The organism is Lelliottia jeotgali (assembly GCF_016771845.1).
GTDB lineage: Bacteria > Pseudomonadota > Gammaproteobacteria > Enterobacterales > Enterobacteriaceae > Enterobacter > Enterobacter jeotgali.
Genome location: NZ_JAENMQ010000017.1, coordinates 1 through 110,246 on the forward strand (window position 1 = coordinate 1; position 110,246 = coordinate 110,246).

The window sequence follows — 110,246 nt, forward strand, 5'->3', positions numbered from 1 at the left end:
CGTAATGACATGGTATCTCTCGCATCCCAGGGCATAAGCGACTCCAAAAACGGGTTCGTATGCCTTAGTTGTAAGTGTCTACCATGTCCCCGAACAAGTGTTCATGATGTCCCCGGACCGCACACCCATAGAGGGAGAGGGTTATTGATATTATTTCGCGTCGGTCGCAGAACCATCCGCATGCCAGGTGAAGACACCGAACTCAAAGCCCTTCAGATCGCCCTTCTCATCCCAGGACAGGGGCCCCATTACGGTTTCCACGGAGTTGGCTTTCAGCCAGGTCGCGATTTCAGCCGGATCGGCTGACTGATTAAGGCCCGCCTGCAGAGATTGCAGCGCGGCGTAGGTGGTCCACACGAACGCGCCGCTAGGATCTTGTTTCTTGGCTTTGATCGCGTCCACAATCGGTTTGTTCGCCGGAACCTGATCGTAGTTCTTCGGCTTAGTGACCAGCATCCCTTCAGCGGATTCGCCCGCGATGTTAGACAGAGAAACGTTCGCCACGCCCTCTGGACCCATGAACTGGGTTTTCAGACCGGCTGCGCGCGCCTGGCGCAGGATCTGACCCATTTCCGGGTGATAACCGCCGTAGTACACGAAGTCGATGTTCTCTTTCTTCAGACGCGCCACCAGGGTAGAGAAGTCTTTCTCACCGGCGGTGATCCCGTCGAAGAACACCACTTTGGCATTGGCTTTTTTCAGGCTGTCCTGCACGGAGCGCGCCAGGCCTTCGCCGTACTGCTGTTTGTCGTGAACAATCGCGATGCGCTGCGGTTTCACCTTCTCAAGAATGTATTTCGCGGCAGTTGGGCCCTGATCAGAGTCCAGACCGGTGGTGCGCAGAATCAGTTTATAACCGCGTGCGGTCAGCTCTGGCGCCGTCGCCGCCGGGGTGATCATCAGAATGCCTTCGTCTTCATAGATATCAGACGCTGGCTGGGTGGAAGAGGAGCACAGGTGACCGATAACGTATTTGATCCCGTCGTTCACCACTTTGTTCGCCACCGCGACCGCTTGTTTCGGGTCACAGGCATCATCATATTTTACGATCTGCAGTTTTTCGCCTTTGATCCCGCCCTTGGCATTAATGTCTGCAACCGCTTGTTCTGCACCGGTAAATTCCTGGTCGCCGTATTGCGCTACCGGGCCGGACATCGCACCGACAACAGCCACTTTAATATCTGCCTGAGCCATAGTGCTGAATGCCAACGCGATACATCCTGCCAGTAACGCTTTACCCTTCATATTCATCCTGAGATTCCCCATTATTATGGTTATAACGATTGTTGTGATGTTGTTGTGTAGCGCTTTATTTCAATTATAGGTCTGCTGCCCGCGCATTTTCAGCACACTCTGCTAAAACATACCCCATTTTTATGATTTTGGAATAGCTAATTTGAAATGTATATATGCTAGCCCGGCACACATTTGCGACCGGGCTTTGGCTTTATCGAGTCAGCGCCGCAGAGATGATATCCAGCGCTTTACGGAACTGCGCTTCGGGGATGGTGAGCGGATAGAGGAAACGGATCACGTTGCCGTAGACGCCACAGCTGAGCAGCAACAGCCCATCTTCGAGCGCGCGTTCCTGCACCAGTCGGGTAAATTCTGCTGAGGGTTGTCCGGTTTCGGGATCGTTGAATTCCACTGCGACCATTGAGCCTTGCGCACGGATATCAGCGATAAACGGGCAGGCGGCCTGGGCTTTGCTCAATACTTCCACCAAATGATGGCCCAGATGCGATGCGCGGGTGCAGAGATCTTCTTCGTCGATCACTTCCAGCACCGCCAGCGCCGCCGCAATCGCCAATGGGTTACCGGCGTAGGTGCCACCGAGCCCGCCAGGTGCAGGGGCATCCATGACTTCAGCACGTCCAGACACCGCCGACAGCGGCATCCCGCCCGCCAGGCTTTTCGCCATAGTGATCAGATCGGGTTTAACGCAGTGGTGTTCCATCGAGAATAGCTTGCCGGTACGGGCAAAACCGGTCTGTACTTCATCAGCGATAAGCAAGATACCGTGGGTATCGCACAGCGCACGCAGGCCTTGCATAAAATCAGGCGGTGCGACGTTAAATCCGCCTTCGCCCTGAACCGGCTCAAGGATGATCGCCGCCACCTGGTCCGGGGCGATATCGGCTTTAAAGATACGTTCGAGGCTTTTCAGCGCGTCCTGAGAACTCACGCCGTGTAACGTATTGGGATACTGGGCGTGATAGACCGAGCCGGGGAATGGACCGAAGCCGAGTTTGTACGGTGCCACTTTGCCGGTCAGCGCCATCGTCATAAAGGTGCGCCCGTGGAAAGCGCCACCGAAGGTGATGAGACCTGGGCGTTTGGTGTAAGCGCGGGCGATTTTGACCGCGTTTTCGACGGCTTCTGCGCCCGTCGAGAAGAAGGCCGTTTTGGCGGGCCCCTCAATCGGCACGCGGGCGTTAATACGCTCCGCGAGGGCGATGTAGCCTTCGTACGGCACAATCTGGTACGCCGTGTGGGTAAACGACTGGAGCTGTTTTTCGATGGCGGCGATCACTTTGGGATGGCGATGACCGGTGTTGAGCACCGCAATCCCGGCCGCGAAGTCGATCACCTCGTTGCCCTCGACATCCCACAGCGTGGCGTTTTCCGCTTTATCGGCGTAAAAACCGCACATCACCCCGATGCCGCGCGGCGTGGCCTGCACACGCCGTTCATTTAACTCGTTATTTTTCACCCTGTCCCCCTGAAAGATTCGCATGCGTAGCGCATCTGTAAGTGTTTGCCAGGGGGGAAGAATTCGCCAGAGCGGGTGATGAAAAAAGTCCTCACCGTAGGCCCGATAAGCGAAGCGCCATCGAGCATCTGTATCCGGTCTTTGCCGGATGGCGGCGGAGCCTTATCCGGCCTACAACTTCATAGGGTCTATAAAAAACAAAACCCCCAGATTTTCATCCAGGGGTTATCGGGGTACTTCGCGGGAATTACGCTTCGATAGCGGCGCGAAGTTTTTTCATGGCGTTCTTTTCAAGCTGACGCACACGCTCAGCGGAGACGCCGTAGCGGTCGGCCAGTTCCTGCAGCGTGGACTTGTTGTCTTCGTCCAGCCAGCGGGCGCGGATAATCGCCTGGCTACGCTCGTCGAGACCTTCCATCGCGTGGGTGAGTTTGTTCGCAGCCTGATCTTCCCAGTTATCCTCTTCGATGCCATCGGCAAAGTTAGAGGTTTTATCCTGCAGATACAGAACCGGTGCCATCGGCTGGCTATCCTGCGCATCGTCGTCAGAAGACATATCGAATGTCATGTCCTGGGCGGCCATACGGGATTCCATCTCACGCACGTCTTTACTGGAAACGCCCAGCTCACGCGCGACCATTTCCACTTCTTCCTGGTTGAACCAGCCCAGACGCTGCTTGGCTTTACGCAGGTTGAAGAACAGTTTGCGCTGCGCTTTAGTCGTCGCGACTTTCACAATACGCCAGTTACGCAGGACGTATTCGTGAATTTCAGCTTTAATCCAGTGCACGGCGAAGGAGACCAGGCGCACACCCACTTCCGGGTTGAAGCGACGTACAGCCTTCATCAGACCGATGTTGCCTTCCTGAATCAAATCCGCTTGCGGCAGGCCGTAGCCCGAGTAATTACGAGCAACGTGAACAACAAAGCGCAGGTGAGACAGGATCAGCGTCTTAGCTGCTTCCAGATCGCCCTGGTAATGCAGCTTTTCAGCAAGCTCCTTTTCTTCCTCAGCCGTCAACATCGGCCAGGTGTTCGCAGCCCGGATATAAGATTCCAGGTTACCAACAGGGGCTAAAGCTAAAGTTTGCATTTCTTTGGTCATTCATTCCTCTCAATATAGTGTCTTCTGGCGGTGGTTTGTCCCCATCAGGCAACAAGCATGCCAAAGCATTTGAGCAGTGAGACTAACATTCACATTTTTATCAGACCGTGATTTTATCCACAAGTTCCATGTAACGCTGTGAATAAATTACGCACAAATTGTGACAGCGATAAGCGATTGCGGGGGAGAGTCAACAGGGACTCTTTCCCTGCAGAGTGAAGTACTCAGTGCAGGGAAAGATTATACCAGAGATTTTTTATTGCGGGGTAAAGTGACGTAAATGTTGTACGGTCGCCAGCCAGGCGGCTACCCACCCGATCATCGAACACACCAGCAGTAGCAGCAGGCACTCATCGAATCCTAACCCACTGATATCAAACTTGGTTCCGAAAACCTGCGCCACTTCAGTGACGGCAGACGAGAGCCGCATCACCAAAATTTCTGACAAAATCAGTGAAAGAAATGCGCCGGAAAAACCGAGCAGTGCGCCGCCGTACAGGAACGGGCGCAGGATGAATCCATCCGTCGCACCAATCAGTTTCTGCACGTTAATGCTATCGCGACGGGAGAAGATACTCAGACGCACGCTGTTACCGATGACGAGGAACACCGCCGCCACCATCAGCACGCCGATCATCGCCGCCACGCGCCCCACCAGCCCGGTCAGGGAGGCGAGACGAGCAAACCAGCTGTCGTCCATCCGCACTTCATCAATCCCATTGATGCGGGTGATGCGATCGCGCAGGGTGTTGAGTGAATCAGTCCCCTGGAAATCCAGCTTCGGGATCACCACCGCCACGGCGGGCAGCGGGTTCTCTTCGAGCATATCCAGCGCGCCACCGAAACCTGACCAGTTGCGGAACTCGCCCAGCGCTTCGTCGCGCGACAGGTAGTTCACCTTCTCGACACCCTGCTCCGACTGAAGCTGTCCCACCACCTGCGCGGCGGCGTTATCGTCCAGCGCTTTATCCAGATACACCGTAATCTGCGGTGACGGATAGTATTGCGAAGCCGCCTGGTTGACGTTTTTGTAGACCATATAGCAGACACTTGGCAGCGTCAGGGAGATGGCGATCACCATCACCGTCAGGAACGTCGCCAGTGGTTTGCTTTTCAGATCCTGCACCGCGCCGTGGAAGGCGTAGCGCACCTGTTCGTTAAAGACATTGGTCTTACGGGAGTTCGGTTTCGGTGCCGCTTTGGCGCGTTTTGGCGCGTTACGGTTGCCGTCTCCGCCGCCCTGAGGCTTGCGGAAACGGTCGAATCGATTGCCGAACTGCCGAATCTGGTTAATTGCGTCGCGCTTATTCAACGTGGCCTCCGTGCAAATGACCGTCGCTCAGGGTCAACATGCGGTACGAACGACGGGAAATCAGCCCGATATCGTGCGTCGCCATCAGGACTGTGACTCCCACGCGGTTAAATTCCTCAAACAGACGCAGAATGCCTTCAGACAGCGCATCGTCCAGGTTACCGGTCGGTTCATCCGCCAGCAGAACGGCGGGTTTATTCACCACCGCGCGAGCGATGCCCACGCGCTGCTGTTCACCACCGGAAAGCTGAATCGGGAAGTTCTTCGCTTTGTCCAGCAGGCCGACTTTGTCGAGCGCCGCCGACACGCGACGGCGGATATCATCATAGCTAGCACCTGCAATGATCAGCGGGATTGCTACGTTATCAAAGACGGTGCGATCCATCAGCAGGTGGTGATCCTGGAAAATCATACCGATCTGGCGACGCAGAAACGGCACCTCACGGTTTTTTAGACGGCTGATATCGTGGCCGCCAAAAAAGATGTTCCCGGCGCTTGGCCGCTCGATCCCACAGATAAGCTTGAGCAGGGTACTTTTCCCCGCGCCGGAGTGGCCGGTCAGAAATGCCATCTCGCCCGGCTGCAGGTGGAATGTGACTCCCTGCAGCGCTTGTCTCCCACCGAGATAGGCCTTGCTGACGTGTTCAAAGCGAATCATTGTTAGTCCTCTCGGGCAAATAGTGCCTCAATAAAGTCGTCCGATTTAAACGGACGCAAATCCTCGATACGTTCGCCGACACCGATATAGCGGATTGGGATGCCGAACTGATCCGCCACGGAGAAGATCACCCCACCCTTGGCGGTGCCGTCCAGTTTGGTCAGCGTAATCCCGGTCAGCCCGACCGCTTCATCAAACAGTTTCGCCTGGCTGATGGCGTTCTGTCCGGTGCTGGCATCGATGGTCAGCATGATCTCATGCGGCGCGTCTTCGTCCAGCTTCTTCATGACGCGAACGATTTTCTTCAGCTCTTCCATCAGGTGCGATTTATTCTGCAGACGCCCTGCGGTATCAGCAATCAGCACATCGACATTTCGCGCCTTCGCCGCCTGAATGGCATCAAAGATCACGGACGCGGAATCCGCGCCGGTGTGCTGGGCAATCACCGGAATGTTGTTGCGCTGGCCCCAGACCTGCAGCTGCTCAACGGCGGCGGCACGGAAGGTATCGCCTGCCGCCAGCATCACGGTTTTGCCCTGCTGCTCGAACTGACGCGCCAGTTTACCGATGGTAGTGGTTTTACCCACGCCGTTGACGCCGACCATCAGAATAACAAAGGGCGTTTTGCCTTCAATATTAAGCGGTTCGTCAACTTTTGCGAGAATTTCGCCCATCTCATCTTTCAGCAGACCGTACAACGCCTCGGCATCGCGCAGCTGTTTACGGCTGGCGGTTTCGGTCAGTTTAGCGATGATTTTACGCGTGGTTTCCACGCCAACGTCCGCAATCAGAAGCTGTTCTTCCAGCTCTTCAAACAGATCATCGTCGATTTTTTTGCCGCGGAACAGACTGATAAATCCGGAACCGAGGTTTTCTTTGGTTCTGAACAGGCTGCGTTTCAGACGCGCGAAGAAACCTTCTTTGGTCGGTTTTTCCTGCTCCTGAACGATCTCTTCTGCCGGTGCTTCTTCTTCCCGCTCTTCGACCGGAACGACAATCACCGCTTCTTCTGCGGCAACGGCAGCCAGCGCCTGGGCTTCAAGTTCTTCGTCAGTGATTTCTGGCTCGTTTTGCGCTTCTTCTTCAACGGCTTCCACGATTTCGACGGTTTCCGCTTCCGCCTGCCACTCTTCTGGCGCGATCTCTTCCGCTTTTACCTCTTCCGGCAGCGGAAGTTCTTCGTGCTCAATCACCGCCTGCGGCGCTTCTTCGACCACAGGCTCAACAATCTCTTCGACCGCCTGATGAACCACAACCGGCTCTGGTTTTTCGCTTTCCTGAATCTGTTCGGTGACGTCGACCACTTCTTCAGCAAAGGCTTCGGTCTCTTCTTTGCTGTGCGCGTGCTCTTCCGCTTCGATTACCGCGGCGGTTTCGACAGGGGTTTCAGGCTGCGACTGTTCTTCAACTGCCTGCTGCTCTTCGATTTTTTGTTCTGTGTCTTGCTCTTTTTCGCCGAAGCCCAGCCAGGAAAAGAAGCCACGTTTTTTTTGTTTTGCCATCTGCGACGACACTCCTCGCGGTGCTATATACATGGAAGCTATAAAAATGATGAAATAGTCTAACACTTTACCTAATTAACATCACCGCCTGGAATCGCAGGCCAATTGTTAGCAGAGCTTTCCTGAAATGAAGAAAACGAACCGCCCGGCCGGACAAATTCGTATTATCGGCGGCCAGTGGCGAGGCCGCAAACTGCCCGTCCCCGACAGCCCTGGCCTGCGCCCGACCACCGATCGCGTCCGAGAGACGTTGTTTAACTGGCTGGCACCGTCGATGGTTGACGCTCGCTGTCTGGATTGCTTCGCTGGCAGCGGCGCACTGGGCCTGGAAGCCCTGTCACGTTACGCCGCCAGCGCCACGTTGCTGGAGATGGATCGCAGCGTTTCCAAGCAGTTACAGCAAAATCTGGCCACACTGAAAGCGACCAACGCCAAAGTGGTGAACACCAACGCGCTGGCGTTTCTCGCGCAACAAGGCACACCGCACGACGTGGTGTTTATCGACCCACCGTTCCGTAAAGGGCTGCTGGAAGAGACGCTCACGCTGCTGGAAAACAACGGCTGGCTGGCGGATGACGCGCTGATCTACGTTGAAAGTGAAGTGGAAAATGGCCTGCCGCCGGTGCCCGTTCATTGGGATCTGCACCGCGAACAGGTCGCAGGCCAGGTGGCTTATCGTTTATATCACCGTGAAGTACAAGGAGAACCTGATGCCAGTACTGATTAATTTTGGCCGTTTGCTGATGCTGGGCGTCTGGGCGTTTCTGATCCTCAACCTGGTCCATCCGTTCCCACGCCCAATGAATATTTTCGTTAACGTGGCGCTGATTTTCACCGCCTTTATGCATGCGTTGCAGATGGTGATGCTGAAAAACGGTATGCCGAAAAACGGGCCGCCGATGACCGGCTGGCAGCAGCTGCGGGTGTTTATTTTTGGCGTGTTTGAGCTGCTGGTGTGGATGAACAAATTTAAGGCGCAGGCGAAGAAATAAGGTGCGTTTTTTTGCCCGGTGGCGCTGCGCTTACCGGGCCTACGAAACCTGTAAGCCAATGCAAGCGAAGCGCCGCCCGGCAAATCACGGCTCCGCAACAAACCCTTCAAACCGCGATCCCTTGTAACTCAACGTCCCGCGTTCCCCCACCGTCAACTGATGATACTGCTTCTCATCGAGGCGAAACGTCATCTCCAGCCCGCCGCTTTGTGGCTTAAAGCTCGCTTCATAGCGCATCAACGCGCCCGCGGGCGTCACCTGCTGCTGGCGTGAACGGCGCTCGTTGAGGGGTTTTTCGCGCTTATTGCTCACCACCACCTGCTTTTGCAGCATCGGCGCGGCGTCATTATCAGCCTTTTCACGACGCTGCTGCACAAAACGAAATGAGGCGGCGATGACGATAATCGCCACGACAACCACGAAGAAAAGCGGCATTTTGCTCATTGTTGAATCCCATCAGATTATGCGGAAATCAGGATACCGCGTCCGATCCGGCATTGCCAAACGCCTGCCCGCGTCACTACACTGAATCAGAGAATCTTTCTTCAAAAATAACAGATACAGGGAGTTAATATGCTTTGGTCATTTATCGCTGTCTGTTTTTCCGCATGGCTTTATGTCGATGCGTCGTATCGCGGGCCTACGTGGCAGCGCTGGTTGTTTAAACCGGTCACACTGCTGCTCCTGCTGTTGCTCGCCTGGCAGGCACCGATGTTTAACGCCGTCAGCTATCTGGTGCTCGCGGGCCTTTGCGCCTCGTTGATTGGTGACGCGCTCACGCTGCTGCCGCGCCAGCGTCTGCTCTACGCCATTGGGGCATTTTTCCTCTCGCATCTGCTCTATACCATTTACTTCGCCAGTCAGATGACACTCTCCCTGTTCTGGCCGCTGCCGCTGGTGCTGCTGGTCATTGGAGCGCTGTTGGTGGCCGTCATCTGGACACGCCTGGAAGAGATGCGCTGGCCGGTCTGTACCTTTATCGCCATGACGCTGGTGATGGTCTGGCTGGCGGGTGAACTGTGGTTCTTCCGCCCAACATCACCTGCCATGTCGGCGTTCTTCGGTGCTGCGCTGTTGTTAATTGGCAACATCGTCTGGCTCGGGAGTCACTACCGCCGTCGCTTCCGTGCGGATAATGCGATTGCCGCCGCCTGCTACTTCGCCGGGCATTTCCTGATTGTGCGTTCGCTGTATATTTAATAGTGCTTGACTCTGGAGTCGACTCCAGAGTGTATGCTGCGGTTAATGAGAAAATTATCATTACCGGAGAGTGCCATGTCGACTCCAGAAACACCGAAAAAAGTGCCGCAATTCTCGGCACTGAAACTCAGCCCTGTTCCCGCTAAAGACGACTGCTGCTGCGACAGCGGATGTGAAACCCAAACGGCATCTGCGCTGCCTGAAACCGGCGAGCGCTACACCTGGGTAGTCAACGGGATGGACTGCGCCGCCTGCGCCCGCAAAGTCGAGAACGCGGTAAAACAGGTGCCGGGCGTCAGCCACGTTCAGGTCCTGTTCGCCACCGAAAAGCTGCTGGTCAGCGCCGATACGGATGTCAGCAAACAGGTTGAGGCGGCGGTCACCAAAGCCGGTTACTCCCTGCGCAACGAGCAACAACCTGCCGAAAAAACCTCTCCCCTGCGGGAAAACCTGCCGCTCATCACCCTGATTATCATGATGGCGCTCAGCTGGATGCTGGAGCAGTTTAACCATCCGTTCGGTAATCTGGCGTTCATCGCCACCACCCTGGTTGGCCTGTTCCCGATTGCGCGTCAGTCGCTGCGCCTGATGAAAAGCGGCAGCTGGTTCGCGATTGAAACCCTGATGAGCGTCGCGGCTATCGGCGCGCTGTTTATCGGCGCGACGGCAGAAGCAGCGATGGTTCTGCTGCTTTTCCTCATCGGTGAACGGCTTGAAGGTTGGGCGGCAAGTCGTGCACGTAAAGGCGTTAGCGCGTTGATGGCGCTGAAACCGGAGACGGCGACGGTGGTGGTGAATGGCGAGCGCCAGACAGTCGCTATCACGGCGCTGCGTCCGGGCGATGTGATGGAAGTGGCCGCCGGCGGGCGTTTGCCTGCAGACGGGACGCTTCTCACCGCGATGGCCAGCTTCGATGAAAGCGCCCTCACCGGTGAGTCGATCCCCGTTGAGCGCGAAACCGGCGAGAAAGTCCCGGCAGGCGCGACCAGCGTGGATCGTCTGGTGCAGCTCACGGTGCTTTCCGAACCCGGCGACAGCGCCATTGACCGCATCCTGAGGCTGATTGAAGAAGCCGAAGAGCGCCGCGCGCCCGTCGAGCGTTTTATCGACCGCTTCAGCCGCATCTACACGCCGGTCATTATGCTGATTGCCCTGCTGGTGGCCATTGTTCCGCCGCTGTTGTTCAGCGCGCCGTGGGAGGCGTGGATCTACAAGGGGCTGACGCTGCTGTTAATCGGTTGTCCATGCGCACTGGTGATTTCTACGCCTGCGGCCATTACGTCTGGCCTTGCGGCAGCCGCACGACAGGGGGCGTTGATTAAAGGCGGTGCGGCGCTGGAGCAATTAAGCCAGATTCAGCAGATTGCGTTCGATAAGACCGGCACGCTGACGGTCGGCAAACCGCAGGTGACGGGGATGTATCCCGCCGATGACGCATTGCTGGCGCTGGCCGCCGCCGTCGAGCAGGGTTCCACTCACCCGTTGGCGCAGGCAATTGTGCGTGAAGCGCAGTCGCGTGGGCTGACCATTCCCGCCGCCAGCGCGCAGCGGGCGCTGATGGGATCGGGTATCGAAGCCATCGTTGAGGGCAGCAAGGTGCTGATTTGCGCCGCTGATAAATTCCCGGCTGACGAGTTCAGCCCGCAAATCCGCGAGCGGGAACAGGCCGGGCAAACGGTGGTCATCATCGTCGTCAACGGTGTGGCAAAAGGCGTATTGGCTCTGCGCGATACTTTGCGCGACGACGCCAAAGAGGCGGTTGCGGCGCTGCATCGGTTGGGGATTCAGGGTGTGATTCTGACCGGAGATAACCCACGCGCGGCGGCGGCCATCGCCAAAGAGTTAGATCTGGAATTCAGAGCGGGATTATTACCGGCAGACAAAGTGCAGGCAGTCACTGCGCTCAATGCTCAGACGCCGCTGGCGATGGTCGGCGACGGGATTAACGACGCCCCGGCGATGAAAGCCGCCACGATTGGGATTGCGATGGGTAGCGGCACCGACGTGGCGCTCGAAACCGCCGATGCGGCGCTGACGCATAACCGCCTGACCGGTCTGGCGCAGATGATTTCGCTGGCACGTGCGACGCGGGCCAATATTCGTCAGAACATCACGATTGCGCTGGGGCTGAAGGGGATTTTCCTGGTCACCACGCTATTAGGCATAACGGGCCTGTGGCTGGCGGTGCTGGCGGATACGGGTGCGACGGTGCTGGTGACCGCGAACGCGCTGCGGTTGTTGCGTCGGAGGTCATAAACGCCGGGTGGCGGCTTCGCCTTACCCGGCCTACGAATTTGTGCAAATAACGAAGCGATGATTTCGTAGGCCCGTGCAAGCGAAGCGCCGCCGGGCAAAAAGCGATGATGTTGTAAGCCGGGTCTACCCGGCGAAAAGCAACTACCCTTTGCGCACCAGATACCGATACGGAAGGGATTCCGTGGCTTGAGCCACCAGCTCATGTTCCATAAAGGTACAAAAACCCGGGATATCGCGGGTGGTGGCAGGATCGTCAGCAATGATCAGCAGCGTCTCACCACTTTGCATCGTGCGCACGGTTTTGCGCACCATCATCACCGGCTCCGGGCAGCGGAGGCCCTGCGCATCAAGGGTATGGTCTGGGCTGGCAAACAGGTCGGTCATCATCGTCTCATTCACATCAAAAAACGGCTGTAGTTTACGCCGCGTTTTGCCCAAAGCAAACCAGGTTAACGATTGCGCGAAAATTAGCCATTGCAAAGAACGTTGAACGCAGTATGATGCGACCGTTTTTATTGGGTTCCCTCACCCCAAATATCCATCAAAAAGGTCACAATATGACGCAGTTCTCTCAATCGCAGCGCGTAAAAGCGTTGTTCTGGCTATCGCTATTCCATCTACTGGTGATCACTTCCAGTAACTATCTGGTGCAGCTGCCGATCTCTATTTTTGGTTTCCACACCACCTGGGGCGCATTCAGCTTCCCGTTTATCTTCCTCGCGACCGATTTAACCGTGCGTATCTTTGGCGCGCCGCTGGCCCGACGCATTATCTTTGCGGTGATGCTGCCTGCGCTGTTCATCTCGTACGTCATCTCTTCCCTGTTCTACATGGGAAGCTGGCAGGGCTTTGAGGCGCTGACGCACTTCAATCTGTTTGTCGCTCGAATCGCTGCCGCCAGCTTTATGGCGTACGCGCTGGGACAGATCCTCGACGTTCATGTGTTTAACCGCCTTAGACAGAATCACCGCTGGTGGATGGCACCGACGGCGTCCACGCTGTTCGGTAACGTCAGCGACACGCTGGCCTTCTTCTTCATCGCTTTCTGGCGCAGCCCGGATGCCTTTATGGCCGCCCACTGGATGGAAATCGCGCTGGTGGATTACTGCTTCAAAGTGCTGATCAGCATTGTGTTCTTCCTGCCGATGTACGGCGTGCTGCTGAATATGCTGATGAAAAGGCTGGCGGATAAATCTGAAATCTCGGCATTGCAGGCCGGTTAAAGGTTCGCTTTATCAGTTGTGATAAGATGGATGAATGAGCCGTTATGGCCGTTTATCGAAAGGAAGATGTTAATGCGCAATCTGGTTAAATATGTCGGGATTGGCCTGCTGGTCGTGGGTCTTGCAGCCTGTGATAACAGCGATACGAAAACCCCTGCTCAGGGCGCTTCCGCTGAAAGCAATGCTACCGGTCAGCCGGTGAGTCTGATGGATGGCAAACTCAGTTTCTCTCTGCCGGCGGATATGACCGACCAGAGCGGCAAGCTGGGTACGCAGGCGAACAACATGCACGTCTATTCCGATGCCACCGGGCAGAAAGCAGTGATCGTGATTGTCGGTGACGACGCTAACGAAGATCTGGCGGTGCTGACCAAGCGCCTGGAAGATCAACAGCGTAGCCGCGATCCGCAGCTGCAGGTAGTGACCAACAAGTCCATCGAACTGAAAGGCCACACCCTGCAACAGCTGGACAGCATTATCTCTGCCAAAGGCCAGACCGCCTACTCCTCCGTGGTGCTCGGTAAAGTCGACGGCAAACTGCTGACCCTGCAAATTACCCTGCCAGCGGACGATCAGCAGAAAGCGCAGACCGCAGCGGAAAACATTATCAATACCATCGTGATCCAGTAATTATCATCACGATTCAACGGCCTCCGTCGCTTGCGCCGGGGGCCGTTTTTTTAAGCGCCAGGTGAGCAACAATGCCACCGACACCAGCCCCGCCGCCGCCAGATAAATCACCGGCACGCCCGCATACGCCATCAGCAGCCCGGCCAGCGGCCCGGTAATCCCCAGTGACATATCCATAAACACCGTATACGTCGCCAGCGCCGAGCCTTGGTTTTGCTGCGGCACCGCTTTCACCGCCACCACGCCCAGCGCCGGGAAGACCAACGAGAAGCCTGCGCCCGCGAGGAATACGCCGATTTTCGCCACCCACGGCTCGCTGGCGATTCCAGTCAACAGCAGGCCGACAATCTCCACACCAAAACAAATCATCGCCACGTTCAACCCGCCGAGGCGGTTGATGCCGTTCGGAAACAGCAGGCGCGCGCCCACGAACGCACAGCTAAACAGCGTCAAAGCGAACGCCGCGCCGTCCCAGCCTTTGGCGTCATAAAACAGGGTGATAAAGGTGGCGATTACGCCAAAACCAGCGGACGCCAGCGCCAGCGCCATGCCGTAGGGCCAGACGCGCCCCAGCACCGCGCGAAACGGCAGCGGCTTGCCTTTGCTGGCTTTCACTTTCGGTCGTGGGAGCGCGAGTAAAATCGCCATCAGCGCCACTACCATAATGGTTATCGCCAGACCTTGCAGACCGCCCCACGCGTAACACACTACGCCCAGCGGCGCACCGAGCGCCATCGCGCCGTAGGTGACAATCCCGTTCCACGAAATCACGCGCCCAATATGTGCATTTCCGACCACGCCCACGCCCCATAGCGTCGAGCCGGTTCCGGCGAGGCTTTGCCCGATACCCAAAATCACGCGCCCAAGGCACAGCAATGCCAGGCTCAACAGCGGCCAGCCGCTGGTGGTCGCTGCCAGAAAATAGCTGAGACCGCTCAGGAAACAGCCGCATAATCCCACCACGACAATGCTTTTTGGCCCAAACAGATCCGCATAGCGCCCCGACTGCGGGCGACTCATCAGCGTGGCGAAATATTGCAGGCTAATCACCAGCCCCGCCCAAAAGGCGCTAAACCCCATCACGTCATGGACGTAGCCCGGCAGTACCGCCAGCGGCAGACCAATGGTGAGATAGCTGGCGAAGTTAAACATGACGACAGAAACAATACGCAGATTGAGGCGCAATCCGCTCAGCGCCGGTTCGGCGGCGGGTACGGGCATGAAGATTTACCTGGTTTTTTGCAACAGTGTTTCACTATTACCACGTCATGCCACGAAAAGCAGCAGCGACTTTCAGATTAACGGCGTCAAACGAAGCGGTCCCCAGGCACTACACTTAACGGGCATACAACAAAAGGAATCAGCATGACGACCCTCCAGCCCGATAAGACGGGCCTGCATATTTTATTAAAACTCGCCTGCCTGGTCGTAATCCTCGCCGGCATTCATGCTGCGGCAGATATTATCGTTCAGCTTCTGCTGGCGGTGTTTTTTGCCATTGTTCTCAACCCGCTGGTGACTTGGTTTATCCGCCGCGGCGTGAGCCGTCCGGTGGCCATCACCATCGTCGTTTTCGTGATGCTGATCGTACTGACCGCGCTATTCGGCGTGCTGGCCGCTTCACTGAGTGAATTCTCGACCATGCTGCCGAAGTACAACAAAGAGCTGACGCGTAAAATTGTCGAGCTCCAGCATATGCTGCCGTTCCTCAATCTGCATATCTCTCCGGAGCGAATGCTACAGCGCATGGATTCCGAAAAGGTGATGACCTTCGCCACCACTTTGATGACCGGGCTTTCCGGCGCGATGGCCAGTATTTTACTGCTGGTGATGACGGTGGTATTCATGCTGTTCGAAGTGCGCCACGTGCCGTACAAACTGCGCTTCGCGCTGAACAATCCGCAGATCCACATTGCCGGTCTGCACCGCGCGCTGAAGGGGGTTTCTCACTATCTGGCGCTAAAAACGCTACTCAGCCTATGGACCGGGGCGATTGTCTGGCTGGGGCTTGAACTGTTAGGCATTCAATTCGCATTAATGTGGGGCGTGCTGGCGTTTCTGCTGAACTATGTCCCTAATATTGGGGCCGTTCTCTCTGCCGTACCACCGATGATCCAGGCGTTCCTGTTCAACGGCTTTTACGAATGTATGCTGGTGGGCGCACTATTTTTGGTCGTGCATATGGTGCTGGGAAATATCGTCGAACCGCGCATGATGGGCCATCGTCTGGGAATGTCGACGCTGGTCGTCTTCTTGTCATTATTAATATGGGGATGGCTGCTAGGACCGGTCGGAATGCTGCTTTCAGTCCCGCTCACCAGCGTGTGTAAAATATGGATGGAAACCACCAAAGGCGGTGGAAAACTGGCGATTCTTCTTGGACCAGGGCGACCAAAAAGCCGACTTCCTGGATAATCCCTTCAGCGTAAACCTACCAACCGGGGTAGGTTTACGTCATTTCTCAGGTCTATAGACTATGTGCCGATTTTATAAAATCGGCACTGTTGTTATTTTTAAGTAAAAACTTCTTAGAACAAGCCGATAACAGAAATGTTGTCTACATTGCTGTTGAGTTAATTAAAGTTAAATTGGCAATGTCAAAAATAAATAATGCAAAAATGATATTTATCGTAATAGCCTGAATTTGCTTTAAGAATTATATTACGGGAATATCGCGGACATAATCACTATTATTGATACGGAGTTGTTGATGAAGAAGATTGTAAAATGGTGTGCGGCTTTTGCCATTATGGGCGCGCTGGCAGGCTGTGCGCGTACTGCCCCGGTTGATCAGGTTCATTCTACTGTCAGTGCCGGTCATTCTGCAGAACAGGTGAAATCAGCGATTCTGAAAGCCGGTCTTCAGCGTGACTGGATTATGTCGGAAGTCAGCCCTGGTGTGATCAAAGGCCGCCTGCAGGCACGCGATCACAGCGCAGAAGTTCGCATCCCATATACAGCGACAAGCTATTCTATTAATTACGAAAGCAGCCTTAACCTGAAAGCCAGCGACGGGAAGATTCATAAGAATTACAACCGTTGGGTTCACAATTTAGACCACGATATTCAGCTGAATCTCGCCCAGATCGCCGCGCAGTAAATTTTATTAAAGTCGGGCCACCCTCGGCCCGATAATGAATCTTCTGACCAGTGAAAGGTTACGCCTTAATGTACGAAACGGACTCCCTCAGCGCTCTGGATGCTATCACTGAAGCGCAGCGTATCGCTTTTGCTCCCATGCTGTTTCAAACGGCGCTTTGTCTGCGTAACTCAGGCGTTTTAGCCTGGCTGGATAAACAGGGAAAACGGGGCGCAGATCTTGATGAAATTGTCGAGCACAGCACCCTGAATGAATACGCGGTGAGCGTTCTGTTAGATATGGGATTAAGCGGGCGGATCGTTACCCATAAAGAGGGGGTGTACTACCTCGCGAAAGTGGGACATTTTCTTCTGCATGACACCATGACCCGGGTAAATATGGATTTTACTCAGGACGTTTGTTATCAAGGATTATTTCACCTCTCTGATTCGCTTAAAGAACAAAAGCCTGCGGGATTATCCGTATTTGGCGAATGGCCGACCATTTATCCGGCATTGTCGCAATTACCCGCACAGGCGAAAGAGAGTTGGTTCGCATTTGATCATTACTATTCTGACGCCGCTTTTGATGCCGCATTGCCATATATATTCGCAAGCAAGCCGACAAAATTGTACGATGTCGGCGGAAATACAGGTAAATGGGCTTTACGCTGTTGCCGGTATGATGAAAATGTTGCCGTTACACTCCTCGACCTCCCGCAGCAAATAGCGTTGGCGCAGGAAAATATCGCAAATGCAGGATTATCTCATCGCATTGGGTTCCATGCTGTCGATATGCTTAGCAACGCGGCGCTGCCGGGCGAAGCCGATGTGTGGTGGATGAGTCAGTTCCTCGACTGTTTCTCTCCCGATCAGATTGTCACGATGCTGAGTAAAGTCGCTCAGGTCATGAAGCCAGGCGCGCGGTTGTGCATTATGGAACTGTTCTGGGATGCCCAGAAATTCGAAGCCGCTTCATTTAGCCTGAATGCGACCTCGCTCTATTTCACCTGTATGGCGAATGGCAACAGCCGCTTTTATAGCGTCGAGAAGTTTTATCACTACCTGGAGCAGGCCGGTTTCCACATAGAGCAACGACTGGATAATCTTGGTTTGGGTCATACCTTACTGATTTGTCAGAAAAACGAACAATAAACGCTTTGAAATATCTGACGGTTAACGCCGTTATTTGATGACGATAGATCGCGGACGCGCGTAGATGAAATTTGCACTTAACATTATCGACTGGCAGGCCAGAGCGCCGGGTCTCAGTGATGCCGAACAATGGCAGGCGTGGTCACGCGATTCGCTCGCGATTGACCCCACTGCGCCGCTGGCAAAACTTACCGATTTACCGATGATGACTGCGCGTCGCCTCAACTCTGGCAGCAAACTGGCCGTCGACTGCGGCCTGGTCATGCTGCGAAAACACGCTATCGACGCGGTGGTTTACACCAGCCGTCACGGTGAATTAGAACGCAACTACCGCATTCTGCACGCGCTGGCGACCGATCAGGCCGTTTCGCCGACCGATTTTGCCATGTCAGTGCACAATTCAGCGGTCGGAAATCTCACCATCGCCGCGCGTCAGCCGATTGTCTCCTCGTCCCTTTCCGCTGGGCTGGATACCTTCCAGCAGGGCCTGTGCGAAGTCCTGTGTTTGCTTCAGGCAGGCTATTCCCGCGTGCTGCTGGTCGATTTCGATGGGTCTCTCCCGGCGTTTTACCACCCCCATTTACCCTCGCAGATGCCGACCTGGCCATACGCGCTGGCTGTCGTTATCGAAGCCGGGGACGCACTGCGTTGTGAAACCCGTTCTGGCAGCGACGGCGAAGAACCGCCACTGCCGCAAAGCCTGATGTTCCTGCAACATTATCTGCGCGACGAGCCGCAGTTTGTGGTGTCCGGTGAACGCCTGCTGTGGCAGTGGTCCCGCGCATGAACGCGTTAGCCAGCAGTATTAATCGGATATGGCGTCTGGTCATGACCGGATTTTGCTTCGCGCTGTTTGGCGTGGGCGGGCTGCTGCTGTCGCTGGTCTGGTTCAATCTGCTGCTGATTGTTCAACGCGATCGCGCCAAACGCCGCCGCCTGGCGCGGCGCAGTATTTCCGCCAGCTTTCGTTTCTTCATGAATGTGATGCGCCTGACGGGTGTGCTGGATTATCGCATTGATAATCTCAACGCTTTACGCAGTGAACGCGGCTGCCTGGTGATCGCCAATCATCCGACGCTGATCGACTACGTTATTCTCGCCTCGGTCATGCCCGAAACGGATTGCCTGGTAAAAAGCGCCCTGCTGCGCAATCCCTTCGTCAGCGGCGTGATTCGCGCGGCGGATTATCTGATCAACAGCGAAGCCGACACCCTCTTAGCGGCCAGCCAGCAACGGCTTGCCCAGGGCGACACCTTACTGATTTTCCCCGAGGGTACGCGCACGCGCGTCGGGGAAGCCATGACGTTGCAACGCGGTGCGGCCAATATCGCCGTGCGCTGCAACAGCGATCTGCGGGTCGTGGTGATCCACTGCAGCGAACATCTGCTCGATAAAAAAAGCCGCTGGTACGACGTCCCCCCACGCAAACCGTTCTTCACGGTCGACGTCCGCGAGCGGGTCAATATTCACGATTTTTACGATGCGACAGAACAAGAACCGGCCCTGGCAGCACGCCAGCTGAACCGGCATCTGCAGCATCGCTTAACTTCAGGTCTTCAATCTTTGTCAGGAATTAATGATGCAAGCGCTTTATCTTGAAATTAAAAATCTTATTATCTCTACGCTGAATCTGGACGAACTTACCGCCGACGATATCGACACCGACGCCGCGCTGTTCGGTGATGGTCTGGGCCTCGATTCCATCGACGCGCTGGAACTGGGGCTGGCCGTGAAAAACCAGTACGGCGTTGTGCTATCCGCGGAAAGCGAAGAGATGCGTCAGCACTTCTATTCCGTCGCCACGCTGGCATCATTTATCCATGCCCAACGCGCCTGAGAACGAATTTGCTATGACAGAACAAAACGCCATTTACCAGGAAGTCTGCGGACTCCTGACCAAACTGTTTGAAATCGACCCGGAAGATATTTCCCCCGAGGCTCGCCTGTACGAAGACCTTGAGCTGGACAGTATCGACGCCGTCGACATGATTGTTCACCTGCAGAAGAAAACAGGCAAAAAAATCAAACCTGAAACCTTCAAAGCGGTGCGCACCGTTCAGGACGTGGTAGACGCTGTGGAACAGCTTCTGCGCGAAGAGTAAGACGCCGTGCGTGGCGGACGATCTTTTCCGGCGATCCCACTGCTGACGGGGTTGATGCTGCTCGCCTGGCCATTTCTGATTGGCTTTGGGCTGACGCATAACAGCCTGCACTGGCTGCTGCCGCTGATGGCGCTGCTGCTGGTGTTTCGTCTGCGCCAGGCGCGGCACGCTGCCGGGCCCATGCGCTTTGTCGTGCAAACCGTCGCGCTGGCGGGTATCGCGCTGTGCACAGCGAGCTACGTGCTGAAAGCGCACCAGTGGCTGCTGCTCTATCCGGTGGTGGTCAATCTGGTGATGCTGGCTGTTTTTGGCGGCTCTCTGTGGACCAAAATGCCGCTGGTCGAACGGCTGGCAAGAATACGCGATCCCCATTTGCCCCCGGAAGGTGTTCGCTACACCCGCACTGTGACGCGCGTGTGGTGCGGCTTTTTCATCGTCAATGGTTCGATTGCGCTGTTTACCGTCATCAACGGTGACATGCAGCTCTGGACGCTGTGGAACGGCATGATCGCTTACATCCTGATGGGAACGCTGATGGCGACGGAGTGGCTGGTGCGCCAACGGGTGATTAAAAAAAGTGAAGCCCATGAATAAACCCCTGCCTCTGGGCGAGTGGCTGAATGCGCCGCGCCCGGATGATACGCCGATTGCCTGGCTTGACGATCACACCTGGACGCTCGGGCAGCTTCGTCACGATGTTTCATCCCTGACGCACATGCTCAGCCAACAGGAAGGCGAGCGCTGGGCGCTGTGTTTTGAAAACAGCTACCTGTTTATCGTCGCCCTGCTCTCCGCTCTCCATGCGGGAAAAACGCCTGTCATCCCCGGACACAGCCGCGTCTCGCTACTTGAAGAACAACAGGCGCTGTTCAGCGGCGTGCTCAGTGACCAAACGCTGAACTATCCGGGCCGCCTGATGGTGGTGAACTCCGCCCGTCGTACGTGTGAGTCCTTCACGCCGCTGCCGCTGGTGGCTGAATCAGCCTTTGTCGAGCTGTTCACCTCCGGTTCGACCGGTGCACCGCGACGGATTATAAAGCCCATCGCCCGCCTCGATTGCGAAGCCACGCTGCTGGCTAACCGCTTTGGTGAACGTCTGGCGGGATGCAGTATTGTCGCCTCCGTGGTGCCGCAACATTTGTACGGCCTGACGTTCCGCATTTTCTTACCCCTGTCGCTGGGTTTACCGCTGCACGCCGCGATGCTCTATTACGCCGAACAGCTGGCGGCATTGCCGCACAATCGGCGTTACGCCTTTATCAGCAGCCCGGCGTTTCTGAAGCGGCTCGATACTCAGCTTGCGCCGCCGCCCGTGGACATGTTGCTCTCGGCTGGCGGTATGCTGCCGTGGGATGAAGTCACCGCCACGCATCGCTGGATGAACGTCTGGCCAGATGAAATTTACGGCAGTACCGAAACGGGCATTCTCGCCTGGCGCCATCGTCAGGAGGAGTCGATTCCGTGGCTCCCGTTCCCCGGCGTGCATTTCCGCCACGAAGGCGAAATCTGCCATGTGACTTCTCCGTTGATTCACCAGGCGAACGGATTACCGCTCGACGATATTCTGCACTTCGACGACAGCGGGATGTTTAGCATCGCCGGACGCCGTGGACGGGTGGTTAAAATCGAAGAGAAGCGCGTGTCGCTGAACGAAATTGAGCAACGCCTGCTGGAACTGGACGGCATTCGCGAAGTCGCGGCCCTGCCCGTCACGCGCGGCGGGCGACAGGGAATCGGCGTGCTGTTGGTGCTGAATGACGACGCACGTCATCGTCTGCACCAGCACGGCAATAAAGCGCAGGAATTTGCCTGGCGGCGTGCCCTGCTGCCGTGGCTTGAACCGGTCGCCGTACCGCGCTACTGGCGGATCATTGATGAGATGCCCGTCAACAGTATGAACAAGCGTGTCTATGCGCAGTTACAGGAGTTATTTCATGAAAATCCATGAAATCGAGCGCCACCAGCCGCAGCCACAGGATCTGGAGATTGTCCTGCATCTCGACCCTGCGTTGTTCTGGTTCCAGGGACATTTTGCCGTGCAGCCGCTGCTGCCGGGCGTGGCACAGCTCGACTGGGTGATGCACTACGCCACTACGCTGCTGGCACCGGAATATCGTTTTCACAGTATTCAGAACGTGAAGTTCCAGGCACCGCTGCTGCCGGACACCACCGTGACCCTGACGCTAAGTTGGAACGCCGAACGTCAGATCCTCACCTTTAGCTATCAGCGTCACGACGGCGATGTGCGCCATACCGCCAGCAGCGGGAAGATTCGGTTATGTCGCTGACATTCCGCCCCTGCGTGCTGATCCCCTGCTACAACCACGGGGCGATGATGGCGAGCGTGCTGTCTCGCCTGCAATCGTGCGGTTTGCCGTGCCTGATCGTCGATGACGGTAGCGAAGAGAGAACCCGGCTGGAGCTGGAACGCCTGGCAGCAGAACATCCGCAGGTGACGCTGATCCGACTGGCCGACAATGCCGGGAAAGGCACGGCGGTCATTCGTGGGCTGGAAGAATCCGCCCGCGCGGGGTTTACTCATGCAGTGCAGGTGGACGCCGACGGCCAGCACGCTATTGAAGATATCCCGCAGCTGTTAGCCCTGGCGGAACGCCACCCGGACGCGCTCATTTCCGGCCAGCCGATTTATGACGATTCGATCCCGCGCTCGCGTCTGTATGGCCGCTGGATAACCCACGTCTGGGTGTGGATCGAAACCCTGTCGCTGCAGCTTAAAGACAGCATGTGCGGCTTTCGCGTTTATCCCATTGTCCCCACGCTGAAACTGGCGGAACACGCCACGCTCGGCAAGCGGATGGATTTTGATACGGAAGTGATGGTCCGCCTCTACTGGCAGGGCCACACCAGCTATTTTGTGCCGACGCGGGTGACCTATCCCCACGACGGCCTGTCGCATTTCGATGCTCTGAAAGACAACGTGCGCATCTCCCTGATGCACACCCGCCTGTTCTTCGGCATGTTACCGCGCATTCCAGCGCTTCTGATGCGCCGTCGCCCTCAGCACTGGGCCGAGCAGCAGGAAGTGAAAGGGCTGTGGGGTATGCGCCTGATGCTGCGCGTCTGGCAGCTGTTCGGACGTCGCGCGTTTAGCCTGCTGCTGTGGCCGGTGATCGGTGCGTACTGGCTCACCGCCCGCCCGGCGCGACAGGCGTCTCAGCAATGGCTGGCACGGGTGGCTGACGAGTTTAAGGCGCAACAGCGCCCGCTGCCGCCGCGCTTTAACAGCTTTTTCCACTTCATGCGTTTCGGCTATTCGATGCTGGATAAAGTCGCGGGCTGGCGCGGTGAACTAAAGATGAACCGGGATGTGTTATTTGCGCCCGGCGCGCAAGAGGCGCTGAACGTTGATTCGCAACAGGGCAAACTGCTGCTGGCTTCGCACCTCGGTGACGTAGAAGCCTGCCGTGCACTGGCGCAAATCGAAGGCAGCAAGACCATCAACGCGCTGGTGTTTAGCGATAACGCCCAGCGCTTTAAGCAGATTATGCAGGAGATGGCCCCACAGGCCGGGTTGAACCTGATGCCCGTTACCGATATCGGGCCGGATACCGCTATCGCCCTGAAAGAGAAGCTCGATCGCGGCGAATGGGTGGCGATCGTCGGCGATCGTATCGCCGTCACTCCGCAGCGCGGCGGCGAATGGCGGGTTATCTGGAGTCAGTTTCTGGGTCAGCCCGCGCCGTTCCCGCAGGGAACGTTTATTCTCGCCTCCATTTTGCGCTGCCCGGTAGTACTGATTTTCGCACTGCGCCAGCAGGACAAACTGCATATTCACTGCGAATCCTTTGCCGACCCGCTGCTTCTGCCGCGCGGTGAGCGCCAGCAGGCGCTCCAGCTAACCGTTGATCGCTATGCCCAACGCCTCGAGCACTACGCGCTGATGTCGCCGCTCGACTGGTTTAATTTTTTCGATTTCTGGCATCTGCCGGATGCCAAAGAGAAGGAGTAAAGGGTGCTGACCGATCCCCGTTTTACGACCGACGTCGAGCTGACCGTCCCCTTCCACGACGTGGATATGATGGGCGTAGTCTGGCACGGCAACTATTTCCGCTACTTTGAGATCGCCCGCGAGGCGCTGCTCAACCAGTTTGATTATGGCTATCGCCAGATGAAGGCGTCCGGTTACGTCTGGCCAGTGGTCGATACGCGGGTGAAATACCGCGACGCGGTGAAATTCGAACAGCGCATCCGCGTGCGGGCGCAGATCGAAGAGTTTGAAAACCGTCTGCGCATCGCCTATCAGATTTTCGACGCCGAAACCGGGAAGCGCACCACCACCGGGTACACCATCCAGGTGGCCGTCGAAGAGAGCAGCCACGAAATGTGTTTCGTCAGTCCGGCGATTTTATTTGAACGTATGGGAGTTACACCATGAAAGGGTGGTTACTGCTGGCCCTGCTGGTCAGCCCGTGGGTCGGCGCGGTCACGCTGGATGAACTGCAGCAGCGCTTTACCGAGCAGCCTGTGGTGCGCGCGCACTTCGAGCAGACCCGTACCATCAAAGATCTCCCGCAGCCGCTGCGTTCGCAGGGCGAAATGCTGATCGCCCGCGACGACGGTTTGCTCTGGGATCAGAAAGCGCCGTTCCCGATGACTCTGCTGCTGGACGACAAACGTATGGTGCAGGCGATCAACGGCCAGCCGCCGCAAACCATCACCGCCGACAATAACCCGCAGATGTTCCAGTTTAACCATCTGCTGCGTGCCCTGTTCCAGGCCGATCGCAGCGTGCTGGAAGAGAACTTCCGCATTGATTTTAAAGACCTCGGCGCGGGCCGCTGGTCGCTGGTGCTGACGCCCATCACCACGCCGCTGGACAAAATTTTCGCCACCATGAATCTGGGCGGTGCGACCTATCTGGAGTCGATCCAGCTCAACGACAAACAGGGCGACCGCACGGATATCGCCCTTTCCCGCCATCAACTGACGCCCGCCAGCCTGACTCATGACGAACGCCAACGCTTTGCCGCACCGTAAATCACTGCGCCCGGCGCTGCTGTGGGGAGTGTTATGCCTGGCGCTGCTGGGCGTGCTGCTGTCGCTGTTACCCGGCGCGCGGCTTAACAGCAGCGTGCTGGCGATGCTGCCAAAACAGACACTCGGCGCAATTCCGCCCGCGCTCAACGACGGGTTTATGCAGCGTCTGGATCGCCAACTGGTGTGGCTGGTCAGCCCAGGAAAAGAACCGAATCCGCGCGTGGCGCAGGAGTGGCTCTCGTTGCTGCAAAAATCGGGTTCCCTCAACGAGGTAAAAGGCCCGATGGACGCCAACAGCCAAAAAGCCTGGGGCGAATTTTTCTGGCAGCACCGCAACGGCTTGATCGACACCGCAACCCGCGCGCGCCTGCAAAACGGCGGCGAAGCGCAGGCCCAGTGGATTTTATCTCAGCTGTACTCGGCGTTTTCTGGCGTCAGCGGTAAAGAGCTGCAAAACGACCCGCTAATGCTGATGCGCGGTTCGCAACTGGCGCTGGCGCAAAACAGTCAGAAGCTGCGGCTGATGGACGGCTGGCTGGTGACCAAAGACGATGCCGGAAATTACTGGTATCTGCTGCACGGCGAGCTGGCGGGCGAATCCTTCGATATGCAGCAAACGCACCGTCTGGTGACAACGCTGCACGGCCTTGAAAGCCAGCTGAAAGCCCATTTCCCGCAGGCGCAGTTGCTGTCGCGCGGGACGGTATTTTACAGCGACTACGCCAGCCAGCAGGCGAAACAGGATATCTCCACCCTCGGTATCGCCACGATCCTCGGGGTGATTTTGCTGATCGTGGCAGTCTTCCGCTCCCTGCGTCCGCTGCTACTGTGCCTGATCTCCATCGGCATCGGCGCGCTGGCGGGCACGGTTGCGACGCTGACCCTTTTTGGCGAGCTGCATCTGATGACGCTGGTGATGAGCATGAGCATCATCGGCATTTCCGCCGACTACACGCTCTATTACCTGACCGAGCGCATGGTTCACGGCGCGGATCAATCACCGTGGCAAAGCCTGGCGAAAGTGCGAAATGCCCTGCTGCTGGCGCTCCTGACCACCGTGGCGGCTTACTTGATCATGATGCTCGCGCCGTTCCCCGGCATTCGTCAGATGGCGGTGTTTGCCGCCGTGGGGCTGAGCGCTTCGTGCCTGACGGTGATTTTCTGGCATCCGTTGCTGTGCCGCGGTTTGCCGGTGCGCCCGGTCCCGGCAATGGTACTGATGCTGCGCTGGCTTGCCGCGTGGCGACGGAACAAAGCGGTCTCCGTCGGGCTGCCCGTCGTATTAGCGGTCGTCTCGGTGGTCGGCATGGCGAATCTGCGCGTGGATGACGATATCGCCCAGCTCCAGGCGCTGCCGAAGGATATTCTGGCGCAGGAAAAAACCATTACCGCGCTGACCGGGCAAAGCGTCGATCAGAAATGGTTCGTGGTACACGGCGCAACGGCCCAGCAAACACTGGAGCGGCTGGAGGCCTTTACGCCTGCGCTGGCTGAGTCGCAAAAAGCCGGTGATATTAAAGCGTTTCGCACTATTCCGCTGAACTCGCTGGCGCGACAGAAAAGCGATCTGGCGCTGCTGCACAACGCCGCTCCGGCGGTGACGAACGTCCTGCAAAGCGCGGGGCTGACCACCGTGTCGCCCGATCTGAACGCGATGCCAGTTAGCACCAACGACTGGCTGAAAAGTCCGGCGAGTGAAGGCTGGCGGCTGCTGTGGCTAACGCTGCCCAACGGCGAAAGCGGCGTACTGGTTCCCGTCGACGGCGTGAAAAACAGCGCGGCATTAAGTGCGCTGGCGGCTAAACATCCGGGCGTGGTGTGGGTGGATCGTAAAGCGAGCTTCGACAGCCTGTTTTCGCTCTATCGTAGCGTGCTCACCGGCTTGCTGTTTGTCGCGCTGGCGGTGATCGCCTGCGGCGCGATGCTGCGTCTCGGCTGGCGCAAAGGGCTGATAAGCCTGGTGCCGTCGGTGCTGTCGCTCGGCTGCGGTCTGGCGGCGCTGGCAGCGACCGGCCATCCGGTGAATCTGTTCTCGCTGTTGGCGCTGGTGCTGGTGTTGGGGATTGGCATTAACTACACCCTGTTTTTCAGCAATCCACGCGGCACACCGCTCACCTCCATGCTGGCAATTACGCTGGCAATGGTCACCACGCTGCTGACCCTCGGCATGCTGGTGTTTAGCGCCACGCAGGCGATCAGCAGCTTCGGCATTGTGCTGGTCAGCGGTATTTTCACCGCCTTCCTGCTGGCTCCGCTGGCGATGCCGGCTAAAAGAGAGAGAAAACGATGATGACCCTTTTTTGCCGCGCGATTGCGCTGATGGCGGCCCTGTGGCTGACGGGCTGTAGCCACTCAACGCAAAACAGCGACGGCACACGCCCGCAGGCCTGGCTCCAGCCGGGCACCAAAGTGACGCTGCCTGCGCCGGGGATCTCTCCGGCGGTCAATTCCCAGCAACTGCTGACGGGCAGCTTCAATGGTCAGACCCAGTCCCTGCTGGTGATGCTCAACGCCGACGCGGACAAAATTACGCTCGCCGGTTTGTCGTCCGTCGGGATTCGCCTGTTCCTCGCCACCTATGACAAAAACGGTATTCATACGGAGCAGTCGATTATCGTGCCGCAGCTGCCGCCCGCCAGCCAGGTGCTGGCCGACGTGATGCTCAGCCACTGGCCGATCAGCGCCTGGCTGCCGCAATTGCCGAAAGGCTGGACGCTGACGGATAAAGGCGACCGCCGCGAGCTGCGCAACGCCAGCGGTAAGCTGGTGACCGAGATTGTCTATCTGCAGCGCAAAGGCAAACGCGAGCCGATCAGCATCGAACAGCACGTTTTTAACTACCACATCACCATTCAATATCTGGGTGACTAAGATGATCTACATTTCTGCCGTGGGCATGGTGAACGCGCTGGGCAACTCGGCTGATGAAATTGCCGCAAATCTGACGCGCGGTGTCGCGCCGGGTATGCACAGCCGCGCGGGCTGGCTGCAAGGCGATCAGGACATTGTGCTCGGCGGCGTTGAAGGCGAGCTGCCGCCCATCCCAGATCACCTCGCCGCCCACCGAACCCGCAATAACCAGCTTTTGCTGGCGGCGCTGGCGCAGATCCAGCCTGCCGTCGACGAGGCGATTGCCCGCGTCGGCCATGACCGCGTGGCGGTGGTGCTCGGCACCAGCACCTCGGGGCTGGACGAGGGCGATGAGCATGTGCGCCTGTCGCTGAACGGCGAAGCAAGCACCCGCTGGCAGTACCCGCAGCAGGAGCTGGGCGATCCGTCGCGTTTTCTCGCCAACTGGCTGAATCTGGAAGGACCCGCGTTTACGCTTTCAACCGCCTGCTCATCGAGCGCGCGGGCGATCATCAGCGGCCGCCGTCTGATTGACGCCGGGCTGGCAGATATCGCTATCGTTGGCGGAGCCGACACGCTCAGCCGGATGCCGGTCAACGGTTTCCACAGTCTTGAATCGCTTTCCACGACCCTGTGCGAGCCGTTTGGTCGCGACCGTCGCGGAATAACCATCGGTGAAGGCGCAGCGCTGATGGTGTTGACCCGCGAGCCGCAGCCCGTCGCGCTGCTAGGTATCGGCGAATCGAGCGATGCGCACCATATTTCTGCACCTCATCCGCAGGGTGAAGGGGCGATTCGGGCGATTCAACAGGCGCTGAACGAAGCCAACCTGAAGCCGGACGACATCGGCTATATCAACCTGCACGGCACGGCTACGCCGCTCAACGATCAGATTGAATCGCAGGTGGTGCATGACCTCTTCGGGGACGCCGTTCCGTGCAGTTCAACCAAACATCTGACCGGCCACACGCTGGGCGCGGCGGGTATTACTGAAGCCGCGCTGAGCTGGCTGATCTTGACCCGTTGCCTGCCACTGCCCGCGCAGGATTTCACCCGCTACGCGCCCGATCCCACGCTGCCGCCGTGCGGCGTGCTGCACGAACCGGTCGCACTCAATAAACCGGTCATATTGTCCAACTCGTTCGCGTTTGGCGGCAACAATGCCAGCATTTTGCTGGGGAGAGTGTCATGAGTTATTTATCGCCCGTGGATTATTTACCCCACGATGCGCCGATGCTGCTGCTGGAAACGGTCGAGAGCGTCACGGATGAGAGCGCCGTTTGCCGCGTAACCGTGGGTCCGCAGGGCGTTCTGGCGCCGTTTATGACTGCCGACGGCGATTTGCCCGGCTGGTACGCCCTTGAGCTGATGGCGCAGACTGTCGGCGTATGGTCCGGCTGGCATCGCCACCAGCAGGGGCAAAGCAGTATTGCGCTCGGCATGGTGCTGGGCGCGCGCGAACTGGTGTGCGCTGAAGGGCGATTCCCGGCGGGTTCCTCGCTCACGATAACCGTCAAACTGCTGATGCAGGACGAACGCTTTGGCAGCTTCGAGTGTGCTATTACCGCCGATAGCGCAACGCTGGCGACAGGCCGCGTGAACACCTTCCAGCCAAGCGCGGAAGAGTTAACTTCGCTTTTTAATCAGGGATCTTCCACATGAATCGTTCCGTTTTGGTTACCGGAGCCAGCAAAGGCATCGGACGTGCCATCGCCCGACAACTCGCCGCTGACGGGTTTGTCGTGGGCGTGCATTACCACCGCGATGCAGAAGGCGCGCAGGCTACGCTGGACGCCATCCAGCAGGCGGGCGGTCAGGGCCGTTTGCTCTCGTTTGACGTCGGCAACCGTGAACAATGTCGCGAGGTGCTGGAGCAGGAGATCGAGGCGCACGGCGCATGGTACGGCGTGGTCAGCAATGCAGGGATTACGCGCGATGGCGCATTCCCGGCGCTCAGTGAAGATGACTGGGACAGCGTTATTCACACCAATCTCGACAGTTTTTACAACGTCATTCACCCGTGCATCATGCCGATGATTGGCCTGCGTAAAGGCGGGCGAATTATCACGTTGTCGTCTGTTTCAGGCGTGATGGGCAACCGTGGACAGGTGAACTACAGCGCGGCGAAGGCCGGGATCATCGGCGCAACCAAAGCGCTGGCGATCGAGCTGGCTAAACGCAAAATCACCGTCAACTGTATCGCACCAGGATTGATTGATACCGGGATGATCGAAATGGAAGAAGCCGCGCTGAAAGAGGCAATGAATATTATCCCAATGAAACGTATGGGCCAGGCCGATGAAGTGGCCGGCCTTGCCCGTTACCTGATGTCAGATATTGCGGGCTACGTCACCCGCCAGGTCATTTCCATTAATGGAGGAATGCTATGACACGTCGCGTGGTTATTACCGGCATGGGCGGCGTCACCGCCTTTGGCGAGGACTGGCAGTCGGTTTCTGCGGGGCTTCTCGCGGGCGTTAACGCGGTGCGTAAAATGCCGGAGTGGCAGATTTACGACGGCCTGCACACCTTGCTCGGCGCGCCAATTGATGATTTCACCCTGCCGGAGCATTACACCCGCAAGCGTATCCGCGCGATGGGCCGCGTGTCGCTGATGTCGACGCGCGCCACTGAAAAAGCGCTGGAGCAGGCCGGGCTGATTGGCGAAGCGGTGCTGACCAACGGTGAAACCGGGATTGCCTACGGTTCGTCCACCGGCAGTACCGGCCCGGTGAGCGAATTTGCCACCATGCTGACCGAAAAGCACACCAACAACATCACCGGTACGACCTACGTGCAGATGATGCCGCACACCACGGCGGTGAATACCGGCCTGTTCTTTGGCCTGCGCGGACGCGTCATCCCGACCTCCAGCGCCTGTACCTCCGGCAGCCAGGCGATTGGCTACGCATGGGAAGCCATTCGCCACGGCTATCAAACGGTGATGGTCGCAGGCGGTGCGGAAGAGCTGTGTCCGTCCGAAGCGGCAGTGTTTGATACCCTGTTTGCCACCAGCCAGCGCAATGATGCGCCGAAAACCACTCCGTCACCGTTTGATACCCAGCGCGATGGCCTGGTGATTGGCGAAGGCGCGGGCACGCTGATTCTGGAAGAGCTGGAGCACGCCAAAGCGCGCGGGGCGACCATCTACGGCGAAATTGTCGGCTTCGCCACCAACTGCGACGCCGCACACATCACCCAGCCGCAGCGCGAAACCATGCAGATTTGCATGGAGCAGTCACTGCGCATGGCAGGATTGAGCGCCACGGACATGGGTTATATTTCGGCGCACGGCACGGCAACGGATCGCGGTGATATCGCTGAAAGCCTGGCAACAGCGGCAATTTATGGCGACAACGTGCCGATTTCGTCTTTAAAGAGCTATTTCGGCCATACGCTAGGGGCCTGCGGAGCGCTGGAAGCGTGGATGAGCCTGCAAATGATGCGTGAAGGCTGGTTCGCCCCGACGCTCAATTTAAGACAACCGGATGAGCAATGTGGCGCTTTAGATTATATTATGGGGGAAGCCCGTCGGATTGATTGCGAATATCTGCAAAGCAATAACTTCGCCTTTGGCGGCATTAATACCTCGATAATCATCAAACGCTGGGCGTAACTATGTACCAGTTTGTACTGGGAAAAATCTCGACTCTTAACGCTGATCCTTATGCTTCAGCGCTTTCAGACATCGCACCGCAGGGCGCGCGACGTGCTCGTTGGCTCGCGGGCCGGACGCTGCTCACTCGCGCATTGTCCCCCGCGCCGCTGCCGGAAATCGTCTTTGGTGAACAGGGTAAACCGGCGTTTGTCGACGCTCGTCCGCTGTGGTTCAACCTGAGCCACAGCGGGGATGATATTGCCCTGCTGCTGAGTGATGAAGGCGAAGTCGGTTGCGATATCGAAGTGATCCGCCCGCGCGATAACTGGCAGGCGTTGGCTAACGCCGTGTTCAGCGTCGCCGAGCATCGTGAGCTGGAACAGGAAACGCCGGAACAAAAACTGTCGGCGTTCTGGCGCATCTGGACGCGCAAAGAGGCGATTGTTAAACAGCGCGGCGGCAGCGCCTGGCAGATTGTCAGTGTCGACAGCGCGGCAAAACAGCCTCATCCGGTGAGCCAAATCCAGTTCGGCTCCCTGAGCCTGGCGGTGTGTACGCCAACCCCTTTTGAACTCACCGCTGAGTCTATTTCACCTTTTTCGCTGCTGGCAGAAAAATAACCAGTACGCCCGCGATAATCAAACCGACGCCCGCCAGCCCGGCCCAGGAGAAACGTTCACTCCAGCCGGGTAGCACGATAGCGGCAATCCACACCAGAATGTAGCTCAGGCTGAGTAGCGCATAGGCCCTGCTCAGCGCCATGCGGTGCAGCGCCAGATACCAGCAGCCCATCGAGGCGATGTAACCGCTCAACCCCAAAAGCAACATGCCGCTGCCTGTGGCGAAATGGAATAACGCCCTCAGTAAAGAGAGCGGTTCAGCGACCGGCGGGAGAGAGACCATCGCCGAGCGCAGCAGAAGCTGCGCCCCACTGACCAGTACCACGCTGCATAGCGCCCAGAATATCCCTTTCACAGGCTACCTCCCAGCAGCACAATACCGGCCATGATCAATCCGACGCCCAGCCAGTGATGAGGCGCGACCTTCTCATGCCAGAACGCTTTTGCAGCCAACGTGACCCAAACAAAATTCAGGCTCAGCATCGGGTACGCAATCCCCACCGGCACGCGCTGAAGCACCATCAGCCACAGCACCATGCCGACGCCCAGCGCCAGCAGGGCCAGGCCGAGCCAGAATACGATATGCCTCCCACGCCCGCCGCTTTTTGCCGGGCGCGTGGCCTGTTTCTGGCAGAGTTGGCCCGCGCAGCTCAGTAGGCTTGCCAGTCCCAGCCAGATCCAGACCGTCATTGTGGCAAATACTGCAGATAGGCCAGACGTCCCTGGATGATGAGAGTGTCAGGCTTGGGTAACTCAGCGCGCGCGAGGTCATCGTTTTTCGACAGTAAAATCACCAGCGAGATTTTCCCCTGCGCACGATGGTCCGCCAGCCAGCTGGCGAAATCATCTTTGCCGATATAACGCCCTTTCACATCAGGATAGTCCAGGCCGTATTTCAGCTCACCGCTCTGACCAAACATGATGATATCGCTGCGTTTCAGGTCCCACGCCAGCCCGGAGGCAATTCCGACGTTATTGGCCAGCACAAAGGTGCTTTCCGTGAGCGGCTGTCGCACCGTATCCACCAGCGACTGCGGCTGTTTGGAATCCACCACCCGATTGGGCACGGCGAATCCGAGCAACAACCCCAGCCCCAGCGGGCAGATCGCCGCCAGCCACCAGCGCTGCTCAGCCCGGCGTAATGTCCACCAGCCGACGAGCGCCCAGACCAGAAACGCCACTACCGCGCAGAAGACTTTGTAGAGCTCGATGGAGGTCCAGACCGGGTGTTTCGTCGGCCCCCACGGCGAGATAACCAGCGCCGCGACGACGCCCAGCACGCCAAATGCCAGGTTGATTACCGCGTTGGCCCGCAGAACTTTCACGCCGTTGCCGACAAGCGAACAGGCGTAGCGCGCCATCAGCATCGCCAGCGGTGCAAAGCACGGCAAAATGTAGGTGGGTAGTTTGCCCTTCGCGATGCTGAAAAACAGCAGCGGCATCACCACCCAGCCTAATAAATAGAACCCACCGCGCGCGTCCTTAGTATCGCGCCAGCCGAGCCGCAGTGCGCCAGGTAGCAGCGCCAGCCACGGTAAACTTCCCGCCATCAGGAACGGAATGTAGTACCAGAACGGCGCTTTGTGCTGGGCATCGCTGCTGGCAAAACGCTGGACATGCTCGACCCAGAAGAAGTAGCGCCAGAAATCCGGCTCGCGATGGGCAATCGCCAGCGCCCACGGCAGGACGATCAGCACGCAGCTCAGCACCGCCAGCCAGCCGAACAGCAGCACCTCTTTCCAGCGTTTTTGCACGATGACCCACGGCAGTACGGCGACGACCGGCACTGCCAGTGCCAGAAATCCTTTGGTCATGACGCCCATGCCGCAGGCCAGCCCGAGCAACAAGTAGCCGCCGATTTTGCCCGCGCGGGTATTCGCCTGCGCGGCAATCCAGAAGCTGCACATCGCGGCGACCAGCCAGAGGGTGATCATCGGGTCCAGCACGGCGTAAGTGCCAACACCATAGACCAGCAGCAAGGTGAGGAAAATCACGCCAGAGGTCAGCGCCACGCGTTTATCGCGCCAGATTTGCCAGGCCAGACAGATAACCAGCAGCGCGGTCAGCCCGGTGGAAAAAATCGCCCCGGCACGCACGGCAAAGTTCGAGTCGCCAAACAGCATCTGGCCGAGGCTGTTGATCCAGTATCCGGCAATTGGTTTTTCAAAATAGCGCAGCCCAAGGAAATGCGGCACCACCCAGTTTCCAGTGGCCAGCATTTCACGGCTGATCTCCGCATAGCGCGTTTCATCCGGCTGCCAGAGCAGACGGATATCAACGGGCAACAGATAGTAAAGCGCAAACAGAACGAAAAGAGCGACACTAAAACGCGCAGATTTCATGGAGCTGGGCTCACGGTTTGTTGATAGCCAAGCCAGCCTTCGCGACCGGCCATTTCATTACGGACAATTTTGCCGACGGGTAACGTGCTGAGGTCGTCGGGCAACATCTCGCTTAACGGACAAAACTGAATGCCTTCCTGCGCGGCCAGTTGCAGCAGCGCCGCGAAGTCCTGCTGATACGCAATCCCCTCCACTTCGGCGTGGATAGTGTAGACCGGCGTGCCGGTATCGCGGTGGATACAGTCGAGGATATAGCGGTTAAAATTCTCCGCCGTCACTTCCCGCCCGACCACTTCATCCCAGGTCGGGAGCGTGACCGGGATTTGCACGGTACCGAACCGCGATTCGCCGAGCTGTGGCAGAAATGGCCCGCTGCCGCGACAGTCGCTGTTATAGCGAAACGTAAACGGCTCTTTGGCGCGAACGACGCGCTGATCCGCGCGCCAGCCCGCCACCGCCGAGCAGTGGACCGGTTTGCCGAGGATCGCCTCCAGCTCCATCAGACCGCGTTCGACTTCGCGGGTCAGACGGGGGATTTTCCACACCCCGCTCCAGGCCTGCCAGGCGTGATGATCCCAGGCGTGCAGCCCGACTTCATGGCTCAGTGCCGCGGTGCGGATAACCTCTTCGTTGCCCGCGCCGATGCGCTTGCCGGGCCAGGCGGTGCCCGCCAGCAGAATATCCCAGCCGTAAAGGGATGCCGCACGGGAGCGCAGCATTTTCATCAGAAAGGTCGGTTTAAACAGGCGCCACAGATGGCGCCCCATGTTGTCAGGCCCGACGCTGAAGAAAAAGCTGGCGCGAACATGATGCTCGCTCAGCAGTTCCAGCAGGCGTGGCACGCCGTCGCGGGTGCCACGAAAGGTATCGACATCAATGCGTAAACCGACTTTTTTCATGATGCCTGTTCCGTCAGCTCCACGGTACGCAGGAAGAAATCGAGGGTTTCGTCGATGGTCTGGACCATATCCACCGTCGGCTCCCAGTTCAGGCAGCGTTTCGCATTGCGGATGCTCGGTTTGCGATGCTCAACGTCCTGATATCCTTTGCCATAATAGCTGCTGCTTTCCACTTCGCGGAAACCGGCAAACGGCGGGAAGCGGTCGCGCAGCGGATGGCGCTCGAAGCTTTCAAGCAGCATTTCGGCCAGCTCGCGGATGCTCGCTTCGTTTTCCGGGTTACCGATGTTGATGATTTCCCCGTCGCAGCGCCCGTCTTTGTTCTCGATGATGCGGAACAGGGCTTCGATGCCGTCGCTGATATCAGTAAAGCAGCGTTTCTGTTTGCCGCCTTCAATCAGCTTAATCGGTGAGCCTTCCACCAGATTGAGGATCAGTTGGGTGATCGCCCGCGAACTGCCGATTCGCGCCGCGTTGAGGTTATCAAGGCGCGGTCCCATCCAGTTAAACGGACGGAACAGGGTGAAGCGCAGATTTTCTTTTTCACCGTATGCCCAGATAACGCGGTCCAGCAGCTGTTTCGATACCGAGTAAATCCAGCGCTGTTTGTTGATAGGCCCGACGACCAGGTTCGAGGTGTCTTCGTCGAACACTTTGTCGGTGCACATACCGTACACTTCCGAGGTGGATGGGAAGATGATGCGCTTGTTGTACTTCACGCAGTCGCGGATGATTTTCAGGTTCTCTTCAAAATCGAGCTCGAAAACGCGCAGCGGATTACGGGTGTATTCGATAGGCGTAGCGATGGCCACCAGCGGCAACACCACGTCGCATTTCTTAATATGGTATTCAATCCACTCGGAATGAATGCTGATATCCCCTTCCACGAAATGGAAACGCGGGCAGTCGAGGAAACGGCTGATCGCATCCGAGCCAATATCAAGGCCATAGATTTCGTAGTTGTCGTCTTTGAGCAAACGCTCGGTCAAATGGTTACCGATAAAACCGTTCACACCGAGGATCAGCACGCGGGTGCGGCGTTTCAGGGCAACAAACGGTGCGCTGGTGACCAGTGCGCCATTCACCAGCCCTAACGACTGCGCCAGCTGTGTGCCCGGCATGTACACACCGTTTTCCGTCTGTCCGGTGACAATTTCCAGCGCCTGTTCACCGCAGGCGATAATCAGCGGGGAAGCGGAAATGACGGTGCCCGGTTTCGCCGCAGGGATGTCCGCGCGCACGCGGGATTTCCAGACGATAAATTTGCTCGCCCCGACATAGGCAACGGCACCCGGCCACGGGTCGGTCACTGCACGTACCAGGTTGTGCAGCTGCGCCGCCGGTTTGGTCCAGTCCAGACGCCCGTCTTCCGGGGTGCGACGGCCAAAACAGGTGGCTTCGCTGTGGTTCTGCTCGGTTTCTTTAATCGTACCCTGACGCAGCGCAGGCAGCGCGTCGCGCAACAGCGTCTGGGCTGCCGCACACAGCTTGTGATGCAGGGTCAGCGCGGTGTCATCGGCATCAATACTGACGCGCTGCTGGGCGGCAATCGCCCCGGCATCGGCACTCTTCACCATGCGGTGCAGCGTCACGCCGGTTTCCGTTTCACCGTTCACCAGCGCCCAGTTCAGCGGCGCACGACCGCGATATTTTGGCAGCAGCGAACCGTGAAGATTAAACGCTCCGCCCGGTGCGGCGTTGAGGATCTCATCGCACAGCAAGTTGCGGTAATAGAAAGAGAAAATCACATCGGGAGCCAGTTTCTGGATGCGGTCCACCCACAGCGGATGGTTCACGTCATCGGGCGCATACACCGGGATTTCACGCTCGGCGGCGATACGCGCCACGGAACTAAAGAAGTGGTTCTCGCCCGCAGTATCCGGGTGAGTGAAAATGGCAGCGATGTCATAGCCCGCTTCCAGAAGGGCTAACGTGCCCGTACAGCCCATATCGTGATAGGCAAAAACAACGGCTTTCATGGGTGATTTCCTTCCTGAGAGGATTTATGTTCCTGACGGACAACACGTTGAATAAAGTAGCGCGGACGTGCGCGGACATCGTTGTAGATACGGCCGATGTACTCACCGAGTAACCCCATGCCGACAAACTGTGCGCCGATAAACATGAACAGCACGGCGAAAAGCATAAAGACCCCTTCCGCCGCCCATTGCGGACCATAGGCCAGACGCAGAACCACCAGCAGCACAGAGAGCGCAAAGCCCATCAGGGCAATGATGCTGCCGAAGACGCTGAGCAAGCGCAGCGGCGTGGTGGTCAGGCAGGTGATCAGGTCGTACATCAGATTGATCAGACGCATAAAGCTGTACTTCGATTCCCCGTGCTCGCGCTCGGCGTGCTGCACTGGGATCTCCGTGGCTTTGCGCGCAAAGGTATTCGCGAGAATTGGAATGAAGGTGCTGCGCTCGTGGCAGTGCAGCATCGCATCGACAATATGACGACGGTAGGCGCGCAACATGCAGCCGTAATCGCCCATCGCCTTGCCAGTGGTACGCTGGATCAGGCGGTTGATGGTGCGCGAGGCCAGCTTGCGGAACACGCTGTCCTGACGGTTCTGGCGCACGGTGCCGACCACGTCATAGCCTTCGTCGGCGGTCGCCACCAGGCGCGGGATCTCCTCCGGCGGGTTCTGCAGATCGGCGTCGAGGGTGATGATCAAATCGCCCGTCACGTGGCTGAAACCGGCCATGATCGCCGAGTGCTGCCCGTAGTTGCGGTTCAGCAGCACCGCCACGATATGACTGCCGTCGGCCTGTGCGGCTTCGGTGAGCATCATCGCGGAGTCGTCGCTGCTGCCGTCATCGACCAGCAAGATTTCATAGGCTTTGCCCATGCTGTCACAGGCGGCAGTCGTACGACGAATCAGCTCTGGCAGGCTCTCCTGTTCGTTATACACGGGGATCACCACAGAGACTTTTTGTACTGGCGGCGCGCTAAACACGTCCATGTCCTGCAAGCTGATGGAGCGCGGTAATGACGCGGGTTGTGTCGTCATGAGTCATATCCGGGAAAAGAGGGAGTGAACAGATGCGCGCGCTGTTCCATTCGGTGTTCGGTAAAGACACGTCCGGGAAACGCTCGCGGTAATATTTTTGCGTGTGAGCCGCGCGGAAATGCAGGCCAGTGCCGATACCCTGGGCTTTCAGGGCTTCCATCAGCGCGTCGCGGGTATAGCCGCACGTCGCTTCATCCACGCGAATAATGAACAAATGCCAGGCATGCAGATGCGGCCAGGCGGGAACATTCAGGGGCATGAACGGTGTGTCGGCAAGCTCCAGCAGATAGCGGCTGGCAATCTCCGCACGGCGGCGGTTGGCATTGCCGAGTTTGCCGAGCTGCACCAGGGCCAGCGCGGCGTTGATATCCGCGAGGTTGTATTTAAAACCGGGAGAGATCACTTCGGCCTGCGGTGCGCGACCGAGCGTCTGGCGGTCAAACGCATCGACGCCGAGACCGTGGAACTTGAGGCTGCGAATACGCTGCGCCAGCTGTTCATCGTCCGTCACCACTAACCCGCCTTCGGCGCAGGTCATGTTTTTGATGGCGTGGAAGGAGAAAATCGCCGTCCCCTGCCAGCCGACGTGGCGGCCTTTGTAGTAGGTCCCGGCAGCGTGGGCGGCGTCTTCAATAACCGGAATGCCGTGGCGCTCGCCAATAGTGCGAATGGCGTCGATATCCGCCGGGGCACCGGCGTAATGCACCGGAATAATGGCTTTGGTGCGCGGCGTGATCGCCGCTTCGACAGCCTCCGGCGTGACCATCAGGGTATCGCGATCGACATCGATCATCACCGGCGTGGCACCCAGCAAGACGATCATATTCAGCGTCGACACCCAGGTCATCGACGGGGTGATCACTTCATCGCCAGGCCCGATACCCAGCGCCATCAGGGTGACATGCATCCCGCCTGTTGCCGAACTGACGGCAATCGCATGGCGGTTTCCCGTCAGGGTGCAAAAAGCTTCTTCCAGCGCCTGATTCTTCGGCCCGGTGGTTATCCAGCCTGACGCCAGAACGTCCTGCAGGGCGGCGATTTCTTCTGCGCCCATCGACGGACGTGAAAAAGGCAGAAAATCACTCATTATTAATTTCCTTGCGATATTAATTCTTTACTGCCGTAAAGGGCGGCTCAGTGAAATCTTGCGGGATGTTATTTAAATAAAGACGAAATAAAATTTAGTCGCTACTTCATTTATGTCAACAAACCATCAACTAACGCCAAACTACCGTTCTTTTCTTAGGAAAGAATTAAGAGATGAATAATCAAAAACCGATGACGCGGATTAAAATCCTTAAAAATCATTTTATTTACAATGTATTATGATTTTTTATCCATAGCTGGTTATTTGTGATGAGGCTCACGACATGTTAAGGATATATTTCAACTCTTCAGTTTAAAAAATAGTAAACGAATGATTAACAGAACCAAGAAAATATCTTTTTCTCGTCATAAATAAGCAATGAGTGCGGAACTTTTGATTTGGATTAATTGTCGCCTTTATTCATGTACGTTTCGCTGGCGCGAGTTCCGTCGAGGTCGCCGCCACCTGCTACGCTTTAGGGTCTGAACGTTAATCATCATAAGGAACAGACCATGAAAATCGATCTGACGGGGAAAGTCGCGCTGGTCACAGCCTCTACCGGCGGCATTGGGTTGGCGATTGCGCGCGGGCTGGCGGAAAGCGGTGCGGAAGTGATCATCAACGGGCGCAGCGCCGAGTCGGTTAATAACGGCATTCAACAGCTTCAACAGGCGGTTCCCGGCGTGCAGGTTCGGGCAACGATTGCCGATCTCAGCTCGCCCGAGGGCGTGGATTCAGTGCTAAAAGTGGCATCGAATGTCGATATCCTGGTGAACAACGCCGGGGTTTACGGGCCGGAGGATTTTTACGCCACCGACGATGACACCTGGAACCGCTACTGGCAGACCAACGTGATGTCCGGCGTGCGCCTGTCGCGCGCCTTGCTGCCTGGCATGGTGCAAAAAGGCTGGGGCCGCGTGGTGTTTATCTCTTCTGAGTCAGCGTGCAATATTCCCGCCGACATGATCCACTACGGCGTGACCAAAACAGCCCAACTGTCGCTGGCGCGCGGTCTGGCCAAATTCGTGGCGGGCAGCGGCGTGACCGTCAACAGCGTCCTGCCGGGACCGACAATGTCGGACGGATTTGCGGCGATGATGAAAGACGAGATGGAAAAAACCGGGAAATCGCTCGAACAGCTGGCGAAAGAGTTCGTGATGGCCAATCGTCCGACGTCGGTTATCCAGCGCGCCTCGACCGTGGAAGAGGTCGCCAATATGGTGGTGTATGTGTGTTCAGTGCAGGCCTCCGCCACCTCCGGTGCGGCATTGCGCGTGGACGGCGGCGTGGTCGACGACATTATTTAGGCATCTGTGCCTGTCACCCGGCGGGCGATAATGAAGTGCGAATGCCAGTAATTATTCGCCAGCGTAGAGACGGTCACACCCTGGCTGGTCGAGGCGTGAATAAACTGATGGTCGCCAATATAGACGCCCACATGACGGCGGTTTGGACCGGTCTGAAAGAAAATTAAATCGCCAGCTTTCAGGCGATATTCTGCCACCTGAACGCCACGGTTGATCTGTTCACCCGTGGTGCGTGGCAGCGACAAATCAGCAGCGTCACTGAACAGATGTTGCATCAGGGCAGAACAATCGACGCCGTGATGTGTAGACCCCCCCCACACATAGTGCGTCCCTTTCCATTTTTGGTATTCATCGAGAATGCGGGCGCGAAGCGGGCCGCTTTCCTGATGCTCCAGTGATGCTCTCGCAGGGGGTAACGAAAGCTGCTGAGAAGGAGATAACATCGATGCTGGCAGTTGAAAACTAAACGCAGAAAATGAAGCAAAACTTAACAAAAGGGTTGAAATAAGCAGTCTAAGCATAAATAACAATTCTAAGCAGTGAGTGAGCTCTTCCTTACCTGTGAGGGGGCAATGTTCCCTCGAATTGGCTTTCAAGGTGGCGATAATATAGACAGCTCAGTTTTTAGCCAATCACTTGTCGGTCCAAAAAAGGACATTGGAGCCCATCGCCAGTTTGCGAAAAAAAAGCACGCGATTGAGGGACTGTGAAGGTAAAGCAGGTAAACTAATGAGCAGAATGTGTATTTCAGCTAAGACATCTTTATGACCAATATGATCGCCGATGAGGCAGTGGCAAAATCCCGTGTGCTTTCCGTTTTTGATTTTGACGGAACCTTGACGCATCACGACAGCTTTATCCCCTTTCTGCGCTTTGCCTTTGGCAAACGCTATTTCGCCGGACGCCTGGTGCGTATGGCGCTGCCGACGATCCATTGTGTGCGCCGTAAACTCACCCGTGATGAACTGAAAGAAGTTCTGGTGAGAACATTCCTGACCGGCGTTGACGAGCACTGGCTGCGCCAGCAGGCCGAGCTGTTTTGCGAAAAATACTGGGGGAAGTTGATGCGCCCGGCAGGCGTGATGGCGGTAGCGGCGGAAGTGAATTCTGGTGCGGAAGTGACGATCTGTTCAGCGTCGCCTGCGCTGGTGTTGCAGCCGTGGGCCGACAAGCTCGGTATTAAGCTGATTGGCACGCAGCTGGAAGTGGTGGATGGCAAATTGACCGGTAATATCACCGGGCATAACTGCCGCTGTGCGCAGAAGGTGGCGAGACTGGAGCGGGTGTATGGCGATCTGAACGATTACCATCTGCGCGCCTGGGGCGATACACGCGGCGACCATGAGCTGCTGGCGGCGGCGCAAGATCCACACTGGCGGCATTTCCACCCGCCAAGAGCGCGACGTAATTCACCGATTAAGTAGTCGGTATCGCCGGGTGGCGGCTTCGCTTTACCCGGCCTACAGATTCCGTGCGGCTTTTTTACCGGGTGGCGGCTCCGCCTTACCCGGCCTACAAAACTTGTTGGCCCGTGCAGGAGAAGCGTCGCCGGGCATATCAGGCCGCACGTTTCCCAGGGAACACCACGCTCGCAATAATTCCTAACGCCAGCACGCCCAGTACCACAAACAGGCTCATGTTCGCGGAGATGTTGTAGCCGTGATGCCAGAAGTGGTCAGTCGCATTCAGCCCCAGTTTGAACGCGACGAAGAACAGTAGCAGCACCACGGATTTCTCCAGATGGACCAGGTACTGTTTCAGCGCTTCGAGCACAAAATAGAGCGTACGCAGGCCAAGGATCGCGAACATCATCGCGCTGTAAATGATCAGCGGTTCGCGGCTAACGGCGATAATCGCGGGTACGGAATCAAAAGCAAACATCACGTCAGACAGCTCAACTACCGCCACGCACAGCAGCAGCGGCGTCGCGTAGCGCTTCGCTTTTTTGACGCGCCCTACCATCACATCCTGGTTTTCCGGTTTTTCCAGCTCCGCATCCACCTCTTTCTGCGTCAGCAAAAAGGCGTTGCTGCTGATCTTCGGCCACACCGGGTAAAAGCGTTTTACCAGGCGATACGCCAGATGGTGGGAATAATCTTCCACCTCGTCGCTCTCTTCGTTACGACGGAGCATCATCAGCGCAGTCCAGCCTACCACCAGCGCAAAAATCACTTCCACGTAAGGCCCCAGGCTCAACAAGCTGGTCCCGATCGCCACGAAAATCCCACGGAACACAATCGCCCCCAGCACGCCCCAGTAGAGCACGCGATGACGATACTTATCCGGCACGCCGAACCAGGCGAAAATCGCCATCATCACGAACAGGTTATCGACTGAGAGCACCTCTTCCAGCGCATAGCCGGTGAGGAACAGGCTCGCCATTTCGGCACCGTGATGGACATACAGGAACCCGGCAAACGCCATCGCTAACATGACCCAGAACAGGGACCACATCACGGCGCTTTTCAGCGAGATAGGTTTGTCATGACGGTGCATGAAGAGATCGATAAACATCGCCCCGACCGCCATCACCACAAAGACAACAACGGTTTCCGTCGGGAAACCGAGATGAGCAGATTCCATTACACAACCCTTTTTGAGTACAAAATACACACCATGCAAAATGCAAAAACGAACAAAATAAAAAGTGGGCTATATGCCGCCCCAATCAAGTTTATCACTGACCTTTGGCTTCATCCTCAGCCTTGATTCTGTGCGGCTGCTCCAGCACCATTGTTTGCGTCTGGCTCAGGCTAATGCCCGCCGCACGCAGCATTTTAAGGATTTCATACAGCAGGTCGCTGCGCGTTCCGCTGACCATACGCGGGCTGTTCACGTACCCGGTCACGCTCAGCACAATGCCGTTTGGCCCCAGCTCTTTAAAACTGACCGATGGCGCAGGCGTTTCCAGAATGGAGTCATGCAAGGAATACGCTTCCAGAAGCAGATTGCGCACCTGTTCCGGGTCGATATCCAGCGGGAAAGTCAGCGCGATGGTGGCAACGCCCTGCGCATTACCCATCGTCGCGTTACGCACGTTCTGGGAAATGAGCTGCGAGTTCGGGACAATGACCGTGGATTTATCACTGAGCTGAATTTCCGTCGCACGCACGTTGATGCGACGGATATCACCTTCCACACCACTGATGCTCACCAAATCCCCCACTTTCACCGGGCGTTCCGTCAGCAGAATCAGACCGGAGATAAAGTTCTTTACGATCTCCTGCAAACCAAAACCGATACCGACCGACAAGGCGCTGACGATCCACGCCAGCCGATTCCACTCAATGCCGAGCATCGACAGGGTGAGCATAATCAGCAGGACGTAACCGACGTTGGTGAACAGCGTCACCAGCGACGCGCGCAGCCCTCTGTCCATCGTGGTTTTCGGCAGGAATTCGTGATCCAGCCAGCGGCGCGAGGAGCGCAAGATGTACCATCCGACCACCAGGCACAGCACGGCATTGACCGCGTGCGCCGGGATGATGTTCATGCTCTCAAGACCTTTCCCGCCCCAGATGTCGGCGATTTTACTGACCAGTTCTAGCGGCGTGGTGGTGCCGAAGGTGCCGTTGAGCAACGCAACGAGGGCCATCAACAGCAGCGTGGTTTTACCCAGCGCAGAGAACAGCGTCGATGCCAGAGACAGATGGCGCTCGTTGACGCTCAGCGTGCTTTGTAAAATCTTCCCGCTTTGAGTGGTCGGCGAGAACACCGCTTCGCACAGATCCACCACGAAGTGGATCAGCAGATACAGGCAGCTGACCACCAGGCCAATCCACAGCAGCTCGAAGGTGACAAACCGCGCCAACGGAATATAGCCAATCAACAGCGCAAGCAGAATCACGAACGCCGTCAGGCTGATCACCAGATGGATAAGACCCGCCATCGTCGAACGCGCCTCGGTTTGCTCGCCTTCAGCGCGCATTTTACGCCGCATTCGGTTAACGCGTATTGGGGCGATCAGGCAGTTCAGCGCCACCAGCAGCGCCGACAAACCGTTACCAAACAGCGTCGCATCAATGCTCGACCCGACCAGGCCGTTGAGCTGCTCGATAATGCCGAAAATGAAAATAAACGCCGCAAGCAGAATCGGGAACGAGGCGAGCGTTTTCGCCAGCGGATCGGCAATGCCCGGCAAGCGCCACGACGGATGGCTGTTCGACAGCAACGCGATCCCCAGACCGGCAATCACCGCCGAGAACCAGGTAAGTTCAATCAACTGATCGGCAAAATCCATCACCAGGCGGGAGGTGTCCGGCAAACGCGTGAAGATATAGCACAGCAGTTGCATGCTGATGCCGAACGTTACCGTGGTGCTGAGCGTGGTGAAACAGGCGAGGAAGCTGCGGCGAAAACGCCCCTGCGGTAACCAGCGCGGCAGGATCCAGTTCATCGGTTTATCCAGCGCTTTGCGTCCGAACAGACCAATAATGAGCGCCAGTAATAGATAAAAACCGGAGCCTAAGTACCACTCTTCGTCCCACGCCTGATGCCAGGCGTCGCTGACCTGCGAGCCAAATTCATTAAACCGCTGCGTGTCTTTCTCATTGGGCGAGATCAGCGGCGACCAGAATTTCTCCCCCAGAATGCTGCCCGTATTCAGGGCGATCTGCGTTTTCAGCGCATCGCGTCGCAGGCCGTAGATTTGGCTGGAGAGATTCTGGGCATTAACGGCGATAGCTTTGACTTGCTCAATCTGGGTGGTCAGCAGCGTTTTGCTGTTATTAAGTTGCTTACGCTGGCCGACTACCTGCGCCGTTTCCGTGACCGTACCCGGAGCGGGAGCCGGGCCGAGGACATCAAGCTGCGCCTGAATCTGCGTCAGCTGGGGCGCGAGCTGCACGGCCAGTTTATTTGCGTCTTCGGCGAGTTTGAGCGCATCGTCATTCAGAGCGGTGAATTTCTTTTCCGTCTTCACCGCAGAAACCTGCTGCTTGAGCGTATCCAGCCGTTTTTGCAGAGCCGGAAGCGCGGTGCTGACGTTCACCTTTACCGGCTGTTCGGTCTCGGTGGTCGCAGGAGCGTCTTCCGCCTGTGAAAGAAAAGGCGTCATCATCAGACATAACAACAATGCCAGCAGCGCTGGCATTTTTAACATTTTTTGCATAGTCAGGTTATATCCGCGAATTCAAAAAAATGGATGATTAATCGCTTTGCGCCAGTGCCTGCGCACAGGCCCACGCGCTGGCCCAGGCCCACTGGAAGTTGTATCCGCCCAGCCAGCCCGTCACGTCCATCACTTCACCGATAAAGTACAGGCCAGGAACCTTGCGGGCTTCCATTGTTCGGGAAGAGAGTTCGTCGGTGTCCACGCCGCCCAGCGTCACTTCTGCCGTGCGATAGCCTTCGGTGCCGTTTGGCTGGACGCGCCAGTGGGTCAGCGTGTCGACCAGCGCCTGCTGATCGCGTACGTTGAGTTGCTTAAGCGTAACATCTGGAATTTGCCCCAGCAGTTGCAGACATTCAATCAGACGTTTCGGCAACTGCATCGCCAGTGTGTTTTTCAGGCTTTGATTCGGATGCGCAGCGCGTTGTTCATCAAGGAACGCTGCCAAATCGCAGTCCGGGACTAAATTGACGGTAACGAACTCGCCCGGCTGCCAGTAGCTGGAGATTTGCAGCACTGCCGGGCCAGACAGTCCACGATGGGTGAAAAGCAGGTTTTCGCGAAAAACCGTGCCGTCTTCAGCGGTGATCGTCGAGGCCACCGATACGCCGGACAATGTCTGAAGCTGCTCCAGCAGCGGTTTGTGCAGGGTAAACGGCACCAGACCTGCGCGCGTTGGCAGCACTTTCAGGCCAAACTGCTCGGCGATTTTATAGCCAAACGGCGTTGCGCCCAGTCCTGGCATCGACAGTCCGCCGCTGGCAATCACCAGTTTGTCGGCGCTAACCGTGTCGCCGTTCAGTTCCAGCGTATAACCGCTGTCATCGCGCGAGACGCTCAGGACTTCAGTACGCAAGCGTGTGATGACGCTACCCTTCTCGCATTCGGCCACCAGCATATCGACAATCTGCTGCGCGGAGTCATCACAAAACAGCTGGCCCAGCGTTTTTTCGTGCCAGGCAATTCCGTGTTTACCGACCAGATCGATAAAATCCCACTGGGTATATCGCGCCAGGGCAGATTTGCAAAAATGACGGTTTTGGCTCAAATACGCGGCGGGTTCGACATATAAATTCGTAAAGTTGCAGCGACCCCCGCCAGACATCAGGATCTTGCGGCCGGGTTTCTTACCATTATCCAGCAACAGAACACGACGACCCGCCTGCCCGGCCATCGCCGCACAGAACATTCCCGCCGCACCGGCGCCAATAATGACGGCATCAAACCTTTCCACATCAAAATCCTCTTGTTTAACCGGCGCGAATTGTAAAGTTTCCTATGTGGTCGCACCAGCGCAAAAAAGCGATATGTCAGTCATTTATTTGAAATATAAAATATATTTCTTTACCAGACGTAAACAAACCAGAAGGTATATCAAAAAAAAGCTATATTTCACTTTGCCCGTTGCGCATTTGTCCTGGATAATGCGCCGCGTTCATGTCCTCCTAAATGGCGTAACGTCCTATGCTACATTTGTTTGCTGGTCTGGATTTACATACCGGGCTTTTACTATTGCTTGCTCTGGCATTTGTACTGTTTTACGAAGCTATCAATGGCTTCCACGACACTGCGAACGCAGTCGCAACGGTTATCTACACTCGCGCAATGCGATCGCAAGTTGCGGTTGTTATGGCGGCTGTCTTTAACTTCTTTGGTGTTCTTCTCGGTGGTCTAAGCGTAGCCTACGCCATCGTTCACATGCTGCCTACGGATCTGCTTCTGAATATGAGTTCAGCGCATGGTCTTGCGATGGTATTTTCTATGCTGCTTGCCGCCATTATCTGGAACCTCGGTACCTGGTATTTCGGCCTGCCTGCATCCAGTTCTCACACGCTGATCGGCGCGATTATCGGTATCGGGTTAACTAACGCCCTGATGACCGGCACGTCTGTCGTTGACGCACTGAACATCCCTAAAGTGATGGGGATCTTCGGTTCACTGATTATTTCCCCTATTGTGGGCCTGGTCGTTGCAGGTGGATTGATTTTCATCCTGCGTCGTTACTGGAGCGGTACCAAAAAACGCGCCCGTATTCACCTGACTCCCGCAGAACGTGAAAAGAAAGATGGCAAGAAAAAGCCGCCATTCTGGACGCGTATCGCTCTGATTCTTTCCGCTATTGGTGTCGCCTTCTCTCACGGCGCAAACGACGGTCAGAAAGGCATTGGCCTGGTCATGCTGGTCCTGATTGGTGTCGCTCCGGCAGGGTTCGTGGTCAACATGAACGCCACCGGATACGAAATCACCCGTACCCGTGATGCCGTTAACAACGTCGAAGTTTACTTCCAGCAGCACCCTGAGCTGTTGAAACGAGTGACCGGTGTTGATCAACTGATTCCTTCTCCACAGCCAGGCGCCACTACCGCACCAGGCGAGTTCCACTGCCATCCGGCAAACGCGATCAGCGCGCTGGAACGTGCTAAAGGAATGCTGAGTGATATCGAAAGCTACGACAAACTGACCGTTGATCAACGTGGCCAGCTGCGTCGTATCATGCTGTGCATCTCTGATGTGACCGATAAAGTCGCGAAACAGCCTGATGTGAACAACGATGACCAGCGTCTGCTGAAGAAACTGAAAGGCGATATGCTCAATACCATTGAGTACGCGCCAATCTGGATAATCATGGCGGTCGCGCTGGCACTGGGTATCGGGACAATGATTGGCTGGCGTCGTGTGGCGACCACCATCGGCGAGAAGATTGGTAAGAAAGGCATGACGTATGCGCAGGGTATGTCCGCGCAGATGACCGCTGCCGTTTCTATCGGTCTGGCGAGCTACACCGGTATGCCGGTTTCAACCACTCACGTTCTGTCTTCTTCGGTTGCCGGTACGATGATTGTTGATGGCGGCGGTTTGCAGCGTAAAACCGTGACCAACATTCTGATGGCCTGGGTGTTTACCCTACCGGCATCGATTCTGCTTTCGGGTGGCCTGTACTGGCTGTCGCTGAAACTGATTTGATGTAAGACTGGAAATGAAAAAGCGGGTCAGGAAACTGACCCGCTTTTTTTTGGCTCAATGCCAAATCACCAGCGCCACCATACTCACCACAACCAGCCCGCACAGGGCACTGGTCAAAATGAACTGACGACGCAGACGCTCACAACGACGGATAAACTCGTCATCATGATGATCGCGATAGCGCTGGGCGTAGATGTACCACACCAGACGCATCTGTTTGCTGGGCTGTCCATGCGACGTGAAGAAGCCTCCACCATCCACATACTGATAAAGCAACGGATCGCAACCACGAAGTACCACTAATAGCGCGCGTAATGATGAGAAATAGCGCGCCATATTCACTATGCAAACCACACATAAAGCCCAAAACAATGCGACGGTGCTAATCATACTTCCTCCCCGGCGTCCGCCCACGAAGCAAGACTTCTGGACAACCGCACCCCAATGCCCTGACAGACAGATCAGTGAAAGAATGACGAAAGTCGATCGGGTTCACGTTTTAATATCCGAACGGCTCATTAAATAGTGTAGGAGATCCGTTAATTTTTTTGCCACAAGGTTAATCGTTATCAACACCAAAGCTTGAAAAATTTGTTGAACTGGGCCGTAATGAAGACAGATAGACGACGGCTTAACTGATAGTCATCGATAACTTAAGGAAGGAGTAACACTATGGCTTACAAACACATTCTCATCGCGGTAGACCTCTCCCCGGAGAGCAAAGTGCTGGTTGATAAAGCGGTATCCATGGCACGCCCATACAACGCGAAAGTTTCTTTGATTCACGTTGATGTGAATTACTCCGATCTCTACACCGGTCTTATCGACGTCAATCTTGGCGATATGCAAAAACGCATCTCCGAAGAGACTCATCACGCGCTGTCTGAGCTCTCCACCAATGCAGGCTACCCAATTACCGAAACCTTAAGTGGTAGCGGCGATCTGGGTCAGGTGCTGGTCGATGCGATTAAGAAATACGATATGGATCTGGTCGTTTGCGGTCATCACCAGGATTTCTGGAGCAAACTGATGTCCTCCGCACGCCAGCTGATCAACACCGTTCACGTTGATATGCTGATTGTTCCGCTGCGTGATGAAGAGGACGAGTAAGGTTTTCCCCTCACCCTAACCCTCTCCCAAAGGGAGAGGGAACCACCGATCGAGCCCCTCTCCCCGTGGGAGAGGGGTTGGGGTGAGGGCATCAGGCCGCACCCTCCGCCGCCGTCCCCGAATAAATATCAAACCGATGCCCCTTCGTGACCACGGCATTCGTGGTCGCGATATCCGCCAGTGGCGGCGCATAGTCCGGGCGCTTCACCACTACGCGTTTGGTCGCCAACTGGCGTGCCGGTTCAAGCAAACCATCCGCATCCAAATCCGGTCCTACCAGCGACTGGAACACCCGCATCTCTTTCTTCACCAGCGCACTCTTCTGCTTGTGCGGGAACATCGGATCGAGATAAACCACCTGCGGGCGCGGCGTGATATCCGTCAGCGCCGTCAGGCTGGAGGCGTGAATCAGCTGTAAGCGTTCCTGCAACCACGGACCAATCTCCGGGTCGGCATATCCGCGTGCCAGACCATCGTCGAGGAGTGCGGCGACCACCGGATTACGTTCCAGCATCCGCACACGGCAGCCCACCGACGCTAACACAAAGGCATCGCGCCCCAGGCCTGCCGTCGCGTCGACCACGTCCGGAAGATAGCTCCCCTTCACGCCGACCGCCTTCGCCACCGCTTCGCCGCGACCGCCGCCAAATTTGCGACGGTGCGCCATCGCGCCGCCGACGAAATCGACAAAGATCCCGCCAAGCTTCGGCTCATCGCTTTTGCGCAGCTCCAGATGGTCCGGCGTCATCACCAGCGCCATCAGATTATCGGCATCGTGCTCCAGCCCCCAACGGGCGGCAAGAACAGATAAGGCGCCGTCTCCGGCGCCTGTTTCATCCATCAAACAAATTTTCACGAACGCGATTAGCCTTTAATTCCGTAATGTTCCAGCATCGCATCCAGCTGCGGCTCACGGCCACGGAAGCGTTTAAACAGCTCCATTGGCTCTTCGGAACCGCCGCGCGTCAGGATGTTATCGAGGAACGACTGACCGGTATCGCGGTTGAAGATCCCTTCCTCTTCGAAGCGCGAGAAGGCATCGGCTGCCAGCACGTCGGCCCACAGGTAGCTGTAGTAGCCCGCCGCGTAGCCGCCCGCGAAGATATGGCTGAATGCATGCGGGAAACGACCCCACGATGGCCCAGGAATGAGCGCCACCTGCTTCTTGATTTCACCCAGGGTTTCGAGGATTTTCGCCCCTTGCTCCGGGCTGAACTCCGCATGCAGGCGGAAGTCGAACAGGCCGAACTCCAGCTGGCGCAGGATAAACATCGCCGCCTGGTAGTTTTTCGCCGCCAGCATTTTATCCAGCAGCTCTTTCGGCAGCGGTTCGCCGGTTTCATAGTGACCTGAGATAAACGCCAGCGCGTCCGGCTCCCAGCACCAGTTTTCCATAAACTGGCTCGGCAGCTCGACCGCATCCCACGGCACACCGCTGATGCCCGACACACCCGCCGCTTCGATACGGGTCAGCATATGGTGCAGACCGTGGCCGAACTCATGGAACAGGGTGATCACTTCGTCGTGGGTGAACAGCGCCGGTTTGCCGTTAACCGGACGGTTAAAGTTACAGGTCAGGTAGGCGACCGGCTTTTGCAGCGAGCCGTCGGCTTTACGCATCTGACCGACGCAGTCGTCCATCCACGCCCCGCCGCGTTTGTTCTCACGCGCATACAGATCCAGATAGAAACTGCCGCGCAGCTCGTTTTTCTCGTCGTACAGCTCGAAGAAGCGCACTTCCGGATGCCAGACTTCCACGTCGTGACGCTCTTTGGCGGTGATACCGTAGATGCGTTTCACCACTTCGAACAGGCCGTTCACGGCTTTGCTTTCCGGGAAGTACGGGCGCAGCTGCTCGTCGCTGATGCTGTAGAGATGCTGTTTCTGTTTTTCGCTGTAGTAGGCGATGTCCCACGGCTGCAGGTCTTTCACGCCGCACTCCGCTTTGGCGAAGGCACGCAGCTGAGCCAGCTCTTTTTCGCCCTGCGGACGCGCGCGTTTGGCGAGATCGGTTAAGAAATCGAGCACCTGCTGTGGGTTTTCCGCCATTTTGGTGGCGAGGGATTTTTCGGCGTAGCTGTCAAAGCCCAGCAGTTGCGCCAGCTCATGACGCAGGGCGAGGATTTCCGCCATCACCGGGCTGTTGTCCCATTTCCCGGCGTTCGGGCCCTGGTCAGAGGCGCGAGTGCTGTACGCGCGGTAGAGTTCTTCGCGCAGCGCCTGGTTGTCGCAGTAGGTCATCACCGGTAGATAGCTCGGGATATCCAGCGTCAGGAGATAACCTTCCTGCTCTTTCGCTTCGGCCTGCGCTTTGGCCGCAGCCAGCGCGCTTTCTGGCATACCTGCCAGCTCGGCTTCATCGGTGATGAGCTTCGTCCAGCCCATGGTAGCGTCGAGCACGTTGTTGCTGTACTGGTTGCCGAGCTCAGACAGACGCGCGGCGATTTCACCGTAGCGCTGCTGTTTCTCTTTCGGCAGGCCGATGCCCGACAGTTCAAAGTCACGCAGGGCGTTATCGACCGCTTTCTTCTGGGCGATATCCAGTTTTGCGTAGTTTTCGCCGTCACGCAGATCGCGATACGCGTTATACAGCCCTTCGTGCTGACCGACCCAGGTGCTGTACTCAGAGAGCAGCGGCAAGGTTTGTTCGTAGGCTTCGCGCAGCTCCGGGCTGTTTTTCACCGAGTTCAGATGGCTCACCGGCGAGAAAATACGGCCCAGCACATCATCCACTTCCGCCAGGCGCTGGCACAGATTATCCCAGGTATAGGGTGCGCCCTGCGCAACCACGCGCTCTACCGCCTCGCGACAGTTATCCAGCGACTGAGTAACAGCCGGGACAACGTGCTCAGGGAGGATTTTAGAAAACGGCGGCAACGAAAAAGGCGTGAGTAATGGATTGGTCATAAGCGCTGTCCTGTTGAATAAGGTGAATGAAGCGCGCATCCGGCGCTGGGCATATTGTTTCTGTAATGGGGATAAGTGTAGTGAATTTCAATGCCAGGCGCAGCGCTTTCGCGGCGGCGGGGACTTTTCTGTATACTGTGCCAATACGCTCTTTTTTCGCCCGATGGCGCTTCGCTTATCGGGCCTACGATTCTCTACTGGAACACCTTTACCCATGCTCAGTTATCGCCACAGCTTCCACGCGGGCAACCACGCCGATGTCCTCAAACACACCGTTCAGAGTCTGATTATTGAATCTCTGAAAGAGAAAGATAAGCCGTTTCTCTATCTGGACACCCACGCGGGCGCGGGCCGCTATCAGCTCAGCAGCCAGCACGCGGAGCGCACCGGCGAATATCTGGAAGGTATCGCCCGCATCTGGCAGCAGGACGATCTTCCGGCTGAGCTGGAGCCGTACATCGGCGTAGTGAACCATTTCAACCGCAGCGGCCAGCTGCGCTACTACCCGGGCTCACCGCTGATTGCGCGCCAGCTGCTGCGCGAGCAGGACAGCCTCCAGCTGACCGAACTGCACCCGAGCGACTTCCCGCTGCTGCGCTCCGAGTTCCAGAAAGATGATCGCGCACGCGTGGAAAAAGCCGACGGCTACCAGCAGCTGAAATCCAAACTGCCGCCGGTTTCCCGTCGCGGTCTGGTGCTGATCGACCCGCCGTACGAAATCAAAACCGACTATCAGGCCGTCGTTACCGGCATCAACGAAGGCTACAAACGCTTCGCCACCGGGACCTACGCCCTGTGGTATCCGGTGGTTCTGCGCGCGCAAATCAAACGCATGATCAAAGAGCTGGAAGCGACCGGCATCCGCAAAATCATGCAGATCGAACTGGCGGTGCGTCCGGACAGCGATCAGCGCGGTATGACCGCCTCCGGAATGATCGTCATCAACCCGCCGTGGAAGCTCGAAGCGCAGATGAACAACGTCCTGCCGTGGCTGCATAAAACCCTGGTGCCGAGCGGGCATGGTCACGCGACCGTCAGCTGGATCGTGCCAGAGTAATCGCAGTCATCGGTGGAACCTATGGATTCCAGGTATACAATCGCGGCAATCAACGATTAAGGAAGAAGTTATGACTAAGCATTATGACTACATCGCCATTGGCGGCGGCAGCGGCGGTATCGCCTCGATTAACCGTGCAGCCATGTACGGCCAGAAATGTGCGCTGATCGAAGCCAAAGAGCTGGGCGGCACCTGCGTGAACGTCGGTTGTGTACCGAAAAAAGTGATGTGGCACGCCGCGCAAATCCGCGAGGCCATCCATATGTACGGCCCGGATTACGGCTTCGACACCACCATCAATCACTTCGACTGGGACAAGCTGATCGCCAGCCGTACCGCCTACATTGACCGCATCCATACTTCGTATGACAACGTGCTGGGCAAAAATAACGTCGATGTCATTCGCGGCTTCGCGCGCTTCGTCGATGCGAAAACGATCGAAGTGAACGGCGAGACGATCACCGCCGATCACATCCTGATCGCCACCGGCGGCCGTCCAAGCCACCCGGACATTCCGGGCGTGGAATACGGCATCGACTCCGACGGTTTCTTCGAACTGCCTGCCCTGCCAAAACGCGTGGCGGTAGTCGGTGCGGGTTACATCGCCGTTGAGCTGGCGGGTGTGATTAACGGCCTGGGTGCCGAAGCGCACCTGTTCGTGCGTAAACACGCCCCGCTGCGCAGCTTTGATCCGCTGATCGTCGAGACGCTGGTTGAAGTGATGAACGCCGAAGGGCCAAAACTGCACACCAACGCGGTACCAAAAGCGGTGGTGAAAAACGCTGACGGCAGCCTGACCCTGGAGCTGGAAGATGGCCGCAGCCAGACCGTCGATTGCCTGATCTGGGCGATTGGTCGCGAACCGGCTAACGACAACTTCAACCTCGCCGTCACCGGCGTGAAAACCAACGACAAAGGCTACATCGCTGTCGATAAGTTCCAGAACACCAGTGTTCCAGGAATTTATGCGGTCGGTGATAACACCGGTGCGGTTGAGCTGACGCCAGTTGCCGTCGCAGCAGGCCGTCGCCTGTCCGAGCGCCTGTTCAACAACAAGCCGGACGAGCATCTGGATTACAGCAACATCCCGACCGTGGTCTTCAGCCACCCGCCAATCGGCACCGTCGGTTTAACTGAACCGCAGGCGCGCGAGCTGCACGGCGACGATCAGGTGAAAGTGTACAAATCGTCCTTCACGGCGATGTACACCGCGGTGACCTCTCACCGCCAGCCGTGCCGCATGAAGCTGGTATGCGTCGGCCCGGAAGAGAAAATCGTCGGTATCCACGGCATCGGCTTCGGCATGGATGAAATCCTGCAGGGCTTTGCAGTGGCGCTGAAAATGGGTGCCACCAAGAAAGACTTCGACAATACCGTGGCGATTCACCCGACGGCGGCGGAAGAGTTTGTGACGATGCGTTAAGCGTATTCATCAGAATCAGGCCAGAATATTTTCTGGCCTTTTTTTATTTACGAGTCAGGGCTTCGATTAATTCATAACAGCCACAGTCATACGTCGATTTGGTGCCAGACACTCAATGACCTTAGCCGATTTATCACCTGGACAGAAAACCTTTGGCATCGCATCCGCCAGGCCTTGTGTTTCAATGTCTGACGCAGGAATTCCCGTTTCAACCAGCACATTTTTCACTGACTCGGCACGCGCCAGTGAAAGCTGTTTATTTGTTGATGGGGTACCTATACGATCGGAATATCCGGTGATGATAATGTCCCTACCTGATATGTTCTCTCGTTTCAGTTCAGCGGCAAACTGCTTAACTTTATCAATACCATTTGAGCTTAATCGTGAAATACCAAACTCAAAAAAACTCTCTGCGCTGAACTCTTTTTTTATCTTCACACTTCGCTCCATTTCTGGCCGTTTGTTTAAACGTGAAAGACAGCTTTCAGGAAGGTAATAAAAACTTCGCGCCTTCAAGTTATCATCAAATAAGATTTTATATTGGCAAGTCATTACCTGACCGTTTATTTTTGAAAAGTGAAAAATATAATCCCATTCCTTCACCCGAAAGATACCTTCTTTAAAATGCGGTGTTCCTATTAACTCATAGACTTGCGATTTAGATAATCCAGCACGCATTTGCTTTAGATTATCAATGTTCACAAAACTTCCTTCTTCTCGTACCGCTGTAGATTGTTCAGGAAAAACAGGGGATTCAGTTTTCCCTGCTGAATCAACATGGCTGACCGAACGACTGCAGCCGGCCAATAATCCAACGATCAGCACTAGGCTAATAGTATTTATAGATTTCATAAAATCTTGCTCAATAAATTAAGAGAAGTATTTCCCCGGCCGATTGACCGGGGAGTTAATAATGCCTTATTGCAGGTTTACCACTGATAACCGACGCCGACAGCGGCACCCATATCGCCTCTGCTGTTTGTGGTTCCGGATAATTTACTGACCCATTTGCCATTATCGGAGATAGTGGAAACACCGAGCGCTATTGCGGATTCGCCTTGATAAGTACCACCAGCAAGTCCCACCATGCTGGCTCCCGGCTGATAAGGCTGAGGTAAACCCGCCATCGCCATCGCACCGGCAATACCTGCACTTAACTTATCTTTTTGATCATCAACCATATTCTTCAGGTCGTTGAATTTGTTGTTGGTATATTGATTGCTGTTGTTGGTACTTTCTTTCAACTGGCCCACATTAGCAGCATCCGTATTTTGTGTACCGGCAGCTACGTGAGTGATCTGGCGTTCACTTCCAGCGCTACCTACAGAAACGCTATTGCTACGGTCAGTCACAGAATCATTGCCCAGCGCGACAGAATTACTATGAATGGCTTTTGAACGAGCGCCGATGGAAAGACTGTTATCCGCCGATGCAATTGCGCCCGCGCCACCTGCGATTGCATCTTTCCCGGTTGGCTTCGGTTTCGTTAGATTGCTGGAGTTATTTACCTGGAACATTCCATCTGTGCCATTAGCAACGTGAGTCACATTCTGGCTGACCTGATCCAACTGGGACTTATTCACTGCATCAGAAGCCGCGACACCATTGGCCACATTAGCAATCGTTGTGCCGCCCGTGTTCGTTGCGTTGTCATAGGAGTCTCCCCCCATGATGACTTTGTTGTAATTCACAGAACCATCGGCATCTATTTCGTACTTCACACTGCCTTTATCCATACTGCTCATGCTACCGGTGATGTTTTCAATTGCCTGATTCGTAGCGTAAAGCTGTGAACCGTTGATCGCATCCGTACTGATTGCATTAATCTGTCCTGCAGCAACATTGGTGATAGTTCGCTCGTTACCCTGACTCCCGACGCTAACTGTACTGGCTGGCGCAGTTCCTGCGAAGACGTATTTATTCCCTAAAATAGTGGTCCCGGAAGTCGCCACTGCCGTTTCAGTCACTGAACCCGCGCCAAGCGCTACGTCACCGGCATTTTTAGCAACCGCTCCCTGGCCTAACGCGACGCTGCCTGAACCAGTGGATCGAGCTTCATCACCCATAGCGATTGAACCATCTCCGCTAGACTGCGCATTTGGCCCTACTGCGATAGATTCAGTACCACTGGCAACAGAATCAGATTTCGTAGAATTTGCATGGAAATACTTCACCCCATTACTGTAGAAATTAGCCGTTGCATCATTCAGTTGCTGTACATTCACAGCATCGCTGTCGTCGATACCGTAGGCCACGTTCTTAATACGCGTCCCACCGGTTTTGGTGACGCTGTTATAAGTCTCACCAGATAATGTGATGTTGTCATAATCAGTCGAACCGTCGGGAAGCGTGTCGTATTTCACTGAGCCTTTATCAACGCTATTAATGGCCTGATTGGTCGCGAAGAGCTGCGAACCATTAACAGCATCCGTGCTACTGCTACTCACACGACCAGCCGCTACGTTAGTGATCGTTCTTTCATTGCCTGAACCGCCTACCGAAACGGTACTTAACGGATTAATACCTGCAAATGCGTAGTATTTCCCATCAAGCGTCACCCCAGCGGTTCCAACAGCAGCGTCAGTCACAGAACCAGAACCCAAAGCCACATCATTAGCATTGATAGCCTGCGCACCACGCCCCAGTGCTGTAGCGCTTTCACCTTTAGTTACTGCCATATAACCTGCTGCAAGGGAAATATCTCCCTGGGCCTGGGCTGCAACGCCCAAAGCAGTTGATTGATTTCCCGTTGCTCTTGAGGTGTTTCCAAATGCGGATGCAAAGTATCCACTTGCAGTGGAATATACCCCGACAGCTGTACTGGAAAATCCTGCAGCACTAGCCCCTAAACCAATCGCCGTGCCAGAAAGTCCGGAAGCGGTAGCATATGCCCCCACAGCAGTTCCGCTTCGGGCGGAAGCAACCGCATTTCCACCGAGCGCGACGGTATTGCTAGCCGTTGCCTGAGACTGGAAGCCTATAGCAGCCGCTTGCCGGCCTTGTGCAAGGGCTTGATAACCGACTGCAGTACCACCGTAAGAACCTCCATCAGTGACATCTGCCGCATTTGTTTTCGCTGCCGCACCATATCCAAGAGATGTAGAGAACTGGTCCTGAGCTAATGCATCAGGTCCCAGCGCCAGAGAGTAGGTTGCGGTCGCACCATCGTTGTCAAAGTTGGACCGAGTGGTGCCGTTCGTATTCACGCTGTAATAACGAGTAGTACTGTCCGCAATAGCCTGGTTAGTCGCAAAAAGTTGGGAACCGTTAACTGCATCGGTACTCATTCCATTCAAACGACCTGCTGCCACATTGGTGAGAGTGCGCTCATTATCAAGGCTACCAATCGAAACGGTACCAACAGGATACATTCCTGCAAAATTGTAGGTTTTGCCATTAACCATCGTTCCCGCGGTCCCTACGATCGGATCTGTCACGGAGTCGGCTCCCAACGCCACACTATTTGCTCTGGTTGCTGTCGCTCCACGCCCCAACGCCATTGCTCTCTCACCATTAACGAAAGCGTGAACACCTAAGGCTACGGAATTATTACCCATAGCCTGAGCTGCGGCACCAAAAGCAGAGGATTGTTCACCACGCGCGATTGCAGTATCCCCAAAGGCAGAGGCATACATCCCATCGGCTTTCGAGTTCACACCGACACTCGACGTGGCAAACTTCGTTGCACTGGAGCCAGAACCAATAGCAGTACCGGAGGTCCCCGACGCCGTTGCATCTGTCCCTACAGCGGTTGTTCTTTCCCCGGAAGCGACGGCATTCCCACCCAATGCGACGGCGTACCGATTCGTTGCCTGAGCTTGATATCCCATCGCAATGGCTACTCGACCCTGTGCCAATGCCTGATTACCAATAGCAGTGCTTCCGTAAGAGCCAGCATCTGTCGTGTCCCTTTTAGCCATCGCAGCATAGCCAAGCGCAGTCGAGTATTGCTCCTGAGCCGACGCGTCTGGCCCCAGAGCCAGTGAGTAAGATGCGATCGCTCCGTCATTGTTATAGTTAGTCAGTTGGGTGCCATTTGTATTAACGCTGTAGTATCGGGTTTTATTATCGCTAATCGCCTGGTTAGTCGCGTAGAGTTGTGAACCATTCACCGCGTCGGTGCTGGTGGCACTAACGCGGCCCGCAGCCAGATTGGTGATCGTTCTCGTTACCCCCATGTCTTCATCACCAATACTTACTGTCGCAATAGGGCGATTTCCAGCAAAGGTATAATTTTTGCCTTCAATCATCGCATTTGCAGTGGATACCTGAGGTGCTGTGACTGAGTACGACCCCAATGCCACACCGTTGGTATCCGTGGCCGACGTATCCATCCCTAGAGCGATAGAACGTGCGCCAGATGCCAAAGCATGTGTGCCCAAAGCAGCAGATTCTGAACCTTTTGCTGTACTGCCGTATCCAATCGCTGTAGCCCCTTTACCCGACACGGAAACAAAGGAACCCACACCCGTTGTATCTTCTTCTGTCGCTTCAGATACGGTACCAACGATGGTCGAATAAGTGCCTAGAGCATATGAACTCTCACCAATCACAGTGCTACGAAAACCCGATGCCAGAGTTGTGTTACCAATCGAAGTCGATTGCATTCCAGTGGCTTTTGAACCGTTACCTAATGCAAAAGCGCCTTCACCCTCAGCCCGCGCTCCAAAACCGATCGCATTTGAGTAATCAGCGGAAGCACGTGAGTGGATACCGAGCGCGAGCGCATTTGCACCCGTTGCACCATCATTCTCAAAGTTGTCTTGCTGCAAGCCAGCATCGTTAACACTGTAATAGTGATGTTGACCCGCTTTTAGCTGTGCAATATTGACCGCATCCGTATCCTGCGTGCCGGCCGCGACACCGGTAATCTGGCGAGTAAAATTATTGGCAGGATCACCGATACTGAGTGCACCCAGAGTGCTTTTCCATGCCGCGCTGTTATTCAAACTGATCGCCTGCGTCAAAGGATCGTAGCCCGCCATCCCTGCGGCAGTATTGGCGACAGCGCTGCTGCCGAGCGCCACGCTATCGTCGGCTGCAGCCTGAGTTTGTTCCCCAAGCGCAATCGACTTCACTCCGGTCGCAGCGCTCGTCGAGCCAACAGCGATCGCTCCAGATGCACCCGTAGCGTTTCCCCCGTTGACAGAAATATTACTTGCGACACCTCCATCACGATCGGTACTACCCGATCCCGTCCCGGCAACCCACGCTTCTGCCGGAAATGAAAGAAATGCCGCCATAAAGGCGCCAGTGACCGTAAGGGAGCGGCGCACCATGTTTTTGCCCTTGCCTTTTGCCGAGGCAAACTCACCAGCAACAACCCATGTGCGTTGCGCTGAATTCCACACCAGACGATAAATCGTGTTCATATTTGTTCCTTCCTGGCACTGCGCCAGGCATTAATTTCCATTTAGCGGCCAGAAAGGCGCTAAGGTTATGTTGATAAATAGATTTTCCAGAGGTCTGTTTCCCAGACTCACTCTCACGACAGTGAATATTCCCTGTAAGGTATTCCAGGATGTTGTTATTTATGAATATGCAGTTATTTATAAACCCAAGGTTTATTTAATTCCTGATTTTTTTAAATATAGTTAATTCAGATTCGAGGTTGATGCTAAATATTTCTGACAGGTATTCTGAATGTTAATTTACGCATTAAATTGATTAATTCGTAATCCGTACTCAAACCAAACCGGTTCATTAATAGTTTTTTTCGTGAATAGAGTGTCTTTTCATTAATCCCGAACTCATCTGCCATCTGCTTGGGTGACTTCCCTTGTATTATTTTCTGCATGATATGCATCTGCGGTCGAGTCATTCGCCCGTCAAGACACCCTATGCAGTCGCAGTCATGATGCATAACGTTCCTCGATGTCATCTTTATTAACCCTCGTATAAGCACTTGCCGCACCCTATCGAATGAATCACTTCGATAGATAAATTCCGTTCCCATGTAACAAGCTGGCAGCGTGCCAGGAAGCACTTCATTTTCATCAAGGATACCAATCATCAGTCGACAGTCTGGATTTTCCAGAAAGGGAGAGCAGAGCTTTATTTCCCCTTTGCAAAGAGGTAAAACGACAATATCCACATTATTAGAAATATCTGTCACTTCAGGAGAAAAGTTCAGAGTGTATGCTGCTGTTGAAGATGTCAGGGTTTTGAAAATTTCCTCTATACCTTTTCGAAAAAGGCCATCCTCTTCTTTTATAAGAATATTCATTATGAATCCAAAGTTACCATATCAATGGTATTGATAATGACAAAAGATTTATATCCATATAGCCATCCACTAAGCCCTTTCTGTTCTTAAGTGAAATTTAAAGAAATATCCTATCCTCTTCAATTATTTTATAGACTCATTGTAGACTCTATATTTAACAAAAAACAAACATCCTGGATAAAATCCCATAGAGATCAGTGCTTATCATACAAATCGAAAATGAGTGAATAAGAAAACATGCATTAAATTTTGAAGGGCCGTTTACTCGTCATTTATAAAAACGTCACGCGTTCTTCATTCGTTAACAGAATGCTATAAAACCAGTCTACAACTAGACCTATATTCCATTTTTTTATTTTCAGCATAAGAACATAATCACGGTCTCTGGCACTCAAATAAAAAACATCCGTGGAGCGGAGAAAGTGAACACCAAAATATATTCAGGCGAGTCCCGACCAACGTCACCGGCTGCCACCTTTAAACCAACATCGCATATAGAAAAAATAATTGATCATGTAATGCCATTTGCTACCGTATTCTCATCCGCGAGAGGCTCACTGCTACGGTATGACCTGAACAACAAACATCAGTGTTATTTATTGCATAAAGGGAGTATTGCGCTACACCGCCGGGGAGATGGAATTATCCTAAACTCTGAATCCGGCCCATTTATTCTGGGTATCAGCAACCAACTTGCTCGCGATGAACATTTATATATCAGAGTGACGGAAGAGAGTTGCATGGGGCGCATGCCGCTTGAACGTTTCAATTTGATCATAGAAAAATATCAACTCTGGGAAAGCCTGTCTAAAACGCTTATCTACACTGCTTCGAGAGTCTATGAGCATTGCACGCTTATCTCACAAATGTCTGCCTATGAAATCATACGCTTTCAACTACTTGAATTAATGGGAGAACCGGCGTCTATTCGGTTAAATATCACTGCCGCAAACTATATCAAAGGCAGAACATATCTTTCACGCAGTGGAATAATGCGAATACTGGCGGAGTTACGTAAAGCAGGGTATATAGAACTCGAAAGAGGAGTTTTATGCGCTATCCAGAAGCTCCCAATTAGATATTGATTCATCATGAACGCATTGGTTTTCGCAAAATGAGCATTGTGCGCCGCAAGGGTTGATAAGTACTATACTTCATGAATATCTTTAGCCTGATATCAGAAGGTTACCATTATGTCGTCAGACGAATATTCTCATATTCCTATTAATCAAAATTCGCCATATGTCGCGGAGCTTGTGGAATTCCTTCAACCTTATGCGCATTTAAAACATGTTTCTGCCCGACAAAGACTCAACCTGGATTCCGGAGGTGTACAGTTATGCTATCTGATCCTTCAGGGGCGCATCACCTTTCAGCGCTTTCATGACGACCTCACCATCGCAACGGTGAGCGCACCGTCATTAGTGGGTCTTTACGGTCTGACAAGCAACAAAGTACCGGGCTATCTCATCACCCAGACACCTTGTCAGGTAGGTGTGATCAGCCTCAGGAAAGCGAATGAAGTCATCGAAGAAAACAACCTCTGGCAAACGCTGTCAAAACATATGATGGTGGTATCTGGCAAGCTATACACCTCCAGTAATCAGCTGACCGCTCCAACAGCCTTTGATATTGTCCGTATTCAGCTTCAGGAGTTAATGAAAGAAGCCCCTGAAGTTCGCAGTAACATTACTGCTGAGAAATATATTCGCAATAAAACTCATCTCTCTCGTAGCGGGGTGTTAAGGATATTGGCGAATCTTAAAACAGGAGGATATATTGAAACCCATGAAGGGGTACTGATTAGCATTAATCATATCCCTGAAAAGTATTAGGCACTGCGATAAATGAACAATGTGCTAACGTTTTCAACATTAAGTATTCGTTACGCCAGCGAAGATTTTATTTTTTTCACCATTCATAAATCGTTGCACAACGAATGCTCCGAATTTGACTCTCTCTCCACAGGTGTTTATTTTTCCATAAGCCAATTAAAATCATAAAGATAGCCTGTGTTACCTGCAATTGGGCACAGCCACTAAACGTGATCCACCGCACACTTCATCCTTCACACACCGAAGCGAGTGTCTAAGCTTAGAAGATGCCCGGGAAACACCCGTATGTGTGACGACGCAAACCGGAGGTCCTAACCACCATGTTCAACCAGAAATTACACGCTGCAGATATCGTCGAGTTCGAGATTGCGGAAGAGCTGCGCTACGAAACCGATCCCTGCGAGTTGAAACTGGATGAGATGATCGAGGCGGAACCGGAACCCGAAATGATAGAAGGGCTGCCCGCGTCCGACGCGCTCACGCCTGCCGATCGCTATCTTGAACTCTTTGAACACGTCCAGTCGACGCGCCTGTTTGCCGACAGCAAAACCTTCCCCGACTGCGCGCCGAAGATGGACCCGCTCGACATCCTTATTCGCTATCGCAAGGTGCGCCGCCACAGGGATTTCGACCTCAAACGCTTTGTCGAAAACCACTTCTGGATGCCGGAGTCGCTGACCACCGAATACGTCTCCGACCCGAGCCTGTCGCTAAAAGAGCACATTGATAATCTGTGGCCGGTGCTGACGCGCGAGCCGCAGGATCATATTCCGTGGTCGTCTCTTCTGGCGCTGCCGCAGGCGTATATCGTCCCCGGCGGGCGTTTCAGCGAGACCTACTACTGGGACTCCTATTTCACCATGCTGGGGCTGGCGGAGAGCGGGCGCAACGACCTGCTCAAATGCATGGCCGACAACTTTGCGTGGATGATTGAGCGCTACGGCCATATCCCGAACGGGAACCGCACCTATTACCTCAGCCGCTCGCAGCCGCCGGTGTTTGCCCTGATGGTGGAACTGTTCGAAGAGGACGGCGTGCGCGGGGCGAAGCGGTATCTGGATCATCTCCTGATGGAGTACGCCTTCTGGATGGATGGCGCGGAGTCGTTGGTGCCAAATCAGGCCTATCGCCACGTGGTGCGTATGCCGGACGGCTCGCTGCTCAACCGCTACTGGGATGATCGCGACACGCCGCGCGACGAGTCCTGGATAGAGGATGTGGAAACCGCTAAACACTCGGGTCGACCGCCAAACGAAGTCTATCGCGATCTGCGCGCGGGCGCGGCGTCGGGCTGGGACTACTCTTCCCGTTGGCTGCGTGATGCCGGGCGGCTGGCAAGTATTCGCACGACTCAATTTATCCCTATCGATCTGAACGCATTTCTGTTCAAACTGGAAAGTGCTATCGCCAATATTTCGGGCTCAAAAGGCGATAAAGAGACTGAAACTACCTTCCGCCAGAAGGCCAACGATCGACGCGCCGCCGTGAACCGCTTCCTGTGGGACGACGAAAATGGCTGTTACCGCGATTATGACTGGCGACGCGAAGAGATGGGGCTGTTCTCCGCCGCCAGCATCGTGCCGCTGTATGTCGGCATGTCGACACATGAGCAGGCCGACCGCCTGGCCGATACGGTCAAAGCGCGTCTGCTGACGCCCGGCGGCATACTGGCGACAGAACACGAAACCGGCGAGCAGTGGGATAAACCAAACGGCTGGGCACCGCTACAGTGGATGGCGATTCAGGGATTTAAGCAGTATGGCAACGATTCGCTGGGTGATGAGATCGCCTGGAGCTGGTTGCAAACGGTGAATCACTTCTACAAAACACACCATAAATTGATCGAGAAATACCACATTGCCAGCAGCACCCCGCGCGAAGGCGGCGGGGGCGAGTATCCGCTGCAGGATGGCTTTGGCTGGACCAACGGCGTCGTACGGCGACTGATCGGGTTGTACGGAGAGCCCTAACCTGTAGGCCCGATAAGCGCAGCGCCATCAGGCAGTTTTAGCTTCGATGCAGAAAAAGCCGGGTGGCGGCTGCGCCTTACCCTGCCTACACAGGTTGAACGGGTTGTACGGAGAGCCCTAACCTGTAGGCCCGATAAGCGCAGCGCCATCGGGCAGTTTTAGCTTCGATGCAGAATAAAGCCGGGTGGCGGCTGCGCCTTACCCGGCCTACACAGGCAATGCAGTCAGGTGTAGATTAGCGAATCACATCATAGATTTCAGTTTGGATAGACTGCCATTTTTTTGTGCTGGCGTCCGGCTGCGCCAGCGCCCGACGCTTCGCTTGATCCGCTTCGTACTTCTGGCGCTGCACCACCGCAGGCACCGTACAAAACGCCTGCAAATATTGCTTACGCATTGAGGTCAGCTTTTCTCCGGTCGACATAGCATGGCTCAGCGTCGCAATAAACCGGCGACACGGTTTCTGCTCGACCATTTGCAGGCGATAGCGCATCAACACTTCAAGCACATCATCGTAACCGGCTGACATCGCCTGCTCGGTCCAGGACATTTTCCAGTCCATTCCGCCCTGTAAAAACAGCAGCGCTGCACGCGTGTCATTGCGATCGATGGCCGATCGGAAGTTATTCTCATCCCAGGTCACGCCCATGCGGGTGAGTTTTTCCCGTGAGGACGGGGCTTCACGCATCTCTTTCGGTGCAGGTTGTGGTTCGGCGCTGACGACTGCCGCAGTCGCTGGCGGATTGCTGCTGGTCACCAGCCACACCCCGCCCGCAATAATAGCCAGCACCATTACCCCCACCGCGCCCCACAGTGCACCTGAAATGAGCTGATCGCGTTGTTCGGGCGTGCGCGGCGCTCGCTGAGTTGGCTTCTCGATGCTGTCACGAATTTCAAACAGATCGCCGCCGGTCTGCCGGTCCATTTTCTGCGCATGTTCCCAGAAGCTGTGCAGTTCGCTGGCATCCACCGCCATCAGACCCGTCGGGTTGATGCGCGTGCGTCCCTCTTCAAACGCCCGCTGAATCGGCCCGGCAATCTGGGCATAGTAGTTATCGAGCAGCAGGAGCTGCGCGGAAGTGAGGGGCTGCTGAACGGTCAGCATGTTGCGGATCTGGCGGATATCGTCGAGGAAAGTTTGCAGGGTTTTACGCGGCTCAACCATTAGCGTCAGCATCGAGCGATCGTTAAACAAAGACGAGTAATAGCGGCTGAACTCTTTTTTATCCACCAGCATTTGCGCCATTTCGCTGAACATCATGCCGCTCAGCACGTCGTTGCGTTCACTGTTTTTCAGCCAGCGTCTGACACGATCAGCATTAAACAGCGTTTTAAGATGGTTATTGAGCCTTACCGGATCAGGCCACGCCTGCATGATTAAGGATTTAATCATCAGTTCAAGGGCGCGTACCTGTTTATGAGCCTGCAATTGCAGGGATTCATTCCCCGGAGCCAGATCGGTGTTGTACCCGAGCAGAGGCTGCTGTAAACGCAGATGCTCCAGCGCGGTGACAAAACGCACGGCGGCTATGAGCTGGTTTTGGCTAACGTCCTGACCGCTTTCATATTTCGGCACACGCTGTTGTAACAGTCTGAGTTGCAGCGTGAAATCGGACATTTCGGCATCATTCAGATTCAGGCGTTTTGCGACGGGTCCCCAGCCGCCGAGACCGAGGCGGGCATTATCGAGCTGTTCCAGGAACCAGCGGGGATCTTTACCTTCAGATACGTGAACATCAAGGAGCAGCAAGATCTCCACGGAGGCGTGTCGAATGATCGCGATACAATGTTCAAATTGTTCGTGGATGTGGTGTGATGTACCCGATGTCATCATTTTCCTTAACGTACTACAAAGCAGAATAAGCGTGCCTTAAAGGCAATTTTTTCTTTTATTTATGTGCTGTTAAACCATAACTGAGATTATGGAGAAATAAAGTGACAGCTCTATAATCATTGAAAATAGTCATAGGAGAAATCGAATGCCGGTACTCACTACTTCGCGTCTGACGTGCTCGCCTGTTCAGGAACAAGACTGGCCTTTTTACCTGTCTCTGCAACAACATCCAGATGTGATGCGTTATATCGCCGATAAACGCCCTATTGCCGTCATTCGTGAAGCCTTTGAGCCTCGTCTGCAACACTGGGAACCGGGTAGCGCGCACTGGATGTGTTTAATCGTGCGTGAAACTGACAGTCAAACACCGCTCGGCGCCACCGGTTATATTCACAGAGATAATGATTGTGCGGAAGTGGGTTTTATCTTTGCCGCGAATGCGCAGGGAAAAGGCTATGGCTATGAATCGCTACGTGCCGTGTGCGATTACGCCTTTACGCAAGGTGGGATCCGTCGCCTCACCGCCACGGTGACGGTGGGCAACGCGGCTTCTCGCGGCCTGCTGGAAAAAGCAGGCTTTGTGCTGGAAGGCGAACTGCGAGAAAACTACTGGCTTGCAGATTCCTGGCATAACGACTGGATTTTCAGCCTGTTAAAGCATGAATACCAGGCCGAAAGCCGTTAAGGATTTACAGGAACATCCCGCCTGAAACCTCGATGCGCTGCGCGTTCATCCAGCCCAGCTCATCGCTCAGCAGCGCCGCGATGGCATCGCCAATGTCATCCGGCAGCCCGACGCGCCCGAGCGCAGTATTTGACGCCACCATCTGATTAATTTGCGCATTATCGCGTACCCGTCCGCCGCCAAAATCGGTTTCAATCGCCCCCGGCGCGATAATATTGGCGGTAATTTTACGCGCACCTAACTCTTTGGCTTGATAGCGCGTCAGCACTTCCATCGCCCCTTTCATCGCCGCATAGGTACTGGAACCCGGCTGAGCAAAACGCGCCAGACCGCTGGAGACGTTCAGGATACGACCGCCGTCTTTGAGAAGCGGCAACAGGCGCTGGGTCAGGAAGAACGGGCCTTTGAAATGGACATTCATCGCGTCATCAAACTGCGCTTCGGTCGTCTCCGCAAACGGAGCGTATAAACCCGTCCCAGCGTTGTTCAATAAATAATCGAAGGTATCGCGCTGCCAGACATGCTTAAGCTGAGATCGTAATTCAGCGGCAAAACGTTCGAAGGCTGAGGTATCCCCGATGTTCAGCTGCAATGCCACCGCTTTCACCCCTTTTAATTCAATTTCGCGCACAACTTCCAGCGCTTCTTTCTGGCTGCTGTTGTAGGTCAGAATAATTCCGGTTCCCTTCGCTGCCAGCTTCAGCGCTGCGTTTTTACCTAAGCCGCGGCTGCCACCTGTCACTAATGCAATACGTTCACTCATGATAAACCTCGTTTCGATTGATATGCCGATTGAGTAAGAGCTTATTAGGTGATAGAAAATCAATAAAGATGGCAAAAAACGCTTCACTGTTTCACTGACAACAATAATGAGCGCAGCCTATGGATAAAATTCACGCAATGCAGCTCTTCATCCGCGTGGCGGAACTGGAGAGCTTTTCTCGCGCCGCAGACACGCTGGGCCTTCCTAAAGGTAGCGTATCGCGCCAGATTCAGGGGCTGGAAAATCTGCTCGGCACCCAGCTCTTGCACCGCACGACTCGCCGCGTCAGCCTCACGCAGGACGGGATGGTCTATTACGAGCGGGCAAAGGATTTGCTGGCAAACCTCGACGAACTGGATGGACTTTTCCAGCATGACCCCACCAGCATCAGCGGACGATTGCGCGTGGATATGCCCGTTGGCGTTGCGCGAAATTTAGTCATCCCCAAACTGCCCGCCTTTTTGCAGCAGTACCCTGGCATTGAGCTGGAATTGAGCAGCAGTGACCGGATGGTTGATGTGATTCGGGAAGGATTTGACTGCGTGGTCCGCGTCGGCACGCTGAAAGACTCAGGGCTAATCGCACGCTCGCTGGGCAAGCTGTCGATTATCAACTGCGCCAGTCCAGATTATCTGGCGCGTTTTGGCTACCCGGAGAATCTGGACGATCTGGCTTCACATGCCGTGATTCACTACGCCCTAAATCTGGGAACCCGCCCGCAGGGTTTCGAGTTTTATAACGGCGACGCCACCCAGTGGATAAAAACCGGCGGTATTTTGACGGTCAATAGCACCGAAACGTACCACGCCGCGTGTCTGGCCGGGCTGGGCATTATTCAGGTTCCGCGCGTCGGTGTGCGTGACGCGCTAAAGGCAAAAAAAATGGTCGAAATCTTGCCGCAATACCGCGCCGAACCGATGCCAGTCTCACTGATTTATCCGCATCGCCGCAACCTTTCGCGTCGGGTTCATCTGTTCATGGAGTGGCTGACGACGATAATGAAAGCTTACGTTGATTAGTCACAGGCTATAATTCAATAACATCCAGCCAAACGAAAAGGAAAATGCGCGTGACGCAGGAAAACAACCCGCAACGCCCCACCCAGGAACTGGAATACGATCCCATCAAAAAGATGGAGTCGGAGCCGGAAAAAAAAACCTCGCCCAACAAGGCAAATAAAGCGCTGGAAACGGTCACGGGAACCGCGCAAAAAATTCAGCGTCGCCCGATGATTGCGCACCTGATTCGCGCAACGGAACGCTTTAACGACCGAATGGGCAATCAGTTCGGTGCGGCCATTACCTACTTCTCATTCCTGTCGATGATCCCGATTATGATGGTGTCGTTTGCCGCAGCGGGTTTTGTTCTCGCCTCGCATCCGACGCTCTTACAGGACATCTTCAACAAGATTCTGATTAACGTGAGCGATCCGACGCTGGCCGCCACGCTGAAAAGCACCATTAACACGGCGGTGCAGCAGCGTACGACGGTGGGCATCGTCGGGCTGCTGATTGCGCTCTATTCCGGCATTAACTGGATGGGAAATCTGCGCGAGGCGATCCGCGCCCAGTCGCGCGACGTTTGGGAACGCACGCCGCAGGATCAGGAGAAAATCTGGATTAAGTATTTCCGCGATTTCGTGTCGCTGATTGGCCTGCTGGTCGCCCTGGTCGTCACGCTGTCGATCACTTCCGTGGCCGGTTCCGCGCAGCAGATGATCATTTCTGCGCTGTATCTGGATTATATCGAGTGGCTGAAGCCCGCCTGGCGGCTGATTGGGCTGGCGATTTCAATATTCGCCAACTATCTGCTGTTCTTCTGGATTTTCTGGCGTTTGCCACGCCATCGTCCACGCAAGAAAGCGCTGATTCGCGGCACGTTTATCGCCGCTATCGGGTTTGAAGTGATCAAAATCGTGATGACGTATACCCTGCCGTCACTGGTGAAATCCCCTTCCGGCGCGGCGTTCGGGTCGGTGTTGGGCCTGATGGCATTCTTCTACTTCTTTGCCCGCCTGACGCTGTTCTGCGCGGCCTGGATCGCCACCGCCGAGTACAAAGACGACCCGCGCATGCCGGGCAAAACCCACCGCTAAACCCCTTATCGGGCTGAATAAGAATGCAAAATTTCAGCCCGATTCGGCATTTCAGCATATAAATCCAGCCTGTAACTTTTATTTAACCAAAAACCAGTTTTATCGACTGAAATTTGAATTCTGTGAAGCATTTCATAGAAGAGTTTTCGTCAGGCTGAAGATTATCCGCTTTTTGCTTGTTTTATCGCCGCCACGCCACCCTGTTACAGATTGAAATGTCGCTTTTGCTATGCGTAATATGGCCTTTCGTCAGACCAAACAATAAGAAAATTTTATGCAAGCCACCGCCACAACTCTCGATTCAGAACCGGAAAGCACACCGGTCAACTCGCGTAATAAAGTCGTCGTTGCCTCACTGATTGGCACCGCCATCGAATTTTTCGATTTCTATATTTACGCCACCGCTGCGGTCATCGTCTTTCCGCATATCTTCTTCCCGCAGGGTGATCCTACAGCTGCAACGCTGCAATCGCTGGCAACGTTCGCTATCGCCTTTATCGCGCGTCCGATTGGCTCGGCGGTCTTTGGTCACTTTGGCGATCGCGTCGGGCGCAAAGTCACACTCGTGGCGTCGCTGCTGACGATGGGGATTTCTACCGTGGCGATCGGCCTGCTGCCGACCTACGAAACCATCGGTATTCTGGCTCCGGTGTTGCTGGCGCTGGCGCGTTTTGGTCAGGGCCTGGGTCTGGGCGGCGAATGGGGTGGCGCAGCATTGCTGGCAACAGAGAATGCGCCACCGCGTAAACGCGCGCTGTACGGCTCTTTCCCACAACTGGGCGCGCCGATTGGCTTCTTCTTCGCCAACGGCACCTTCCTGTTGCTCTCCTGGCTGCTGACCGACGAGCAGTTCATGAGCTGGGGCTGGCGTATTCCGTTCATCTTCTCGGCGGTGCTGGTGCTGATCGGCCTGTATGTGCGTGTTTCCCTGCATGAAACGCCGGTGTTCGCCAAAGTGGCGGCGGCGAAAAAGCAGGTGAAAATCCCGCTCGGCACGCTGCTGACCAAACACGTTCGCGTGACCGTACTCGGTACGTTCATCATGCTGGCGACCTACACGCTGTTTTATATTATGACGGTCTACTCCATGACCTTCAGCACCGCCGCCGCGCCTGTGGGCCTCGGTCTGCCGCGTAACGAAGTGCTGTGGATGCTGATGATGGCGGTGATCGGGTTTGGCGTGATGGTGCCGATTGCCGGGCTGCTGGCCGATAAATTTGGCCGTCGCTCGAGCATGATCGTGATTACGTCGCTGATTATTCTGTTCGCGCTGTTCGTCTTCCCGCCGCTGCTGGGTTCCGGCAGTCCGGCGCTGGTGATGGCGTATCTGCTGATTGGCCTGAGCCTGATGGGACTGACGTTTGGCCCGATGGGTGCGCTGCTGCCGGAGCTGTTCCCGACCGAAGTGCGTTACACCGGAGCATCGTTCTCCTATAACGTGTCGTCGATTCTGGGCGCGTCTGTGGCTCCGTATATCGCCACCTGGTTGCAGGCAAACTACGGCCTGTTCTATGTGGGCGTGTATCTGGCGGCGATGGCAGGGCTGACGCTGATTGCGCTGCTGTTGACGCACGAGACGAAGCATCAGTCGCTGTGATGTTTTTGCCGGGTGGCGGCTGCGCCTTACCCGGCCTACGGGGTACGTGCAGTGTTTTTGCCGGGTGGCGGCTGCGCCTTACCCGGCCTACGGGGTCCGTGCGGTGTTTTTGCCGGGTGGCGGCTACGCCTTACCCGGCCTACGATTGGATTAGGTTTGGATTTGGGTTTTGTAGGCCCGGTAAGCGAAGCGCCACCGGGCACCAGACCTCACCATCGTTACTTCTTCATCTGCGACAAAATCGTCCGGCACTGATTCGCATCACCTTCTGACGGTGAAATCAGCGCCAGCAGCGCTGCCGCTGGTGTCACCAGTGTTGCCAGCGCAGCAGCGACAGCTCCGCGCGCAATCAACGGCCCCGCTTTGACACCCGCCTGTGGATTTTTGAACGAGCCTCGCACGTAGAGCGGTGAGCGCAGGGTGATAATACGGAACCCTTTACTCTCAGGATCGATGGTCAAATCCAGCTGTTCCGAGGCCAGGCTCGCCGTCCCCGTCACATTAATCACTGCATTCTCGGTGTCGAAGGCAAAAATCTGTGGACGCGCCACGCCATTCACCAGATCGAGATTCGCCGCCGCACAGTTCACCCGCACTTCATCATCGCCAAAAATCTGCCCGATAATAAAGTTACCGACGTTCAGCCCGAGGATCTCCATCAGATTGCGGCTCACCAGCCCGTCGTTCATCAGTAGCTTGAGATTCCCGTTACTGCTGCCGAGCAGCGCCGCAACGGAGTTACCTACTCCGCGAATATCCGCATCCCCGTTCATTTCACCGAGGGTTTTCTGCATCAGCTCCACGTTCGGCATCAGTTCTTTCAGCTTCAGCCTGCGCGCCTGAATATCCGCCCGACCCTGCATCGGCTTTTTATCGCCTTCGAGGTGAATGTTGGAGGAAATCGTCCCGCCCGCCAGGCCGAATTTCAGCGGCTGCAGGCGCAGGTCAGCGTTTTTGAGAATGATATGGGTCGAGAGGTCGCTGATCGGCAAGGTGCTACCGTGCTCGATTTTACGCCCCTTGAAGCGCACGTCGGCATCCATCACATCCCACTTATCAGTTTCAAAGCGATCGTAAGGCAGCACTTTGTCCGCCGGCTGGATATCTTTCTCGCCTTTCTTCTGTTCGGAACGTTTGGACTGCTGCGCACCTTTCCCGGAATCGACACCAATCAGCGGGCCGAGATCGGCGAGGCGCAGCTGACGTGATTCCACATCCCCTTCCAGTTTCGGGCGCGGCTTGCCGGTGGTGTAAGCCAGCGAGCCGTGAATATCGCTGTCGCCAATGCGGCCATTGAAATTGCGGTAATCAAAGACCGAGGATTTTTCCGTATCAATTTTTGCTACCAGCCGCCCGTCTGTTTCAAACGGCGGTGTATCCGGCAACAGTACACCGGTTAAGTCATACAGCTCGCCCAGTGAATCACCAGAGAATTTGAGCTGAAGGTCTACGCCGCCCATTTTCATCGGATCGTTCACCGTGCCCACAAACGCCACGCGAGTATTACCCGAGCGGAAATCCGCCTGCACCGGGAATGGCGTGCCTTCGCTGCGCAGCGCCAGCACGCCGCCAATCTTGCCTGTACCGGTTAAGGGCTGATCGTTGTAACGCCCTTTCGCTTTCAGGCCAAAGACGTAATCGCCCACTTTGCTGGTATCGTTCTTGCCTTTAGTCCCTGTGACTTCGCTGAACGGCAGCGGCTTGCCGAGCGGATCGACCAGGATCTCGATATCCGCCTTGCTGACTTTGTCATTGATGGCAATCCGCCCGCGATCGAACAGAATATTATCCAGGCGGAAAGACCACGCCGACGGTGGCGCATTCGGATCTTTTTCTTCGCCGCTGCTGGCGAGATTAAAGGTCCAGTTGTTGTTTTTCTCTGACAGGCGGATCAGCCGCGCGTCGGGCTGCTCCAGCTTGATCCAGGGGAGATAAACGGTTTTCGTCAGCAGCGCGAGCGGTGCCAGCGTGGCTTCGACGCGCGGCAGATGGACCATCGTCACGTCAGGAATATCGGGCGGGTTGCCGAGAATAATGTCGTTAGCATGAACGTGAGGCCACGGCACCCAACTGCGCCAGCCGGTTTCGTCTTTCTGACGCTCCCAGACCACGCCAAGATCGCCGCGTATGGCGAAGGGCCGGTTTAGTTCGGTGGAGACTTTCTGGTTGATGGTCGGTTTGAGGCGGTTCCAGTCGAACGTCGCAATGATGATTATCGCGACCACAATCAACAACAAGAAGGTCCCTGTTACCCAGGTGATGATCCTGGTGGTTTTAGTCATCGTTATCCCCTTTTTATGACCTTGCCTTTCATGAATATAGTCCAGGCGAAGTCAAACAGCAGGGGTTACAAGGTGATAATGACGTTATCTAACGTGTCCATAGGCACCGGACGGGAGAGGAAATAGCCCTGTGCTGCCGCCGCTGGAGAATTCTGCACATCGCGCCACTCTTCAAGCGTTTCGACGCCTTCAACAATCACGCCCTGGCAGTAGCGGTTCATTAGCTGTAGCAGCAAAGTGAACAGGTTCCGGCCTTCCGACGTCTGGCGCAGCATGATGAACAGGTCACGCGCCACTTTAATGTAGTCATAGCGTACTTCGCTTAATGCGGAAAAGTTCGCCATCCCGGTGCCGAAGTCATCCAGCCAAAGCGGGCCAAATTCACACATCGAGGCAAATGAGGAATCCTGGGGCAAACGCACATGTTCCACCAGTTCAAAACGCATCCACGGCAGCGAAGCGACCAGCTTTTGCAGCTTAGGATTCTGACGCAGGGCAATCAGGGTTGGGCCGTCGACGTTTACCGACGCCAGAATGTCATGGCGTGCAAAAAACGGCTGCTTTGTTCCCAACATCTCCAGCTGTTCTTCCAGCACATCCAGACGCTGGCGCACGCTCACTTCGGCGAAGTAACGATCAGGAGCGATACGCTTTGCGGGATCGGACGGGTGGGTCACAACGGTTAAGATTTCAATCGCCATGAGCCTGCCGTCAATCCGGTAAATAGGCTGATAAGTATAAGCACGCTCACATTGCAGCCAATAGCGATGCTCCTGCAAGCTTTCAATACTTGCTTCCGGAGTGGTGCTTAGCCGCTGGATAACCTGCTCTGACTTCATTTCAGATGTCCTGTTGAAAAGAGATGACCTGTCTGGACTCGTCAAAGGGTTATCGGCCCAGGGAGTGAGAACTTTATGTCCAGCGGGAAGGGAAAATGAAATTAAGATGACAGAATCTGTCTGGAACGCGCGCTGGCTCAAAAAAAAATTTGGAACGACGTTTTAATATAGTTGACCATAAAAACCCCACAGCGCACACTTACATTAATTTATCTGTTCAGGTTCACGACTATGTCTAAAAAAATTGCCGTGATTGGCGAATGCATGATTGAACTGTCACAAAAAGGCGCGGAAGTTAGCCGTGGTTTTGGTGGCGATACGTTGAATACTTCGGTTTATATTGCACGACAGGTCGCGCCTGAAGCACTTGCCGTCAACTATGTGACCGCGCTCGGTACCGACAGCTTTAGCCAGCAGATGCTGGAAGCCTGGCAGAGTGAAAACGTGGGGACAGCGCTGATTCAGCGGATGGAAAACCGTCTGCCGGGGCTGTATTACATTGAAACCGACAGCACCGGTGAGCGCACGTTCTACTACTGGCGCAACGAAGCAGCGGCGAAATTCTGGCTGGAAAGCGAGAATTCTGCGGCCATCTGCGAAGAGCTGGCGACCTTCGATTATCTCTATCTGAGCGGAATCAGCCTGGCTATCCTGAGCCCTTCCAGCCGTGAAAAACTGCTCTCTCTGCTGCACGAATGTCGCGCAAACGGCGGGAAAGTGATTTTCGATAATAACTACCGTCCACGCCTGTGGGCCAGCCGTGAAGAGACGCAGCAGGTGTATCAGCAGATGCTGCACTGCACCGATATCGCGTTTTTAACGCTGGATGATGAAGATGCTCTGTGGGGTGAGAAACCGGTCGAAGAGGTTATTGCCCGTACGCATCAGGCCGGTGTGAACGAAGTAGTTATCAAGCGCGGCGCGGATTCCTGCCTGGTTTCCGTTAACGGTGAAGCCGTTGTAGATGTGCCAGCGGTAAAATTAGCCAAGGAGAAAGTGGTGGATACCACAGCGGCAGGCGATTCCTTCAGCGCTGGTTATCTGGCGGTGCGCCTGACGGGCGGTACGCCAGCCGAGGCAGCAAAACGCGGTCACCTGACGGCGAGCACGGTGATTCAATATCGCGGGGCGATTATTCCGCGCGAAGCGATGCCGGGCTGAGCCAGTCTGTAGAAAAGCCGGGTGGCGGCTTCGCCTTGCCCGGCCTACAAAAAACAAAGCCCGATAGCGATATCGGGCTTTGTTTTCTCCCTCTCCCGTAGGAGAGGGTCGGGGTGAGGGCATCAGCCCGCACACACTTACATTACTGCGCCTGCGGAATATCCGTTGCATCCTGGTGCAAATCATCTGCCGCTGGCTGAGCGGTACGCTCCTCCTGCTTCATGATCCCGTCCCAGGTGGCCTGTAGCTCTTTCACGTTGTATTCCGGCTCGCCTTTCGGCTGGAGCAGAACCAGAGCCATATCCTGAGATAATTGCTGGCGTAGATCCTGATTAATCATCTCGACGCTCAGGCTATTCAGGAAGTCCTGACGCAGCTTCTGATACTGTTCCGGCGCGATATCCACCACCTGATTTTGCAAAGAGCGAATGCGCTGGCTGATCAGGATATCCGTGTCAGTGCGAGCGTAAGTGGCGAACAGCTTTTGCAGCTCAAGATTTTTCTGGGCTACCAGAGCATTGAACTCTTCTTCGCCCAGGCCGTCTTTACGCACTTTCGCCAGCTCTTTGGCAACCACGCCGAGATTAGCGTTCAGCTTATCGTTTGGTGATTCGACGTTAATCGCACACTGCGCACGCTGGAACAGCACGCGGCAGTCGAAGCCAATGCCGATATCCTTCGCATTGTTTTTGCTCAGCGTTTGTTGAACGTGCCAGAACAGCGCTTCACGGGCGAGATCCGCACGCCAGTAGCGCAGCAGGGCCGCAGATTCACGAATTGGCTGCCACGGCGTGTCCCACATCAGCGCCAGACGGTCCTGACGCACGGTATCGGTCATAATGCTCACCGGCTCTGCTCGCAGTGGTGCCAGTGTAGAAACCGGCGCAGGCACTTCACGTTTGCCCTTCAGCTCGCCAAAGGTTTTGCCAATCTGCTCAATCACCGCACGGCTGTCGACGTTGCCGACCACAATCAGGGTCATGGCATCAGGGGTGTACCATTTCTGGTAGAAGGATTTTACCTGCTCGATGTCGACCGGCTGTTTAATCGGCTCGGCCGGATCGTGGCCCAGCAGCGTTGAGCCTTTCAGGCGATAGCGCCACCAGCCGTCTTTGGTGTCAGCCGGCCAGGTTGCCACCATGTCGCTGTTGCTCAGCGCATAGTTAACCGTATCCGGGGTGATCGCCACTTTGCCAGCGGTATCGCCCAGCCATGTCAGCGCTTCTTTCAGGAGGTCATTACGGTTATTGGGCAGGCTGAGGTTAAACATGGTGTAGTCGTAGGAAACGACCGCAGGTGGAAGTGGGCGTTTCGGGTCGATGCCCTGTTGCCACAGTGAACGCACCTGAACAGCTTGCAAACTGCCGCTTTGGGTCAGCGCCAGTCGAGGAATAAAGTGACTCAGCCCGCTCTGCTGCGTGCTTTCGGTCAGTGAACCGGTATTAACGGAAAGGCGAATCTCGATGCGATCGCTGGGACGTTGCGGTGTGGCTAAAACCTGCCACTGAAACCCGTTCGCCAGTGTGCCCTGTTGCCAGGCTGGGTCGGGCTGGAGCGTATCTGCCTGCACATAACTGGCTGCTGCCATCATCAGCAAACCGCCGGTTAAGAGTCGAATTTTTGTGCCCTGCATGTAAACCCCTGATCAACATTCCTGGTTAAAAAGAGTGTCGCACTACATTGAGCACTCTTGAAGATAACGTTCAAACACTTCGATTAGACCGCGTGTTCGGCTAAACGTCACGGCGAGAAGTGAAATATACCCGAAAAAAATCTTATCGAAGTATGACAGGTATGAGCAGTTATTATGCGCAGGAGCCCGCTCCCCGACAAGGGCGAACGGGCATAAGTGCTGAATTTATGAGGATAAACCGCGGGATTTGCTCTCTGGCTCGCGATTATTTAGTACATCGTCGAGTTTTTTGTGGTCCAGCTCTTTGACCCATTTCGCGACCACCACTGTCGCCACACCGTTACCGACCAGGTTAGTCAGCGCGCGGGCTTCAGACATAAAGCGGTCAATCCCGAGAATAAGCGCCAGGCCCGCCACCGGAAGATGCCCCACCGCCGAAATGGTCGCCGCCAGGACGATAAACCCGCTGCCCGTCACGCCCGCCGCCCCTTTCGAAGAAAGCAGGAGCACCACCAGCAAGGTTATCTGATGGAAGATATCCATGTGGCTGTTGGTCGCCTGGGCGATGAACACCGCGGCCATCGTCAGGTAGATCGACGTACCGTCGAGGTTAAACGAGTACCCGGTCGGAATGACCAGCCCCACCACCGATTTACGGCAGCCCAGTTTTTCCATCTTATCGAGCATACGCGGCAGCGCCGATTCGGAGGACGAGGTCCCCAGCACAATCAGAAGCTCTTCGCGAATGTAGCGGATGAATTTGAAAATGCTAAAGCCCGTCGCACGCGCAATACTGCCCAGCACCACCACCACAAACAGAATACAGGTGATATAGAAGCAGATAATCAACTGACCGAGCTGCACCAGGGTGCCGACGCCATATTTACCAATGGTAAAGGCCATCGCCCCGAACGCACCGATAGGCGCGAGACGCATGATCATATTGATGATGCCGAAAATCACCTGCGAGAAGCTTTCAATGACGTTGAAAATCAGCTGCCCTTTGCTGCCCAGGCGATGCAGGGCAAAACCAAACAGCACGGCGAACAGCAGCACCTGCAGGATATTCCCGCTGGCGAAGGCGCCAATCACACTGCCGGGAATGACGTCCAGCAGGAAGGCGACAATGCCCTGGTCTTTCGCCTGCTCGGCGTAAACGGCGACGGCTTTCGCATCGAGCGTCGAAGGATCGACGTTCATCCCCGCCCCCGGCTGTACCACGTTCACAATAATCAGCCCGATAATCAGCGCGATGGTGCTGACCACTTCAAAGTACAACAGCGCAACTGCACCGGTCCGACCCACCGCCTTCATGCTTTCCATGCCAGCGATACCGGTCACCACGGTACAGAAAATAACGGGCGCGATGATCATTTTGATGAGCTTAACGAAGGCATCGCCAAGCGGTTTCATTTGAGCGCCCAGTTCAGGGTAGAAATGGCCAAGCAGAATACCGATGGCAATCGCTGTCAGGACCTGAAAGTAAAGGCTTTTAAAGATGGAGGTTTTCATAGGGTGTCCTTGGGAAGAAAAACCACAGGATTCTTATGGGTAATGCTTTCCTGCGGCTCTAAAATAACACCCGTAAAACATGACAGAAATGAACTTAGATCAAATTTGAAACATGAATGTTAAAAACTGTGTGCTGACTCGTACAAGCCAGCAACAAAGTTAGACTTTTGCGTGGGGATAGTCGTCACTCTTGTCTTCACAGAAGTAACGTTTTTCGAATTCTTCCGCTGGAACGGCTTTCGCAAACAGGAATCCCTGACCGCTTTCGACACCCGCCTGTGCCAGCCAGTCGCGCTGAGCTTCAGTTTCAACGCCTTCGGCAATGACGTGCAGATTCAGGCTGCGTGCCATCTGGATAATGGCTTCCACCATGCTGCTGTCGTCCGGCAGTCCTTCGACAAAGGTCTTGTCGATTTTCAGCACATCCACCGGCAGTGTTTTCATGTGCTGGAGCTGGCGTAAGCCCGCGTAGCCCATGCCGAAATCATCCAGCGCGATGCGAATACCGGCGTTACGCAGCGGTTTTAAAATCTTCACCGCCTCGTTCGGATCGTCAATACGACGGCTTTCCGTGACTTCCAGAATGAGCGTGTCGGGCTTGATACGGTAACGATTGATCAGCTCCAGCATCTCCGAGACCATCGTCGGATGCATCAGCTGTAGCGCCGAGAGGTTCACCGACAGCGGCATGTTGATGTCACGCTCCTGCCAGGCTGCAAGCTGCCGACATGCCTCTTCCAGTACCCAATAGCCCACCGTCACCATCAGACCGCAGGATTCAATGCGCTCGATAAGCCCTTCAGGCAGCTCCCAGGAGCCGTCCGCCTGCTGCACACGCAGCAGCGCTTCGGCACTTTTCACCTCGCCCGTCGCCAGGTTGACCTGCGGCTGGAGCCAGATCGCAAACTGGTCGTTATCCAGCGCAGTGAGGATATCGCTCTCTTCTGTCAGACGCTGCTGCGCCTTCTCCATCTGTTCCGGCTCGAAGAACTGAATCTGGTTTTTGCCTTTACGACGCGCAGTGAAGGCGGCGGAGAACGCGCGACGATAAAGCTGTTCTGCCGTCAGATCGCCGTAATACATCGCCAGACCAATGCTGGCGCTGGGGCGCAGCTGGATGCCCTGAATCGGTAAGCGCTCATTAATGACAGTGAGCACTTGCTGACCTAATGTAATCGCGTGCCACGGCTCTTTCACGCCGTGGGCCAGAATCACGAAGTCGTAGCCGCTCACCTGAGTCAGAACCATGCGCGGTGCCAGCACCGACTTGATTTTCTCCACTAGCGTGAGCAGCAGTATTTCACGCTGGCTCTCTTTCAGTACGCCCGCCGTATCCTGCAAGGTTTCACAGGCGACAGCCATCAACGCGGTGGTTTGCTGGCGTGCGACAGTTTGTTCCAGCAGAGCCATCAGGAAGGCTTTGTTAGGCAGTTCGGAGACCGGGAAGCGGGTCGCATTGCTGTTCAGCTCATCGTGCTGACGCAGCAGGCGCTGCTGGTTGATATTGTAACTGCGCACCAGCATGCCGATTTCATCGTCATGGTGCAGGCGCGGCAGTGTGAGCTGGTGTCCAACCTGGTCCTGCGGCGCCAAATTATCCAGTTCACGGGCAATTTTACGCAGCGGGTGGACGATCAGCCGGTTGATGCACCAGGTCAGAGCCACGGTGAGGATCAGCGTCAAAAGTAAGTAAGTAGTCACTAACGTGGAAATCCAGCTCATGACAAACTTATGCATACGATACGCGTCGGCCTGCAACACCAGATAGGCCAGCGGCTGAGGGTTAGCCGGGCGTTCGAGGGAATAGAGCGGGAGCGAGATTTGTACCGGCAGCTCAAATAAGCGCATGGTCATCATCGGAACCGGACGCTCGGGAATAAAGCTCATCCGCAGCGCCTGGAATTGATTGGGTAACACCACATCCGCGCGGCTTACAATCCCCGCTGGCTGAATGCGCTGTATGATAGTTTCTGCTTCGGGGATATCCCCTTTAAGAATGGCGGCAGACAGCGGTCCACGGACCGATCGGGCAATACTTTCCAGTTGCGAAGCCGTGTTGTAGCGATTCTGCTGTACGGAATGAAACAGCAAAATAACGCAAAAGATGAATACAAACACCATAGTGACGGCTGAAACCATCGCCATTTGTTTGATAGTTAAAGAACGGCTGACACGCAAATTGACTCTCCACAAAACCCGAAGCATAGGGTAACAAAACGTTACCCTATTCCCGGCAGAGTATACCCGATTGCGGCGCTTTTAAGAGAGGCTAAGAATTCTATTATGGATAATTCCGTTACCAGTCCGCGTAAGGGATAAGCGGTTGCGGAGGCAAGTCCATATCGCCCTGCCAGCCCGCCGCAGAGTAGCGCACGTAAATCAGCGCATGGCTCGGGGTGTAATCTTTGGCCTCCTGGATATCAACACCAAGACCGACAAACCAGTTCGACGTCACGCGACGTTCGATAATCGCCCGCGCGGTATAGCCGGTTCCGGACGAGCTGCTGCCTTTTTCCGGCTCTTTCTTGTCGGAATACATTAGCTCATCGTTCGCATCGTAGTTATCGTTCGGAATCAGACCCTGAATCGGATAGCGCATCCCGTCTTTGGTTTTGGAATGCGACCAGGAGACCGAACCGCCCAGCTCCCATGACCAGTTTTCCGTGCGTTTACGCCAGGTAACCGGCAGCGCGAAGGAGACGTACTCCTGCGGGCTGTAATAGCCGCCCTGTCCCAGAGAATAAGAGCTCAGGTCTTTATCGTAATGCCAGAGCATATTTGATACGCCCACCGTCAGGCGCTCGTTATTGTCGTTGATCAGCTTGTAGTAATAGCCGGTCATCCAGCGGATACGCCAGTTGTCCTCAACGTTTTTGCCCTGCAAAGAGTCCATATTCAGACTTGACCAGACGCCGTTGGCTTCGCCTTTGTCGTAGCTGACGCTCACGCCACCGCCCGTAGCGCGCACGCCGCCCCAGGTGGTGCCGGTATTGGGATCTTTTTGTCCGGCAAAGGCCAGCAATGAGCTGGAGATAGGACGACGATGGGCATTCAGGGTGTAACCAATCGGGCCGAGATCGTTGCTGTAGCTCAGACCGCCAACCACATCGACGACGTCAAAGCCCATCGGCGTGGTGCCGATATCCATCTCCCAGGTTTTATTCTGCCAGCCCACGGCCACACTTGCGCCGTTCTGTTTCTGGCTGGTGTTGCCGCTGCACGGCGTCGCCGCACAGGTACCCCATTTCGGATCGTAGGTGCCATCTTTGGTATCAAACGAACCGGCATCCATGTTCACCATATCGCTACGGAAGAACATCCGCCCGTCCGACAGCGGCGCGTCCACCTGCAGCATGGTGGTGTGGGCCTTCAGGTCGGAATAGCCACCCGTTCCGCTCGAACCCCAAAAGTCATGTTGCAGGGTGACATTCAGATCCTGCTGCTTGTAGAGATCGGCCGCATCGCTGCGCACGCCGCGTTTCAGCCAGTCGTCTTTTTCGTCATTACGCGTCAGGCGGGTAAAGCTGTCGTTATCTGCCGGTCGCGTCGTGGTGACGCCAGAGGCCACCATCGCATCTTTGTAAGTATCCAGCGCCTGCTGCGGCTGACCGCTTTGCGCCTGGAAGTTGGCCGCATCGCGCAGGACCAGCGCGCTTTCCATCGACGGCGGCTGCGATTTCGCCTGCGGAATAATTTTGTTGAAGGTCTGCTGCGCAGCGGCAGTATCGCCGAGATCGGACTGCACTCGCGCCACGCGGCGCTGCATGTTGATCGATGGCGCTTCGCCGTTCTGTCCGGCCGGCAGTTTCGCCAGTTCAGCGCGGGCCGCGTCTTTGTTGCCTTCCGCGATATAGACTTCCGCAAGACCCAGCAGCGCGTCTTCGTTTTGCGCTTCGCGTTGCAGGACGGCGTTGTACGCCGCTTTCGCCGAGGTGTTATCCCCACGCTGTTGCGCCCAGTCCGCCAGCGTTAGCTCGATACGAGTGGACGGCGGCTGTTGGCGTAATAGCGTTTCCGCCTCGTGCTCCTTGCCGCTATCACGCAGGCGATTGGCCGTTTCCAGCACCTGATCGCTTTGTAATCTGTCCGACAGTTCCTGAATGTTGCCGTTCCACTTCTCGCGTGGGAGGGTATTCAGATGCGCGAGCGCGGCGCGATCCTGACTGTTGCCGGAGAGGTATAACCCGTAGGCATAAACCTGTTCAGGGTCGGCGGGCTTTTGGCTGGCCAGCTGGCGCATCAGCGTGTCCGCCTGGCTGTGCTGCCCGGCGCTGTAGAGATCGCGCGACAGGCGATAGGTTATCCACACATCGCCCGGAGAAAGCGCCAGACGACGACGCTGAATTTCGGCTGCCTGCGCAAATTTGCCCTCATTTTCCAGCTGTTCCGCCTGGGCAGATAATCTGTCGTTGGTCAGGCTGCGCTCGATATCATCGATGCTGCGGCGCTGGCTGGCAGAAAGCGAGCGGATAAACTGGTCGGCTTTTTCGGGCGATTCGGCGCGATAAATATTCGCCAGCCCGCGCACCGCATTGCTGTTGCCGCTGTCCATCCGCAAGGCCTGACGATAAAAACGCTCGGCGGCAGCGTTATCTTTGCGCGCCACGGCGGCATCACCGAGGCCGAGCACCGCATAGCTGTCGGTGTTGTCGATATTACGCGCCTGCTGATAGTAGCGTTCCGCCTGTGGAACATTGTTCGCCTTCAGCGCCGCATCACCCTGCTGGATCAGCAGCCAGTAGCGGTTCACCTTCAGCAGACTGTCCCATTTACCCCGATTGTCGCTCTGCGGATCGAGAGCGATCGCTTTTTCAAACTGCGCCACCGCGCGGGCACGATCGCCGCGCTGAGAATAGGCTTGTCCGAGTGCGCCCACCGCTTCACTGTCGGCATGGTTAGCGCTGACCGCCTGTTGCAGGTCCGAAACCGCTGCGCCACCTTTTCCTGCTTCCACGGCGGCCAGCCCTTCGGCTTTGGCGCGGAAGGCCGGATCGGCCAGCTGTTTTTGTTGGGCTTCAAGCTGCGAACGCGCGGCGGTCACGTTATCGCCCGCGCTGAACACCTGCAGGTAATCCTGCAATGCTTTAACGCTGGCCGAGCTAACGGGAAGATCTTTGATCTGCTGATACCAAAGGCTGGAGGCCACTTCGCGCCCGGAATTCGATTTTGCCATCTGCTCAAGCACAGCAAACCCCTGATCGCGGCGTCCACTCTGGAACAGCAGCTGCGCCAGCGTGTTTTGCAGATCCGTGTTGCCAGGATTACTGATGTTGAGGCGTCGGAGATGGTCAATCGCTTCGCTACGGCGAGACGGATTTTTCGCGACCACCGTCCAGTATTCTGTCGCCAGAGCATCGTCAGGAGGATTCCCGGCAAACATTTTGTCGTACGCGTCGATGGCTTCCTGCGTATGGCCAGTCGTCGCCAGCAGGCGTGCCTGTTGCAACGATTGACGCCCTTCCGGGGTCGAGAGCAGCATCGCATTTTGCGAGGATTTATAGGCACTGGAACTCGGGGCCAGCCCTTTGAGACGGTCTAACTCTTTTTGCGCTCCGGCGTTATCGCCCTGCCGCAACAAATAGCGGAAACGCGCGGCGATCACATCTGGATTATTCGGATCGATAAGCTCCAGACGGTACAGCGACTGGCGAACCAAATCTTCGCGGTGGGTCGATTCGCCGAGACGAACCTGTTCCAGCAGCTGTTGCTGTTGCGGAGAATTGGCGGCTTGCGCCAGCGGCATCAGCGTTAAGCCGAGCGATAAACTGAGTAAACTTAATGAGAACTTGCGCATTCCTGGCCCCAGTCAGGGTGTAATTCACCCTTTGCGGTAAAGCGAAAACGGTGCTGATCCCATCCTTGTCCGAACAGAGTCAACACGTAGCTGTAATAGGCGTCGTTACCGGGAAAACGATCGGCCACGCGCTGGCGTTGTACCGCTTGTGCGTCGCGATCCTGTAAAAACGGCAGCAGCGAAGCAGAGAAACCGACCGGGCCATCACCCGTGGTTTTACCGCTGGCGACATCGACTTTCTCCGGCGGAACGCCTTTTTTCGTTGTAAGCGTGGTCATGGGTTTAAAACGTGTCAGCAGTCGCGCTTTCTGCGGGTCCCGGTGGTGCAACATGCCCGCCCAGAGATACACGCGAATCGCATCGTAACTGCCGATAAACGTTTTTTCTGGCTTCAGCTGCCAGCCCTTATTTTTTTGATACTGCACCCAGTCGGGTGAGAACCCTTTTGGCGCGGTTTCCAGCAGCAGGCGCAAATTGGTTTCACGAAGCGTGGTCCAGGGTGCGCCAAAACGGGTGAAATAGTTCGCCAACTGTGGCGGGAGATAGCTTGGGTTGAAGCGCCAGGAAGTCTCTTCGGCAAAACCGATTTTACCGGGCAGCAACATTAAACCCAGTCCAGGCACTTTGACCACTTCTTCGCGGGCAATGCGCTTGAGCAGCGCTTTTCCGGTGGCGGTGTAGTCCGGCGCTTTCCATAAACGCCCCGCTTCCAGCAGCGACCAGGCAATCCAGATATCGGCGTCTGATGCCGAATTGCTGTCGATCACCGCCCAACTGTTTTTCTCTTTTTGTCCCCACAGCCAGGCGGGAAGATGCTGGCTCAGATCGCCCTGTGCAAGGTTGTCGCGCGTCCAGTCGAGCAGAAGATCAAAGGTCTTACGGTCGTTCGCCGCGAGGGCAAAGAACAGTGCGTAGCTTTGCCCTTCGGAGGTGCTGATTTTGCGCGCGTCACTGGGATCAATGACGCGCCCGCCTTCGCTGATGTAGTCCTTCTTAAACTGCTCCCAGGCCGGCCAGGTGCAGGCGGCGCGAACGTTCGCCGCCGCCATTACCAGAATTGCCATCACACACCAGCGAAACGCTTTCATTGCCCGTTACTCACGATCCGAATGCAGACGACGACGGCTGATGATGCGCAGCAGACGCCACATCACCCACGCCAACAGCACAACGCTGATTGCCGCGAATATCGCTAACAGCACCGGGTGGTTGGACAGGGCATACCACAGGCGCTCGAACCACGGCAGGTGACCGACGTAGTAAACATCGCCGACGCGCAGGCTGTTGACGCCGGATTCACGAATCACCGACACCGAACCAAACATGGCGGCACGCTTGCCGCTGTCATTCATTGCGCTATTCAGCAATTCATAACCACGCGGGCTGTCCGCCAGCAGCGCGATAACGCTGCGCTGATCGTTGTACGGAGACTGGAAGCCGACAATCGCCGCCATTGGGCCTTGTGAACTGACGTTAGTCTGAACACTGGCTTCGCGGTCGGCCTTATCCGGCATGATGCTTGGGAAGTCGGTCTGGCGCAACGGCGTGTTAACCCAGGATTCGGTTGCATGGACCAGCAGGTCGATACGTTTGTCGTCTTTCAGTTTATCCGGGATGTTGCCGATGACCATGATGTCGGCATCTTTGCCCTGAATCTGGCTGCCATCATCGGTCAAGGTAACGTTAATCGCCGGTAATCCGGTTTGCGCACCCACGGACGCCATCGCATCGAGCAGCGTCGAGACCTGGCCTTCGTTTGGCGTTTTTGGCATCACGACAATGGTTTCAGACAGGTCTGCCATGCGGCTGAACGGGAAGCTGGCGTTGGCAAACGCGCGCAGATCCGGCAGGGCGATAAAGTGGTAATACTTCGAGAAGTCGATCGTGGAATCGTCACCGATCACCACATGGTTCGCCACCGGCTGGAAGGTGATGCAGTTATCCACCGACCCGCCAGGCATTGGGTTCATGTACTGGAAATCAAAGCGCAGCTGATTCACCGCGCCCAGTTTCAGTGCCGGAATGGAGACGTCCGTTTTGCCGTCCAGCAGCCCCTGAAGTACCGGCAGGCGCAGCAGCAATTTGTTGGTGTCCTGGCTGCTGGTCAGCGGGAAGGATTGCAGGAACTGGTTGTTCAGGCTGATATCCATCCGCGAGCTGTCTTTGGTCGGCGGAGCGGTATAGCGGTAGTTCAGATCGATATCGATCCCGTTGCTGCGCAGCAAATACAGATCCGGCGGCAGATTCAGCGAGACGTTAATCGCTGAAGGTTCGAGGCCCGTTGACTGGAGCTGTTCCTCATACGTTTTCAGCTCGCCAAACGTCACGGCGCGATCGGTGCGGATCCAGTTCGGCGCATCGTAAGGTTTACGCGCCAGCAGCGGTTTCACTTCGCCAATGGCAACGCTGTTGCCACGGAACAGAACGTTACCCTGCGCAATACCCTTCGCGGCCTGCAGCAGATCTTTGTCATCACGACCAAAGACCACTAACAGCTTCACATACGGTTTATCAGGATGACTCATCATTTCGACGGTCGGCCCTTTCACCTCAGGATAATCGCGCAGGAACGCCGGGCGTTTGTCGTTGGTGGCAAACACAATGGCGTTTCTTTCCGGCAGCTGGTCGAACAGCACCGGGAAGGTCTGACCGCGCCAGCCGGAACGAGAACCAAACCAGGAGGTGACGATGGTCGCCGCCTGCTGTTGGGCAATATCCGGCGAACCCGCGAACACGATCGGCAGCGTTAACGGGCGATTGTCGCGTGGATCAAAGAACGGGATTGGGAACGCGGAGAGATCGTTTTTCACCGCCAGCGTCTGGTATGTCATGCTCAGAGAGGAGTTGCGACCGACGTCCATCCACAGAGTACTGCTGGCCGGGTTTTCACAGACGTCACGATAATGGCCGACAAATTCGAGGCGCACGCGGTTAAAGTCGGTGATAAACAGCGGGTTGATCGGCACCTGCGCCAGCGTTTTTTGTCCCAGCTGTTCTTTGGTGACGGGCAGTACACCCATCAGTTCGTCGTTGAGATAGACCTTCAACTGCGACTGCACCGGCAATAGGGATGGCGACGGCGTGTATTCCAGATTCAGCAGCGCGCTGGAGACTACTTCATCGCTGCGCATACCAAACTCAACGCCACCGTTCGGGTTGATGCCGCGCAGAACCATACTGCCCGGAGGCGGCGCTATCTGCGCGAAAGTGAGTTTCACGTCACGCGATGGCGTGTTATCCGCAACAATCGGTGCGTTCGCCCCCTTCACGCCCGGCATCACCTGGCCCACCGCCTGAGCACCCGTCGGCGTTCCCGGAAGCGTATTACCCTCAGTTGGCTGGTTAGGCACCACGTTTTCAGTTTGCGCAGGCGCGGCGGTCGCAACCGCCTCGTCCGCTTGCGCGACGACTGGTACGGTCGGTGCAGGTGAATTATCAGGCGCTGCCTGAGCCATCATTGCGGGCAGCGCACTCATCCCAACCGCCACAGCACACATCCAGGAAAGTTTTCTTTTCATCGCGTTATCATCATTGTTGAGCCATAACCGGGTCCGGTTGTTGTTCCGCCTCATCCCGCTCAGGGCGACGAGGGATAAACGACACCACCCAGGAAACCAGCGAGGTAAGTGATCGGAAAATAATTTTCACTGACGACGGAGCAAATTCTGCAAGGTGGCGATAACCACGGAACCCCAACTTCAGAATATCCAGCAAACTTTCCAGCGGTTTATCTTCCGGGAAGCTGTCCTGCCAGAGCGCCCACGTATCCGCGCGGGCAAACGTACACTGCACAAAATCGATATGTTGTTTCTTAGTCAGCGGCATCAACTGCAGACCCACCTCATTGCCCAACACACGCACGACCTGCGTCGGGAATACGTACTCCTGCTGGCCGCGCTTGAGCAGTAATTTCACCTTCTGCCCTTCCAGCACTTTTGCGTTGCCGTTGATCTTGATGCCTAAACCGCCGTCGGAGAAATCGTGAACGGTACAGGAGAACAGATGACCATCTTCACGGGCAATCGCCGCTGGCATGGAGATTTCGACGCGATGTGCGCGGCGCACCTGTTTGCTTTCTACCGACACCGCCACCGCGCCGCCGAGAATAATCAGGTTGTAGAAGACCCACGCGAGACTGACAAACACGGTCAGCACTTCGTTTTCCGGACCGTAGAAGTAGCGCCAAATCCCCACCAGCACGCCGACAATATTCAGCAGCACGAGGAAAATGTACGGACGGGAGATCACCCAGTCGACGTACTCCTCTTCCACCAGGCCACCTTTGGCGGTGACGTTAAATTTACCTTTGTGCGGGTTAATCAGCGCCACCAGCGTCGGCGGAGCGATATACCAGGCCAATACCGTTTCGTAGATTTCACTCCAGAACGAATGGCGATATTTGCCCTGAATCTTCGAGTTCGTCAGGCTGGCGTGGATCATGTGCGGCAGAACGAACAGAGCAATCATCAGCGCCGGAGCAAAGATGATGTACGCGTGCAGCAGCAGGAACGCCAGCGGCGCGGTCAGGAAGATCAGCCGCGGAATACCGGACAAGAAGTGGAACATGGCGTTGACGTAACACAACCGCTGGGCCAGTTTCAGCCCTTTTCCCGTCAGCGGGTTATCGAGACGGAAGATTTGCACCATGCCTCGCGCCCAGCGAATACGCTGGCCGATGTGCGCCGATAAGGATTCGGTCGCCAGTCCCGCCGCCTGCGGAATGCGCATGTAGGCCGAAGTGTAGCCGCGACGGTGCAGACGCAAAGAGGTGTGCGCATCTTCAGTGACCGTTTCGACAGCGATACCGCCAATTTCGTCCAGCGGTTTACGGCGAATCACCGCACAGGAACCGCAGAAGAAGGTGGCATCCCACATGTCGTTCCCGTCCTGCACCAGGCCGTAGAACAGCGTGCCTTCGTTCGGTGTTTTACGAAAACGCCCGAGGTTACGTTCAAACGGGTCCGGTGAGAAGAAGTGGTGCGGGGTCTGCATCATCGCCAGCTGTTTCTCTTTCAGGAACCAGCCCATCGTCATTTGCAGGAACGAGCGCGTCGGCACGTGGTCGCAGTCAAAAATCGAGACAAATTCAGCCGTGGCGTACTTCAGCGCGTTGTTAATGTTCCCGGCTTTCGCATGTTCATGCGTGGTACGAGCGATGTATTTCACCCCGACGCTGTCGGCAAACTGGCGAAATTCCTCGCGACCGCCGTCGTCCAGAATCCAGATATTGAGCTTGTCTTTCGGCCAGTCGATGCCGAGCGACGCATAAATGGTGTTTTTCACCACGCTCAGATCTTCGTTATAGGTCGGAACGAAAATATCCACCGACGGCCACTGCGTGGTGTCTTTTGGCAGCGGTACCGGCTGGCGATTCAGCGGCCAGACGACCTGGAAATAGCCCAACACCAGTACGATCCAGGCGTAGGTTTCCGCGAACAGCAGAATCAAACCGCAGGTCAGACTGACCGGGTCATCCCAGTTCAGCGTGGAAGTGTAGCGCCACCAGATGTAGCGGCAGGAGACGGTCAGCGACAGCACGATCAGCATCAGCGCCGAGAAACGCCCAGGAATACGCCGCACCAGCAATGCCACGCCCCACAGCAGCATCAGGAAGATAAACTGCGCCAGCGGGTTAAACGGCTGAGTGATACACACCAGCGCCAGAATGAGCGAGAAAACGACGATCACCCCAAGGATAAATCGCCGCAATGTGGGGTGCAGATGCCCCAGCTCTTTTTGCTTATCCAGATGGCTGGTCTGGTCGCTGACGCGCGACGGCAGATCTTCCAGCCACTGATGGTAACGACCACGCAGATTCTTAAAGCGACCCGCGCTGCGCCAGCGTGGTGTGGATTTTTCCTGCTTCGGGCTGCTCGCAATCAGCCACAGAGCCTGAATTGCGTAACGCGCAGGATCGAGAGGCCGTGGACGGTCAGGATCAAGATGCGGATACAACTCGCGATGACGTGCGCGAATGCGCTGCCAGCGCGGGTGTTCAAGCGGGATAAACATCCACGCCAGAATCATCCAGAAACAGCCGAGCGCGGCGCTAAATGCGGACGCACCGTGACGACGATAATTATGGTAACGCTCGCTTAAGCGTGCGCTAACGGGTGGGATGAGCAACCAGTTGGACAGCCGACTCATAGGTGCCCTCCAGCGGGCTCCGGGCGTCCGGTATAGTGCAGCAAGCACCAGTTCGCCAGGGTGAGGATCTCTTCAGCCGCCAGCGAATCGCTACGGTATTCACCCAGAGGTTGCTTGGACGCCAGGCATTCGGCCAGAGCTTCATCGCGATGAATCACCATCGGCAGCAGGCGGCGCTGGCTTTGCAGCCAGACCTGATACAAATCGTCCTGAATTTGACTGCTCAGACGTAAATCGTTGATCAGAATATGCGCCCCGTTCGGCAATACCTGTTGATGCAGGCGAATATGGCAGTTGGCATCGGCGTTAACGATGGTGAGCGTGTGATCGCAGTGTTCAATGAGCTGGCGAGTGAGCGGCGAGAATCCGCTCGGCAGATCGAGCAAAATCCATTGGTAGTGGCTTTTTTCCTGCAACAGTTGCAGGGCATCGGCGAAATAGCCCAGCGTGCCAAAGCGAGTATACATCGACTCTTTTTCACTGGCGGTCAGTTGGCCGAAAGGCAGAACATCTAACTGAGAAGTGTAACGTTGGGCGGTATCACGCCAGTCCCGACCGTCGAGGAGCGCGCGCGCCCAGCCGTCAGACGTATCGTAATCGACGTTAAAAGACATGCGCAGCAAATTATCAGGGCAAGCATCAATCACCAGTACCGATTCACCCAATATCTGCAATGCCCATCCCAGCGCGGCGGTTATTGACGTGGTGCCGACGCCGCCACGAATGCCCTGTAATCCAAGTATGGCCATCAATGGCTCCCTTATTGTTGACGGGCAAATTCAGCTAATAAAGGCCAGCGCTTAATCGCTGCCGCCAGCTGTTCTCGCTGGGAAATATCGGTGTAATCTATTTCAGGCAATGAAAAAGCCTGACTCAACGCCAAAAAATCGTTTTGGAATGTGTAACCAAGGCCAGAATCAACCGGCATTGCTGGTTCGTTATTATGCATTTTAGTTTCATCCCTTTATTAAATCTAAACGAACAACAGACGTAGCACGGCTTCCTGCCCACAAAAATTCATTCATATGCTAAATCTGATGGTCTTTAATTTCAATGTTAGGTTTATTTCTGTGCTTTCGCTAGTAAACTGAGATACAGGTAAATTAGTCGCAAAGAGGGACATCGTGAACCCCATATTTTCAGTTGGTATCCAGTCATTATGGGATGAATTGCGCCACATGCCAGCCGGCGGAGTCTGGTGGATCAGTACGGATCGCAATGAAGATGCCATAACCCTGGTAAATCAAACAATTGCAGCGCAAGAGAAAAGCGCAAAAGTCGCTGTTGTGACGATGGGTGAGAATCCCCGCAAAATCATTAGCCTTACTGATACACAAGGGCCGGATAACGTCCGCTTATTTTCCATGCCAAATGAGGCCAATGGTCTATACTTTTTGCCCCGCGATATTCAATGTAGCGTTGATCCTCATCATTATTTAGTGGTGCTAAAATGCGCGAATAACGCATGGCAAAATATATCCATCGAAAAATTGCGACAGTGGCTGGAAAACGTCAATAAATGGGCGCGCGATCAAAATTGCACGCTGTTGGTTATCAGTCCTGGCAGCAATAATGATAAGCAGTTCTCATTTTTAATGAGCGAATATCGTTCTCTGTTTGGTCTTGCCAGTATCCGACATCAGACTGATAGCCATCTTTACGATATTGCTTTCTGGTGCAATGAAAAAGGCGTCAGTGCACGACAACAGCTCACGCTGAAGCATATTGATGGCGAGTGGCATTTAGCCCAGCAGGAAGAAACCGTCGTCCAGCCACGCAATGATGAAAAACGCATTCTGAGCCACGTGGCGGTATTAGAAGGTGCGCCTGCCCTTTCTGAATACTGGTCTTTGTTTGACACCAACGAATCACTCTTTAATGAAGCCCGCACCACGCAGGCCGCCACGATTGTCTTTTCGCTGACCCAAAATAATCAAATTGAGTCGATGGCACGGCAAATCCATACCCTGCGCCGTCAGCGCGGTAGCGTGCTGAAAATCGTCGTACGCGAGAACAACACCAGCCTGCGCGCCACCGATGAACGGCTGCTGCTGGGCTGCGGCGCAAACATGGTCATCCCGTGGAATGCCCCGCTCTCTCGCTGTCTGACGCTGATTGAAAGCATCCAGGGCCAACAGTTTAATCGCCATGTGCCGGAAGACATCTCAACGCTGCTCTCGATGACGCAGCCGCTAAAACTGCGCGGCTATCAGAAGTGGGATACGTTCTGCGACGCGGTGAGCAACATGATGAACAACACGCTGCTACCGGCTGATGGAAAAGGAGTGATGGTTGCATTGCGTCCAGTTCCGGGCATCCGTATCGAGCAGGCGCTGACTTTGTGCCGTCCAAACCGCACCGGGGATATCATGACCATTGGCGATAATCGCCTGGTACTGTTTTTATCCTTCTGTCGCATCAACGACCTTGATACCGCCCTTAACCACATCTTCCCGCTGCCGACCGGAGATATCTTCTCCAATCGCATGATTTGGTTCGAAGACAACCTGATCAGCGCCGAAATCGTGCAGATGAAAATGCTGGAACCGGAACAATGGGGAAAACCGCTGCTGGTCGCGAGCGACAGCAAACCGGTGCTGAACGCCACCCACGATGGGCACGTCTGGCGTCGGGTTCCTGAGCCGCTGCGGTTACTGAGTGATGCAGAGGAGAGAGCATCATCATGAACAACACTGACATTATTCAACTCGTGATTTTGTGCGCGATTATCTTTTTTCCGCTTGGCTACTACGCGCGCCATTCATTACGCCGTACCCGCGATACGGTGAGACTGCTGTTTGCAAAACCTCGCTATGTTAAATCAGCCGGAACATTGAAACGGGCTTCAAACGTCAAGGCAAACCGAAAACATGACTAATTCTACCTATACCGCTTCGGCACCTTCGCCGCTTTGGCAATACTGGCGCGGCCTTTCCGGCTGGAACTTCTACTTTCTGGTGAAATTTGGCCTGCTCTGGGCGGGCTATCTCAATTTCCATCCGCTGCTGAACCTGGTGTTTATGGCATTTTTGCTGATGCCGATTCCAAACCTGAAGCTGCACCGTCTGCGCCATTGGGTGGCGATCCCGGTAGGTTTCGGCTTGTTCTGGCATGATACCTGGCTGCCTGGCCCGGAAAGTATCATGAGCCAGGGCTCGCAGGTTGCGGGCTTTAGCAGCGATTATCTCCTCGATCTGACCGAGCGCTTTATCAACTGGCAGATGATTGGCGCTATTTTCGTGCTGCTGATTGCGTGGCTGTTCTTGTCGCAGTGGATTCGCGTCACGGTGTTCGTGGTCGCGATTATGATCTGGCTGAACGTCCTGACGCTGGCAGGCCCGAGCTTCTCCTTGTGGCCTGCGGGTCAACCGACGACGACCGTCACCACCACGGGCGGCAGTGCGGCACCAACGGTCGCTACCGCAGGAGATACGGCAGTGATTGGCGATATTCCGGCACAGACTGCGCCGCCGACCTCCACCAATCTTAACGCCTGGCTTTCCAGTTTCTACAACGCGGAAGATAAGCGTCAGACCAAATTCCCGGCGTCATTGCCCGCCGATGCGCAGCCGTTTGAGCTGCTGGTGATTAACATCTGCTCCCTGTCATGGGCAGACGTGGATGCTGCCGGACTGGCATCGCATCCACTGTGGAAGCATTTCGATATTCAGTTCAAAGATTTTAACTCAGCGACCTCTTATAGCGGCCCGGCGGCGATTCGTCTGCTGCGCGCCAGTTGCGGTCAACCGTCGCATAAAAACCTGTATCAGCCTGCAGGCAACCAGTGCTACCTGTTCGATAACCTCGAAAAACTGGGCTTCTCTCAGCACCTGATGCTGGGTCATAACGGCGTGTTTGGCGACTTCCTGAAAGAAGTGCGTGAAAACGGCGGGATGCATGCGCCGCTGATGGACCAAACGGGCCTACCGGTGCCGCTGCTGGGCTTTGATGGTTCGCCAGTTTATGACGATACCGCCACGCTGCAACGCTGGCTGCAAACGGTCGGCAAAGAAGATAACGCCCGTAGCGCGACCTTCTACAATACCCTGCCGCTGCACGACGGGAACCACTATCCGGGCGTGAGCAAAACGGCGGATTACAAGGTTCGCGCGCAGAAGTTCTTCGATGAGCTAGATGCATTCTTCACCGAGCTGGAAAAATCAGGCCGCAGAGTGATGGTGGTGGTGGTACCAGAACACGGTGGCGCGCTGAAAGGCGACAGAATGCAGGTTTCTGGCCTGCGCGATATCCCAAGCCCGTCCATTACCAACGTTCCTGCCGGGATTAAGTTCTTCGGTATGAAAGCGCCGCATCAGGGCGCACCAATCGAAATCACTCAGCCGGTCAGCTATCTGGCGATTTCTGAACTGGTGGCACGTGCGGTAGACGGGAAGTTGTTTGTCGAAGACAGCGTGAACTGGAATCAGCTCACCAGCGATTTACCGCAGACAGCGGCAGTCTCTGAAAACGCCAATGCGGTGGTGATTCAGTACCAGGATAAGCCGTATGTTCGGTTGAATGGCGGAGATTGGGTGCCGTATCCGCAGTAGGGTGCGGTCATTTTCCCCTCACCCTAACCCTCTCCCAAAGGGAGAGGGGACTGTTCGGTTTCTCCCTCTCCCTGTGAGAGAAGGAACCTCCCTCTCCCTGTGGGAGAGGGAATAGTCCGGTTTCTCCCTCTCCCTGTGGGAGAGGGCCGGGGTGAGGGCACCAGAGCGCACAACAGCTACTGCCCCGACACCCACACCAGCATCTTCAGACTCGCCGAATAATAATCATCCTTCGCTGTGATCTCCGGTTCGCTCATCGGCTGCCCCATCGTCAAATCACGTACCGCCAAAAGCCCGCCTTCCATCATGTATGGCGCGTATTCATTGGTCGTGACATTCACCCAGGCAGGCGTTTTCTCGCGGCTGAACTGACCAAACCAGCTGCGCCACGGTGTAAGCAGCGGGCTTTGCGGATTGAACCAGTGAACATATAGCGGAATGCGGATCGCATCGTAGCTCATGCGCGGCGGCCACGCTTTGGCGGGAGTGAACTTACCGCCCGCCGAAAGGGAAACCCAGTCGGTCGGCAGATTAGCGTTACCCGAGCCCATTTTTGCGAGCAGCGTTTGTCCGTCTTTGATCAGTTCGCGCCACACCTGCAGATGGCTACGATCAGCAAACGCCTGCCAGGCAGGGAAGATAAAGTACGAGGGATTGAGGATCACTTCGCTGTTGAGGTTAAACCCCTGCGCACCGGGCAGCATCACGCGTTGCCCGGCATAGCGAATCACCGTATGCGCCACCAGCGCTTTGGTGATGGCATCGGAGGCGTCGCTGTAGCGTTTGTCATGCCAGCGGGCGTCGGCTTTTAACAACGCCCAGGCGATCATGGTATCGCCATCGGTGGCATCATTTTTATCGGTAATTGGGTCTGGTTCGACGGGATTGTAGCGCCAGTAAAACAGGCCGTTCTCTTTGTTCGCAAGCGTACTGTTCGTCCACTGCCAGAGCTTATCAAACGCCGCTTTATCGTCGCTTGTTACCGCCATCAGCATGGCGAAACCTTGCCCTTCCGTGTGGGATACGTTGCCGTTGCCGGTATCAACGATGCGGCCATCGGGCATTAAAAAGCGTGCCTTATAGCTCTCCCAGGCCTGACCGGCCTGAGAAAAGGGCGAGAAACAGAGACTCATCATGACCGCCAGTGCGGCACATGCGGGTTTTCTCATCATTCACTCACTGTGGGTTGTGGTAACGGAACTGCACGTCCGAGATGGAAAAAATGCGCTCACGGCTGACCGTCACATGCGCTTTTCCGCCCTGCCCTTGCATCCAGCGGATGTAGAGCCCTTCCAGTATTGCACAGAAGGCGTGACACCAGCGGCTTTGCTGGCCCTCATTGCGGCTCACAGGCAGCGCCTGATGGCGAAGCGTCAGGTCGGTATCGCTGGTATTGAGTTCGACGCAGCCCCAGCCAAACCGCGCCAGCTGCGCGTTGATGTTCGCTTCCAGTTCACCCACGGTTTCCGACGGCGGGAGCGGGAATTGCTCGGCCAGCGCCACGCCCATTTGATGCAGGAACGGCTGGCTCTCCAGCTCGCCCACGTTACGCACCATGCCATCCACGATCAGCGCCAGCAGATCGAACCACCCTTCCGGCGTTTGCTGGGCGCGAAACCAGCTCAACAGCGCGGGGTTTTCCATCGTCGTTGTCATTATTTATCTCCCAGCATGTAGCGGAAATAGAGTCCCGCCGTACTTTCGTTGTAGCTACCAAAGGTGTCGTAACCGACTTTGCCACCGATAGTCATGTCTTTGTTGACGTTGTAGTCCACCCCGGCGCGCACGGTGTAGCCAATGCCGTTTTCAGAGGTGCTTTTATACGTGGCTGTTTTCGCGAAACCGCTCTCGACCGCGCCTTCCAGCAGTTGCTGCCAGCTGTCGTTGGTCGGGAAGTAATCGCTGCTGTCCTGGCTGTAGGATTGATAGCCCACTGAGCCGCCCAGTTTCAGCTTCCAGTTATCGATTTTTTGCGAATAATCGACTGGCAACGAGACGCTGACGTAGTTTTGCGGGCTGAAGTAGCCGCCCTGACCAAAGGTGAACTGGCTGAGGTTTTTCGAGAAGTCCATCCAGCTCATGCTTAAACCGGTTTTCACTTCGCGGAGATCGTCGTGATACGGCCGGAGATAGACGCCCGCATTGGTATTAATACTGGTGTTACTCGCGACATTTTCACCGAGATAGCTGTAACCGCCGCCGCCCACATAGAAACCTGCATCGCCATCGTCATAACTCAGCTGCAAACTGCCGCCGTTTTTGGTGACGCGGCCCCAGCGTTTGCCGGAGTATTTGTCTTCCAGACCCACGTAGGAAAGCAGGCTGTCTGTCACCGCGCGGCGCTCGCCGGTCATGATCAGTGACAGGTAATTGGTCAGTTTCGGCGACCATTTCACGCCGCCCACCAGCGTGCTGAGATCTTGTCCGAGCGGCGTACTGCCGATATCGAGACGGTAATCTTTGCCGCTCAGGGCCATGTTCAGCTCCACGCCGTTGGCTTTTTGCGAATCGGTCGAGACATCACCCGGCTGATTCACGTTTGCCTTCAGGTTTGAAGCTTCAAGATATTCCCCGACCCGCCCGCTGTCGTAAGCGCCGAGTTTTGCCAGATTCAACTGGCCGTCGGAACTGGTGAGGTTAAAGTCGTTGCTGTCCAGCGTGCCTAAATCCACCAGCGCTGCCGCGCCCGGATGCGCGGCGAGATAGGTCGCGCGCTCGGTGGCGTTCATCGCTGCAATGGCCTTTTGTTCGTTCGTCGCTGTTGAAACCATATTCGACGCGGCGTTCGCCAGCGGGTTAGAACCAAAGCGACGCCATGCGTCTCCGCTGGCGCTGCCCGCGCTGAGGGTAATCGGCGTGGCGGTAAACTCGAAACGCGATTCGCCAAACGGCGAGCTGGACCAGGTGAGCGGCGCTTTGGCTTCGGTCAACTTGCTGGTACCCGATTCGCCATCGCGCCCGCGCACTTCAACACCACCCTGCAGCCACATGCCGGTCTGCTCGTTCATCTGCTGCATCATGTCGTCAACCTGGCGCAAAGTACGGCTCTGCGCCGTTTCCTGCGGCAAATCAGGACGCGTGGTACCCGGCAGCGTTGAGCCTGGATCGCGTGCCGTCTGCGCCAGCTGCCACGGCAGCGCGTTGTTCGTCGCACTAGTCGCGACCGCCTGCGTGGAGCGGCTGGTACTCACGAACGGGTTATCCGCCAGCAACAAGCCGCCCATCGTCGGTGTGGCCGAGCTGTTGGTGGATTGCAGACCCAACAGTTTGCCGCGCGCGCTGCGCAGATAGGTCATCGCCTGCTGATGGTTACCCTGAGCCTCTTCCAGTCGAGCGAGTAGTACCAGGCGCTCAGGAGAATTATTGGTTTGCAGACCGTTAGCGAGCTGTTTCGCTTTCGCCACGTTGTCTTCAGCCAGCGCCACGTCGATAGCACCGGTGCGTGCATCCTGGTCCGGCGTGTCGCGAGTCATCAGGTAGTCGTAGACCACGCCCGCCTCTTTGTTCATTTTGCCGGTCTGATACAGACGCGCCATCGCAAACATCAGGTCGGTATTTTGCGGGTCACTTTGCAGAGCGCGGATCAGCTTGTCATAGGCCGCCGCATAGTTGCCCTGCTCGCGCAACTGGTCCGCTTCGTTGATCACATACCCGTTACGCACGCCCGCCAGCTGAGTCGGCGTACTACGCGATAACAGTTCCGGATTAGAGAGGAAACTCTGCGCTTCACCGTTCAGCCCGGCCTGATTCAGCACCGAAACCTGATCGGCGTAATCGCCCGCGTTCCCCTGCACGCCCTCACGCATGTTGCTGCGCACCACCGCCACCGCACCGGTCATATCGCCGCTCTGCGCCAGCATTTTCGCCAGTTTTCCCGCATCAGCCGGGTTTTCTGGTGGACGCGAGGCCAGTGTTTTCAGGGTATTGGCGGCAGCAACTGAATTGCCCTGCACCAGATAACGTTCCGCTGTCGCCATTTGCAGGTTGTAATTCACCCGCTGCGCCAGCTCGCGCATTTGTGGCGTCTGGCTGGCAGGCGAAATACGCGAGAGAATAGTCTGCGACTGCTGCCAGGCTCCGCTTTCGCTGGCGAACAGGGCCGCCGCATACAGCGAGCTTGCGCCAGCTCCCTGACGCGAGGCGGGCTGCATCACCGAGGCCGCTTCACCTTCAGCTCCGGATTTTTGCAGCAAACGCGCCAGATCGAGACGCAGCCACGGATCGTCCGGCAGCCGTGCAATCCCCTCGCGCAGAACCGCAATCGCCTGCTGGGTATTGCCATTCGCAGCGGCCTGTTGCGCCTGACGGCGAATCGGATCGCCGGGTAATCCGGTCACCACGCGCGGCTGGAGTTTCGCCTGCAAGCTGGCCGGGAGCGTGCGCAGCATTGCCTGCGCTTCTTCAGTTTTGTTCTGTTCTTTCAGGACGTAATAGAGATTTTCCCGCGCGGCACCGTTGTTCGGCTGCTGGCTCAGCAGCTCGCGCAGGGTCTGTTCGGCCTGTGGATAATCTTTGTTATGACGCAGAACATCGGCGCGGAACAGCTTCGCCGCCGTGCCGCGTTCGCCGCTCTGCTGCACCAGCGGGGCCGAGAGTGCCAGGGCCTGGCTAACGTTGCCCTCTTTCAGCGCCTGCTGCGCCTGCGCGAGTTGACCGTAAAACGCGGCGTCATCGGCCTGCTGCTGGCGTTCGCTGGAGGCGTCACCGCCCTGACTGGCGGCGCGTCCCAGATATTGCGCGGCGGCCTGATAATCCCCGCTGCGCTGGGCGATATACCCCATCCCGGCGAGCGCGTCGGCATCCTGCGGGTTGGTTTGCAGCACCTGCTCAAACTGGCGCTTTGCCGCGTCGGTATTCCCACTGTTCAGGGCGGTGTAGCCTTCGCCTTTCGCCGCACCGCCAACATTTTTACGGTAATAGGCCTGAACTTCGCTGTCCTGCGGATGGCGTTGCAGCCAGGTATCGTAGAACTGTTCGTCGCCCGCTTTTGGGCCTAACCACAACAGGGCCTGACGCAGACCGGCGTCCGCATCTTTGCTGCCGCTGGCCATTTGCTGTAGCTGGATAATCCCGTCGCGGCGCGTGCTCTCCTGCCAGGTGAGCATCTTACCCAGCGCCACGCGTGCGGAGTTGTCCTGCGGGTTTTGTGCCGCAAAACGCTGCAACTCGCTTAACGCCTGCGGGTAGAGAGACTTATCACTCCCCATCGTCTGATAGTATTCCGGCGCGAGGCTCGCAGGCGGGGTATCGCCGTTGAACAACGTTTTCCAGGTTGCCAGCGCGGCGGGAATGTTGCCGCTACGCGCCTGTTGACGCGCCAGCGTCAGCGTACCCTGCGGCACCTGAGTCATCTGTTTGGCGTTATCCAGCGCCTGAAGACCGCCATCATTTGGCGACACTTTTGCCAGTCGCGCACGCCATTGCGCCGCGCCCTGTAAATCGCCGTTTTGCTGCGCCCACAGCGCCATCAGATACAGCGCCTGAGTGTTGTTGGCGTCGACCATCAACACTTTTTTCAGCGACTCGCTCGCCAGATCGTCATGAGATTTTTCGTGCCAATAGTTAGCCTGGTCAAACAGGGCTTTCAGCGCCGCCTCGTTTTGCGCGGCCTGCGCCGTACCGCCAAACGCCAGCACGCCGGAAAGACAGATCGCCGATTTTAGGATTATTTTTTTCACTTTCCGCTCTCCGGATTCAGGCGCTTACGCGCACGCTTTTTCAGCCAGGCATACAGGCCCAGACCGGTCAGCGAACTCATGATCAGACCCAGGATTGCCAGCAGCGCCGAGTGCTGGTTGGCATACCAGACAATCATCATTTGGGTTGGCATTTCACCGCTCGGGAACTGTGTCCCAACGCGGAAACTGCGCACACCGTTTTCATTGGTGATGATCGCCGCATCGCCACGAATCCCGGCGTTGATACGCGCGGAGGTTAAATCATCATGCAAACGCGAAAGTTGGTCGTCATTGCTGCCGAGCGCCATTACCACCAGGCGATCGCTGCTCCACGGTGAACGGAAGCTGACAAACCCGCGCCACGCCTCATTGGACGAGAAGTAGCGGTCGGCCTCAACGCCGTCGGAGGTCCAGTCGCCAGCCAACCAACGCTGTAACTTCTGCCAGGTTGACGGCGTGCGCACGCCCAGCGTGTTGTCGTGAGAAGTAAACGGCGATTCGTTCAGCAGCGCCTGATTAAAGTCGTGCTGCGCCATGCCGCTCACCGCCAGCACGTCGCGGGTGCGCAGCAGCTCAAGGTTGCCGCCCGCCGTTGGCACACCGAGCACCACGCGGTTGTTGTACAACGCGGTGCCGGTGGCATTCCCCGAACGCGCCGCCATATCCAGCAGCGTGGCGATTTGCGTTTCCGTCGGCTTTTCAGGCAACAGCAGGACCGTTTGCGAGAAGTCTGCAAGGCGAGTGAATGGGAAAGAGGCACCGACAAAATAGGAAAGATTCGGCAACAGCGAGAAGTGGCGCGTGTGGCTCAGATCGATCCACGAGTCCTCGTCGATACGGCTCTTAATATTGTTATTCAGCAATACGCTGCACGGCGCGTTCTCTTTCGCCGTGATGTTGAAATAGAGCGAGAGTTGGTTGTCACCGTAAATCATGTACGGCTCCAGCGGCATATCAAACTTCTCCTGCCGCGCATCGCCACCCACTTTGTGCCACAGAGTTTCCAGCGCGCCCTGTTTGTTGACCGGCAGGTTGTGCAGGAAGGTGTCGTTCATGGTCATGCTGAGCCACGAGCGGTTTTCATCAATCCAGCTTTCCGTCGGGAAACGATAGCCAATGTGCAGCGGAATAGTTTCGCCGTCCCACAGGAACAGGTCCGGCGCGGCGCGGAAGGCTACGCGCAGCGGCGCATGCCAGATCCCGGTGACGGTCAGACTTTGATCCTTGCGGATCAGCTCCGAAAGTTTTACCGGACGATCGGTTGGGATCCAGCGCGGAGCGTCGTACGGTTTGCTCGCCGGGATCGTCTGCGCCGGGATCGACACACTGGCGGTTTGCAACGTAAAGTTGCCGCGCGTCAGTCGCCAGGCCGCCGTTCGCAGCGCGGCCTCATCGTTACCGACAACCAGCAGCAGTTTGTAAACCGGATTCGCCGGGTTATCGATCACTTGCAGCGTCGGCTGGGAAGCTTGCGGCAGCGTCAGGCCGCCAATTTTGTCGCCCGGATGGCCGATCAGAATGCCGTTTTTCTCCGGCAGGGTATCGTGTAGCGCGGCAAAAGAGACACCGCGATAATCCGCCTGAATGCCGAGCCAGGAAGAGATGGACGCCGCCGCACCGAGCGCATCGCTGCTGAGCGTTGGGCCAAAGGCGAACGCGATGGTCGCCGGGGTCATCTGCATACTGTCGAAGAACGGGCGCGGGAAATGGCTTAAGTCAGAACCGATATCCAGCTGCTGCCCTTCCAGCTCAAAACGTGAATCCGGCATGACCGTGACGCGATATTTGTCCGACAGGTCGCGCTGACATTGCATCGCGTCACCGTCGTTTATCTTAAAGCTCAGGCTGTTACTTGAAACCAGCAGCGCCGCCGGAATATCCAGCTGGAAGCGGGAAATATCACTGTCGGCGGCCCCCAGCGGGACGGTGCCCAGCGGCTGGCCGTTAAGCATCAGCTGCATGGTGGCGTTGCGTGTCGCCATCGCAGGAGAGACTTTGAGATTCAGCGAAAGCTGCGCGTTGGTGATGACCTGATCGACCGGAAGGGTAAAGTTCATTCCTCCCTGCAGCTGGCCGCCGCTCAGCACCAGGCCTTGCGGCTGGCCCATTTGCGCGACGCTAATGCTGTTCACCGTCGAGGGGACAAACGTCGGCAGCGCGACGGCGGATGTCGGCGCGGGCATCTCGACCGGCAGCAGCGATTCCACGGTGGTTTCTTCACTGTGCAGCGGCAGCGCAAACAGCGACGCAGCAAGCAAAGTGAGTTTCGTCAGCTGTTTCATGCGTTGCCGTCCTCCTGGACCTGCGCCTGCGCGCGACGGTTTTCCCGGCGCGTTTTCCACGTCAGCCAGAAGAGATCAAACACGCAGCGCACGATGGTCAGCAGCGAACGGAACGGGTTGTCCTGCGGTTTCGGCGGCTGGATCCACGCATCCGCACGGGCCAGCACCACGCGCACCAGTTCGCGGCGGCGCGCCAAAGGAATATCTTCAAACATCAGACGGATAAATTGTTCGTCGGTGGCGACCACTTTCACCGGAATACTGATTGCACCCGATTGCAGCAGCAACTCCACTTCTTCGATGTCGTCCGTCAAATGACGCTCGTCCGGCAGCTCAACGCGGCAGCCGCCCATCGACAGATCCGCGGTCTGGCTGCGGGAAGAGATGCCGCTGGCGTAGTGGATCAGCACCGGGATTTTGACGTCAATACGGATGGTTTTGCGCGTCTGGCGCGTTTCACGGGCAACGGCAATCGCCGCCAGCAGGAAGATCAGGCTATAAAGTCCCCAGCCGACGTTCAGGGCAATAACGCTCGGGTCGACGCCGTAGTAATCGTGGGCGCAGGCGCGGACGATACCGGCGATAACGCCGATGCCCAGCAGGATCGCGATCACCAGATGCGGGCGCACGACGCGGAAATCGAAGTAGCCGACGTTCAGCAGCGCGCCTTTGTCCGTCACGTTGAACTTGCCGCGTTTTGGGAAGACCATCGTGACAACGGTTGGCAGCACCAGGTGGAACGCCAGCACTAAGTCATAGATTTCGCCCCAGAAACTGTAGCGATAGCGGCCATTCATGCGCGAGTTCAGGTAAATCGCCAGGAACAGGTGCGGCAATGCATAGGCAAAGACCAGGCCCGCCGACGAGTGGATGATGTTGAGGTTAAACAGCAGATAGGCCAGAGGCGCGGTCAGAAAGGCGATGCGCGGCAGAGCGAACTGGTAGTAGAGCATGGCGCTGAGGTAGCACAGACGCTGCTGAATCGTCAGGCCACGACCAAAGAGCGGGTTATCCAGACGGAAAATTTGCGTCATCCCACGCGCCCAGCGGGTACGCTGAATCACGTGCAATACCAGACGTTCGGTGGCAAGACCGGCCGCCAATGGAATATCCAGAAATGCAGATTTCCAGCCGAGACGCTGCATCTTCAGCGCGGTGTGGGCATCTTCGGTCACCGTTTCCACGGCGAAGCCGCCAATTTCTTCCAGCGCACTGCGGCGGATGACCGCGCAGGAGCCGCAAAAGAACGTCGCGTTCCAGTTATCGTTGCCCTGCTGAATCGGGCCATAAAACAGGGTTCCTTCGTTCGGAATATTGCGCCCAACGGAGAGGTTGCGTTCAAACGGATCTGGGGAATAGAAATAGTGCGGCGTTTGCACCAGCGCCAGTTTGGGATCTTTCAGGAACCCGCCGACCGTCGCCTGCAGGAAAATACGCGTAGCGACGTGGTCACAGTCGAAGACGGTAATCAGCTCGCCCTGGGTTAATTTCATCGCGTGGTTGAGGTTGCCCGCTTTGGCATGGGAGTTGTCATTACGTGTGATGTAACCCACGCCGACATCTGCCGCGAAGACGGCGAACTCGCGACGTTTGCCGTCGTCGAGCAGGTAGATTTTCATTTTGTCGCGCGGGTAATCGATACACTGTGCGGCCAGCACCGTGTCGCGCACCACGTCGAGCGATTCGTTATAGGTCGGAATGTATACGTCGACCGTCGGCCAGAGCGACATGTCATCCGGTAGCGGTACAATCTCGCGCTTCAGCGGCCAGATGGTTTGCAGGTAATTCAGCAGTAACAGAACCCAGACGTAGACCTCCGCCAGAAATAACCCCATTCCGAGTATTGTTTCAATCTCAGAATTAAAATGCAGGGTTTGCGTCAAACGGAAATACATATAGCGGGTCGACATCAATAATGACATCACCACCATAATCACTGAAATACTGCGTCTTTTGCTGAAGCCCATTAAAAACAGCAGGCCAATGCTAATAAAGCCGAAGATATATTGTTTCTGACTGTCCATCGGCGTAATGACGATGAGCAGCGCAACTGGAATCATGACGAGAGCCAGCAAAATAAAAAGAAACTTTTTCATAGGTCGCCCTGGGTGAATTTAGAACCCTGACTTACGCGGAAGGGTATGAACAGTGCCATCACCCACTTTCACGCCCAGAATGCCCGCGACTTTTTTGGCGATAAGCTCAATGTCGAAGGCAGCGGCTGACGCCGGGCTAAAGTCGAATACGGACTGTTGAGAGGCGTTGGCTTCTCCGACGCTTTCGTCGCGGTGAACAACACCCAGTAGCTTTTCGCCGAGTTTGTTCTCGACGAAGGTGGTGACATCACGGCTGATCTGACGACGGTTGTCACTTTGGTTGAGGACGAAATAGTGTCCGGCTTTGTGGTTGAGTACCCCGCCTGTCAGACGCTGGTTTTCAATTTGCGGCAGGAGTGACAATGATGCGGTATCGGCCAGCAGAGTAATCAAATGCAGATCCGCCAGGCGCGACATCGCTTTCAACGCGGGTGACGGACCAGGAGGAAAATCGGCTACGATAATCAGGCCGGGGTAGTTCAGGAGCGTACTCAACCCACGCGTGAGGAAGTGCTCATCGTGAGTGAGTTTGTCATCAAATGCCATACGCTGATCTTCGCTGGCATCACCATACGGCAGTACAAACAGGTTTCCGCCCGCCGTAAGGACAAACTGACTCCAGTCGGAGGATTCAGCCGCTTTGGCAACGTAACCGCGGCTATCAGAGAGCGGAACGCCGAAATGCAGACGCAATGCGTTTTGCACGTCAAAATCCAGCGCGAGTACTTTGCTTCCTGAGCGCGCCAGCGCGTAAGCCAGGTTAGCGGTCATGGTCGTTTTACCCACGCCGCCCTTCGGCGAGCAAACGCAAATTAACGGCATGTGGCGATCCTTTCCAGCAGGGAATTCAATGGCTGATTTTTTTCAGCCGCAGGTTGTGGCGTAGTCGCCGCAGGGGCAAAAAGACGCGAAAAATTGACATCAACCGGAGGCTGGGCAGGCGCCGGGGTAACGACGCGAACCGGAGTGGGTTCCGGGACTGGCGCGGGTGATATCTCTGCTGGGGTAGCGAGTTGCTCAGCGACACCCTGGAAAATTGAAGGCGCGTAAGCTGGAGTCGCATCGAGGGTAACGCTTTCTGATACTGGCGTGACATGAGTCAGGCTGAATGTTTCGGTGCTGACAGGCTGCGGGGCCGCTAACGATACATGCCCCCCTTGTGCGAAAGCATTCGTTTCAGTCTCAGGAAGAAGCTGGTTGAGAATGGCCCAACTTCCCTGATCGCTTGCCTGGTTTTGAACGGAGAAGTCTTTGAAATCGAGCGCTTGATTGCGCGTTTTATCCTTAAATCGCTGCAAATCATCATAATGATTCATAGTTATACTCATGATTTACAAATAAATAATGTACACACCACGGTTTGATTTTAGTGGCCATTTACGATCAACAGACGTGTTTTATTCAGTTGTAGGTGTACAGTCACGTTACGGTTTTAACCGCACGCTTATTTTTGGCATGTTTAAATTATGGTTTTATTACCGAATAGCTTATTTACAGCATATGCTTAACCATCTACTCGACACATGCTAACTGTTTTCAACAGATAAAAATACTGAAGTGTTTTTAGCTTTAGTTAAGTAAAATTGCGGACATTAAAGCTCATCAAAGGCTTTATTGGCAGTTCTCTATATCGTTAAAATACAAATGATAAGAGCATAAATCTAACCAGGATGATTCTTAGTTTAATAAAAAGTTACTCTGAGAAATATTTTGAAATACATTTTCGTCGTTATTATTTTATAAAATAGGTTAAGCCCTTATTCTGATTAATATTCTTTAACCCCTACCATTTTAGGGAGGGTAGATAAGACAGGTGATAAAAAAAGGAGCCGTTGGCTCCCTTGGGTCACTCTGCGCTTCTCAGTGAGATTTCTCCACCCACCCACGGCTTCAAGACGCCATCCTGCTCCAGCAGAAGAGCCCCTTGTGCATCAATACCGCGTGAAATCCCGAAGATTTCCTTGTCGCCGATGATCAGTTTCACTGGACGATGAATAAAGTTATCCAGCTTTTCCCAACGGGAGAGGAAAGGTGCAAGCCCGTCCTGCTCAAAGAGCGTCAACGCATCGCGCAGTTCTTTAATCAAACGCACGGCAAGCGTGTTGCGGTCAATCGTAATACCGGCTTCCTGCAGCGTGATCCAGCCCTGGTTGACGATATCCGCCTGGACCTGCCGCATCACCATGTTGAGACCTGCGCCAATCACGATTTGCGCCGCATCGCCGGTTTTACCTGTCAGTTCGACTAAAATGCCTGCAAGTTTGCGATCGTTCAGGTAGAGGTCGTTTGGCCATTTTACGCGAACTTTATCTGCGCCGAGGTCATGGAGCACTTCGGCCATCACGATACCGATCACCAGACTTAAGCCAATGGCGGCAGCCGGGCCCTGCTCAAGACGCCAGAACATCGACAGATACAGGTTGGCACCAAAAGGCGAGAACCATTTACGCCCGCGACGCCCGCGACCGGCCTGCTGATATTCAGCGACGCAGCAGTCACCCGAGTTGAGTGAGCTGATGCGGTCGAGCAAATACTGGTTGGTTGAATCGATAACCGGTAAGACCGTCACTTTCCCCTGATTGAGCTGACGACAAATCACCTCTTCATCCAGTAACTGGATAGGCTCCGGCAGGCTATAGCCTTTACCCGGCACGGTGAAGACATCGACACCCCAGTCACGCAGGGTTTGAATGTGCTTATTGATTGCTGCACGACTCATACCGAGGCGCTCACCCAGCTGTTCGCCAGAGTGAAATTCACCATCAGCAAGAATGCCAATGAGCGTTAATGGAACAGTGTTATCTTTCACGCAATCGTCTCCACGGCGTTCACTTCACCTGTACGACCGATAAAGCGGACTTCTGGCTCAAGCCAGACGTTGAATTTGTCGCCCACGCACTGACGAACGTGATGCGCCAGACGCACAACATCGTCGCTGGTCGCATTATTCTCATTGATGAGCACCAGTGCCTGTTGGCGATGCACCGCCGCGCCACCTTCGACCGTGCCTTTTAACTGACATTGATCGATCAGCCAGCCAGCGGCCAGTTTTACGCTGCCATCAGCCTGTGGGTAATGGGGTGCATTTGGCCATTGTGCGAGTAAAGTTTGTGCCGTTTCGCTGCTGATCACCGGGTTTTTGAAGAAACTACCGGCATTGCCATTCACTTTTGGATCGGGCAGTTTGGTCATGCGCATGTGACAGACGGCGTCGAATACTTCGCGAGCTGTCACAGTCAGCGGATCAAGGCGCGTTAAATCGCCGTAAGTTAAGACGGGCTGCCACTGTTTTGCCAGACGCAGGCCAACAGAAACAATGACATAACGATCCTGGTATTCATGTTTGAAGATGCTGTCGCGGTAGCCAAAGCGGCATTGTTCCGCGGTCAGTCGGCTTGCTCTGCCCGTCGCCAGCTCAATGCAATCGACATACTCGCAAACATGTTTCAGTTCGATGCCATAAGCACCGATATTTTGAATGGGGGATGAACCTGCACAACCGGGAATGAGCGCCAGATTTTCCAGGCCAGCCATTCCATTATCTAACGTAAATTGCACCAGATTGTGCCAGTTTTCACCTGCACCAACGTGTAAATGCCAGCTATCGTTTGTCTCGGTGACATCAATACCCGAAATTCGGTTAACAATAACCGTGCCGGTAAAATCATCCAGAAAGAGGACGTTACTTCCCTCGCCGAGAATCAGGACTGGTTGATGATTTTCAGTGGCGGTCTTCCACGCATCGAGCAGTTGCTGAACGTTTTCAGCACGCACAATATTGTCAGCATTACGTTGAATGCCAAAGGTATTCCAGGGCTTAAGGGAGTGATTCATAGATGCTATCCTGATGCAAAATCAGGGATAGTTTACCGTATATATGAGGGGATTGGTGATTAGTTTGATGGGTAGTAAAGAGGCGTTAGTATTCGACAAAAACGCAAAAAGGCCATCCTTCCGGATGGCCTCTTCACTTAATTGATGCCTGGCAGTTCCCTACTCTCACATGGGGAGACCCCACACTACCATCGGCGCTACGGCGTTTCACTTCTGAGTTCG

Annotated in this window: 90 protein-coding genes, 1 rRNA gene and 1 pseudogene; 43 read left to right on the top strand and 49 right to left on the bottom strand. The window is 55.6% G+C overall.

The genetic code is table 11. The annotated features are described in order from the left end of the window. Window positions 1-150: 150 nt before the first annotated feature. The 6 genes from livJ to ftsY all read right to left on the bottom strand — a co-directional run bounded on the left by livJ (window position 151) and on the right by ftsY (window position 7,290). Entirely contained in the window at window positions 151-1,251 is a 1,101-nt protein-coding gene (gene livJ, locus JBO43_RS21460) for a branched chain amino acid ABC transporter substrate-binding protein LivJ (RefSeq protein WP_146052596.1), read from the bottom strand. 196 nt (window positions 1,252-1,447) lie between these two features. Next, complete coding sequence (locus JBO43_RS21465; protein ID WP_202675011.1) at window positions 1,448-2,713, bottom strand: 4-aminobutyrate--2-oxoglutarate transaminase; 1,266 nt, start codon at window positions 2,711-2,713, stop codon at window positions 1,448-1,450. Window positions 2,714-2,960: 247 nt separating this feature from the next. Beyond that, window positions 2,961-3,818 (bottom strand): RNA polymerase sigma factor RpoH, encoded by an 858-nt coding sequence (gene rpoH, locus JBO43_RS21470; RefSeq protein WP_015960825.1) that lies wholly within the window; start codon window positions 3,816-3,818, stop codon window positions 2,961-2,963. A 256-nt stretch (window positions 3,819-4,074) separates the two neighbouring features. Further along, window positions 4,075-5,130, bottom strand: a complete 1,056-nt coding sequence (ftsX, locus tag JBO43_RS21475; protein WP_202675013.1) for a permease-like cell division protein FtsX — start codon at window positions 5,128-5,130, stop codon at window positions 4,075-4,077. Beyond that, window positions 5,123-5,788 (bottom strand): cell division ATP-binding protein FtsE, encoded by a 666-nt coding sequence (ftsE, locus tag JBO43_RS21480; RefSeq protein ID WP_095283769.1) that lies wholly within the window; start codon window positions 5,786-5,788, stop codon window positions 5,123-5,125. Before ftsE ends, ftsX begins: the two co-directional genes overlap by 8 nt. Before the next feature lie 2 nt (window positions 5,789-5,790). Further along, on the bottom strand, window positions 5,791-7,290 hold the full coding sequence (gene ftsY / locus JBO43_RS21485) for a signal recognition particle-docking protein FtsY (protein WP_202675015.1): 1,500 nt from the start codon (window positions 7,288-7,290) through the stop codon (window positions 5,791-5,793). Between the two features lie 127 nt (window positions 7,291-7,417). On the opposite strand from ftsY, the gene rsmD reads away from it, so the two are divergent. Together rsmD and JBO43_RS21495 are read left to right on the top strand one after the other, a co-directional pair. Then, window positions 7,418-8,017: a 16S rRNA (guanine(966)-N(2))-methyltransferase gene (gene rsmD, locus JBO43_RS21490; RefSeq protein ID WP_202675017.1), complete on the top strand. Its 600-nt coding sequence runs from the start codon at window positions 7,418-7,420 to the stop codon at window positions 8,015-8,017. Beyond that, window positions 8,001-8,282 carry a DUF1145 family protein gene (locus JBO43_RS21495; RefSeq protein ID WP_095283772.1) on the top strand — a complete coding sequence of 94 codons (282 nt, stop codon included), beginning with the start codon at window positions 8,001-8,003 and terminating at the stop codon, window positions 8,280-8,282. The genes rsmD and JBO43_RS21495 overlap by 17 nt, the downstream gene beginning before the upstream one ends. Window positions 8,283-8,366: 84 nt before the next feature. On the opposite strand, the gene JBO43_RS21500 is transcribed toward JBO43_RS21495, so the two are convergent. Further along, window positions 8,367-8,726, bottom strand: a complete 360-nt coding sequence (locus tag JBO43_RS21500) for a DUF2500 domain-containing protein (RefSeq protein ID WP_095283773.1) — start codon at window positions 8,724-8,726, stop codon at window positions 8,367-8,369. Between the two features lie 129 nt (window positions 8,727-8,855). On the opposite strand from JBO43_RS21500, the gene JBO43_RS21505 reads away from it, so the two are divergent. Both JBO43_RS21505 and zntA read left to right on the top strand, forming a co-directional pair. Next, complete coding sequence (locus JBO43_RS21505) at window positions 8,856-9,482, top strand: lysoplasmalogenase (protein WP_095283774.1); 627 nt, start codon at window positions 8,856-8,858, stop codon at window positions 9,480-9,482. 75 nt (window positions 9,483-9,557) lie between these two features. Further along, a complete protein-coding gene (gene zntA / locus JBO43_RS21510) occupies window positions 9,558-11,738 on the top strand; it encodes a Zn(II)/Cd(II)/Pb(II) translocating P-type ATPase ZntA (RefSeq protein ID WP_202675019.1) in 2,181 nt (726 codons plus the stop codon). Window positions 11,739-11,879: 141 nt separating this feature from the next. Here zntA and tusA read toward each other — a convergent pair whose 3' ends face one another. Then, window positions 11,880-12,122: a sulfurtransferase TusA gene (tusA, locus tag JBO43_RS21515; protein ID WP_095284415.1), complete on the bottom strand. Its 243-nt coding sequence runs from the start codon at window positions 12,120-12,122 to the stop codon at window positions 11,880-11,882. Between the two features lie 173 nt (window positions 12,123-12,295). Here tusA and JBO43_RS21520 point away from each other — a divergent pair, with 173 nt between their 5' ends. Next, entirely contained in the window at window positions 12,296-12,961 is a 666-nt protein-coding gene (locus JBO43_RS21520) for a 7-cyano-7-deazaguanine/7-aminomethyl-7-deazaguanine transporter (RefSeq protein ID WP_095283776.1), read from the top strand. 72 nt (window positions 12,962-13,033) lie between these two features. Continuing rightward, a complete protein-coding gene (locus JBO43_RS21525; protein ID WP_095283777.1) occupies window positions 13,034-13,591 on the top strand; it encodes a DcrB family lipoprotein in 558 nt (185 codons plus the stop codon). Between the two features lie 6 nt (window positions 13,592-13,597). On the opposite strand, the pseudogene JBO43_RS21530 reads toward JBO43_RS21525, so the two are convergent. Further along, window positions 13,598-14,847: pseudogene (locus JBO43_RS21530) on the bottom strand (MFS transporter). A gap of 109 nt (window positions 14,848-14,956) precedes the next feature. On the opposite strand from JBO43_RS21530, the gene JBO43_RS21535 reads away from it, so the two are divergent. From JBO43_RS21535 to acpT, 20 genes are all read left to right on the top strand, one after another. Beyond that, window positions 14,957-16,006 (top strand): AI-2E family transporter, encoded by a 1,050-nt coding sequence (locus JBO43_RS21535; protein WP_095283779.1) that lies wholly within the window; start codon window positions 14,957-14,959, stop codon window positions 16,004-16,006. Window positions 16,007-16,301: 295 nt separating this feature from the next. Then, on the top strand, window positions 16,302-16,691 hold the full coding sequence (locus JBO43_RS21540) for an ApeA family protein (protein ID WP_095283780.1): 390 nt from the start codon (window positions 16,302-16,304) through the stop codon (window positions 16,689-16,691). Between the two features lie 68 nt (window positions 16,692-16,759). Next, on the top strand, window positions 16,760-17,824 hold the full coding sequence (locus tag JBO43_RS21545; protein ID WP_095283781.1) for a class I SAM-dependent methyltransferase: 1,065 nt from the start codon (window positions 16,760-16,762) through the stop codon (window positions 17,822-17,824). Window positions 17,825-17,888: 64 nt separating this feature from the next. After that, window positions 17,889-18,611 carry a beta-ketoacyl synthase chain length factor gene (locus JBO43_RS21550; RefSeq protein ID WP_202675021.1) on the top strand — a complete coding sequence of 241 codons (723 nt, stop codon included), beginning with the start codon at window positions 17,889-17,891 and terminating at the stop codon, window positions 18,609-18,611. Further along, complete coding sequence (locus tag JBO43_RS21555) at window positions 18,608-19,423, top strand: lysophospholipid acyltransferase family protein (protein ID WP_095283783.1); 816 nt, start codon at window positions 18,608-18,610, stop codon at window positions 19,421-19,423. The genes JBO43_RS21550 and JBO43_RS21555 overlap by 4 nt, the downstream gene beginning before the upstream one ends. Continuing rightward, on the top strand, window positions 19,404-19,661 hold the full coding sequence (locus tag JBO43_RS21560) for an ApeE family acyl carrier protein (protein ID WP_095283784.1): 258 nt from the start codon (window positions 19,404-19,406) through the stop codon (window positions 19,659-19,661). The genes JBO43_RS21555 and JBO43_RS21560 overlap by 20 nt, the downstream gene beginning before the upstream one ends. 13 nt (window positions 19,662-19,674) lie before the next feature. Further along, window positions 19,675-19,926 (top strand): acyl carrier protein, encoded by a 252-nt coding sequence (locus JBO43_RS21565; protein WP_095284416.1) that lies wholly within the window; start codon window positions 19,675-19,677, stop codon window positions 19,924-19,926. Window positions 19,927-19,932: 6 nt separating this feature from the next. Then, window positions 19,933-20,520: a COG4648 family protein gene (locus JBO43_RS21570; RefSeq protein ID WP_202675023.1), complete on the top strand. Its 588-nt coding sequence runs from the start codon at window positions 19,933-19,935 to the stop codon at window positions 20,518-20,520. Then, window positions 20,513-21,874, top strand: a complete 1,362-nt coding sequence (locus JBO43_RS21575) for a class I adenylate-forming enzyme family protein (RefSeq protein WP_202675024.1) — start codon at window positions 20,513-20,515, stop codon at window positions 21,872-21,874. Before JBO43_RS21570 ends, JBO43_RS21575 begins: the two co-directional genes overlap by 8 nt. Further along, window positions 21,861-22,214, top strand: coding sequence for an ApeI family dehydratase (locus JBO43_RS21580; RefSeq protein WP_202675026.1), 354 nt, complete (start codon window positions 21,861-21,863; stop codon window positions 22,212-22,214). The genes JBO43_RS21575 and JBO43_RS21580 overlap by 14 nt, the downstream gene beginning before the upstream one ends. Then, window positions 22,205-23,896: a glycosyltransferase family 2 protein gene (locus tag JBO43_RS21585; RefSeq protein ID WP_202675028.1), complete on the top strand. Its 1,692-nt coding sequence runs from the start codon at window positions 22,205-22,207 to the stop codon at window positions 23,894-23,896. Before JBO43_RS21580 ends, JBO43_RS21585 begins: the two co-directional genes overlap by 10 nt. A gap of 3 nt (window positions 23,897-23,899) precedes the next feature. Further along, complete coding sequence (locus JBO43_RS21590) at window positions 23,900-24,322, top strand: acyl-CoA thioesterase (RefSeq protein ID WP_103947398.1); 423 nt, start codon at window positions 23,900-23,902, stop codon at window positions 24,320-24,322. After that, the gene (locus tag JBO43_RS21595; RefSeq protein ID WP_095283790.1) at window positions 24,319-24,924 is read left to right on the top strand and encodes a LolA family protein; all 606 of its coding nucleotides are present in this window, start codon (window positions 24,319-24,321) and stop codon (window positions 24,922-24,924) included. Before JBO43_RS21590 ends, JBO43_RS21595 begins: the two co-directional genes overlap by 4 nt. Then, window positions 24,893-27,214, top strand: a complete 2,322-nt coding sequence (locus tag JBO43_RS21600; protein ID WP_202675030.1) for an ApeM family transporter — start codon at window positions 24,893-24,895, stop codon at window positions 27,212-27,214. The genes JBO43_RS21595 and JBO43_RS21600 overlap by 32 nt, the downstream gene beginning before the upstream one ends. Further along, window positions 27,214-27,795: an ApeN family LolB-like membrane protein gene (locus tag JBO43_RS21605; RefSeq protein ID WP_370446901.1), complete on the top strand. Its 582-nt coding sequence runs from the start codon at window positions 27,214-27,216 to the stop codon at window positions 27,793-27,795. Before JBO43_RS21600 ends, JBO43_RS21605 begins: the two co-directional genes overlap by 1 nt. A gap of 1 nt (window position 27,796) precedes the next feature. Then, on the top strand, window positions 27,797-28,966 hold the full coding sequence (locus tag JBO43_RS21610) for a beta-ketoacyl-[acyl-carrier-protein] synthase family protein (protein ID WP_202675032.1): 1,170 nt from the start codon (window positions 27,797-27,799) through the stop codon (window positions 28,964-28,966). After that, window positions 28,963-29,436: a hotdog family protein gene (locus JBO43_RS21615; protein WP_202675034.1), complete on the top strand. Its 474-nt coding sequence runs from the start codon at window positions 28,963-28,965 to the stop codon at window positions 29,434-29,436. The genes JBO43_RS21610 and JBO43_RS21615 overlap by 4 nt, the downstream gene beginning before the upstream one ends. Beyond that, window positions 29,433-30,164, top strand: a complete 732-nt coding sequence (locus JBO43_RS21620) for a 3-ketoacyl-ACP reductase FabG2 (protein WP_202675036.1) — start codon at window positions 29,433-29,435, stop codon at window positions 30,162-30,164. Before JBO43_RS21615 ends, JBO43_RS21620 begins: the two co-directional genes overlap by 4 nt. After that, window positions 30,161-31,390 carry a beta-ketoacyl-ACP synthase gene (locus JBO43_RS21625; protein WP_202675038.1) on the top strand — a complete coding sequence of 410 codons (1,230 nt, stop codon included), beginning with the start codon at window positions 30,161-30,163 and terminating at the stop codon, window positions 31,388-31,390. The genes JBO43_RS21620 and JBO43_RS21625 overlap by 4 nt, the downstream gene beginning before the upstream one ends. Before the next feature lie 2 nt (window positions 31,391-31,392). Continuing rightward, window positions 31,393-31,992, top strand: a complete 600-nt coding sequence (gene acpT, locus JBO43_RS21630; RefSeq protein ID WP_202675039.1) for a 4'-phosphopantetheinyl transferase AcpT — start codon at window positions 31,393-31,395, stop codon at window positions 31,990-31,992. On the opposite strand, the gene arnF is transcribed toward acpT, so the two are convergent. Genes arnF through arnB form a run of 7 tightly spaced genes read right to left on the bottom strand, consistent with a single transcriptional unit; the run spans window position 31,958 to window position 39,333 of the window. Continuing rightward, on the bottom strand, window positions 31,958-32,347 hold the full coding sequence (arnF, locus tag JBO43_RS21635; protein WP_095283798.1) for a 4-amino-4-deoxy-L-arabinose-phosphoundecaprenol flippase subunit ArnF: 390 nt from the start codon (window positions 32,345-32,347) through the stop codon (window positions 31,958-31,960). The genes acpT and arnF overlap by 35 nt on opposite strands. Then, a complete protein-coding gene (arnE, locus tag JBO43_RS21640; protein WP_095283799.1) occupies window positions 32,344-32,682 on the bottom strand; it encodes a 4-amino-4-deoxy-L-arabinose-phosphoundecaprenol flippase subunit ArnE in 339 nt (112 codons plus the stop codon). Before arnE ends, arnF begins: the two co-directional genes overlap by 4 nt. Then, window positions 32,679-34,334 (bottom strand): lipid IV(A) 4-amino-4-deoxy-L-arabinosyltransferase, encoded by a 1,656-nt coding sequence (gene arnT / locus JBO43_RS21645; RefSeq protein WP_202675041.1) that lies wholly within the window; start codon window positions 34,332-34,334, stop codon window positions 32,679-32,681. Before arnT ends, arnE begins: the two co-directional genes overlap by 4 nt. Further along, on the bottom strand, window positions 34,331-35,233 hold the full coding sequence (gene arnD, locus JBO43_RS21650) for a 4-deoxy-4-formamido-L-arabinose-phosphoundecaprenol deformylase (RefSeq protein WP_202675043.1): 903 nt from the start codon (window positions 35,231-35,233) through the stop codon (window positions 34,331-34,333). Before arnD ends, arnT begins: the two co-directional genes overlap by 4 nt. Continuing rightward, the gene (gene arnA, locus JBO43_RS21655; protein WP_103947407.1) at window positions 35,230-37,212 is read right to left on the bottom strand and encodes a bifunctional UDP-4-amino-4-deoxy-L-arabinose formyltransferase/UDP-glucuronic acid oxidase ArnA; all 1,983 of its coding nucleotides are present in this window, start codon (window positions 37,210-37,212) and stop codon (window positions 35,230-35,232) included. Before arnA ends, arnD begins: the two co-directional genes overlap by 4 nt. After that, a complete protein-coding gene (gene arnC / locus JBO43_RS21660; protein WP_095284418.1) occupies window positions 37,209-38,192 on the bottom strand; it encodes an undecaprenyl-phosphate 4-deoxy-4-formamido-L-arabinose transferase in 984 nt (327 codons plus the stop codon). Before arnC ends, arnA begins: the two co-directional genes overlap by 4 nt. Continuing rightward, window positions 38,185-39,333, bottom strand: coding sequence for a UDP-4-amino-4-deoxy-L-arabinose aminotransferase (gene arnB, locus JBO43_RS21665; RefSeq protein WP_095283803.1), 1,149 nt, complete (start codon window positions 39,331-39,333; stop codon window positions 38,185-38,187). The genes arnC and arnB overlap by 8 nt, the downstream gene beginning before the upstream one ends. A 512-nt stretch (window positions 39,334-39,845) precedes the next feature. Between arnB and JBO43_RS21670 the strand changes: the two genes are divergently transcribed. Beyond that, on the top strand, window positions 39,846-40,640 hold the full coding sequence (locus JBO43_RS21670; RefSeq protein WP_202675045.1) for an SDR family NAD(P)-dependent oxidoreductase: 795 nt from the start codon (window positions 39,846-39,848) through the stop codon (window positions 40,638-40,640). On the opposite strand, the gene JBO43_RS21675 is transcribed toward JBO43_RS21670, so the two are convergent. Beyond that, window positions 40,637-41,083 (bottom strand): NlpC/P60 family protein, encoded by a 447-nt coding sequence (locus JBO43_RS21675; protein WP_202675047.1) that lies wholly within the window; start codon window positions 41,081-41,083, stop codon window positions 40,637-40,639. The two genes, JBO43_RS21670 and JBO43_RS21675, sit on opposite strands and share 4 nt — an antisense overlap. Before the next feature lie 321 nt (window positions 41,084-41,404). Between JBO43_RS21675 and JBO43_RS21680 the strand changes: the two genes are divergently transcribed. Beyond that, the gene (locus JBO43_RS21680) at window positions 41,405-42,064 is read left to right on the top strand and encodes an HAD family hydrolase (RefSeq protein ID WP_095283805.1); all 660 of its coding nucleotides are present in this window, start codon (window positions 41,405-41,407) and stop codon (window positions 42,062-42,064) included. Window positions 42,065-42,197: 133 nt separating this feature from the next. Here JBO43_RS21680 and JBO43_RS21685 read toward each other — a convergent pair whose 3' ends face one another. The 3 genes from JBO43_RS21685 to JBO43_RS21695 all read right to left on the bottom strand — a co-directional run bounded on the left by JBO43_RS21685 (window position 42,198) and on the right by JBO43_RS21695 (window position 46,984). Beyond that, window positions 42,198-43,223, bottom strand: a complete 1,026-nt coding sequence (locus JBO43_RS21685; protein WP_095283806.1) for a TerC/Alx family metal homeostasis membrane protein — start codon at window positions 43,221-43,223, stop codon at window positions 42,198-42,200. Between the two features lie 94 nt (window positions 43,224-43,317). After that, complete coding sequence (locus JBO43_RS21690) at window positions 43,318-45,750, bottom strand: DUF3772 domain-containing protein (RefSeq protein ID WP_095283807.1); 2,433 nt, start codon at window positions 45,748-45,750, stop codon at window positions 43,318-43,320. Window positions 45,751-45,787: 37 nt separating this feature from the next. Next, a complete protein-coding gene (locus tag JBO43_RS21695; protein WP_095283808.1) occupies window positions 45,788-46,984 on the bottom strand; it encodes a BaiN/RdsA family NAD(P)/FAD-dependent oxidoreductase in 1,197 nt (398 codons plus the stop codon). 230 nt (window positions 46,985-47,214) lie between these two features. On the opposite strand from JBO43_RS21695, the gene pitA reads away from it, so the two are divergent. Continuing rightward, complete coding sequence (gene pitA, locus JBO43_RS21700; protein ID WP_095283809.1) at window positions 47,215-48,714, top strand: inorganic phosphate transporter PitA; 1,500 nt, start codon at window positions 47,215-47,217, stop codon at window positions 48,712-48,714. Between the two features lie 54 nt (window positions 48,715-48,768). On the opposite strand, the gene uspB is transcribed toward pitA, so the two are convergent. Next, window positions 48,769-49,104: a universal stress protein UspB gene (gene uspB / locus JBO43_RS21705; RefSeq protein WP_095283811.1), complete on the bottom strand. Its 336-nt coding sequence runs from the start codon at window positions 49,102-49,104 to the stop codon at window positions 48,769-48,771. Window positions 49,105-49,386: 282 nt separating this feature from the next. On the opposite strand from uspB, the gene uspA reads away from it, so the two are divergent. Continuing rightward, the gene (gene uspA / locus JBO43_RS21710) at window positions 49,387-49,824 is read left to right on the top strand and encodes a universal stress protein UspA (RefSeq protein WP_003861223.1); all 438 of its coding nucleotides are present in this window, start codon (window positions 49,387-49,389) and stop codon (window positions 49,822-49,824) included. Between the two features lie 91 nt (window positions 49,825-49,915). Here the strand turns inward: uspA and rsmJ are convergent, their stop codons facing one another. Both rsmJ and prlC read right to left on the bottom strand, forming a co-directional pair. After that, window positions 49,916-50,680 carry a 16S rRNA (guanine(1516)-N(2))-methyltransferase RsmJ gene (gene rsmJ, locus JBO43_RS21715; protein ID WP_202675049.1) on the bottom strand — a complete coding sequence of 255 codons (765 nt, stop codon included), beginning with the start codon at window positions 50,678-50,680 and terminating at the stop codon, window positions 49,916-49,918. 8 nt (window positions 50,681-50,688) lie between these two features. After that, the gene (gene prlC, locus JBO43_RS21720) at window positions 50,689-52,731 is read right to left on the bottom strand and encodes an oligopeptidase A (protein WP_202675051.1); all 2,043 of its coding nucleotides are present in this window, start codon (window positions 52,729-52,731) and stop codon (window positions 50,689-50,691) included. Window positions 52,732-52,945: 214 nt separating this feature from the next. Between prlC and JBO43_RS21725 the strand changes: the two genes are divergently transcribed. Both JBO43_RS21725 and gorA read left to right on the top strand, forming a co-directional pair. Beyond that, window positions 52,946-53,788 carry a 23S rRNA (adenine(2030)-N(6))-methyltransferase RlmJ gene (locus JBO43_RS21725; protein ID WP_202675053.1) on the top strand — a complete coding sequence of 281 codons (843 nt, stop codon included), beginning with the start codon at window positions 52,946-52,948 and terminating at the stop codon, window positions 53,786-53,788. Between the two features lie 70 nt (window positions 53,789-53,858). Beyond that, a complete protein-coding gene (gene gorA, locus JBO43_RS21730; protein WP_202675055.1) occupies window positions 53,859-55,211 on the top strand; it encodes a glutathione-disulfide reductase in 1,353 nt (450 codons plus the stop codon). Between the two features lie 66 nt (window positions 55,212-55,277). On the opposite strand, the gene JBO43_RS21735 is transcribed toward gorA, so the two are convergent. The 3 genes from JBO43_RS21735 to JBO43_RS21745 form a co-directional block, all read right to left on the bottom strand. Next, a complete protein-coding gene (locus tag JBO43_RS21735) occupies window positions 55,278-56,063 on the bottom strand; it encodes an OmpA family protein (RefSeq protein ID WP_202675056.1) in 786 nt (261 codons plus the stop codon). 77 nt (window positions 56,064-56,140) lie between these two features. Then, on the bottom strand, window positions 56,141-60,583 hold the full coding sequence (locus tag JBO43_RS21740; protein ID WP_202675058.1) for a YadA-like family protein: 4,443 nt from the start codon (window positions 60,581-60,583) through the stop codon (window positions 56,141-56,143). Window positions 60,584-60,828: 245 nt separating this feature from the next. Beyond that, window positions 60,829-61,437: a LuxR C-terminal-related transcriptional regulator gene (locus JBO43_RS21745; protein ID WP_202675060.1), complete on the bottom strand. Its 609-nt coding sequence runs from the start codon at window positions 61,435-61,437 to the stop codon at window positions 60,829-60,831. Between the two features lie 422 nt (window positions 61,438-61,859). Here JBO43_RS21745 and JBO43_RS21750 point away from each other — a divergent pair, with 422 nt between their 5' ends. The 3 genes from JBO43_RS21750 to JBO43_RS21760 all read left to right on the top strand — a co-directional run bounded on the left by JBO43_RS21750 (window position 61,860) and on the right by JBO43_RS21760 (window position 65,242). Continuing rightward, complete coding sequence (locus JBO43_RS21750; protein WP_331251907.1) at window positions 61,860-62,522, top strand: helix-turn-helix domain-containing protein; 663 nt, start codon at window positions 61,860-61,862, stop codon at window positions 62,520-62,522. A 108-nt stretch (window positions 62,523-62,630) separates the two neighbouring features. Further along, on the top strand, window positions 62,631-63,272 hold the full coding sequence (locus JBO43_RS21755; RefSeq protein ID WP_202675061.1) for a winged helix-turn-helix transcriptional regulator: 642 nt from the start codon (window positions 62,631-62,633) through the stop codon (window positions 63,270-63,272). 320 nt (window positions 63,273-63,592) lie between these two features. After that, the gene (locus tag JBO43_RS21760; RefSeq protein ID WP_202675064.1) at window positions 63,593-65,242 is read left to right on the top strand and encodes an alpha,alpha-trehalase; all 1,650 of its coding nucleotides are present in this window, start codon (window positions 63,593-63,595) and stop codon (window positions 65,240-65,242) included. Window positions 65,243-65,477: 235 nt separating this feature from the next. Here JBO43_RS21760 and JBO43_RS21765 read toward each other — a convergent pair whose 3' ends face one another. Next, window positions 65,478-67,073, bottom strand: coding sequence for an STY4199 family HEPN domain-containing protein (locus JBO43_RS21765; RefSeq protein ID WP_095283817.1), 1,596 nt, complete (start codon window positions 67,071-67,073; stop codon window positions 65,478-65,480). 148 nt (window positions 67,074-67,221) lie between these two features. Between JBO43_RS21765 and JBO43_RS21770 the strand changes: the two genes are divergently transcribed. Continuing rightward, complete coding sequence (locus JBO43_RS21770) at window positions 67,222-67,761, top strand: GNAT family N-acetyltransferase (protein ID WP_202675066.1); 540 nt, start codon at window positions 67,222-67,224, stop codon at window positions 67,759-67,761. Window positions 67,762-67,765: 4 nt separating this feature from the next. On the opposite strand, the gene JBO43_RS21775 is transcribed toward JBO43_RS21770, so the two are convergent. Further along, the gene (locus tag JBO43_RS21775) at window positions 67,766-68,524 is read right to left on the bottom strand and encodes an SDR family NAD(P)-dependent oxidoreductase (protein ID WP_202675068.1); all 759 of its coding nucleotides are present in this window, start codon (window positions 68,522-68,524) and stop codon (window positions 67,766-67,768) included. Between the two features lie 119 nt (window positions 68,525-68,643). Here JBO43_RS21775 and JBO43_RS21780 point away from each other — a divergent pair, with 119 nt between their 5' ends. The 3 genes from JBO43_RS21780 (at window position 68,644) to JBO43_RS21790 (ending at window position 72,216) form a co-directional block, all read left to right on the top strand. After that, window positions 68,644-69,543 carry a LysR family transcriptional regulator gene (locus JBO43_RS21780; RefSeq protein WP_095283820.1) on the top strand — a complete coding sequence of 300 codons (900 nt, stop codon included), beginning with the start codon at window positions 68,644-68,646 and terminating at the stop codon, window positions 69,541-69,543. A 50-nt stretch (window positions 69,544-69,593) separates the two neighbouring features. Further along, window positions 69,594-70,619 carry an inner membrane protein YhjD gene (gene yhjD / locus JBO43_RS21785; protein ID WP_095284421.1) on the top strand — a complete coding sequence of 342 codons (1,026 nt, stop codon included), beginning with the start codon at window positions 69,594-69,596 and terminating at the stop codon, window positions 70,617-70,619. Window positions 70,620-70,893: 274 nt separating this feature from the next. Continuing rightward, entirely contained in the window at window positions 70,894-72,216 is a 1,323-nt protein-coding gene (locus JBO43_RS21790) for an MFS transporter (protein WP_202675070.1), read from the top strand. Between the two features lie 218 nt (window positions 72,217-72,434). Here JBO43_RS21790 and JBO43_RS21795 read toward each other — a convergent pair whose 3' ends face one another. Continuing rightward, window positions 72,435-74,498, bottom strand: coding sequence for an AsmA family protein (locus JBO43_RS21795; protein ID WP_174348686.1), 2,064 nt, complete (start codon window positions 74,496-74,498; stop codon window positions 72,435-72,437). 65 nt (window positions 74,499-74,563) lie between these two features. Beyond that, entirely contained in the window at window positions 74,564-75,337 is a 774-nt protein-coding gene (pdeH, locus tag JBO43_RS21800; protein ID WP_095283824.1) for a cyclic-guanylate-specific phosphodiesterase, read from the bottom strand. Window positions 75,338-75,568: 231 nt separating this feature from the next. On the opposite strand from pdeH, the gene kdgK reads away from it, so the two are divergent. Then, window positions 75,569-76,498 (top strand): 2-dehydro-3-deoxygluconokinase, encoded by a 930-nt coding sequence (kdgK, locus tag JBO43_RS21805; RefSeq protein ID WP_202675072.1) that lies wholly within the window; start codon window positions 75,569-75,571, stop codon window positions 76,496-76,498. Window positions 76,499-76,640: 142 nt separating this feature from the next. On the opposite strand, the gene JBO43_RS21810 is transcribed toward kdgK, so the two are convergent. The 9 genes from JBO43_RS21810 to bcsR form a co-directional block, all read right to left on the bottom strand. After that, complete coding sequence (locus tag JBO43_RS21810; RefSeq protein WP_103947422.1) at window positions 76,641-78,131, bottom strand: M16 family metallopeptidase; 1,491 nt, start codon at window positions 78,129-78,131, stop codon at window positions 76,641-76,643. Window positions 78,132-78,356: 225 nt separating this feature from the next. Beyond that, the gene (gene dctA, locus JBO43_RS21815) at window positions 78,357-79,643 is read right to left on the bottom strand and encodes a C4-dicarboxylate transporter DctC (RefSeq protein WP_202675074.1); all 1,287 of its coding nucleotides are present in this window, start codon (window positions 79,641-79,643) and stop codon (window positions 78,357-78,359) included. 159 nt (window positions 79,644-79,802) lie between these two features. Further along, window positions 79,803-81,821 carry a biofilm formation regulator HmsP gene (gene hmsP / locus JBO43_RS21820; RefSeq protein WP_208622067.1) on the bottom strand — a complete coding sequence of 673 codons (2,019 nt, stop codon included), beginning with the start codon at window positions 81,819-81,821 and terminating at the stop codon, window positions 79,803-79,805. Between the two features lie 118 nt (window positions 81,822-81,939). Further along, a complete protein-coding gene (gene bcsC / locus JBO43_RS21825; RefSeq protein ID WP_202675076.1) occupies window positions 81,940-85,437 on the bottom strand; it encodes a cellulose synthase complex outer membrane protein BcsC in 3,498 nt (1,165 codons plus the stop codon). Beyond that, window positions 85,419-86,525, bottom strand: a complete 1,107-nt coding sequence (gene bcsZ / locus JBO43_RS21830) for a cellulose synthase complex periplasmic endoglucanase BcsZ (protein ID WP_202675079.1) — start codon at window positions 86,523-86,525, stop codon at window positions 85,419-85,421. Before bcsZ ends, bcsC begins: the two co-directional genes overlap by 19 nt. Before the next feature lie 6 nt (window positions 86,526-86,531). Further along, complete coding sequence (gene bcsB, locus JBO43_RS21835) at window positions 86,532-88,955, bottom strand: cellulose biosynthesis cyclic di-GMP-binding regulatory protein BcsB (RefSeq protein WP_202675081.1); 2,424 nt, start codon at window positions 88,953-88,955, stop codon at window positions 86,532-86,534. A 10-nt stretch (window positions 88,956-88,965) separates the two neighbouring features. Further along, window positions 88,966-91,584, bottom strand: coding sequence for a UDP-forming cellulose synthase catalytic subunit (gene bcsA / locus JBO43_RS21840; RefSeq protein WP_103947427.1), 2,619 nt, complete (start codon window positions 91,582-91,584; stop codon window positions 88,966-88,968). Then, on the bottom strand, window positions 91,581-92,333 hold the full coding sequence (gene bcsQ, locus JBO43_RS21845) for a cellulose biosynthesis protein BcsQ (protein ID WP_095283833.1): 753 nt from the start codon (window positions 92,331-92,333) through the stop codon (window positions 91,581-91,583). Before bcsQ (JBO43_RS21845) ends, bcsA (JBO43_RS21840) begins: the two co-directional genes overlap by 4 nt. Window positions 92,334-92,344: 11 nt before the next feature. Then, entirely contained in the window at window positions 92,345-92,533 is a 189-nt protein-coding gene (gene bcsR, locus JBO43_RS21850; RefSeq protein ID WP_095283834.1) for a cellulose biosynthesis protein BcsR, read from the bottom strand. 175 nt (window positions 92,534-92,708) lie between these two features. Between bcsR and bcsE the strand changes: the two genes are divergently transcribed. The 3 genes from bcsE to bcsG are packed head-to-tail and all read left to right on the top strand — an operon-like array spanning window position 92,709 to window position 96,134. Continuing rightward, on the top strand, window positions 92,709-94,271 hold the full coding sequence (gene bcsE, locus JBO43_RS21855; protein WP_095283835.1) for a cellulose biosynthesis c-di-GMP-binding protein BcsE: 1,563 nt from the start codon (window positions 92,709-92,711) through the stop codon (window positions 94,269-94,271). Beyond that, window positions 94,268-94,462, top strand: coding sequence for a cellulose biosynthesis protein BcsF (gene bcsF / locus JBO43_RS21860; protein ID WP_095283836.1), 195 nt, complete (start codon window positions 94,268-94,270; stop codon window positions 94,460-94,462). Before bcsE ends, bcsF begins: the two co-directional genes overlap by 4 nt. Continuing rightward, window positions 94,455-96,134, top strand: a complete 1,680-nt coding sequence (gene bcsG, locus JBO43_RS21865; RefSeq protein ID WP_202675084.1) for a cellulose biosynthesis protein BcsG — start codon at window positions 94,455-94,457, stop codon at window positions 96,132-96,134. Before bcsF ends, bcsG begins: the two co-directional genes overlap by 8 nt. Window positions 96,135-96,310: 176 nt before the next feature. Here bcsG and JBO43_RS21870 read toward each other — a convergent pair whose 3' ends face one another. From JBO43_RS21870 to rrf, 10 genes are all read right to left on the bottom strand, one after another. Beyond that, complete coding sequence (locus JBO43_RS21870; RefSeq protein ID WP_095283838.1) at window positions 96,311-97,303, bottom strand: family 8 glycosyl hydrolase; 993 nt, start codon at window positions 97,301-97,303, stop codon at window positions 96,311-96,313. Window positions 97,304-97,310: 7 nt separating this feature from the next. Continuing rightward, entirely contained in the window at window positions 97,311-97,790 is a 480-nt protein-coding gene (gene bcsD / locus JBO43_RS21875; protein ID WP_095283839.1) for a cellulose biosynthesis protein BcsD, read from the bottom strand. Next, window positions 97,790-101,812, bottom strand: a complete 4,023-nt coding sequence (locus JBO43_RS21880) for a cellulose biosynthesis protein BcsC (protein ID WP_202675086.1) — start codon at window positions 101,810-101,812, stop codon at window positions 97,790-97,792. Before JBO43_RS21880 ends, bcsD begins: the two co-directional genes overlap by 1 nt. Further along, complete coding sequence (gene bcsB, locus JBO43_RS21885; protein WP_202675088.1) at window positions 101,809-104,094, bottom strand: cellulose biosynthesis cyclic di-GMP-binding regulatory protein BcsB; 2,286 nt, start codon at window positions 104,092-104,094, stop codon at window positions 101,809-101,811. Before bcsB (JBO43_RS21885) ends, JBO43_RS21880 begins: the two co-directional genes overlap by 4 nt. Continuing rightward, the gene (gene bcsA / locus JBO43_RS21890; RefSeq protein WP_103949439.1) at window positions 104,091-106,190 is read right to left on the bottom strand and encodes a UDP-forming cellulose synthase catalytic subunit; all 2,100 of its coding nucleotides are present in this window, start codon (window positions 106,188-106,190) and stop codon (window positions 104,091-104,093) included. Before bcsA (JBO43_RS21890) ends, bcsB (JBO43_RS21885) begins: the two co-directional genes overlap by 4 nt. Before the next feature lie 18 nt (window positions 106,191-106,208). Continuing rightward, the gene (gene bcsQ / locus JBO43_RS21895) at window positions 106,209-107,012 is read right to left on the bottom strand and encodes a cellulose biosynthesis protein BcsQ (RefSeq protein WP_103947435.1); all 804 of its coding nucleotides are present in this window, start codon (window positions 107,010-107,012) and stop codon (window positions 106,209-106,211) included. Continuing rightward, window positions 107,003-107,506, bottom strand: a complete 504-nt coding sequence (gene bcsO / locus JBO43_RS21900; RefSeq protein ID WP_202675090.1) for a cellulose biosynthesis protein BcsO — start codon at window positions 107,504-107,506, stop codon at window positions 107,003-107,005. Before bcsO ends, bcsQ (JBO43_RS21895) begins: the two co-directional genes overlap by 10 nt. Window positions 107,507-108,036: 530 nt before the next feature. Further along, the gene (gene birA / locus JBO43_RS21905; RefSeq protein WP_103947437.1) at window positions 108,037-108,999 is read right to left on the bottom strand and encodes a bifunctional biotin--[acetyl-CoA-carboxylase] ligase/biotin operon repressor BirA; all 963 of its coding nucleotides are present in this window, start codon (window positions 108,997-108,999) and stop codon (window positions 108,037-108,039) included. Beyond that, the gene (murB, locus tag JBO43_RS21910; protein ID WP_095283846.1) at window positions 108,996-110,024 is read right to left on the bottom strand and encodes a UDP-N-acetylmuramate dehydrogenase; all 1,029 of its coding nucleotides are present in this window, start codon (window positions 110,022-110,024) and stop codon (window positions 108,996-108,998) included. Before murB ends, birA begins: the two co-directional genes overlap by 4 nt. Window positions 110,025-110,170: 146 nt before the next feature. Then, window positions 110,171-110,246 (bottom strand): 5S ribosomal RNA (gene rrf, locus JBO43_RS23305); the annotation flags it as partial.

Bases quoted from the DNA above. Each gene is read 5' to 3' on its own strand.
- livJ (WP_146052596.1), bottom strand. From the start codon at position 1,251: ATGAATATGAAGGGTAAAGCGTTACTGGCAGGATGTATCGCGTTGGCA.
- rpoH (WP_015960825.1), bottom strand. From the start codon at position 3,818: ATGACCAAAGAAATGCAAACTTTAGCTTTAGCCCCTGTTGGTAACCTG.
- ftsE (WP_095283769.1), bottom strand. From the start codon at position 5,788: ATGATTCGCTTTGAACACGTCAGCAAGGCCTATCTCGGTGGGAGACAA.
- ftsY (WP_202675015.1), bottom strand. From the start codon at position 7,290: ATGGCAAAACAAAAAAAACGTGGCTTCTTTTCCTGGCTGGGCTTCGGC.
- rsmD (WP_202675017.1), top strand. From the start codon at position 7,418: ATGAAGAAAACGAACCGCCCGGCCGGACAAATTCGTATTATCGGCGGC.
- JBO43_RS21495 (WP_095283772.1), top strand. From the start codon at position 8,001: ATGCCAGTACTGATTAATTTTGGCCGTTTGCTGATGCTGGGCGTCTGG.
- JBO43_RS21500 (WP_095283773.1), bottom strand. From the start codon at position 8,726: ATGAGCAAAATGCCGCTTTTCTTCGTGGTTGTCGTGGCGATTATCGTC.
- JBO43_RS21505 (WP_095283774.1), top strand. From the start codon at position 8,856: ATGCTTTGGTCATTTATCGCTGTCTGTTTTTCCGCATGGCTTTATGTC.
- zntA (WP_202675019.1), top strand. From the start codon at position 9,558: ATGTCGACTCCAGAAACACCGAAAAAAGTGCCGCAATTCTCGGCACTG.
- tusA (WP_095284415.1), bottom strand. From the start codon at position 12,122: ATGACCGACCTGTTTGCCAGCCCAGACCATACCCTTGATGCGCAGGGC.
- JBO43_RS21520 (WP_095283776.1), top strand. From the start codon at position 12,296: ATGACGCAGTTCTCTCAATCGCAGCGCGTAAAAGCGTTGTTCTGGCTA.
- JBO43_RS21525 (WP_095283777.1), top strand. From the start codon at position 13,034: ATGCGCAATCTGGTTAAATATGTCGGGATTGGCCTGCTGGTCGTGGGT.
- JBO43_RS21535 (WP_095283779.1), top strand. From the start codon at position 14,957: ATGACGACCCTCCAGCCCGATAAGACGGGCCTGCATATTTTATTAAAA.
- JBO43_RS21540 (WP_095283780.1), top strand. From the start codon at position 16,302: ATGAAGAAGATTGTAAAATGGTGTGCGGCTTTTGCCATTATGGGCGCG.
- JBO43_RS21545 (WP_095283781.1), top strand. From the start codon at position 16,760: ATGTACGAAACGGACTCCCTCAGCGCTCTGGATGCTATCACTGAAGCG.
- JBO43_RS21550 (WP_202675021.1), top strand. From the start codon at position 17,889: ATGAAATTTGCACTTAACATTATCGACTGGCAGGCCAGAGCGCCGGGT.
- JBO43_RS21555 (WP_095283783.1), top strand. From the start codon at position 18,608: ATGAACGCGTTAGCCAGCAGTATTAATCGGATATGGCGTCTGGTCATG.
- JBO43_RS21560 (WP_095283784.1), top strand. From the start codon at position 19,404: ATGCAAGCGCTTTATCTTGAAATTAAAAATCTTATTATCTCTACGCTG.
- JBO43_RS21565 (WP_095284416.1), top strand. From the start codon at position 19,675: ATGACAGAACAAAACGCCATTTACCAGGAAGTCTGCGGACTCCTGACC.
- JBO43_RS21575 (WP_202675024.1), top strand. From the start codon at position 20,513: ATGAATAAACCCCTGCCTCTGGGCGAGTGGCTGAATGCGCCGCGCCCG.
- JBO43_RS21580 (WP_202675026.1), top strand. From the start codon at position 21,861: ATGAAAATCCATGAAATCGAGCGCCACCAGCCGCAGCCACAGGATCTG.
- JBO43_RS21585 (WP_202675028.1), top strand. From the start codon at position 22,205: ATGTCGCTGACATTCCGCCCCTGCGTGCTGATCCCCTGCTACAACCAC.
- JBO43_RS21595 (WP_095283790.1), top strand. From the start codon at position 24,319: ATGAAAGGGTGGTTACTGCTGGCCCTGCTGGTCAGCCCGTGGGTCGGC.
- JBO43_RS21600 (WP_202675030.1), top strand. From the start codon at position 24,893: ATGACGAACGCCAACGCTTTGCCGCACCGTAAATCACTGCGCCCGGCG.
- JBO43_RS21605 (WP_370446901.1), top strand. From the start codon at position 27,214: ATGACCCTTTTTTGCCGCGCGATTGCGCTGATGGCGGCCCTGTGGCTG.
- JBO43_RS21610 (WP_202675032.1), top strand. From the start codon at position 27,797: ATGATCTACATTTCTGCCGTGGGCATGGTGAACGCGCTGGGCAACTCG.
- JBO43_RS21615 (WP_202675034.1), top strand. From the start codon at position 28,963: ATGAGTTATTTATCGCCCGTGGATTATTTACCCCACGATGCGCCGATG.
- JBO43_RS21620 (WP_202675036.1), top strand. From the start codon at position 29,433: ATGAATCGTTCCGTTTTGGTTACCGGAGCCAGCAAAGGCATCGGACGT.
- JBO43_RS21625 (WP_202675038.1), top strand. From the start codon at position 30,161: ATGACACGTCGCGTGGTTATTACCGGCATGGGCGGCGTCACCGCCTTT.
- acpT (WP_202675039.1), top strand. From the start codon at position 31,393: ATGTACCAGTTTGTACTGGGAAAAATCTCGACTCTTAACGCTGATCCT.
- arnE (WP_095283799.1), bottom strand. From the start codon at position 32,682: ATGACGGTCTGGATCTGGCTGGGACTGGCAAGCCTACTGAGCTGCGCG.
- arnT (WP_202675041.1), bottom strand. From the start codon at position 34,334: ATGAAATCTGCGCGTTTTAGTGTCGCTCTTTTCGTTCTGTTTGCGCTT.
- arnD (WP_202675043.1), bottom strand. From the start codon at position 35,233: ATGAAAAAAGTCGGTTTACGCATTGATGTCGATACCTTTCGTGGCACC.
- arnA (WP_103947407.1), bottom strand. From the start codon at position 37,212: ATGAAAGCCGTTGTTTTTGCCTATCACGATATGGGCTGTACGGGCACG.
- arnB (WP_095283803.1), bottom strand. From the start codon at position 39,333: ATGAGTGATTTTCTGCCTTTTTCACGTCCGTCGATGGGCGCAGAAGAA.
- JBO43_RS21670 (WP_202675045.1), top strand. From the start codon at position 39,846: ATGAAAATCGATCTGACGGGGAAAGTCGCGCTGGTCACAGCCTCTACC.
- JBO43_RS21675 (WP_202675047.1), bottom strand. From the start codon at position 41,083: ATGTTATCTCCTTCTCAGCAGCTTTCGTTACCCCCTGCGAGAGCATCA.
- JBO43_RS21680 (WP_095283805.1), top strand. From the start codon at position 41,405: ATGACCAATATGATCGCCGATGAGGCAGTGGCAAAATCCCGTGTGCTT.
- JBO43_RS21685 (WP_095283806.1), bottom strand. From the start codon at position 43,223: ATGGAATCTGCTCATCTCGGTTTCCCGACGGAAACCGTTGTTGTCTTT.
- JBO43_RS21690 (WP_095283807.1), bottom strand. From the start codon at position 45,750: ATGCAAAAAATGTTAAAAATGCCAGCGCTGCTGGCATTGTTGTTATGT.
- pitA (WP_095283809.1), top strand. From the start codon at position 47,215: ATGCTACATTTGTTTGCTGGTCTGGATTTACATACCGGGCTTTTACTA.
- uspB (WP_095283811.1), bottom strand. From the start codon at position 49,104: ATGATTAGCACCGTCGCATTGTTTTGGGCTTTATGTGTGGTTTGCATA.
- uspA (WP_003861223.1), top strand. From the start codon at position 49,387: ATGGCTTACAAACACATTCTCATCGCGGTAGACCTCTCCCCGGAGAGC.
- prlC (WP_202675051.1), bottom strand. From the start codon at position 52,731: ATGACCAATCCATTACTCACGCCTTTTTCGTTGCCGCCGTTTTCTAAA.
- JBO43_RS21725 (WP_202675053.1), top strand. From the start codon at position 52,946: ATGCTCAGTTATCGCCACAGCTTCCACGCGGGCAACCACGCCGATGTC.
- gorA (WP_202675055.1), top strand. From the start codon at position 53,859: ATGACTAAGCATTATGACTACATCGCCATTGGCGGCGGCAGCGGCGGT.
- JBO43_RS21735 (WP_202675056.1), bottom strand. From the start codon at position 56,063: ATGAAATCTATAAATACTATTAGCCTAGTGCTGATCGTTGGATTATTG.
- JBO43_RS21740 (WP_202675058.1), bottom strand. From the start codon at position 60,583: ATGAACACGATTTATCGTCTGGTGTGGAATTCAGCGCAACGCACATGG.
- JBO43_RS21745 (WP_202675060.1), bottom strand. From the start codon at position 61,437: ATGAATATTCTTATAAAAGAAGAGGATGGCCTTTTTCGAAAAGGTATA.
- JBO43_RS21755 (WP_202675061.1), top strand. From the start codon at position 62,631: ATGTCGTCAGACGAATATTCTCATATTCCTATTAATCAAAATTCGCCA.
- JBO43_RS21760 (WP_202675064.1), top strand. From the start codon at position 63,593: ATGTTCAACCAGAAATTACACGCTGCAGATATCGTCGAGTTCGAGATT.
- JBO43_RS21765 (WP_095283817.1), bottom strand. From the start codon at position 67,073: ATGACATCGGGTACATCACACCACATCCACGAACAATTTGAACATTGT.
- JBO43_RS21770 (WP_202675066.1), top strand. From the start codon at position 67,222: ATGCCGGTACTCACTACTTCGCGTCTGACGTGCTCGCCTGTTCAGGAA.
- JBO43_RS21775 (WP_202675068.1), bottom strand. From the start codon at position 68,524: ATGAGTGAACGTATTGCATTAGTGACAGGTGGCAGCCGCGGCTTAGGT.
- JBO43_RS21780 (WP_095283820.1), top strand. From the start codon at position 68,644: ATGGATAAAATTCACGCAATGCAGCTCTTCATCCGCGTGGCGGAACTG.
- JBO43_RS21790 (WP_202675070.1), top strand. From the start codon at position 70,894: ATGCAAGCCACCGCCACAACTCTCGATTCAGAACCGGAAAGCACACCG.
- JBO43_RS21795 (WP_174348686.1), bottom strand. From the start codon at position 74,498: ATGACTAAAACCACCAGGATCATCACCTGGGTAACAGGGACCTTCTTG.
- pdeH (WP_095283824.1), bottom strand. From the start codon at position 75,337: ATGAAGTCAGAGCAGGTTATCCAGCGGCTAAGCACCACTCCGGAAGCA.
- kdgK (WP_202675072.1), top strand. From the start codon at position 75,569: ATGTCTAAAAAAATTGCCGTGATTGGCGAATGCATGATTGAACTGTCA.
- JBO43_RS21810 (WP_103947422.1), bottom strand. From the start codon at position 78,131: ATGCAGGGCACAAAAATTCGACTCTTAACCGGCGGTTTGCTGATGATG.
- dctA (WP_202675074.1), bottom strand. From the start codon at position 79,643: ATGAAAACCTCCATCTTTAAAAGCCTTTACTTTCAGGTCCTGACAGCG.
- bcsC (WP_202675076.1), bottom strand. From the start codon at position 85,437: ATGCGCAAGTTCTCATTAAGTTTACTCAGTTTATCGCTCGGCTTAACG.
- bcsZ (WP_202675079.1), bottom strand. From the start codon at position 86,525: ATGAAAGCGTTTCGCTGGTGTGTGATGGCAATTCTGGTAATGGCGGCG.
- bcsB (WP_202675081.1), bottom strand. From the start codon at position 88,955: ATGAAAAGAAAACTTTCCTGGATGTGTGCTGTGGCGGTTGGGATGAGT.
- bcsA (WP_103947427.1), bottom strand. From the start codon at position 91,584: ATGAGTCGGCTGTCCAACTGGTTGCTCATCCCACCCGTTAGCGCACGC.
- bcsQ (WP_095283833.1), bottom strand. From the start codon at position 92,333: ATGGCCATACTTGGATTACAGGGCATTCGTGGCGGCGTCGGCACCACG.
- bcsR (WP_095283834.1), bottom strand. From the start codon at position 92,533: ATGCATAATAACGAACCAGCAATGCCGGTTGATTCTGGCCTTGGTTAC.
- bcsF (WP_095283836.1), top strand. From the start codon at position 94,268: ATGAACAACACTGACATTATTCAACTCGTGATTTTGTGCGCGATTATC.
- bcsG (WP_202675084.1), top strand. From the start codon at position 94,455: ATGACTAATTCTACCTATACCGCTTCGGCACCTTCGCCGCTTTGGCAA.
- JBO43_RS21870 (WP_095283838.1), bottom strand. From the start codon at position 97,303: ATGAGAAAACCCGCATGTGCCGCACTGGCGGTCATGATGAGTCTCTGT.
- bcsD (WP_095283839.1), bottom strand. From the start codon at position 97,790: ATGACAACGACGATGGAAAACCCCGCGCTGTTGAGCTGGTTTCGCGCC.
- bcsB (WP_202675088.1), bottom strand. From the start codon at position 104,094: ATGAAACAGCTGACGAAACTCACTTTGCTTGCTGCGTCGCTGTTTGCG.
- bcsA (WP_103949439.1), bottom strand. From the start codon at position 106,190: ATGAAAAAGTTTCTTTTTATTTTGCTGGCTCTCGTCATGATTCCAGTT.
- bcsQ (WP_103947435.1), bottom strand. From the start codon at position 107,012: ATGCCGTTAATTTGCGTTTGCTCGCCGAAGGGCGGCGTGGGTAAAACG.
- bcsO (WP_202675090.1), bottom strand. From the start codon at position 107,506: ATGAATCATTATGATGATTTGCAGCGATTTAAGGATAAAACGCGCAAT.
- murB (WP_095283846.1), bottom strand. From the start codon at position 110,024: ATGAATCACTCCCTTAAGCCCTGGAATACCTTTGGCATTCAACGTAAT.